Here is a 115,343-nt window from a genome sequence, read left to right as displayed (position 1 = left end):
TCTTTCAGACTGCTGGCGTGATCGGCGGCGTACAGCGCGGCGCCCGCGTTGAGCATGATCATTTCAGCTGCTTTCTGACCGTTTTCAGTTTTGCGCTTGCCCAATGCATCGCGAATCAGCTCAAGGGAAGCCTGTGGGCTTTCAACGGCCAAGCCATGCAGGCTCTGGCTTTTCATGCCCAGGTCTTCCGGCTCGACCCAATACTCGGTGATCTGGTCGTTTTTCAGTTCCGCCACGAATGTCGGGGCCGCCAGGCTGAACTCGTCCAGGCCATCCTTGGAATGCACCACCAGCACGTGCTTGCTGCCCAGGCGCTGCAAGACTTCGGCCAACGGCCGGCACAAGGCCTGGGTGAACACGCCGACGACCTGATGTTTGACGCCGGCCGGATTCGTAAGCGGGCCGAGCATGTTGAACAACGTACGCAAGCCCAGGTCCTTGCGCGGCCCTGCGGCGTGCTTCATGGCACTGTGGTGGGTCTGAGCGAACATGAAACCGATGCCGACGTTATCGATGCAGCGCGCCACTTGCACCGGGGTCAGGTTCAGGTAGATGCCGGCCGCTTCCAGCAGGTCGGCACTGCCGCTCTTGCCGGAAACCGCTCGGTTGCCATGTTTGGCCACGGTGCAGCCGGCCGCCGACACCACGAAGGCGGAAGCGGTCGACACGTTGAAAATATTGGCACCGTCACCACCGGTGCCCACCACATCGACCACACCGTCGAGGGTATTGAGCTCGACCTTGTCCGCCAGCTCGCGCATGACCGACACCGCGCCCACGATCTCGTCGATGCTTTCGCTCTTCATGCGCATGGCCATCATGAATGCACCGATCTGGGCATCCGTGCATTGACCGGTCATGATCTCGCGCATCACATCGCGCATTTCCTCGGTGCTGAGGTCGAGGTGGTCGACGATACGGCTCAGGGCTGTCTTGATGTTCATGGAAAGTCCTTAGCGCGTGCCGCCGGTTTGTTTAAGGAAGTTGGCAAACAGTTCGTGCCCTTGTTCGGTCAGGATAGACTCAGGGTGGAACTGCACGCCTTCAATGTTCAGGGTCTTGTGACGCAGGCCCATGATCTCGTCGATCGAACCGTCTTCGAGCTGGGTCCAGGCGGTCAGTTCCAGGCAGTCGGGCAGAGTTTCGCGCTTGACGATCAAGGAGTGGTAGCGAGTAACTGTCAACGGATGATTCAGGCCTTCAAACACGCCCTTGTCTTCGTGGAACACCGGGCTGGTCTTGCCGTGCATCACCTGACGGGCACGCACCACATCCCCGCCGAAGGCCTGGCCGATGGACTGGTGGCCCAGGCAGACACCAAGAATCGGCAATTTGCCGCCAAAATGCTTGATCACGTCGATCGAGACGCCGGCTTCAGTCGGCGTGCAAGGGCCGGGCGAAACCACGATCCGCTCGGGGTTCAGGGCTTCGATTTCGGCGATGGTGAGCTCATCATTGCGCACCACCTTGACCTCGGCACCGAGTTCGCCCAGGTATTGCACAACGTTGTAAGTAAAAGAGTCGTAGTTGTCGATCATCAGCAACATGGCTTGAGAACCTCTTGAATTCACTGACTTTAAAGGCTGCCTTCGAATGAATGCCCCGCAGCGTCCAGCGCTTTGTCAGCCAAAGCGGCATGGCATACGGATGGCTTTCATCGGTCAGCTTTCCGGGGTTTGTTCAGCCAGGGCGACGGCACGGAACATTGCGCGACGCTTGTTCAGGGTTTCTTCCCATTCCAGCGCTGGCACCGAGTCGGCAACGATGCCGCCGCCGGCTTGTACGTGCAGTTCGCCGTCCTTGATCACCGCCGTGCGAATGGCAATCGCGGTGTCCATGTTGCCGTTCCAGGCGAAGTAACCGACTGCGCCGCCGTAGACGCCACGCTTGACCGGCTCCAGCTCGTCGATGATCTCCATCGCACGAATTTTCGGTGCACCGGACAGGGTCCCCGCCGGCAGGATCGCCCGCAACGCATCCATCGCCGTCAACCCGGCCTTCAACTGGCCGGTGACGTTGGAAACGATGTGCATCACGTTGGAGTAACGCTCGATGACCATTTTTTCGGTGAGTTTCACCGACCCGACTTCCGACACGCGACCGGTGTCATTGCGGCCCAGATCGATCAGCATCAGGTGCTCGGCGATTTCCTTGTCGTCGGACAGCAGATCCTGTTCCAGGGCCAGATCGGCTTCCTCACTGGCGCCGCGCGGACGGGTACCGGCAATCGGGCGCACAGTGATCAGATTGTCCTCGACCCGCACCAGCACTTCCGGCGAACTGCCGACGACGTGGAAGTCGCCGAAATTGAAGAAGTACATGTAAGGCGTCGGGTTGAAGCAACGCAGCGCCCGATACAGATCGATGGGCGCGGCCTTGAAGTCGATCGACATGCGCTGGGACGGCACGACCTGCATGCAATCCCCGGCCAGGATGTATTCCTTGATGGTGTCGACGGCTTTTTCGTAATCGTGCTGGGTGAAACTGGAACGGAAGACCGGGTCGGCGGATTGTTGCTTGCTGAAATCCAGGCCCCGGCGCGGAGTGATCGGCTGACGGAGTGTTTCCAGCAGTGCCTCCAGACGCACACGACCTTGCTCGAAGGCATCTTCCTGCGCGGGGTCGGCCAGGACGATGGCGTGCATCTTGCCGGCGAGGTTGTCGAACACCACCACGGCGTCGGAGACCATCAGCAGGATATCCGGTACGCCCAGCGGATCCGGATTCGGGCATTTGCCCAGGCGTTTTTCCACGTAACGCACGCAGTCGTAGCCGAAGTAACCCACCAGGCCGCCGTTGAAACGCGGCAGGCCCGGGATGGTCGGTACGTTGTAGCGCGCCTTGAAGGTTTCGACGAACGCCAGCGGGTCTTCCACGTCATGGCTTTCGATCTCGACGCCGTCATGGGTGACGCTGACGTGATGGTCATGAACCCGCAGCACGGTGCGGCACGGCAGGCCGATGATCGAGTAACGGCCCCACTTTTCGCCGCCCTGCACGGATTCGAGCAGGTAGGAGTTGGGTTCGTCGGCCAGTTTCAGGTAGATCGACAACGGTGTGTCGAAGTCGGCCAGGGTTTCGCAGGCAAGCGGGATGCGGTTGTAGCCGGCAGCGGCCAAGCGCAGGAATTCTTCGCGGATCATGGTGTAGCCTCGTGGCTTGAGGTGCGAACAGTCAGGTATGCAAACGCGCCGGTAATACCGGCCAGGAACAAGTCAGGCGCGCCAACGCCAACGGGCCAGGGCCTTGATGACTTTCATCCAGAGTTTGCGAGTGACCACCACGATGGCGTTTCCAGAAGGGGATTTAACAACGTCGCCCAACGTTATCTCAGCGGCCGGATCCAGGCAACCGGGAATTAGCTTGCGCAGATCGTCGATGACCAGCGCCGGCGACTCTTCGGCAATCGGCCGGCCATGATTGTAGCCGTAGCTGAGCGCCACGCATTTGACCCCTGCGGCTTTGGCGGCCAGCACATCGCTGCGCGAATCGCCGACAAACAGCGATTGCGATGCCGGAATGTTGGCCATTTTCATCACGAAAAACAGCGCGGCGGGATCAGGCTTCTTCTGCGGCAGGGTGTCGCCGCCGATGATCCACTTGAAGTACCGGCCGATTTTCATCTGATCCAGCAACGGCGCGACAAAACGCTCCGGCTTGTTGGTGATCAGGGCCATTTCCACGCCGTGCTTGTTCAACCACTTGAGGGTGTCGCGCACACCGGGGTAAACCACCGTCAGTTCATGACCCGCCTCATAAAAGCCGTTGAACAGCTCCAGGGCCTGTTCGGCCTCGAGCTCATCGACACCCTCGGCGTCGATGTGGTTGGCCAAGGCACGCCGCACCAATACAGGTGCGCCATTGCCGACCCACTCGCGCACCGATTCGATGCCGGCCGGTGGGCGTCCGAGCTTGAGCAGCATGTTATCCACCGCCGCGGCCAGGTCAGGGACGGAATCGATCAGCGTGCCATCCAGATCGAACATCACCAGACGCGGCAGTCGGCCCGGAAACAGTTGCTCAAAACCACTCATGGGCGGGCCAGCGCCAGTTCAGCGCGCATCTTCTCGATCACTTCCTGATAGTTCGGCGCATTGAAGATGGCCGAGCCGGCGACGAAGGTGTCGGCGCCCGCCGCCGCGATTTCACGGATGTTGTTCACGTTCACGCCGCCGTCGATTTCCAGGCGGATGTCGCGACCGGACGCATCGATCAGGGCGCGGGCTTCACGCAGCTTGTCGAGGGTGCCGGGGATGAACTTCTGCCCGCCGAAGCCTGGGTTGACGCTCATGAGCAGGATCATGTCGACCTTGTCCATCACGTACTTGAGCACGTCCAGCGGGGTCGCGGGGTTGAACACCAGCCCGGACTTGCAGCCACCTTCGCGGATCAGTTGCAGGGAACGGTCGATGTGTTGCGTGGCTTCCGGGTGGAAGGTGATGTAGGTTGCGCCGGCCTCGATGAAATCACCGACGATGCGGTCCACCGGGCTGACCATCAGGTGCGCGTCGATCGGCGCGGTGACACCGTATTTGCGCAAGGCGGCGCACACCATCGGGCCGATGGTCAGGTTGGGCACGTAGTGATTGTCCATGACATCGAAGTGCACGAAGTCGGCACCGGCGGCCAGAACGTTGTCCACTTCTTCACCCAGGCGGGCGAAGTCGGCGGAGAGAATCGACGGAGCAATTACGAAGGGCTGCATGACGCACCTTTTCTGAGCTAAATCACGATGGCGCGCATTGTATACCTCATGCTTTGACGCGCGCACCGTGAGCACGATGATCAGTACGCCGAGCGATAGATCTTCTCGATATCAATGGCGCTCAACTTGCGCGGATTGTTGCGCATCAAGCGCTCAATGCCCGCCGCTTCCATAGCCATGGCGGGAATCGCGTCCTCGGGAACCCCGAAACTGCGCAGGCCCGGCGGTATTTCCACCGCCGCACACAGCGCAGTCATCGCCTCCACGGCTTTATCGGCCGCCTCACTGGTACTCAAATGAGCCGTTTTGACCCCCATGGCTTCGGCGATATCCTGCATGCGCTCGAGGCAGGCCATCTTGTTCCAGGTCATGACATACGGCAGCAACAAGGCATTGCTGACGCCGTGGGCAATGTTGAAACGCCCGCCCAGCGGATACGCCAGGGCGTGCACCGCGCCGACCCCGGCATTACCGAAGGCCATGCCGGCCATCAGGCTGGCGGTGGCCATGTCTTCGCGGGCTTGCAGGTTGGACGGGTTGGCATAGGCCTTGGGCAGCGCCCTGGCGATCAGCTTGATTGCGCCGATGGCCAGCGCATCGGTTATCGCCGAGGCATTGACCGACAGGTAGGACTCGATGGCGTGCACCAGGGCATCGACGCCGCTGGCGGCGGTGACGCTGCGCGGACACGTCAGGGTCATTTGCGGGCTGACCAGCGCCACATCCGGCAGCAGATAGTCGCTTACGATGCCTTTTTTCAGCTGCGCGACCTTGTCGGAGAGGATCGCCACGTTGGTCACTTCCGAACCAGTGCCGGCGGTCGTCGGGATGGCGATCAGCGGCGGCCCCTTGCGCGGCACCTGGTCGACGCCGAACAGATCCTCCAGCGCACCGTGGTAACCGGCGTACGCCGCGACACATTTGGCGATGTCGATGGCACTGCCGCCACCCAGGCCGATCAAGCCGTCATGCCCGCCGTCCCGGTAAACCCGCATGCAGTCTTCGACGATGGCAATCTCCGGATCGGGCAGCACCCGGTCGAAAATCTCGAAGGCCCGGTCTCCCAGCTGCGCAAGCGCCAGCTCGACCGTACCGGACTTGACCAGCGCCGCATCGGTGACAATCAACGGGTTATCGATGTCCAGGCGTGCGAGTTCGGCGGACAGCTGCTCGATGGCGGCCGCGCCGGTGATCAGTTTGTGAGCGATTTTGAACGAGGAAAGACTCATCGTGCGCAGCCTCTTATAGACAGGGGAGCTGGGCACAATAGTAGCTGGGGATTTGGGGTTGTCTGCCATTCAGGGCGTGAATGACAGCACGGGACAACTGTGGGAGCGGGCTTGCTCGCGAAGGCGCCGTGTCAGTCAACATTGATGTCGTCTGATAAACCGCTTCGCGAGCAAGCCCGCTCCCACCTACCCACCGTGGGTCGCTTCAGACCTGTGCGGTGCGCAGTTTTTCACTGCGGCCACGCAGCCACTCCAGGGTCAGCAGCAGGATCACCGAGAAGGCAATCAGCAGCGTCGCGGCGGCGGCGATGGTCGGGCTGAGGTTTTCGCGAATGCCGCTGAACATCTGCCGTGGCAGGGTCGCCTGCTCGGGGCCGGCGAGGAACAGCGTCACCACCACTTCATCGAACGAGGTGGCAAAGGCGAACAACGCCCCTGAAATCACACCCGGTGCAATCAGTGGCAAGGTCACCCGACGGAACGCCGTCAGCGGTGAAGCGCCGAGGCTGGCAGCCGCGCGCACCAGGTTGTGGTTGAAGCCCTGCAGCGTCGCCGAAACGGTGATAATCACGAACGGTACACCCAGTACCGCGTGGACCACGATCAACGAGAAGAAACTGTTGCCCAGGCCCAATGGCGCGAAGAACAGGTAGCTCGCCACACCGATGATCACCACCGGCACTACCATCGGCGAAATCACCAAGGCCATCACCAGGGATTTGCCCGGGAAGTCGCCGCGTGTCAGCCCGATCGCCGCCAGCGTACCGAAGACCATGGCCAGCGCCGTGGCCGCCGGGGCAACGATGATGCTGTTCTTCAACGCCCGCATCCATTCCGCCGAAGCGAAGAAATCGTGATACCACTGCAACGAGAAGCCCTGCAGCGGGTACACCAGGAAGCTGCCGGAGTTGAACGACAGCGGAATGATGACCAGCACCGGCAGTACCAGGAACAACAGGATCAGGCCGCAGAGAATCCGCAAGCTGTAGAACCACACCCGCTCGACGGGCGACATATAAGGACTCAGCATTTCAATTCCCCCTTAGCTCAGGCGCAGGCGACTGGCGCCCACCAGCCAGCTGTAAATCAGGTAAAGCACCACGGTCGCCAACAGCAGCAGCCCGCCCAGGGCGGTCGCCATGCCCCAGTTGATGCTGGTATTGGTGTAGAACGCGACGAAGTAACTGACCATCTGATCGTTCGGGCTGCCCAGCAACGCCGGGGTGATGTAGTAGCCAATGGCGAGAATGAACACCAGCAGGCACCCGGCACCGACGCCGGCATAGGTCTGTGGGAAGTACACCCGCCAGAAACTGGCGAACGGATGGCAGCCTAGGGAAATCGCGGCGCGCATGTAGGTCGGCGAGATGCCTTTCATCACGCTGTAGATCGGCAGGATCATGAACGGCAGCAGGATGTGCACCATGGAGATGTAGACCCCGGTGCGGTTGAACACCAGTTCCAGCGGCTTATCGATGATGCCCATGGCCATCAGGGCGCTGTTGATCAAGCCACCGGACTGCAACAACACGATCCACGCCGCGACCCGCACCAGGATCGACGTCCAGAACGGCAGGAGCACCAGGATCATCAACAGGTTGCTCTGACGCGCCGGCAAGTTCGCCAGCAGGTACGCCAACGGATAGGCCAGCACCAGGCAAAACGCGGTGATGATCACGCCCATCCAGAACGTGCGGGCAAAAATGTCGAGGTAAATCGCCTGATCGGGGGTCGCCGGGGCCACCTCACCCAGGTCATCGATGCGGTGATCGACCGCCGCCAGCAGGTAATACGGGGTGATGCTGCTGGTGTTACGGCGCACTGCCTGCCAGTAGGCCGGGTCACCCCAGCGCTCGTCGAGGCCTTCCAGCGCGTCTTTGTAAGACGCCGGCTCCTCAGCGAGCGGCAAGGCGCGTGCAGTTTTGGTCAGCAGGCTGCGGTAGCCGGCCAGTTCCATGTTCAGGCGCTTGGACAAATCACCCAGGGTCTGATTCTTGCGGGCTTCGGCGAGGTCTTCGGCGGCCGCTTTGTACACAGGTTCAGCGGGCAGGCCGCGGCCGTCCCAACTGGCGATGGCCTGGACCGTGCGCGGCATGCCGCCGACCACTTCCGGGTTGCCCACGCTTTTGTAGAGCAGCGCCACGATTGGCACCAGGAACACCAGCAACAGAAACAGCACCAGCGGCGCGATCAAGGCCTGGGCTTTCCAGCGGTTGACCCGCTCGGCGTGCTTGAGCCGCTGCTTCAAGGTGGGGTCAGTGCCCGCGTTCACGGGAACGGCGATAGCCATGGCGTACTCCGGAAATCTTTGATCGTTACAGAGGCGGCAGACACCGCTTCGAACTTTTGATGTGGAAGGGAGCCTGCTCGCGAAGGCGTCGATACATCCGCAACAGTCGCTGTCAGATCGACCGCATTCGCGAGCAGGCTCGCTCCCACAAGGTCATGCGTTTACTTCGCAGCCCAGGCGTTGAAACGCTGTTCCAGTTGCTCACCGTTGTCAGCCCAGAAGCTGACGTCGATCTGCACCTGGTTGGCGATGTTTTCCGGGGTGGTCGGCATGTCTTTCAGGACATCCTTGGCCAGCAACGGCACGGCCTGGGTGTTGGCAGGACCGTAGGCGATGTTTTCCGAGTAGGTCTTCTGCTGCTGTGGCTGCACCGAGAACGCGATGAATTTCTTCGCTGCCTCGGCACGCTCCTTGCTCAGGCCACGTGGAATCGCCCAGGCGTCGAAGTCGTAGATGCCACCGTTCCACACCACTTTCAGGTTGCTTTCTTTCTGCACGGCGGCGATCCGGCCGTTGTAGGCCGAACTCATGACCACGTCACCGGAAGCCAGGTACTGCGGCGGCTGTGCGCCGGCTTCCCACCACTGGATGCTTGGCTTGAGTTCATCGAGCTTCTTGAACGCGCGGTCCTGGCCATCTTTACCGGCCAGCACCTTGTAGACGTCTTTGGGCGCAACACCGTCGGCCATCAGGGCGAATTCCAGGGTGTACTTGGCGCCTTTACGCAGGCCACGCTTGCCCGGGAATTGCTTGGTGTCCCAGAAGTCCGCCCAACTGGTCGGTGCGGTTTTCAACTTGTCGGCGTTGTAGGCCAGGACTGTCGACCATACGAAAAAGCCCACGCCGCAAGGCTGGATAGCGCCCTTGACGTAATCTTCGCTCTTGCCGAACAGTGCCGGGTCAAGTTGCTCGAACATGTCTTCGTCGCAACCACGGGACAGTTCCGGCGACTCCACTTCCACCAGGTCCCAGGACACGCTCTTGGTGTCGACCATGGCCTTGACCTTGGCCATTTCGCCGTTGTACTCGCCCGCTACGATCTTGCCATTACCTGCCGCTTCCCACGGCGCGTAGAAGGCTTTGACTTGCGCCGCCTTGTTCGCCCCGCCAAAGGACACCACGGTCAGGTCCGGGCCCGCCGCCATCGCGTGTGCCGCACCGATCATGCCCATGACCAGGGCGGTGAATTTCAGGGATCTCAACATTTATTGTTCTCTCCACGTGCAGGGTTGGGTGTTGGTATTGCCGGGGCGATCAGTTCGCCTCTTGTGGACGCTATCGCTTGGTTTTCCCATCGCGGTGCGGAAACTAAGCGACAGCGTCCCCTAATGGGTCGAGCGCGCGGACGTGTTCGACCTGCCAGCCAAGCGGAACCACATCGCCGACAGCGAGCGCGGGATCGAGCTCGGCAATCGGCTGTTTCACAAAGAAGTCGGTCTTGCCGCAGACTTCCAGGCGAACCCGGACGTGGTCGCCCAGATAGATGAATTCCGCCACCCTCCCTGAGAAGCGGTTGACACAGGACTCGCTCGAACCATTGAGGCTCACGCGTTCCGGACGAATCGACAGCGTGACGGGTTCGCCGGTCCTGCCGACATTGACCGCCAGCGCTTCAACCTTTTCACCACGCCCGAGCTCGACCACGCAACGGTCGCCGGTGTGGCTGTGCAAACGGCCATTGAGGCGGTTGTTCTCGCCGATGAAGTTGGCAACGAAGGTGTTTTTTGGCTCTTCGTAGAGGTGGCGCGGCGGGGCGATCTGCTGGATTTCGCCCTGGTGGAACACCGCGACGCGGTCGGACATGGTCAGGGCCTCGCCCTGGTCGTGAGTCACGTAGACCACCGTCACACCGAGGCGCTCGTGCAGGTGTTTGATCTCCATCTGCATGTGTTCGCGCAATTGCTTGTCCAGCGCACCGAGCGGTTCGTCCATCAGCACCAGCTGTGGCTCGAACACCAGTGCGCGCGCCAACGCCACACGCTGCTGCTGGCCGCCCGACAACTGTGCCGGGTAGCGCTGGGCGAAGGTGTCGAGCTGCACCATGCTCAGGACTTTCTTGACCTTGTCGCTGACATCGCTTTTGTTCAGGCCGCGCACGGTCAGCGGGAACGCGAGGTTCTCGGCCACGGTCATGTGCGGGAACAGGGCATAGTTCTGAAACACCATGCCGATGTCGCGTTTGTGCGGCGGCACGTTATTGATCGAGCGCCCGGCCAGGAGGATTTCACCGGCGGTCGGGGTTTCGAAACCGGCGAGCATCATCAGGCTGGTGGTCTTGCCCGAACCGGACGGCCCGAGCAGGGTGAGGAATTCGCCCTTGCGAATGTCCAGGTTGAGGTCTTTGACGATCAGGTTCTCGCCGTCGTAGCTCTTCTGCACTCCACGAAAGCTGACCAGAATGTCACTGGCCCCTGCGCTTGAATCGACCTGGCTCATACCCACACCTTTGTTGTTGATGACTGCTGTGGACTAAGCCTAGTGGACGCTGGGGAGCACGCAAATCGGGGCGCAGGAGAGAATCGCCTCAGCCGGATGGAAGGTTGCGGGTAGGGATTGCCCTACAAGAATGGCGCGTTTTGGCAACCGCGGCGGCACGCGCCTGGTTGCAGGCCGCCGTTCCACGCAAAAACGCTGAGACGGCATGTCGCAAATGGACATGCCGCCCCCACAGGGGTCATCCGTGATGCCTAGAGGAGCTTGTGCTCCATTGCGTACTTCACCAGTTCGGCCAGCGAGGTGATGTTGAGTTTCTGCATCAGCCGCGCCTTGTGGGTGCTGATGGTTTTATTGCTCAGGGCCAGTTGCTGGGCAATGTCGTTGACGTTGGCGCCCTGAGCCAGACGCTCGAACACCGAAAACTCGCGCTCCGAGAGCAACGAATGCAGGGGACGCGAATCGGTCAGGCCGACTTCGAAGACCATGCGGTCGGCCAGTTCAGGATCGATGTAGCGCCCGCCCGACGCCACTTTGCGGATCGCCGTCAGCAGCAGCGCCGGATCGCTGTCCTTGGTGGCATACCCCGCCGCGCCCACCTTCAATGCCCGCGCCGCCATTTGCGCTTCGTCGTGCATCGACAACACCAGGATGGCCGGTGGATTGTTCAGTGCGCGGATCCGCGGGATCGCTTCCAGGCCATTGACGCCCGGCATGGAGATATCCAGCAACACCACTTCGCAGGGAACATGGCGCAAGGTCTCGAGCAACTGCTCGCCATTGCTCGCCTCCCCCACCACCTGCAGGTCCTTGGCCAGACCAATCAGCTGCTTGATGCCTTCGCGAACGATGGTGTGGTCTTCGGCTACCAGTACACGGATCACGTTCTTCTCCAGATTCAAAATCCATCGCGGGCCAGTCCGCCCCAGGAACGCTCAACACCCTATCAGAGCGCGCTTGCCTGCGAAGGCAGCCGTTCAGACACCGCCCACTGTTCAGGCTTCATCCAGCGGCACCCACACGCTCAGGGTCGTGCCCTCCCCCGGCTCGCTTTCGAGCGACAATCGCCCACCCATGATCAACACCCGCTCACGCATACCGACCAGACCAAAGGAAGTCGGTCGGCCGGTGGCGGCAACAAATCCTACGCCATCATCGCTGACGGTCAGGCACAACTCGTTGCCTTCAAGGGTCAGTGTCAATTCGACAGTATGCGCCTGGGCGTGCCGCATGACATTGGTCAGTGCTTCCTGAAGAATCCGGAACAAGCCGATTGCCATGGCGTCACTGAGCGCTGGCAGGTATTCCGGCACCTGCACCAGGCACGGAATCTGCGTACGCGCCTCGAAACGCCGCGCCTGCCACTCAATGGCCGAGGCAATCCCGGCATCGAGAATCGGTGGGCGCAAGGCTGTCGCGACATCACGTACCAACTGGAACAGTTGAGCGATCAGCCGCTTCATGCTGTGCAAACGTTCGTTCAGACCCGGGTCGAGCTGAGCGTATGCCAATTCGCACATGGACGTTTCCAGCTTCAGCACTGTCAGCATCTGCCCCAACTCGTCGTGCACTTCCCGGGCAATTCGGGCCTTTTCTTCCTCCCGGACGCTCTCAAGGTGCGCGGACAATTCGCGCAGCTGTTCACGGGAGCTGGCCAGCTCCAACTCGATGCGCTTGCTCTCGCTGATGTCCCAGACAATACCGTCCCACACCGAACTGCCGTCCTCCAGCCGCCGGGTGATGGCCTTGATCTCGGCCCAGCGCAAATCACCCTGACGCGTGAGAATCCGGCCCTGCCACGACCAGTCGCTGTCGGTGTCCAGCGCATGGTCCTGGGTCTGGTGGTAACTGGCCTTGTCGTCCGGATACACCAGGCTGCGCAAACCCTTGTCTCGATGGGCGAGGGTCGCCGGCGAGTAACCCACCAGGCTTTCGCTGCCCTCACTGATGTAGGCAAAGTCGATCTGCCTGGTCACCGGTGCCCGTTCCAGGCGGAAGACCAATCCCGGGACATTGGCGGCAATGCCTTGCAGGCGCGCCTCGCTTTCCTGCAACGCCGCCAGTGCGCGGCGGCGCTCGGTCACATCGTTGAGATAAACCACCAGGTATTCGCCATCCCGAAACCGCAGGAAGCTCAGCGAAACATCGGTCGGCAGCATGCTGCCATCGGCTCGCAGGCAATTGGTTTCGAAACTCAGCGGCCCTTCCTCGCTGGCGCGGGCGCGCTTCCACAGGTTCAGCCAACGGTCCATGTGCAGGCCAGGCTCAAGGTCGATCAGCGGCCGGTCAATGATGCCGCCCTCCGAATAGCCCAGCATGGTTTCGGCGGCGCGGTTGGCGTAGCGCACGTGACTGTCCCAGTTGACCCAGAGAATCCCGACCGTGCTCTGGTCGATGGAAAACTGGGTCAGACGCAAGGCCTCTTCACTGGCGGCGCGCAGGGCAATGTCTTCCCGCGCCGCCAGCAGCCGATGTTCCAGGCTGAGTTGCTGCCGACGCTGCCAGAACACGATGGCCATGCTGCTCAACATCAAGACCGCCAGGAGCAGGCTGAGGTTCTGCCAGAACCCTCTCGACTCGGTGAGGCGCGGGTATTTGGGCTGCAACCATTGGTTGTGCAACTGCTCCAGATCCTTGGCCGGGATCACTCGCAGTGCACTTTCGATAATGCCGGCCAACTCCGGCCAGTCGCGACGCGTGGCCACACGCAACAGCTGGGGCAGGCCAATGTCGCCGACCACCACCAGGCCGGCGAAGTCCGGCTCGACGGACAGCCGCCCCAGTTGCGCTTCGTCGATTACCGCGTAACTGGCCTGCTGGCTCACCAGCAGTTGCAAGGCCTGGCGCTCGAGGGGCACCCCCTGGAGGTTCAGATGCGGATAGTTGCTGCGCAGGTAATCGGCGGTGGCACTGGGCATGCGCACGGCAACGCGGGTCTGGCTGTCGAGTTTCTCCAGTTCAACGACACCGGCGGCTTTCTGGTCGCTGACCACCAACTGCGGGACCCGCATGTACGGATCGGAAAACTGCCACAGGCGCAAGCCGCCGGGGGTTTGCGCCAACCCGGGGGCGAGATCGATTTCACCCTCGCGGGCAGCGGCCTCCAATTGAGCCAGGTCGGGAAAATTGCGCCAGCTCAGTTCGACATTGAGCGCCTTGGCCAGCCACTTCATCAGCTCGACGTTAACCCCGGACAAGCGCTGCAAACGGCGATCGTATTGCGCATAGGGCACCTGCAACACCACGCCGACGCGCAGCTCGCCATGTTGCGCCAGCCATTGTTGCTGGCTGGCGGACAATGGCGCGACGTGCGGCGGTGGTGCAGAGGTTGCCCAGCCCATCAAGGGAAACCACAAACAGCCGATAACCCACAGGCAGCGAATACGCTTCATCGAAGTCTCACACACTGACAAATACTGACCAACCCATTAGGCTGCCGGAATAACTTCTGGCCTGGAATAACCGATGCCCCCTGTCTACCGCCTGGCACTGCCAGCATTGTGCCTGTCGTTGATCCTGCCTTGTGCCTTTTCCGTCGAGGCCGCTGACCCGGCACCTGCCGCCGCAGAAAAACCGACCGACGAAAAAGCGGCCGCGCGTCAGCCGCTGCTTGAGCGCAGTCAGGAAGAAGCGACAGCACTTGAGCGAAAAATCCCTGCTCAGGAACAGCAACAACTGCAAGCGGGCAGCGATACGTTTCTGGCTTTATGGAAGCCGGCCAATACGGCTGAACCCAAGGGCGCGGTCATTATCATCCCGGGCGCCGGTGAAACCGTTGACTGGCCGCAGGCAATCGGCCCATTGCGCCGCAAACTGCCGGACGCCGAATGGAGCAGCCTGAGTATCACCCTGCCCGACCCGCAAAGCGATGCCATCGCGCCTCGCGTCGTCGAAGTGCCGGCGACGATCAAAGCCCCAGACGTTGGCAGCAAGGACTCGACCACGGCTGCGCCCATCGAACAGGTGGCGGGCGGTGAAGCCGACATGGTGGACAAGGCGGTCGTCGAGACCAGCGACGAACAGGTCAAGGCCGATGCCGAACGAATCTTTGCACGCATTGATGCAGCGATTGCCTACGCCGAACAGCAAAGCGCGCGCAGCATCGTGCTGCTTGGCCATGGCACCGGTGCCTATTGGGCGGCGCGTTACCTGAGCGAAAAGCAGCCCTCGCAAGTCGAGAAATTCGTGATGGTGGCAGCTCAAACACCTGGCGCGGCAAAACCCGGGCTGGTTGAACTGACGCCGACGCTGAAATTGCCGACCGCCGACCTCTTCTATCTGGACAAGCCTCTGGATCGCAGTGCTGCACTGGAACGGTTGCAGGCCAGCAAGCGACTCAAGGCATCTGCGTTCAGCCAGGTCTCGCTCAAGGCGTTGCCGGGCAATAGCAAGGACCAGCAGGAGCAGTTGGTCCGCCGGGTCCGGGGTTGGTTGAACCCCCAATCCGTAGAGGACTGATCAACCGCGTCGCCTCTATCGCGAGCCGGCTCGCTCACACACTGAATACGGTGCCTGGCGAAGCGAGACCGGCAGGCTGACAACAGCCCCCTTGCGCTAGCGGAAATCCCGCCGCTGGCGAATCAACGTGTACGCGCTGTGCAGTTCTCGCGTCATGTCCGTGGCCTCGCGCACTTGCGAAGCCGTCGCGCCGCTGCCGGCGACCTTGTCCGGGTGATGACGACTGAGCAGGCGTCGATAGGCACGCTTGATCTGCGCCGGTTCGGTGTCGGCAGTCACCCCCAGCAACTGCAGTGCCTCCTGATAAACAAGCGAGCTGTTGGCCAGCGGACGCTTGGCCGGCTCATAATCGGCCGCAAGCGCCTGCACCTGGTATGACTTCCAGCCGAGCCACTTGCCCCATTGCGCAATCAACTTGCGCTCGGCCATACCGGCACGCCCGTCCGCCCAGACCATTCGCCAGCAGGCTCGCAGCACGCCTTCCGCTGCATGGGGCTGAATGCTGAGGCGGCGCAGATAACGGCGCAAAGGGTCATGACCGGACTTCCCACGATTGAATGCCGCAATGGCCCGCTGCTTCGCCGCCTCGGTCATTTCCAGCGCCTGCATTTCCCGCCGCGCCTGCAGGATGTGGCCGTCCAGCACCCGGCCGTTGCTCTTGGCCAGCCGCCCGAGCAACACGAACAGCAATTCATCGTTGCGCAGCACCGAGCGCCCGCCCAACGCTTCGCGCAAATGCGCCCAGCTCTGCAATTGCAGGCGTCGATCCAGCGCCTGGCCCAACAAGGCGCCAAGCATGGCCCCCGGAATGCTGGCGACGAAAAAGCCCACTCCGGCTCCAATCAGAGTCCCTGGCCACAGCATGTCAGCGACTCGCTTCAATCAAGGTTTCGACTTCAGCGAGACGTTCGTGGGTGCCGACATCCACCCAGCGACCGTGCAACCGCTCCCCTGTCACCTGCCCCTCGATCATGGCCTTGCGCAGCAGCGGCGCCAGCTTGAAAGCGCCTGGCGAACAACCGTCGAACAACTGCGGATGCAACACCGCAATGCCACTGTAGGTCAGGGTCGTCCCGCCCGGTTGGCCATCGCGAACCTGACCGTCGACCAGCGTGAAGTCGCCGGCCGGATGGTGTCGCGGGTTATCCGCCAGCACCAGATGAGCCAGGCCGGCAATGGGTGCGTGCAGCACACTGAAGTCGTAATCGGTCCAGATATCGCCGTTGACCACCACGAACGCGTCGTCGCCCAACAACGGCAGTGCGCGAAAGATCCCGCCGCCCGTTTCAAGGGGCTCACCTTCCGGCGAGTACTGAATGCTCACGCCATACTGTGAGCCATCACCCAGGTAATCTTCGATCTGCTGGCCCAGCCATGCATGGTTGATCACGATGTCGGTGAAGCCGGCGGCGGCCAGCGCGTGCAGGTGATACTCGATCAACGGCACGCCATTGGCGCGGACAAGGGGCTTGGGGGTCGTCAGGGTCAGGGGACGCATGCGCTCCCCCTTGCCGGCAGCCAGAATCATTGCCTTCATGCATTTGCTCCGGCACGCAGACTGAGGAGCAACACATCCAGCTCAGCCAGTTCGGGCCGGCGGGCGATCACTGCATCTATATAAGCAAAGAATCGCGGCACGTCTGCCAGGTAGCGTGGCTTGCCGTCGCGATGACAGATGCGGGCAAAGATGCCGATGACTTTCAGGTGACGCTGCACCCCCATCAGGTCGCTGGCCCGCAGGAAGTCGTCGAAATCGGGCTGGACCGGGATACCCAGAGCGACCGCTTGTTTCCAGTAGCCTTCCAGCCAGCCGTGAACACGTTCTTCGGGCCAGCTGAGGAACGCATCCTTGAACAGGCAGGTCACGTCATAGGTCACCGGGCCGTAGACCGCATCCTGGAAATCCAGGACGCCGGGATTCGGCTCGCTGAGCATCAGATTACGCGGCATGTAGTCGCGGTGGACCAACACCTTGGGCTGGGCCAGGGCACTGTCGATCAACAGCTCGGTCACGTTATCCCAGAGTACCTGCTGCGCCGGATCGAATTCGATGCCCAGCTCGCGCTTCACGTACCACTCGGGGAACAGTTCGAGCTCGCGACGCAGCAGCGCAACGTCATAACTGGGCAGCGGGGCGACCATCGGCAACTGTTGAAAAGCGGTCAAAGCCTGCAGGGCATCGGTGAACAAATCGTCGGCATTTTCACTGTCGATGACATCCAGGTACGTCTTGTTGCCCAGGTCATTGAGCAAAAGAAACCCGCGTTCGAGGTCTTCAGCATAAATTTTCGGCACATTTATTCCGGATTTCGCCAACAAAAAGGCGATATCCACGAAGGGTTTGCAGTTTTCCTGGGGGGGCGGAGCGTCCATGACGATGAAACTTCTGCCTGCGCCCTCCCACCGGAAATAGCGCCGAAAACTCGCATCACTACTGGCCGCAGTCAACGTGGCCGGGGGTACGGCGCCCCAACCCTGCTCCGCAAAGAGGGCCGCCAACTGCTCATCGAGCCAAACTTTCAGGTGTTGCAAACGTACATCTTGGTCAGGCATTACAAGGGTCTCCGACGGCCCTAGCCGTCAAGCGGGTCATGCTTTATTATCCAGCATCTTTTTCAGACCATCGAGAGGCGTGCGGCCCACACCGCGGGCAGATGGCACGCAGGAAGCCCGGACTAATAAGATGGCATTGAAATCCCCCGCGTTTCGTAAAAAATTTCCGTTGTTGGTCACTGGCAGTCTGCTGGCCCTGCAACCCCTAGCCACTTCGTTCGTGGTCGCCGCGGAACAGTATGACTGCTCAGTCTCTGCTTCGGGTGCCTGGGACTGTGCGCCAAAGACGCCGGCGGCAGCCTTGCCTCCGCGTCCCGTCCATGACGGCAGCGCAGTCAGCTCCAGTGGTGACGCCCCGGCGCAGACCGGTTCCGACGAAGAAACCGGCGCCAAGCCCGTGCTGGTGACCGAGTCCAAGGGTCGCGGCCTCAAGTCACGTAGCGAAGACTACAGTCATCTTGACTGGGTTCCGCGCGAGAAGCTCACTGCAGCACAATTGGCCGAAACCGGTCCTTACTGCTCTGGTTCCTATATCGAACCGATTCGTCCTGGCATGAATGACAAGACGAATAAAAGTGACGCTCCGACCTTCGTCGGCGCCAAGGCCTCCCGCTACAAGCAGGATGAGCAGATTGCCACCCTGGCCGGCGATGTCGTCCTGCGTCAAGGCAGCATGCAGGCTGAAGCCGACGAAGCGAACCTCTACCAGGCCGAGAGCCGTGGCGAGCTGGACGGCAACGTGCGCATTCGCGACAACGGCGCCTTGATCGTCGGCGACCACGCCGAAGTGCAGCTCGACACCGGTGAAGCCAAAGTCGATAACGCCGAATACGTGATGCACAAATCCCGTATCCGCGGTAACGCGCTGTATGCCAAACGGGCCGAGAACGCGATCATCCGCCTCAAGGATGGTACGTACACCACGTGCGAACCGAACAGCAACGCCTGGCAGCTCAAGGGCAACAACATCACCTTGAACCCGGCCACCGGTTTCGGTACCGCGACCAACGTGACACTGCGGGTCAAGGACATTCCGGTCCTGTATACGCCGTACATCTATTTCCCGATCGACGACCGTCGCCAGTCCGGCTTCCTGCCGCCGACCATCGGCAGCGGCAGCGATACCGGCTTCCTGCTGGTCACCCCTTACTACTTCAACCTGGCGCCGAACTACGATGCCACGTTATACCCGCGCTACATGAGCAAGCGCGGCCTGTTGATGGAAGGCGAGTTCCGTTACCTGACCAAGTCCAGCGAAGGTCAGTTCGGCGCGGCGTACCTCAACGACGACGACACCGAACGCAGCAAGCAGACCGACTACGAAAAAACCCGCTACATGTACAACTGGCAGCACAAGGGTGGCCTCGATTCGCGCGTACTGACCCAAGTCGATTACACCAAGATCAGCGATCCTTACTACTTCCAGGATCTGCAGACTGACCAGATCGGTGTGAAAAGCGACGATTACGTCAACCAGCAGGGTTCCGTGACCTACCGTGGCGACAGCTACACCGCTCGGGTAAACGCCCAGGCTTATCAACTGGCGACCGTTTCGAACATCACGCCGTATGATCGTTTGCCGCAGATCACCTTCAATGGTCAGCTGCCGGTACACCCTAGCGGCCTGAATTTCGACTATGAGACCGAAGTCGTGCGGTTTGATCGCGACCTGAAAACCGGCAACTTTGTACAGGAAGACGGCGTCACGACTGAACCGCGCCTGGACACCAACGTGTTTGGCCTGGCCCGCGCCAACGGTGATCGTCTGAACGTCAAGCCAGGTGTCAGCCTGCCATTGAACTGGACCTATGGTTTCCTGAAGCCGTCGCTCAAGTATCAATACACCCAATATCAGCTGGATCTCGATGGTCAGGGTAAAGCCGACATCGCCGGTCAAGGTGCTGAAGGCGACCGCCTGAACGGTACGTTCAGCAGCAACCAGAACCGTGGCGTGCCGATCGCCAGCATCGACAGTGGCCTGTATTTCGATCGTGATACCACCTGGTTCGGCAAGAACTATCGCCAGACCCTGGAACCTCGTCTGTTCTACCTCTATGTACCTGAGGAAGACCAGAAGGACATTCCCGTGTTCGACACCGGGGAGTACACCTTCAATTACGCGTCGTTGTTCCGCGACAACCGCTTCTCCGGCTCCGACCGCGTTGGCGACGAGAACAAGCTGTCGCTGGGTGTGACCAACCGCTGGATCGAAGAAAACGGTTTCGAGCGTCAACGCATCAGCATCGGCCAGGCCTTGTACTTCAAGGACCGCAAAGTCCAGCTGCCAGGTATCGATGAGCGAACCCGCAAAGACGCGCAGTCCGATGTCTCGCCTTACGCGCTGGAATACGAATACCGCTGGAACCGCGATTGGCGCACCACGGCCGATTACAACTGGGACCCGGACAGCCGCAGCCCTCGCTCGGGCAGCGCGATGTTCCACTACCAGCCAGAAGACAACCCGAACAAGGTCATCAACGCCGGCTATCGCTATCGTAATGACCAGGTCCGTTACGACCAGAACACCGGCCAATGGTCGGTGGGTGGTGGTGACTACGGCACGCCGGGCCAGCCTGGCTACGTGAAGGACTATTACAAGATCGAACAGCACGATTTCTCGGTGATCTGGCCGATCGTGCCACAGTGGAACGCCATCAGCCGCTGGCAGTATGACTACAACCGTAACCGTACCCTGGAAGCCTTCGGTGGTTTCGAGTACGACAACTGCTGCTGGAAACTGCGCCTGATCAACCGTTACTGGGTCAGTTATGACGAGTTCAGTCAGAACGCCCCGGAAAACGAAAAAGGCGACCACGGCGTCTTCCTACAAATCGTTCTGAAAGGTCTCGGCGGCCTCACCGGCGCCAAAGTAGAGAGCTTCCTCGACAAAGGCATCCAAGGTTATCGTGAACGTGAAGACCAAGCTTTCTGATTGTCTGCGCCCGCTTGTGCTGGGCGCGCTGTTCCTGGGTACTGCGGCGAATGCCGCGGTACAGTCCATCGATAAAGTGGTGGCCATTGTCGACAACGATGTGGTCATGCAGAGCCAACTGGACCAGCGTGTTCGCGAAGTTCAGCAAACCATCGCCAAGCGCGGCGCCGCTGTGCCGCCAGCCGGCGTGCTGGATCAGCAGGTGCTTGAGCGCCTGATCGTCGAGAACCTGCAATTGCAGATCGGCGAACGCTCCGGTATCCGTATCACCGATGAGGAGCTGAATCAGGCGGTCGGCACCATTGCCCAGCGCAATAACATGTCGCTTGAGCAGTTCCGTGCTGCCCTGTCTCGTGACGGTCTGTCCTATGAGGACGCCCGCGAGCAGATCCGCCGTGAAATGGTCATCAGCCGCGTGCGCCAACGCCGTGTGGCCGAGCGCATCCAGGTTTCCGAACAGGAAGTGAAGAACTTCCTCGCTTCCGACCTGGGCAAGATGCAGCTGTCCGAAGAGTTTCGCCTGGCCAACATCCTGATCCCTACGCCGGAAAGCGCCAACTCCGACGCCATTCAGAATGCAGCCAAACAGGCAGACGCGGTGTACCAGCAACTCCAGCAAGGCGCCGACTTTGGCCAATTGGCCATTGCCAAATCCGCCAGCGAAACCGCACTGGAAGGCGGCGACATGGGCTGGCGTAAAGCTGCTCAATTGCCCCCTCCGTTCGACCGCATGCTGAGCACCATGAGCGTTGGCGAAATCACGGCACCGATGCGCACCCCCGGGGGCTTCATCATCCTGAAGATCCTCGACAAGCGCGGCGGCGAAGCCCAGGTACGCGACGAAGTGCACGTGCGTCATATCCTGGTCAAGCCAAGCCCGATTCGCGATGAAGCGAAAACCAAGGCCCTGGCTCAATCGCTCTACAGCCGTATCGAAGCGGGCGAAGACTTCTCCGAGCTGGCCAAGAGCTATTCGGAAGACCCGGGTTCCGCCCTCAACGGTGGCGACCTGAACTGGATCGATCCCAATGCACTGGTGCCCGAGTTCCGTGAAGTGATGGCCAAGACTCCGCAAGGTCAGCTGTCCAAGCCGTTCCAGACCCAGTATGGCTGGCACGTCCTGGAAGTCCTTGGCCGCCGCGCGACCGACAGTACCAACCAGGCCCGGGAACAACAGGCCATGACCGTACTGCGTAACCGCAAATACGACGAAGAGCTGCAAACCTGGCTGCGGCAGATCCGTGACGAAGCCTACGTAGAAATCAAACTCCCTGGTGCAGACCAGGCAGCGCAGTGAAACCCCAACGTTTCGCGCTGACACCCGGCGAACCGGCGGGCATCGGTCCAGACCTGTGCCTGCTGCTCGCCTCGCAACCCCAGCCACACCCTCTGATTGCCATTACCAGCCGTGACCTGCTCCTGGAGCGGGCCGCGCACCTGGGCGTGGCTGTCGATTTGCTGCCGGTGACGCCGGGCAACTGGCCGGATCGACCCGCGCCAGCCAACAGCCTGTATGTCTGGGATACGCCGCTCGGTGCTCCGGTAACGGCTGGACGACTGGACAAGGCCAATGCCGCGTTCGTTCTGGAAACCCTGACCCGCGCGGGCCAGGGATGCCTGGACGGGCATTTTGCCGGGATGATCACCGCGCCCGTGCACAAGGGCGTGATCAATGAATCGGGCATCGCCTTTTCCGGTCACACGGAATTCCTCGCCGACCTGACGCACACTGCACAGGTGGTGATGATGCTCGCGACGCGGGGCTTGCGCGTGGCCCTGGTGACCACTCACCTGCCCCTTCGCGACATTGCCGATGCCATCACCCCGGAGCGGCTGGAACAGGTGACGCGGATTCTGCACACCGACCTGCAAGAAAAATTCGGCATCGCCCGGCCACGCATCCTGGTGTGCGGACTCAATCCGCATGCTGGCGAAGGCGGTCACCTGGGCCATGAAGAAATCGACATCATCGAACCTACCCTGGAGCGCCTGCGCGGCGAAGGCATGGACCTTCGCGGCCCGCTGCCCGCCGACACGCTGTTTACCCCCAAATATCTGGAGCACTGCGACGCAGTGCTGGCGATGTACCACGACCAGGGCTTGCCCGTGCTGAAATACAAAGGTTTCGGTGCGGCCGTCAATGTGACCCTAGGCCTGCCGATCATCCGCACGTCAGTCGACCACGGCACCGCCCTGGATCTGGCCGGCAGCGGCAAGATCGACACCGGCAGCCTGCAGGTCGCCCTGGAAACCGCCTACCAGATGGCCGAGACCCGTTTATGACCGAGCACTACCAACACAAGGCGCGCAAACGCTTTGGCCAGAACTTCCTGCACGATGCCGGCGTTATCGACCGCATCCTGCGCTCCATCCATGCCAAGCCCGAAGACCGCATGCTGGAAATCGGCCCGGGCCAGGGGGCGCTGACACAAGGCCTGCTCGGCAGCGGCGCGCAACTGGACGTGGTGGAGCTGGACAAGGACCTGATCCCGATCCTCAACCAGCAATTCGCCGGCAAGAGCAATTTCAACCTGCATCAGGGCGACGCGCTGAAGTTCGACTTCAACAGCCTGAACGCTGCGCCGAACAGCCTGCGCGTGGTCGGCAACCTGCCGTACAACATCTCCACGCCACTGATTTTCCACCTGCTGAACAACGCTGGGATCATTCGCGACATGCACTTCATGCTGCAAAAAGAAGTGGTCGAGCGTCTGGCTGCGGGCCCTGGCGGCGGCGACTGGGGTCGCCTGTCGATCATGGTTCAGTATCACTGCCGCGTGGAGCACCTGTTCAACGTAGGGCCCGGCGCGTTCAACCCGCCACCCAAAGTCGACTCGGCCATCGTGCGCCTCGTGCCGCACGCCGTCCTGCCGCACCCGGCCAAGGATCACCGCTTGCTGGAGCGCGTCGTGCGCGAAGCCTTCAACCAGCGTCGCAAGACCCTGCGCAACACCCTCAAGCTGTTGCTCAGCAGCGACGAAATCGCCGCCACCGGTGTCGACGGCAGCCTGCGCCCCGAGCAACTCGACCTGGCCGCCTTCGTGCGCCTGGCCGACAAGCTCAGCGAAAAACTGCAGCAACCCGCCGCCGTCTGACCGGCAACCCGCGTCATCGGGTAGGACACCAGCGCCCATGTCTGGTCTACTACCCGATACTTGGCCTAGACTGAGTCTCATCAGCTACGCCCCCGCGTCCCGCTCAGTTTTTAAGGCCCCTTGCATGTCCGATCCTCGTTATCAGGTCGACGTCAGCGTCGTCACCCGCTATCTGGCAGAACAATCGCAACCCGAGCAAAACCGCTTTGCCTTCGCCTACACCATCACCGTGCACAACAACGGCGAATTACCGGCCAAACTGCTGTCGCGGCACTGGGTGATCACCGACGGTGACGGGCATGTCGAGGAAGTGCGAGGCGCCGGTGTCGTGGGTTTACAGCCGTTGATCCAGTCCGGCGCCAACCATACCTACAGCAGCGGCACCGTCATGACGACCAAAGTCGGCACCATGCAAGGCACCTATCAAATGATTGCCGACGACGGCAAGCACTTCGATGCCATCATTGCCCCCTTCCGCCTGGCCGTACCGGGAGCCTTGCACTGATGGCGACGTACGCCGTCGGTGACTTGCAAGGTTGCCTCGAACCCCTTAAATGCCTGCTCGAGCAGGTGGCCTTCGACCCTGCCCGGGATACGTTGTGGCTGGTGGGCGACCTGGTCAACCGTGGCCCGCAGTCGCTGGAAACCCTGCGTTTTCTCTACGGCATCCGCGACTCGCTGGTGTGCGTGCTCGGTAACCACGACTTGCACCTGCTGGCCGCCGGGCACAACATCGAACGTCTGAAGAAAGCCGACACCCTGCGTGAAATCCTCCAGGCGCCGGATGGCTCGCAGTTGCTGGAGTGGTTACGCCAGCAAAAGCTCATGCACTACGACGAACAACGCAACATCGCGCTGGTTCATGCCGGCATTCCACCACAATGGTCGCTGCGCAAAGCCCTCAAGTGCGCGGCGGAAGTCGAGGAGGTCCTGCGTGACGACAATCGCCTGACTCCCTACCTCGACGGCATGTACGGCAACGAGCCGCTGAAATGGGACAACGACCTCAAAGGCGTGACGCGCCTGCGGGTGATCACCAACTATTTCACCCGGATGCGGTTCTGCACCAGCGAAGGCAAGCTCGACCTGAAGGGCAAGGAAGGCGTCGACACCGCGCCGCCCGGTTACGCCCCCTGGTTTACCTACAAGGAACGCAAAACCCGGGACGTGAAGATCATCTTCGGTCACTGGGCAGCGCTCGAAGGCCGGTGTGACCAGCCAGGCATCTTCGCCCTCGACACCGGTTGCGTCTGGGGCGGATCGATGACCCTGATGAACGTCGACACCCTTGAACGCATTCAATGCCAATGCGACGACCATGGCCACGCGATGCCGCCAGTCGTCCCGTCTCTTTCCGCATCAACGTCAGCCGGCGCCCAGCGCTAGACTGCGCTTTGAGCCGAGCCCCAGGAGCCCGCCATGAGCGAATTCAAACGCATCCCCCCAGAACAGGCCCAGGCCCTGCGCGAACAAGGCGCAGTCGTGGTCGATGTCAGAGACCCGGCCACATTTGCCGCGCTGCACATCAGCGGTTCGAAGCATCTGGACAATCATTCCCTGCATGCCTTCATTCAGGGCGCCGACCTGGACGCGCCGACCGTCGTGGTCTGCTATCACGGCAATTCCAGCCAGGGCGCGGCGGCCTATCTGGTCGGCCAGGGTTTCTCGGACGTCTACAGCCTGGATGGCGGTTTTGAGCTATGGCGCACGACCTATCCGGCGGAAACGTCGCAAAGCACCGGCGAATAATTTTTTTGTAACGCGCCAGCCCCCGGCTCCCGCGGGCTGGCGCGCCACCAGACGAACGGTCAGCCACAACTAATTACGTATCCGCCCTTTACCTCCCGAATTCCCAACTATCCTTAAGCGCAGGCCATCCAAAACAGGGGAGAGCCGGTACACCGGCGCGCGGATCATCGGGAGTAGCTTTCGGAGTCGTGAGCTCCGAGGGATTTCTGGGGGGTAAACAGCAACTGCCTGTTCGGTTGCTGCCAGCATCGACTGAGTGATCCGGCGTCGGCTCCACGTATCGAGCGAGGTGACGTCATGAGTATCTTTAGCCACTTCCAACAACGCTTCGAGTCCACACGCCAGGAAGAATTCTCGCTGCAAGAGTACCTGGAGCTGTGCAAAAAGGACCGCAGTGCCTACGTTTCCGCCGCCGAGCGTCTCTTGCTGGCCATCGGAGAACCGGAGCTGCTGGATACTTCCACCAACTCGCGGCTTTCGCGAATCTTCTCCAACAAGGTGATCCGTCGATATCCAGCCTTTGAAGACTTTCACGGGATGGAGGAATGCATCGACCAGATCGTGTCGTATTTCCGCCATGCCGCTCAGGGACTGGAAGAGAAGAAACAGATTCTCTACCTGCTCGGCCCTGTCGGTGGCGGTAAATCGTCCCTGGCCGAGAAACTCAAACAACTGATCGAAAAGGTGCCCTTCTACGCCATCAAGGGCTCGCCGGTCTTCGAATCGCCTCTGGGTCTGTTCAACGCCACCGAAGATGGCGCGATCCTCGAGGAAGACTTCGGCATTCCACGGCGCTATCTCAATACCATCATGTCGCCATGGGCAACCAAGCGTCTGGCCGAGTTCGGTGGCGACATCAGCCAGTTCCGCGTGGTGAAACTCTATCCGTCGATCCTCAACCAGATCGCCGTGGCCAAGACCGAACCGGGGGATGAGAACAACCAGGACATCTCGGCGCTGGTGGGCAAGGTCGATATCCGCAAGCTCGAAGAATTCCCGCAGAACGATGCCGATGCCTACAGTTATTCCGGCGCACTGTGCCGGGCCAACCAGGGCTTGATGGAGTTCGTCGAGATGTTCAAGGCACCGATCAAGGTGCTGCACCCCTTGCTGACGGCCACCCAGGAAGGCAACTACAACAGTACCGAAGGCCTGGGGGCGATTCCGTTTACCGGCATCCTGCTCGCCCACTCCAACGAATCGGAATGGCATACGTTCCGCAACAACAAGAACAACGAAGCGTTCATCGACCGGATCTACATCGTCAAAGTCCCGTATTGCCTGCGGGTCAGCGACGAAGTGAAGATCTACGACAAGCTGCTGTTCAACAGCTCGCTGGCCAAGGCCCACTGCGCACCCGACACCCTGAAGATGCTGGCTCAGTTCACCGTGCTTTCTCGCCTGAAAGAACCGGAGAACTCCAATATCTACTCGAAGATGCGTGTGTATGACGGTGAAAACCTCAAGGACACCGATCCGAAGGCCAAGTCGATCCAGGAATACCGCGATAACGCCGGTGTCGATGAAGGCATGAATGGCCTGTCCACCCGTTTCGCGTTCAAGATCCTGTCCAAGGTCTTCAACTTCGACCCCCATGAAATTGCCGCCAACCCGGTGCATCTGCTGTACGTGCTGGAACAACAGATCGAACAGGAACAATTCCAGGCGGAAACCCGCGAGCGCTACCTGCGTTACCTCAAGGAGTACCTGGCACCGCGTTATATCGAATTCATCGGCAAGGAGATCCAGACCGCCTACCTCGAGTCGTACAGCGAATACGGCCAGAACATCTTCGATCGCTACGTGCTGTACGCCGACTTCTGGATCCAGGACCAGGAATACCGCGACCCGGAAACCGGCGAAATCCTCAATCGCGTGGCATTGAACGAGGAGCTGGAAAAAATTGAAAAACCGGCCGGCATCAGCAATCCGAAGGATTTCCGCAACGAAATCGTCAACTTCGTACTGCGGGCTCGCGCCAACAACAACGGCAAGAACCCGACCTGGCTCAGCTACGAAAAACTGCGGGTGGTCATCGAGAAGAAAATGTTCTCCAACACCGAGGATCTCCTGCCGGTCATCAGCTTCAACGCCAAGGCCAGCAAAGAGGACCAGCAGAAGCACAACGACTTTGTTACACGGATGGTCGAGCGGGGCTATACCGACAAACAGGTACGGCTTCTTTCCGAATGGTACCTGCGGGTCCGGAAGTCGCAGTGAAGCAGCGAAAAGCTTCTAGCCGAGAGCTGCAAGGGAAACGCAGTTGAACCCCCGTCCCGGGCGTTAATGGCGCTTTCGCTTGCGGCTTGAAGCTTACGACTTGAAGTTCCCGGGAGGGGCCTATGAGCTATGTGATCGACCGACGTCTCAATGGCAAGAACAAAAGCACGGTGAACCGCCAGAGATTTCTGCGGCGTTACCGTGATCACATCAAGAAGGCTGTCGAAGAGGCGGTGAGCCGGCGCTCCATCACCGACATGGAACACGGCGAACAGATCAGCATTCCCGGCCGCGACATCGACGAGCCGGTGCTTCACCACGGGCGCGGGGGCAAGCAGACCGTCGTACACCCCGGCAACAAGGAGTTCACCACGGGCGAGCACATTGCCCGTCCGCCCGGAGGCGGCGGTGGCAGAGGCCCCGGCAAGGCCGGCAACTCCGGCGAAGGCATGGATGAATTCGTCTTCCAGATCACCCAGGAGGAATTCCTCGAATTCATGTTCGAGGACCTTGAGCTGCCGAATCTGGTCAAGCGCAATCTGAGCGGCACCGACACCTTCAAAACCGTGCGCGCAGGGATCAGCAACGAAGGCAACCCCTCGCGGATAAACATCATCCGCACCTTGCGCTCGGCCCATGCCCGACGCATTGCGCTGTCTGGCAGCAGCCGGGCGAAATTGCGCGAAGCCAAGGAAGAACTGCTGCGACTCAAACGGGATGAACCAGACAACTTCGGCGATATTCAGGAAATCGAAGCGGAAATTGAAAAACTCAGCGCACGTATTCACCGTGTTCCGTTCCTCGATACCTTTGACCTCAAATACAACCTGCTGATCAAGCAGCCCAACCCCAGTTCCAAGGCGGTGATGTTCTGCCTGATGGACGTGTCCGGCTCCATGACCCAGGCGACCAAGGACATCGCCAAGCGTTTCTTCATCCTCTTGTACCTGTTCCTCAAGCGTAACTACGACAAGATCGACGTGGTGTTCATTCGCCATCACACCAGTGCCCGGGAAGTGGACGAGGAGGAGTTTTTCTACTCTCGCGAGACCGGTGGCACCATCGTTTCCAGCGCCTTGAAGCTGATGCAGGAGATCATGGCCGAGCGCTATCCGGCTAACGAATGGAACATCTACGCGGCACAGGCCTCCGATGGAGACAACTGGAACGATGACTCGCCGATCTGCCGCGACATCCTGATCAACCAGATCATGCCATTCGTGCAGTACTACACTTACGTCGAGATCACCCCCCGGGAACATCAGGCACTGTGGTTCGAATACGAGCGCATCGCCGAAGCCTTTTCTGACACGTTTGCCCAGCAACAACTGGTCTCGGCCGGGGATATCTATCCGGTCTTCCGTGAACTCTTCCAGCGCAGGTTAGTGACATGACCGCCAAAGAGCAGAAGCGCCAACCCATTTCCACCGGGTCCGAGTGGACGTTCGAGCTGATCCAGGCCTACGACCGTGAAATCAGTCGTATTGCGGCTCGCTACGCGCTCGATACCTACCCCAACCAGATCGAGGTCATCACCGCCGAGCAGATGATGGACGCCTACGCCTCGGTGGGCATGCCACTGGGTTACCACCACTGGTCCTACGGCAAACACTTCCTCAGCACCGAAAAATCCTACTCCCGGGGCCAGATGGGGCTGGCCTACGAGATCGTGATCAATTCCGACCCCTGCATCGCCTACCTGATGGAGGAAAACACCATCTGCATGCAGGCGCTGGTGGTGGCGCATGCCTGCTACGGGCACAACAGCTTCTTCAAAGGCAACTACCTGTTCCGCACCTGGACCGACGCCAGCTCGATCATCGATTACCTGGTGTTCGCCAAGCAGTACATCATGCAGTGCGAGGAGCGGCATGGTATCGATGCCGTCGAGGACCTGCTCGACTCCTGCCATGCATTGATGAACTATGGAGTGGATCGCTACAAACGCCCCTACCCGATTTCCGCCGAGGAGGAACGCCGCCGGCAAAAGGATCGGGAAGAGCACATGCAGAAACAGATCAACGACCTGTGGCGCACCATCCCCAAGGGCGCCGACAAATTCAGCGACAAGGACAACGCACGCTTCCCCGCGGAGCCTCAGGAGAACATCCTGTATTTCATCGAGAAACACGCACCGCTGCTGGAACCCTGGCAGCGGGAAATCGTGCGTATCGTGCGCAAGATCGCCCAGTATTTCTATCCACAACGCCAGACCCAGGTGATGAACGAAGGCTGGGCCACGTTCTGGCATTACACCCTGATGAACGACCTGTACGACGAGGGCCTGGTCACCGACGGCTTCATGATGGAATTCCTCACGTCCCATACCAGCGTGGTCTTCCAGCCCGGCTTTGACAGCCCTTACTACAGCGGCATCAATCCCTACACGCTGGGATTTGCCATGTACCGCGACATCCGACGCATGTGTGAAAACCCGACCGAAGAAGATCGGCGCTGGTTCCCGGACATCGCGGGCACCGACTGGCTGTCGACCATCAAGTTCGCCATGAGCAGCTTCAAGGACGAGAGTTTTATCCTTCAGTACCTGTCACCGACAGTGATCCGCGATTTGAAACTGTTCAGCATTCTCGATGACGACCAGAAGGACGATCTGCTGGTACCGGCCATCCACGATGAAGAGGGCTATCGCACCATCCGTGAAACCCTGGCAGCGCAATACAACCTGGGCAATCGCGAACCCAACGTGCAGATCTACAGCATCGACCGCCGCGGCGACCGCTCCCTGACCCTCCGGCACCAGCAACATGACCGAAAACCTTTGGGTGAATCCACCGAGGAAGTACTCAAGCACCTGCATCGCCTCTGGGGCTTCGACATTCACCTGGAAACCCTGCAAGGAGATCAGGTGATGAAAACCCACCACGTTCCACCACGCAGCGAACAAAGCGAAGGCGACTACGGCCGGCTGGACCTGGCCGTCATTCATCTTTGATTCAGGTTTCTGCCTCCGAAAGCTCGACACAAAGGTTATTCTGTCGGGCTAACGGAGGTTTTTTATGCGGATCTATAAAGTCGGCGGGGCCGTTCGTGATCGCCTGCTGGGCAAGCCTGTCACCGACATCGATTGGGTTGTGGTCGGTGCCACCACTGAAGAAATGCTCGCCAAGGGTTTTCGCCCGGTAGGAGCAGACTTTCCTGTGTTCCTTCACCCCAAAAGCGGTGAGGAGTATGCCCTCGCCCGAACCGAGCGCAAGAGCGGGCGTGGCTATGGCGGCTTCACCTTTCACGCCAGCCCCGAAGTCACCCTTGAAGAAGATCTGATTCGCCGGGATCTGACCATCAACGCCATGGCCGAAGATGATCAGCACAACCTGACTGACCCTTACCACGGCCAACGCGACCTGAAAGCCCGAGTCTTACGTCACGTTTCCCCCGCGTTCGCCGAAGATCCTCTCCGAGTGCTGCGTGTTGCCCGCTTTGCGGCGCGGTATGCCGAGCTGGGATTCACCGTTGCCTCCGAAACCCTGGAACTGATGCGTCATCTGAGCGAATCCGGGGAACTGCAGGCACTGACCGCAGAACGCAGCTGGAAGGAAATATCCCGGGCACTGATGGAAGACCAGCCTCAGGTGTTCATTCAGGTGCTGCGCGATTGCCACGCCTTGAAAGTGCTGATGCCGGAAGTCGACGCGCTGTTCGGCGTTCCCCAGCCGGAGGCCCATCACCCGGAAATCGACACCGGCGTGCACACCTTGAGCGTGCTCGAACAAGCCGCACGCCATCAGCAACCCCTGACCGTACGCTGGGCCTGCCTGCTGCATGACCTGGGCAAGGGGTTGACGCCTGAAGACCAGTGGCCTCGGCACATTGCTCACGAACACAAGGGCCTGAAGCTGATCAAGGCTGTCAACGAGCGCTTCAAGGCACCGAAGGATTGCCAGGAACTGGCCCTGTTGGTGGGGCAGTACCACACCCATGGCCACCGAGCGCTGGAACTGAAGCCGTCGACGCTGCTGGAGCTGTTGCAGAGTTTCGATGTCTACCGTCGACCGCAGCGATTCGAGGAGTTTATTGCCGCGTGCGAAATGGATGCGCGGGGCCGCAAAGGACTGGAACAACGAAGTTATCCACAGGCGGATTACCTGCGTGGGGCGGCTGATGCCGCGCGGGGCGTTGCGGTTCAACCGTTGCTGGAAAAGGGATTCAAGGGACCAGAGCTGGGAGACGCGATCAAGCGCGAACGGCTCAAGGCACTGAAAGCCTACAAAGAGTCGGCGTCTTCCTGAAAGCTTCGCGCGCAGCTTTGCTTCCCCCCAGCGGGAGCGAGCCTGCTCGCGATAGCAATATCAGCCCTGCAGCAGACTAGACGGCGTCAGCGGTTGCCCACGCCACTCAAACGCCACGGGGGCCAACACCTGATCAATCTGTGCTTCATCCCACAGCGCAGCAAAGCTCTCGCCTACACCGGGATGCACCCGATCCGGCGCAATCAGTGACAGTGGCCACAAAACGAAGGCATTTTTCAGAATTTCCGCACGCGGCAGAATCAAGCCATCGAAGTTACCCACCAGATCGCCAAACAGCAGCACATCGATGTCCAGTGGCAAGCCCTTGCGGTCCGGCGCATAGCGGCCGTTGTCCGCTTCGATGAACTTGAGCCGGCGGTCGAGTTCCATCAGTGGCAGATCGGTGTAAGCCGACACCACAAAGTTGAAAAACGGGCCGCTCTTGATGCCCACCGGCTGACTTTCGAAGACCGCCGAGCAGCGCATATCCACCAGAAAGCCCGCCAGGGCTTCCAGGCCTGCCCGCAAATGGGTCTCGCGCTCGATATTGCTACCGAGGCCAAGGTACACCTGAGTCAGCGGCATCCGCGCTCGATCTCCACGCCCACGCCACCGGTAGCTGCCGGAACGGCACCTGGCTTGGTCAGCTTGAGGCGCATCCAGGGGATGTTGAACTCACTCATCAACACCGCCACCAGGCGCTCGGCAAAAGTCTCGACCAGTTGGAACTGCGCTTGCTCGGCGAACGCCTGAATCCGCGCGGAAACACTGGCGTAATCGAGCGCCAGGCTCAGGTCATCACCGGCAGCGGCCGGGCGATTATCCCAGGCGAAGCTCAGATCAAGACGCAGGCACTGTCGGATCCCTCGCTCCCAGTCGTAGGCACCGATCACGGTGTCAACTTCCAGGCCCTCGATAAACACTCTGTCCAAGCACTCTTCTCCGCTGCACGACAAGGGCGCAATGCGCCGTTAGAATCAGGGCGTCCCCGCCCGGAATAGTTAGCATGTTTTGGTTACTGGCGACTCTCGCCTACCTGCTCGGCTCGCTGTCCTTCGCCATTTTGCTCAGCCGCCTGACCGGAAACCCCGACCCGCGAATGAGTGGCTCAGGCAATGCCGGCGCGACCAACATGTTGCGCCTGGCCGGCAAGAAACTCGCCATCCTGACCCTGATCGGCGACCTCTGCAAAGGCCTGCTGCCTGTACTGATCGCAGGGTTTGCCGGCCTTTCGCTGCAAGAACAGGCCTGGATCGGCGTCTGCGCCGTCATCGGCCACCTGTTTCCTCTGTACTTTCGCTTTCGCGGCGGCAAGGGTGTCGCCACCGCTGCCGGCATGTTGCTGGGCCTTTACCCGCCCGCGGCGCTCCTGGCGGTGTGTGCCTGGCTGCTGACGTTTTACCTGACCCGCACCAGCTCGCTCGCCGCCCTGATCGCCACGCCGTTGACCCTGCCACTGCTGGCCTGGCAAGAACCGGCGGCCCTGCTGCCCATGAGCGCCCTCACCGGGCTGATCGTCTGGCGTCATCGCGGCAATCTACGCGACCTGTTTGCCGGGCGCGAACGGCATTTTTAGCGGCCGGACATGAGCCGGGCTCATCATAGCCCCGACAATTGCTCCATCGGCCAACGTGCCTGCACGCTGATCGCCAGACTTTCGTGCTGGCCGGCCTGCAAACGCTGGCAGCCGGCAAACGCGATCATCGCGCCATTATCGGTACAGAATTCCGGACGGGCGTAGAACACATCGCCCTTCATATCGCCGAGCATTTTTTCCAACGATGCACGCAAAGCCTTGTTGGCGCTGACGCCACCGGCAATCACCAGGCGTTTCATACCCGCCTGCTTCAGGGCACGCTTGCACTTGATGGTCAAAGTCTCCACCACGGCCTCCTGGAACGCCAGCGCGATGTCGCAACGGACTTGCTCGCTGTCGTCTCCGGCACCGACGCTTTGCTGCCAGGTGTTCAAGGCAAAGGTTTTCAGGCCGCTGAAGCTGAAGGCCAGGCCTGGGCGGTCGCACATCGGACGCGGGAAAGTGAAACGCCCTGCAACGCCCTGCGCAGCCAGGCGTGCGATTTCCGGACCGCCGGGATAATTCAGGCCCATCATCTTCGCGGTTTTGTCGAATGCCTCACCGGCCGCATCATCGAGACTCTCGCCCATGAGCGTGTACTGGCCGATCCCGTCGACCTGCACCAGTTGCGTATGCCCGCCCGAGACCAACAAAGCGACGAACGGAAACTCTGGCGGTTTCGACTCCAGCATCGGCGCCAGCAAGTGCCCCTCCATGTGATGCACACCCAGCGCCGGAATACCCCAGGCGAAAGCCAGGGCCTGCGCACAGGAAGCACCGACCAGCAGCGCGCCCACCAGCCCCGGGCCTGCGGTGTAGGCGATCGCGTCGATCTCCGTCGGCGCGCAGCCAGCCTCGGCCAACACCTGGCGAATCAACGGCAGCATACGCTTGACGTGATCACGCGAGGCCAGCTCAGGCACAACGCCACCATAGGCGCGATGCAGGTCGATCTGACTGAACAGCGCGTCGGCCAGCAGGCCGCGCTCACTGTCGTACAAAGCGACGCCGGTTTCGTCGCAGGAGGTTTCTAATCCCAGTACTAGCATGGGTTTGCGCCTTGTTTAGGCTGAATTCGAAGGCGCGCATAATAGTCGCCGCGTGAGGCCCCGACCAGCGGTTTTCGATCAGAGGCTTTGCATTCCGAGCGATGAGGGGTTAACATCCGCAACCCTTAAAAACCGACGTCTTCAAGTGCTCTTTTGCCGCGAGGATGTTGACCCCGGTAATGAATGAAGGTAGCTCTGGATGCCAGCCGTCAAAGTAAAAGAGAACGAACCCTTCGACGTAGCTCTGCGTCGTTTCAAGCGCTCCTGCGAAAAAGCCGGTGTACTGGCTGAAGTTCGTAGCCGCGAATTTTACGAGAAGCCAACTTCTGAGCGTAAGCGCAAGGCAGCAGCTGCTGTTAAGCGTCACGCCAAGAAAGTTCAGCGCGAACAGCGCCGCGCCGTTCGTCTGTACTAATACACAGACGACCGTCGCAAGCTTCTGCCAAGCCCGGCCTACAGCCGGGCTAATGGCATTTGCGGACAACGCTTGATGCTTCACCGTCAAAGCCGCACACGCGACCGAGACAAACCTGCTTCACTGCGTCAGACCTGGCTTTTTGCCAGCGGTGCACGTCATTTCTGACGAGCCTTTCAAGGCTACTGACGAGCACACCCACTGATTCCTCTCACGACGATCAGCCCAAGGCACCTCTTGCGTGCCGCATGATGAGCTATCCGAGACCCATGACGGGTCGTCGCCGGATTCAGCGAAACACTTTCAAATAGTCGAATACTGATTGGAATTAACGTCAGTGGATTTTCGGCAGATACAATTCCCGACAGCGATTACGCAGACGACACTGGTCGAGCCGCACATTTTGCGCGCTTCAAACAACGACCCGCGTCCGGCCGCCCATCGCCAGGGATTCCTTTCAGCGCAGACGACGAGAACGCCATGGCCGGGCTAATCCCCCAGAGCTTCATTGACGACCTTCTGAACCGCACCGACATCGTCGATGTGGTCAGCTCGCGCCTGCAACTGAAAAAAGCCGGCAAGAACCACACGGCCTGCTGTCCGTTTCACAAAGAAAAAACCCCGTCATTCAGCGTCAGCCCCGACAAACAGTTCTACTACTGCTTCGGCTGCGGCGCCGGCGGCAATGCCCTCGGCTTCATCATGGACCACGACAACCTGGACTTCCCCCAGGCCGTCGAAGAACTGGCCAAAGCCGCAGGCATGGAAATCCCCAGGGAAGAAAGCGGAAGGTCGCGCAAACCTCGGCAGCCGACCGATTCGCCGCTGTACCCGCTGCTCACGGCCGCCGCCGATTTCTACCGCCAGGCACTGAAAAGCCATCCAGCGCGCAAAGCCGCCGTGGATTACCTGAAGGGCCGCGGGCTGACGGGCGAAATCGCCCGGGACTTCGGCCTTGGCTTCGCCCCACCCGGCTGGGACAACCTGTTCAAGCACTTGAGCAGCGATACCCTGCAACAGAAAGCCATGATCGATGCCGGCCTGCTGATCGAAAACGCCGAAACCGGCAAACGCTATGACCGCTTCCGCGATCGCGTGATGTTTCCGATCCGCGACAGCCGTGGGCGCATCATCGCATTCGGCGGCCGCGTCCTGGGCGATGACAAACCCAAGTACCTGAACTCGCCGGAAACCCCGGTCTTCCATAAGGGCCAGGAGCTCTACGGCCTTTACGAAGCGCGCAAGAACAATCGCAATCTCGACGAAATCATCGTCGTCGAAGGTTACATGGACGTGATCGCCCTCGCCCAGCAAGGCCTGCGCAATGCCGTTGCCACTCTCGGCACCGCCACCAGCGAAGAGCATTTGAAACGACTGTTCCGCGTCGTGCCCAACGTGCTGTTCTGCTTTGACGGCGACCAGGCGGGCCGCAACGCTGCGTGGCGAGCCCTGGAGGCGACGCTGTCGAGCCTGCAGGACGGTCGCCGCGCACGCTTCCTGTTCCTGCCCGAGGGCGAAGACCCGGACACTCTGATTCGTTCGGAGGGCACCGACGCTTTCCGCGCTCGAATCAACCAGCATGCACAGCCGCTGGCCGACTATTTCTTCCAGCAACTGACCGAAGAGGCCGATCCGCGCTCGCTCGAAGGCAAGGCCCACATGGCCACCCTCGCAGCGCCATTGATCGACAAGGTCCCAGGCGCCAACCTGCGCACCCTGATGCGTCAGCGCCTGCTGGAAATCACCGGTTTGAGCGGTGAAGCGGTGAGCCAGCTGGTACACAGCGCACCGCAAGAGGCGCCGCCAGCCTACGACCCCGGCATGGACTATGACGCCATGCCCGATTACGCCGATTTCCACCAACCCCAGGAAGCGTTCGCGCCACAGCAGGAATGGACGCCGAAGAAACCCGGGGCCGGTGGCAAGAAATGGGACAAGAAACCCTGGAGCAAAAACGGCAAGCGGGGTGACCGTGAAGAGTATGCTCCGCGCACGCCCGTGGCGGTGGAAGCGCCGACGCTGATTGCCTTGCGCACGCTCATCCACCACCCGCAACTGGCCGGAAAGGTCGAGAGTGCCGATCATTTTGCCAACGAAAGCAATGTTTACGCCCAGGTACTGATCGCCCTGATCGAAGCGGTGCAGAAAAATCCTCAGCTAAACTCTATTCAGTTGATGGCGCGCTGGCACGGCACGGAGCAGGGGCGCTTGTTGAGGGCACTGGCAGAAAAGGAGTGGCTGATTGACGGCGACAACCTTGAACAGCAGTTTTTAGACACCATTACTAGGTTATCTGCGGGTCAACATACGCAGACCCTCGACGAACTGATCAAGAAAGCAAGGCAGCCGGGATTATCGGCTGAAGAGCAAATCCAGATCGCAAAACAGATGCGCGACCTCTTAAAACAGAATGTTTCCGCATCAAACCCGACCTCAACTGGCGCGTGAGGTCACAGCTCAGGTATAATCCTCGGCTTGTTTTTTGCCCGCCAAGACCTTCAGTGGATAGGGTGTTATGTCCGGAAAAGCGCAACAGCAGTCTCGTATTATTGAGTTGATCAAACTGGGTCGTGAGCAGAAGTATCTGACTTACGCCGAGGTCAACGACCACCTGCCCGAGGATATTTCAGATCCAGAGCAGGTGGAAGACATCATCCGCATGATCAACGACATGGGGATCCCCGTACACGAGAGTGCTCCGGATGCGGACGCCCTTATGCTGGCCGACGCCGATACCGACGAAGCCGCAGCCGAAGAGGCAGCAGCAGCGTTGGCAGCGGTGGAAACCGACATTGGTCGCACCACCGACCCCGTGCGCATGTACATGCGTGAAATGGGTACGGTAGAGCTACTCACACGTGAAGGCGAAATCGAAATCGCCAAGCGTATTGAAGAAGGCATCCGTGAAGTGATGGGCGCAATCGCGCACTTCCCTGGCACGGTTGACCATATTCTCTCCGAGTACACTCGCGTCACCACCGAAGGTGGCCGCCTGTCCGACGTTCTGAGCGGTTATATCGACCCGGACGACGGCATTGCCCCACCGCCTGCGGAAGTCCCACCGCCGGTCGACTCGAAAGCCGAGAAAGCCGACGACGACACCGACGACGAGGAATCCGAAGGCTCGGATGACGACGAAGAAGCCGAAAGCGGTCCGGATCCGGTCGTTGCTGCACAGCGTTTTGGCGCTGTCGCCGATCAGATGGAAATCACCCGCAAGGCGCTGAAAAAGCATGGCCGCGACAACAAGCTGGCGATCGCCGAGCTGTTGGCCCTGGCCGAGCTGTTCATGCCGATCAAGCTGGTACCGAAGCAGTTCGAAGGCCTGGTCGAGCGTGTTCGCAGCGCCCTGGATCGTCTGCGTCAGCAAGAACGCGCAATCATGCAATTGTGCGTACGTGATGCTCGCATGCCGCGTGCCGACTTCCTGCGCCAGTTCCCGGGCAATGAAATCGACGAAAGCTGGACCGATGCACTCGCCAAAGGCAAGAGCAAATACGCCGAAGCGATTGCTCGCCTGCAGCCGGACATCATTCGTTGCCAGCAGAAGCTGACCGCACTCGAAGCCGAAACCGGCTTGTCGATCGCCGAGATCAAGGACATCAACCGTCGCATGTCGATCGGTGAGGCCAAGGCCCGCCGCGCGAAGAAAGAGATGGTCGAAGCGAACTTGCGTCTGGTGATCTCCATCGCCAAGAAGTACACCAACCGTGGCCTGCAATTCCTCGACCTGATCCAGGAAGGCAACATCGGCTTGATGAAAGCCGTGGACAAGTTCGAATACCGTCGCGGCTACAAATTCTCGACATACGCCACCTGGTGGATCCGTCAGGCGATCACTCGCTCGATCGCCGACCAGGCCCGCACCATCCGTATTCCGGTGCACATGATCGAGACGATCAACAAGCTCAACCGTATTTCCCGCCAGATGCTGCAGGAAATGGGTCGCGAACCGACTCCGGAAGAGCTGGGCGAACGCATGGAAATGCCTGAGGACAAGATCCGCAAGGTATTGAAGATCGCCAAAGAGCCGATCTCCATGGAAACCCCGATCGGTGATGACGAAGACTCCCATCTGGGTGACTTCATCGAAGACTCGACCATGCAGTCGCCGATCGATGTCGCCACCGTTGAGAGCCTCAAGGAAGCGACTCGCGAAGTGCTGTCCGGCCTCACTGCCCGTGAAGCCAAGGTACTGCGCATGCGCTTCGGCATCGACATGAATACCGACCACACCCTCGAGGAGGTTGGTAAGCAGTTCGACGTGACCCGTGAACGGATTCGTCAGATCGAAGCCAAGGCGTTGCGCAAGCTGCGCCACCCGACGAGAAGCGAGCACCTGCGCTCCTTCCTCGACGAGTAATCACAGAACCCCCGGCCCAGGCCGGGGGTTTTGCTTTCTGCAGATAAAACTCCCCCGCACGCCTCCCTCCGCCGAATAGCCCGTCTACACTCGAAACATTCCCCGAGCCATAACGAGACCGTTATGACCAGACTGCCGACCGTGCTTTTTTTGCTGTCGCTGATGAACTGGACTGCAACGGCTGGCGCGCTGACTCTGACCGACGAAGAACGTAGCTGGCTGACCGCCCATCCGGACTTGCGCCTGGGTGTCGATGCGTCCTGGCCGCCTTTTGAGTTTCGCGACGAACAAGGCCGTTACCAGGGCCTTGCAGCGGACTACATCGACCTGATTCGCCAACGACTGGCCATCCAGCTCACCCCGATCGAGCCCGTGAGCTGGACCGTGGTACTGGAGCAGGCCAAACAGGCCAAACTCGACCTGCTGCCGGGCATCATGTCGACACCGGAGCGCCAGGCCTACCTGTCGTTCACGCGCCCCTACCTCGACTTTCCGATTGTCATTCTCGCCCACGTGGGCGGCGCACAGCCACGCAAACTGCAGGACTTGTACGGCCTGAAAATCGCCGTGGTGGAAAATTACGCGCCCCATGAACTGCTGCGCACTCATCATCCCGATCTGAACCTGGTGGGCATGCCCAACGTCGCCTCAGCCTTGCAGGCGCTGGCGACCGATGAAGTCGACGCCGTGGTCGGCGATCTTGCCTCCAGCGTCTGGAGCCTGCGTCAGCTCAAGCTCGACGGGCTGTATGTCAGCGGCGAAACCCCCTATCGCTATCAGTTGGCCATGGGTGTTCCCCGGGAAAACAAGATACTGGTCGGCATCCTGGACAAGGTCCTGGCCGACATGGCGCCGGAAGAAATCAGCGCGATCCAGGAACACTGGATCGGTAACGTCCTCGACCATCGGACATTCTGGTCCGATCTGTTGGTCTACGGTCTGCCAGGACTGCTGCTCCTGATCACCGTGCTGGCGGTGGTGATCCGGATCAACCGCCGCCTGAGCTCGGAAATCGCCCGCCGGGTCGACCTGGAACAGGAACTGCGCAGCAGCGAATACCATTACCGCGGGCTGGTCGAGAGTCTTTCAGCCATTGCCTGGGAAGCACGAATCACCGACTTCACCTACAGCTACGTGTCGCCCCACGCCGAAGAGCTGCTCGGATACCCCCTGTCCCACTGGCTGATTCCGGGCTTCTGGCGCAACATCATCCACCCGGCCGACCTGACCCGCGCCCAGACCTTCTGCGATCACGAAGTGCTCGCAGGACGCGACCACAGCCTCGATTACCGGGTCATCACCGCCGACGGCCGCTGCATTTGGGTGCGCGACATCGTCAGCCTGATCGTGCACGGCCATGAACCGGTGATGCGCGGCCTGATGATCGACATCAGCGAGGCCAAACGCACCGAGGAAGCCTTGCGCCTGTCGGAGCAGAAATTTGCCTCGGTGTTCCAGCAGTGCCCTGACATCCTGGTGATCGCACGTCTTTCCGACGGCTGCCTGCTGGAAGTCAACGAAGCCTTCGAGGAACAGATCGGCCTCAAGGCTGAAGAAGTCATTGGCCAGACCGCCACCGACCTCAATATCTGGGGCATTCCAGGGGTCGGCCCGGGGTTGCTGCAGCGTTTGCAGGCCGGCAGCATCCGCAACCTGGAGATGCTGTTCCGGCGCAACAACGGCCAGGTGTTCACCGGCCTGATCTCCGCCGAACCGTTCGACCTCGACACCACCCCGGCGCTGGTGGTCGTGGTGCGCGACATCAGCCAGCTCAAGGAAACCCAACAACAGCTGCAAACATCCGAAGAAAAGTTCGCCAAGGCTTTCCATGCCTCGCCCGACGGCCTGCTGTTGTCGCGCCAGAGCGACGGGCTGCTGCTGGAGGTCAACGAAGGCTTCAGCCGCATCACCGGCTTCAACAGCGCGATGTCCGTGGACCGCTCCTCCCTGGAACTGGGCATCTGGGTCAACCTCAACGAACGCAAGCAGATGCTCGACCTGCTGCATCGCGACGGCTTCGTTCGCGACTTCAGTTGCCATATCCGCCGCAGCGACGGGCAGATCCGCCTTTGCGAGGTCTCAAGCCGCCCGCTGCCGATCGGCGACGAAGACTGCATGCTGACCATCGCCCGGGATATCACCGAGCGCCACCTCATGCAGGAAAAACTGCAACAGGCGGCCACCGTTTTCGAAAGCACGGCTGAAGGCGTGCTGATCACCGACACCCAGCAGCACATCAGCGCCGTCAATCGGGCCTTTACCGAAATTACCGGCTACAGCGAAAGTGAAGCCCTGGGCCACACCCCGCGCCTGCTCGCCTCCGGCCTGCACGACAGCGCGTTCTATGCCGCCATGTGGCATCAACTGACCGCCGAAGGGCATTGGCAGGGGGAAATCTCCAATCGCCGCAAGAATGGCGAGTTGTACCCGAGCTGGCTGACCATCAGCGCCGTGCGTAATCGCGACAAGTTCATCACCCACTTCGTCGCGGTGTTTGCGGATATCTCCAGCCTCAAGCACGCGCAGGCCAAACTCGATTACCAGGCCCACCACGACCCCTTGACCGGCCTGCCCAACCGCACCCTGTTCGAAAGCCGCCTGCTGGCCGCCCTCAACTGCCAGCGGGAGAATGGCGGCCAGGGCGCAGTGCTGTTCCTCGACCTGGACCGTTTCAAGCACATCAACGACAGCCTTGGCCACCCGGTGGGCGACCTGCTGCTCAAAGGCATCGCCGTGCGCCTCAAGGAGCAATTGCGCGATATCGACACCGTGGCGCGCCTGGGCGGCGACGAGTTCATCATCCTGCTGCCCGGCCTGCAGCAGGCCAGTGACGCTGACAACATCGCCATGAAACTGCTCAATTGCTTCTCTGCGCCGTTTCAGGCCGGCGAACATGAGTTTTTCATCAGCGCCAGCATCGGCACCAGCCTGTACCCCAAAGATGGCTGTGACGTCGCCACCCTGGTCAAGAACGCCGACGCGGCGATGTACCGGTCCAAGGCCAAGGGTCGCAACAGGATCGAGAGCTACACCCGCGACCTGACCGCCCAGGCCAGCGAACGGGTTGCTCTGGAATACGAACTGCGCCGCGCCATCGAACGCAATGAACTGCTGCTGCACTATCAGCCGAAAATCAGCCTCGAAGACAATCGCCTGGTGGGCGCCGAAGCCCTCCTCCGCTGGCGTCACCCGACCTTCGGCGACGTACCGCCGGAACACTTCATTTCGCTGGCCGAAGAAAACGGCATGATCCTGCAAATCGGCGACTGGGTGCTCGAAACCGCGTGCCGGCAGATGTACGAGTGGGGCCTGACGTATGAATGCCTCGGCCCCTTGTCGGTCAACCTCGCCGGCGCCCAACTGCGCCAGCCCAACCTGCTCGGCCGGATCGAACAACTGCTGAAGGACAACCGCCTCCAGCCCGAACTGCTGCAACTGGAAATCACCGAAAACTTCATCATGAGCCAGGCCGAGGAAGCGCTGGCGGTGCTGCATCAACTCAAGCACCTGGGCGTGCAACTGGCCATCGACGATTTCGGCACGGGCTACTCGTCCCTGAGCTACCTCAAGCGGCTGCCGCTGGATATTCTCAAGATCGACCAGTCCTTCGTCCGGGGCCTGCCGGATGATCCCCATGACGTGGCCATTGTCCGCGCGATCATCGCGCTGGGGCGCAGCATGCAATTCACCGTGATCGCCGAAGGTGTCGAGACACTGGCCCAGCAGCAATTCCTTGCTCAGGAAAGCTGCGAACAGATCCAGGGCTACATCGTCAGCCCGCCCATGCCCGCAGACGAATTCGCCGCCACGTTTCTTCGCATGGCCATTTCGGATTTTTCGGATAGCACAGCCGAGAAACCGTCGCTATAATCCGCGACCTACTGAGGGCCTATAGCTCAGTTGGTTAGAGCAGAGGACTCATAATCCTTTGGTCCACGGTTCAAGTCCGTGTGGGCCCACCAAACTCGAAAGCCGCGCATTGCGCGGCTTTTGTGTTTCTGGGTGGCACTCATTTCCGGCCTCTCAAACTGCAAAAACGCCAAAAGTGTCCACAAATCGTCCACATTGGATGTTCTCATGCCTAACCATTTCAACGTCTAGTGACGATCCACGCAGACGCCTTGGCTCGCTTGTTCTCGGGTCGAGATGGCCAGCACGTGATCATATGCTCGTGGAACAGCTGAGCTTCGCGATTGTCGATCACAAACGCCGCCTTACAATGCAGATGACTCACCGAGTTTGGCTATTGATTGACAATAAGGCCAAATCACTGAGCTCAATGATTGGTCGAGCAGATCACTGCGATTTACACCCCCCTGATAATGTCGAAGTAGGATATTTCTGGTGGAAAAGGTTTTTGCTGGTTTACCTGCCCCTCCGTAATGTGCAACCCGAGATTCCCTCTACTCCTGCTCGCAGTGATGCTCTCCAGAGGAATACCGAATTTGTTGCCAAAGGCAATCATGACGGACAGGTCAGTCGCCGTAGTGGGTACGCCAAAGATGACCGTGTCTTGGTTAGCCATGTCCACTCCTCCTGCTCGGTTGTGATGATGGCGTTTCATGCCATATTTCATCCTTACACAAAGAGACTTTCGCGAAACCTGTGAAAAATAACAGTTGATAAGAACAGAATGTAATAACTTCTATCTAAATTTCTGGCTACTGAACTCAGTAGTTGATCGCGACCTTTGCGCACAAAACTCGCCACTGTCCGTGCCACTTTTATCCACAGATCAACTGCCCACGTGAAGATCTCCTCTCCAACGCCGACATCCGCGCCACCCCGCGCACGCCTCCCACGATGTTCATCGTCAATCCGGGCGTTCATGTCATCGACCTGCTGGGCAGCGTGAGCGAGTCGCTGGCTTCGGCCAGCGTGATCACCCTGGATGTTGCCGACCGCGAAACCGGCACCAGTCGCAACTCGCTGCTGGGCATTGCTCAACTGGTGATGTTGGCGGAAATTTCGGTAAACCGGGCGCTGGATCAACTCGACCCTCATGCACCTCAGTGACCGCAAAAAAAAGAGCTCGCGCTCCGTGGTTCTTCGGTTGCTGTCACTCGAAAAACCACGGATTTCGTTCAATGTTACGTCCGGAACGAGCGGCCCGGCGGGCCTCTAAAAATATGTAGCTACGGACGTAAAAAAATGTTTCCGACTGCTACAATTCCTTCGAATCGCGTTGTGTTAACTTCAACAGACAGCAGAAAAATGGCGTCAGTAATTTTCAGGGTCTGACGGGCGCCCGGCAGGACATCTCAACATAGCGGTCAAGGGTTCCTGTGAGGGGAATATGATTAAAGAGCCATACATCCTTTTCACAAGAATCCCGATTATAAAGGACGAACAAGGAAATCTATTTACAGATGCCTTGTGGGCCAAGGACATAGAACTTCATCTGGACTATATACAAAACTTCGGAATTTGCTGCCCCGTTGAAAAAACCAACGATGTCGAGGGACTGCAAAACATAACCAGCCTGAATATAAAGTGGCTTTTTGCACTGAAGAACGACTACGGATTAACTTCAGTTCTGAAGAACCTGATCCCGAACTTCATCACCGTCATCAAGGCCTGCAAAAAAGCCAGGATCGTTCACTCCGACGGCGCCGGCTGGGCATTCCCACTCTCCTTTTATCTGTTGCCGCTCAAGCCGATTTTCCGTTTTCAATGGATTATCGTCATCGAGTCTTCATTCTGGATGCTGGGTCAGGGCGAAGCCAGGACCTTGCGGAAAACGGTTGAGCACTACGCGCATAAAATCCTGTTGAAACGCTGCCTGAAGTTGGCAAACGCACGGATATTCACCCAGTCTTTCTACAGGGAATATTTCTTGGGCGACGATGACAGCCGAGCGTTGATCAACCATGCCACCTGGGTCGATAAAAAGCACATCACGACCCCGGACGCGGTCAACAGAAAGTTCGTAGAGCGGCGCGACGGCGCACTCAATATTTTCTACCCCTCACGTCTGGTCATGGATAAAGGTGTCCTGGTTGTGCTGGACGCCATAGAGCAACTCAAACACGACAACTTGAACGTCAATATCACCATCATGGGCTCTGGGGACCTGAAAGAGCATTGCCAGCGCTTTGCAGCCCAAGACCACGGCGGTATCAAGGTCAACTTCCAGAACACGGTCAATTACGGCGAAGACTTCTTCAACGCTATTGCCCAGCATGACTGGCTACTGGTCCCGACACTCAAGCAGGAGCAGCCCAGGATCATTTTCGACGCGTTCAGCCAGGGCGTCCCGGTCATCGGTTCGGACACCTCCGGGATCCTGGACATCACGAACAAGGACAATGCGCTCACGTTCGAAACCGGTAACCCTGCCAGCCTGGCAGAGGTTATTCGCCACGCCGCCCGACATCCCGAACTGGGGCTGAAAATGGGCCTCGCCGGCTTGGCGTACGCGACGGGGAAGACGCATTTGCAGATGCATCAGGACCGCGAAGCATTCCTGAAGAACAGCCTGAAGCTCCATGCCAGCCCCCAAACCTGAGCCGCGCCTTTAACGACCCTCGAGCGCCAGGCCGAGGATCAGGTTTCCAGCACTGGAATGGTGTGGACACACGGAAGCGCTTCAAGCCTTTCACGGGTAAAAACCACCTCGTAGGTATCCGCCGCCCGCCCCCACTGCTCGACGATGGCCATGCCGTCGACCAGCAGGCTTGCCAATTCGGTGATCGTGTCTGCCAGATGTTCGACGAGGGTTTGGGTCCGTTTCCAGATCCGATCCGTTATCGACTTGAGCTCAGCTTCGATGCGCCTGGATGACCCGGGATCCGTTCCGGCGAAGGTGATATTGCGCAGCAGGTGCTGCAGCTCCTTGATTTTCGCGTAATCGTGTTCCGCGCCCAACGCCCCCTTGAGGATGGCGACCGCTTTGGATTTGTCGACGCGGGCTGACGAGAGTGTCTGCGCCATGACGCCCGCGAAGAGCACCATCATCCGGGCTTCCAGGTGCGCCTGCATGACCGCCATCGACTCAACGGGCCGGGCGAGGGTAATGGCGGCGCCCCCGCGATGCCGCAAGTCCAGGGTCACGCTCAGGCTGACGCCACCGGTTGCAAACCCCAGGGCACGAGCGATGACGTAATGGCCCATTTCATGACGGGCGATCTGTAACGCATGCGCGCGCACGGCGCTGGGCATGTTCCTTGTCATTTCGTCGCCTCGCCTCTTCGATTTCGCATTCGACTACGCCCGACGGTGGCTGTCCATCCCATAAATGGCCTGCACGGTGTTCATCGCGGATCCGGTCCGTGCCTGTAACATGTCGTCTCCTGGATCTGTACCGCTGGAGCCCACCCTTGCCCGACGTCCGCCCGCCCGTTCTTGACGAAATCGACCGCCAACTGATTGCGGCCCTGCAGATCAATGCCCGTGAAAGCGTGGCCATGCTTGCCCGGCAATTGGGCATCGCGCGCACCACCGTGACGTCGCGCCTGGCACGCCTGGAAAAGGCCAAAGTGATTACAGGATACGGCGTGCGCCTGGGCCAACGGGTGGTGGACGGCGGTTTGCAGGCCTATGTCGGCATCACGGTGCAACCCCGTTCCGGCAAGGAGGTGCTGCGTCGCCTCAGCGCCATGGCCCAGGTGCAGCAGTTGTGTGCCGTCAGTGGCGAGTTCGATTACGTGGCCTGGCTGCGCACCGACTCGCCCGAACAGCTGGATCAACTGCTTGACCAGATCGGCAGTGTCGACGGGGTGGAGAAGACCACTACCTCGATCATTCTGAGCAGCAAGATCGATAGGGGGCAGCCGGTGTGACGGGTTCGCGATGAGGGAGCATCAGCTTCCTTTGGCGGTGCTTGGACTACCGCTTTCGCGAGCAAGCCCGCTCCCACATGGATTCAATATGCAGTGTGCAATCGTCATTTTGACCAATAGACAGGCAAAACGACGACACTTTGCATCTTATTAACGTGTTGTACGCTCTCTAGAATGGCTGCCATCTTTCCTATACTCAGACGCGCACTCCGCGTCCGAATGCCAAAGGCCAGCCATGAACAAGATCAATCGCCACCCTGCAGACGGCAAGAAGCCTGTCACCATTTTCGGTCCGGACTTCCCTTTTGCCTTCGACGACTGGATCGAACACCCGGCAGGCCTCGGCAGCATTCCTGCCCATCATCATGGCGCTGAAGTGGCGATCGTCGGCGCGGGTATCGCAGGCCTGGTGGCGGCTTACGAGCTGATGAAACTGGGGCTCAAGCCCGTCGTCTACGAAGCCTCGAGAATGGGCGGGCGCCTGCGTTCACAAGCGTTCAATGGCGCCGAAGGCATCATTGCCGAGCTCGGCGGCATGCGTTTCCCGGTGTCCTCCACTGCGTTCTATCACTACGTCGACAAGCTGGGCCTGGAGACCAAGCCGTTCCCGAACCCGCTGACGCCTGCCTCGGGCAGCACCGTGATCGACCTCGAAGGCAAGACCCATTACGCCCAGAAGCTGGCGGACCTTCCGGCCCTGTTCCAGGAAGTGGCTGACGCCTGGGCGGATGCACTGGAAGCCGGCTCGCAGTTCTCCGACATCCAGCAAGCGATTCGCGACCGTGACGTACCGCGCCTCAAGGAACTCTGGAACACCCTGGTGCCGCTGTGGGACGACCGCACCTTCTACGATTTCGTGGCCACCTCCAAGGCATTTGCCAAGCTCTCGTTCCACCACCGCGAAGTGTTCGGCCAGGTTGGCTTCGGCACCGGCGGCTGGGACTCGGACTTCCCGAACTCGATGCTGGAAATCTTCCGTGTGGTCATGACCAACTGCGATGACCACCAGCACCTGGTCGTCGGCGGCGTCGAACAAGTGCCGCTGGGCATCTGGCGCCATGTGCCGGAGCGTTGCGTGCACTGGCCCGAGGGCACCAGCCTCAGTTCGTTGCACCGGGGTGCGCCGCGTTCCGGGGTGAAGAGGATCGCCCACGCGCCGAACGGCCGCTTCACCGTGACCGATACCTACGGCGACAGCCGCGAATACGCGGCGGTGCTGACCACCTGCCAGAGCTGGCTGCTGACCACCCAGATCGAATGCGACGAAACCCTGTTCTCACAAAAAATGTGGATGGCGCTGGACCGTACCCGCTACATGCAATCGTCGAAGACCTTTGTGATGGTCGACCGCCCGTTCTGGAAGGACAAGGACCCGCAGACCGGTCGCGACCTGATGAGCATGACCCTCACCGATCGCCTGACCCGTGGCACCTATCTGTTCGACAACGGTGATGACAAGCCGGGGGTGATCTGCCTGTCGTACTCGTGGATGAGCGATGCGCTGAAAATGCTCCCTCACCCGGTGGAAAAGCGTGTGAAGCTGGCACTGGACGCCCTGAAGAAAATCTATCCGAAGGTCGACATTGCCGCGCGGATCATCGGTGACCCGATCACCGTGTCCTGGGAAGCCGACCCGCATTTCCTCGGTGCCTTCAAAGGCGCACTGCCGGGGCACTATCGCTACAACCAGCGCATGTATGCGCACTTCATGCAGGACGGGATGCCGGCCGAGCAGCGCGGGATTTTCATTGCCGGCGACGACGTTTCGTGGACGCCGGCGTGGGTCGAAGGGGCGGTGCAGACCTCGCTCAATGCAGTCTGGGGCATCATGAAACACTTCGGCGGTGAAACTCACGCCGAGAACCCGGGTCCAGGAGATGTATTCAACGAGATCGGTCCGATCGCCCTGCCCGAGTAGGAGGAACCCCAAATGCGCGTAGCCCTTTACCAATGTCCACCGCTGCCCCTGGACGTCGCCGGCAATCTGCAACGCCTGCATCAACTGGCACAGGAGGCCAAGGGTGCCGACTTGCTGGTGCTGCCGGAGATGTTCCTGACCGGCTACAACATCGGCGTCGACGCCGTCAGCGTGCTGGCAGAGGTGTACAACGGTGAATCGGCCCAACAGATCGCCCGCATCGCCAAATCGGCCGGCTTAGCCATTTTGTACGGGTATCCCGAGCGCACCGAGGACGGGCAGATCTACAACGCCGTGCAGTTGATCGACGCAAACGGCGAACGCTTGTGCAACTACCGCAAGACTCACCTGTACGGCGACCTCGACCGCTCGATGTTCAGTGCCGGGCGGGATGATTTTCCGCTGGTGGAGCTCAACGGCTGGAAACTCGGCTTCCTGATCTGTTACGACCTGGAGTTCCCGGAGAACGCCCGGCGCCTGGCCCTGGCCGGTGCCGAGCTGATCCTGGTGCCAACGGCCAACATGGTGCCCTACGACTTCGTCGCCGACGTCACCGTGCGCGCCCGGGCCTTCGAAAACCAGTGCTATGTCGCCTATGCCAATTACTGCGGCAGCGAAGGCGATATCCAGTATTGCGGCCAGAGCAGCATCGCCGCCCCCGATGGCAGCCGCATTGCCCAGGCCGGCCTGGACGAAGCGTTGATTGTCGGTGAGCTGGATCGCCAGTCGATGAGTGATTCCCGCGCGGCCAATCGCTACCTGCTCGATCGCCGTCCGGAGCTTTACGGCGAGCTGAACAAGCGCTGATCCGCTAGCATGAGCGCTTCTCTGTCCTGGAAGTGCTCATGGCCGCGTTGAATCCCCTCCGCCCCCACACCGAAACCCTGGCCAACGGCTTGCGGGTGACACTGCGTCATGTCCCGGACTTGAAACGTTGCGCGGCGGCGTTGCGGGTGGCTGCAGGCAGCCACGACGTGCCGCTGGCGTGGCCAGGCCTGGCGCATTTCCTTGAGCATCTGCTGTTTCTCGGCACCGAGCGTTTTCCTGCGCACCAGGGGTTGATGGCCTATGTCCAGGGTCATGGCGGCCAGGTGAATGCGCGGACCAGCGAACGCACGACCGACTTCTTTTTCGAGTTGCCTCCCCAGGCATTCAACGCCGGGCTCGAACGACTGTCGGACATGCTCGCTCACCCGCGAATGAATCCGGAGGACCAGCAGCGGGAACGGGAAGTGTTGCACGCAGAATTTGTCGCCTGGTCGCAGGATGAGCGGGCGCAACAGCAGCAGGCACTGTTCGACGGGTTGTCGCCCAGCCATCCGTTGCGTGGCTTTCACGCGGGCAACCGTGACAGCCTGCCGGTGGCGCACGCGGACTTCCAGCAAGCGCTGAAGGATTTCCACCGGCGGTTTTATCAGACCGGGCAGATGACATTGAGCCTGGTCGGCCCGCAGAGCATCGAAGAACTGAGGCAGCTGGCACTGGGGTTCGGCGCGGTGATGACCGAAGGGAAAAACATCCCGCAAACCCAACCGATGCCGCTGATGGAATCTGCTGAGGGCTATTACCAGAAAGTCAGCGAGCACCGGCTCGACCTGCTGTTTGCCCTTGAAGGGCTGCCAGCGTCGTCGGGCGAAGCACTGGCATTTCTGTGCCAGTGGCTGAATGTCGCAAAACCCGGTGGGCTGTTGGCTCAATTGCGGGCCCGTGATCTGGCCGGACATTTGAAAGCGCAGGTACTGTATCGGTTTGCCGACCAGGCGGTGCTGCACATCGAATTCACCACGACGGCAGCAGCGAGTGTGATTCGCCAGAAGCTGTTGGACTGGCTGGGCTTCTTTGCCGCCCAGCAGGACTGGGAATGGCTGCGCGAGGAATACGCCATCCTGCTGCAGCGTCAGCAACAGGTCAGCGGTGCGTTGCAACTGGCTCGGCTCGACAGTGAGCCACTTGACCCGGGTCTGTCCGGGCAAGGCGTTGCCGCGCTCAAACACATCCTGAAAGCCATCGGCGCTGTGGATAACTTCAGCGACGAATGGCAACTGCCCGCGCCCAACCCGTTCTTGCGCATCGAGGCCTCAGCGCCAAATGCCGGGCTGATTCGCGGACAAACCAGCAAACACCGCGGCCTGCGAACCTTCGCCCAGGACCGCTCGCGCAGCCGTCGGGAAAATTCGCCGATGCAATTCAGCCAGGCCTTGCCGGACCACACGGCGCAAGGTGCGATCTACCTGCGCTGGCGACTTGAGGCCCGCCCTCTGCCGCGCCTGCAACGGCACTTGGAAAACCTTCTGCAACCGCTGTGCGAAGAGGCACGCCAGGCCGGCGTTGAAGTGTCTTTCAGTGCATCCGGTCATGCATGGCTGCTGAAAATGACCGGGTTACAGGAGCCGATGCCGAGCGTCCTGGAACAGGTACTGAAAGACCTGACAACGAATATCGATCACTTGCCGGTGGAACAACCGAAAAGCCCTGCGCTGATGCCCATCAGGCAACTGCTCAAGGCAATGCCCGATCAAGGTCTTGAACACACGGGGTCCTCTGATGATGCGCAGCACCTGTGGTCGAGCGCACGCTGGGAAGGCCTGGCCATCGGCTTGTCAGCGCAGACACAGGCGGCATTGGGGCGGGCCTTGAGCCGCGTGCCCGGCGTCGCTGACCAACAACCGTCCTCGCCCGCCTCGATCAATCGGCAACGGCTGTGGACAACCGTCGACACCGGCACGAGTGAACACGCGCTGTTGCTGTTCTGCCCGACGGCGACGGGGAACCTCTGCGACGAAGCCGCGTGGCGCCTGTTGGCGCTGGTCTTCCAGACGCCCCTCTATCAGCGCCTGCGCGTGGAACTGCAATTGGGTTATGCGGTGTTCAGCACCCTGCGCCAGGTCCAGGGGCAGACCGCTCTCCTGATTGGCGTGCAATCTCCGGGCACCGCGCCATTGCAGTTGCTGGAACACATCGAACGCCTGCTCGGCGAGCTGCCCGACCTGATCGAGGCGATGGACGAAGCCCGATTCGAGAACCAGCGCCAGGCGCTGGCCAACCAGTTCGATCTGGCCGCCCTGCCCCTGGACCAAGCCGCCGAACTGCTGTGGCAGGGCAAGATGGCTGGCCGCTCGTCGGATTATCTGACGCAGCTGACTTTGGCGATTCAGGCCATCGAGCGCCCACACCTGATCGCCGCCGCCCATCGGCTGGGCAACGCCGAGGGCGGCTGGCGCTGCCTGGCCAGCAGCTCGCAGCCGCCAGCGTCATGGCAAGCGACAAAATGATCGTTACCCCTGGTGCAATGAGCTTTTTCCGAGAATGCAGGCCACTCATTTGTAAATTTGAGTAACATAGCCACCTAACTATCTGAACATCTCCGGTCGGAGGTGGACTATATGTATAGATCTCAACCGTCCCATCACCCAAGGAGCGCTCCCATGTCCTGGTCCAAACCTGCTTACACCGACCTGCGTATCGGCTTTGAAGTCACCATGTACTTCGCCAGCCGCTAAGGCCTGGCGTTGTAGATAGAAAGCGATGTGCAACGCCTCGGTTTACCGGGGCGTTTTTATTTTCAGCGTTGAAATGATGGAGCGTCCATGTTTGTCCAGATCCTAGGTTCCGCTGCCGGCGGCGGTTTTCCCCAGTGGAACTGCAACTGCGTGAACTGCGCGGGCTTTCGCGACGGCAGCCTGAATGCCAGGGCCCGCACCCAGTCGTCCATCGCGATTTCCGATGACGGCATCAACTGGGTCCTGTGCAACGCCTCGCCGGACATCCGCGCCCAGCTCCAGAGCTTTACCCCGATGCAACCGGGCCGTGCCCTGCGCGACACCGGAATCAGCGCGATCGTGCTGATGGACAGCCAGATCGACCACACCACCGGCCTGCTCAGCCTGCGCGAGGGTTGCCCGCACAACGTCTGGTGCACCGACATGGTCCACGAGGACCTGAGCACCGGTTTTCCGCTGTTCACCATGCTGACCCACTGGAACGGCGGGCTGAGCTGGAACCGCATCGAACTCGACCGCAGCTTCACCATCCCGGCCTGCCCCAGCCTGCGGTTCACCCCGCTGCCGCTGCGCAGCGCGGCGCCACCCTACTCGCCGCACCGCTTCGATCCGCACCCGGGCGACAACATCGGCCTGATCGTCGAAGACCTGAACACTGGCGGCAAACTGTTCTACGCCCCGGGCCTGGGCAAGGTCGATGCGCCGCTGCTGGAAATCATGGCAGGCAGCGATTGCCTGCTGGTGGACGGAACGCTGTGGGACGACGACGAAATGCAGCGCCGCGGCGTCGGCACCCGCACCGGCCGTGAAATGGGCCACCTGGCGCAGAACGGCCCCGGCGGCATGCTGGAGGTGCTTGAACAGTTGCCCAGGCAGCGCAAGGTCCTTATCCACATCAACAACACCAACCCGATACTCGATGAAGACTCACCGGAACGGGCAGAGCTGGTTCGGCGAGGCGTTGAAGTGGCGTATGACGGGATGAGTATTGTTCTGTAGCGGACGACGCCTTCGCGGGCAAGCCCGCTCCCACAAGGATCTGCGGCGCACACCAACCCTGTGGGAGCGGGCTTGCCCGCGAAGGGGCCGGACCAGACACACAAGTTTCCCGGAGAACAGCAATGACCGACACCCCACTGACCCCCGCCGAATTCGAGGCCGCCCTGCGCGGCAAAGGCGCTTACTACCACATCCATCACCCCTACCATGTGGCGATGTATGAAGGCCGCGCCACCCGCGAACAGATCCAGGGCTGGGTTGCCAACCGCTTCTACTATCAGGTGAACATTCCCCTGAAGGACGCCGCGATCCTCGCCAACTGCCCGGATCGCGAGATTCGTCGCGAGTGGATCCAGCGCCTGCTCGACCATGACGGTGCTCCCGGCGAAGACGGCGGGATCGAAGCCTGGCTGCGCCTGGGCCAGGCCGTCGGTCTCGATCCGGATCAACTGCGCTCCCAGGAACTGGTCCTGCCCGGCGTGCGTTTTGCCGTGGACGCCTACGTCAACTTCGCCCGTCGCGCCAGTTGGCAGGAAGCCGCCAGCAGCTCGCTGACCGAGCTGTTCGCGCCGCAGATCCACCAATCGCGCCTGGACAGCTGGCCGCAGCATTATCCGTGGATCGACCCGGCCGGCTACGAGTACTTCCGCACTCGCCTGGGCCAGGCGCGCCGCGATGTGGAGCACGGCCTGGCGATCACCTTGCAGCACTACACGACACGCGAGGGCCAGGAGCGCATGCTGGAAATTCTCCAGTTCAAACTGGATATTCTTTGGAGCATGCTCGATGCCATGAGCATGGCCTACGAACTGAACCGCCCGCCGTATCACAGCGTGACCGGGCAGCGGGTCTGGCATAAAGGAATCAACCTATGAGTTTCGATCGCAGCAAAACCCCGGCCTGGCGCCCCGGCTACCGCTTCCAGTACGAACCGGCGCAACAGGGCCATGTGCTGCTGTACCCCGAAGGCATGATCAAACTCAACGAAAGCGCCGCGCTGATCGGCGGCTTGATCGACGGCCAGCGTGATGTCGCGGCGATCATTGCCGAACTGGACCAGCAGTTCCCCGGCGTGCCCGAGCTCGGTGACGACATCGAGCAATTCATGGAGGTCGCCCGTGCTCAGCACTGGATCGAACTTGCCTGACGCGGTGTCGGAAAGGTTACCGCCCAAGCCCGAAATCGGCCTGCCGCTGTGGTTGCTGGCCGAGCTGACCTACCGCTGCCCGCTGCAATGTCCCTACTGCTCCAACCCACTGGACTTCGCGCAGCAGGGCAAGGAGCTGAGCACCGAGCAGTGGATCAAGGTGTTTCGCGAAGCGCGGGAAATGGGCGCAGCGCAGTTGGGGTTTTCCGGCGGTGAACCGCTGGTGCGCCAGGACCTCGCCGAGCTGATTGCCGAGGCGCGCCAGCTGGGTTTCTACACCAACCTGATCACCTCCGGAATCGGCCTGACCGAGCAGAAAATCAGCGACTTCAAGAAAGCGGGCCTGGACCATATCCAGATCAGTTTCCAGGCCAGTGATGAGCAGGTGAACAACTTGCTGGCCGGCTCGAAAAAGGCGTTTGCGCAGAAGCTGGAAATGGCCCGCGCGGTAAAAGCCCACGGCTACCCGATGGTGCTGAATTTTGTCACCCATCGGCACAACATCGACAAGATCGACCGGATCATCGAGTTGTGCATCGCACTTGAGGCCGACTTCGTCGAACTCGCGACCTGCCAGTTTTACGGTTGGGCGCAGCTCAATCGGGTCGGTCTGTTGCCGACCAAGGAACAACTGGTTCGCGCCGAACGCATCACCAATGAATACCGCGCCAGGCTGGAAGCCGAAGGGCACCCCTGCAAGCTGATATTCGTCACTCCGGATTATTACGAAGAACGCCCGAAAGCCTGCATGAATGGCTGGGGCAGTATTTTTCTGACGGTGACACCGGACGGTACCGCCCTGCCCTGCCACGGAGCCCGACAGATGCCTGTGCAGTTTCCCAATGTGCGCGACCACAGCATGCAACACATCTGGTACGACTCCTTCGGCTTCAACCGCTTCCGCGGTTATGACTGGATGCCCGAACCGTGCCGCTCCTGCGATGAAAAAGAGAAAGACTTCGGCGGCTGTCGCTGCCAGGCCTTCATGCTCACCGGTGACGCCAGCAACGCTGATCCGGTGTGCAGCAAGTCGCCGCATCACGGCATGATTCTCCAGGCCCGCGAAGAAGCCGAGCATGCCACCCATACCATCGAACAACTGGCCTTTCGCAATGAACGAAACTCACGACTCATCGCCAAAAGCTGAACTCAGCGCCGCAAAAGCCGTGGCCGCCGGTGTCGACTTCGCCGAACTGCAGGTCGGGCGGCATGGCCTGTTCTGGAATGAATACCGCCCCGAGGACGCTGCGTGCCGGATCTGGCATTGGCGTGACGGCCAGGCGCACTGCCTGACGCCAGCCGGTTTCAGCGTGCGCAGTCGTGTGTACGAATACGGTGGTGGAGCCTTCTGCCTGACGGACGACGCCATCGTCTTCGTCAACGAGGCGGATCAGCAACTGTATCGCCAGTCGCTGGAAGGCGAGCCGCCCGTGGCACTGACGTCCGGCGAATGCCGGTATGGCGACCTGAGGTTTGCCCACGGCCAGGTGCTGGCGGTTGAAGAACAGCGCGATTGCCACCGACTGGTGGCCATCGATCTGGCAGACGGCGCGCGTCATGTGTTGACCGAAGGCGCGGATTTCTATGCGGCCCCGACGCTGAGCCCCGACGCGCAGCGATTGGCCTGGGTCGAATGGAACCGTCCGGAGCAGCCATGGACCGCCACGCGCCTGATGGTTGCCGAACGCGTGAGTGGCGGTTTCGCTCAAGCGCGTTGCGTGGCCGGCGACGCGTTTCAGGAGTCGTTGCAGCAGCCTCGATTCGACGAGCGCGGTCGACTGTATTGTCTGACGGATCGCGACGGTTACTGGCAGCCCTGGATGGAGTCATCCGACGGTCTGCGCCCGTTACCCGGCGTGGCAGCTGACCATGGGCCGGCGCCCTGGCAATTGGGTGGCTGCACCTGGTTGCCGCTCGGAGAAAGCACCTACCTGGCCAGCTGGACCGAAGAGGGTTTCGGTCGCTTGGCCCTGTGTGGTGACACTGTTGAAGCCTTAGCCGGCGACTACAGTCGTTTCCGTCATCTTGCCATCGATGAACACTTCATCTACTGCATTGCCGCCTCTCCCGTCAGCCCTTCTGCCGTCATCGCCATCGAGCGCCGCACCGGTCAGGTCAAGGTCCTGGCTGGGGGTGTGGCGCCGCTGCCCGTCGACCAGATCAGCGTCCCGCAGACCCTGCGTTATCCGAGCGGATCGGGCGAGGCTCACGGGTTCTTTTATCCGGCGATGTCGGGCGCGGCAAAACCGCCACTGGTGGTCTTCATCCACGGCGGACCGACATCGGCTTGCTACCCGGTGCTTGATCCACGCATCCAGTACTGGGCGCAACGCGGCTTCGCCGTGGCCGACCTCAACTACCGTGGCAGCAGCGGCTACGGCCGGGCGTATCGCCAGGCGTTACATTTGAGTTGGGGTGATGTGGATGTGGAGGACGCCTGTGCGGTGGTCACGCACCTGGCCGAACGCGGCCTGATCGATGGCGACAAGGCCTTCATTCGCGGCGGCAGTGCCGGTGGCTACACCACCTTGTGCGCCCTGGCCTTCAAGCAGGTGTTTCGCGCCGGCGCCAGCCTCTACGGCGTCAGCGATCCGGTGGCCTTGGGTCGGGTCACTCACAAGTTCGAGGGTGACTATCTGGACTGGTTGATCGGCGACCCCGACAAGGACGCCGAGCGGTATGCCGCACGAACACCGCTGCTGCATGCGGGGAACATCCGCGTACCGATGATCTTCTTTCAGGGGGAACTGGACGCAGTCGTCGTGCCGCAGCAAACGCGCGACATGGTTCAGGCGCTGGAGCAAAACGGCATTCTGGTCGAAGCGCACTACTACGCGGACGAACGTCATGGCTTTCGCAAGGCCGGCAACCAGGCTCATGCGCTGGAACAGGAATGGTTGTTTTATCGGCGGGTGATGGCGTTGGCGGGCTGACATCTGCGTTTCAGGCGGGACTGGCGGCGCCTCATTCGCGAGCAAGCCCGCTCCCACATTTAACCGCGTTTTCAGGGGAGTGCGGGTCCACTGTGGGAGCGGGCTTGCTCGCGAAAGCGATCTGGTTGGCGCCGTCGGGCCTAGCGTTTGGCGATGATGTAAACCGCATGCACGATCCCGGGGATGTAACCGCACAACGTCAGCAGAATGTTCAGCCAGAATGCGCCGCCGAAGCCGACTTGCAGAAACACACCCAGTGGCGGCAGCAGAATGGCGATGATGATGCGAATGAAATCCATGGGGCAGCTCCTGATTTGAAGTGGGCTCTTGCGAGCCGTACAGCTAATCGACCTGCACCGTTCGTCAGGGTTCAGTTCGCACCCTCAAGCCAGTATTTCAAGCCCATGTTTCTGGACGATGCTCAATAGTTTGAGCGCCATGCCGCTGGGCTGCTTGGCACCCGCTTCCCATTGCTTGACGGTCGAAGCGCTGGTATTCAGATAACGTGCGAAAACCGGCTGGCTGACATTGTTGCGCTCGCGTAGCGCCTTGATCTGGTCCGCCGGGATCGCATCCGGGACATGCGCCAGGCAGGACTCATCGAACTCCCGCATGGTGGCCTTGCTGATTGCGCCGATGGCGTAGAGGGCGCTGGCGGATTCGTGCACCGACTCCAATGCCTCACTCTTGAATTTTCTAGTCATGAGATATCTCCAAAAACTCCTTTTTATCCAACAGGTACTGGATCTGCTGCTCTGTCAGCGCTTCGTAGGTCTTCGCCACTTTCCGAAAACCGACCAGATCAGCCTGATCTGATATTGCTTTGATCCTTCTTCGCATACAGGAACTGGTAAACCCAGTAATTTCCGCCCTTGGCCACGACAATCGAGCGATGACGATTGGCATTCAAGCGCTTCTTCCAGACCCCGCCGCCAAGGCTTTCAGCCTGTCCCCTCAGCACTTCGGTGAAGGCATCCAGTAGTTCATCGTCACCAATCCATGCCTTACCCGCTTGCACTGCAAACCGTTTTGTCTTGAACAATCTGGGTGGTAAAGGCATCCCTTCCTCCAACAAACATACTACTGAGTGGTATAGATATCAAAACCCGCTCCACAAGCTTGTTGTGTCGCCGGAGTCGGCACTCCTTGCCGACGCCCACTAAAAAGCCACCGATTGCGCTACGGCTCAAGTCCGGAATGTCAGTCGGAAAAACACCGAGACAAAAAAACGCCCCACGTCAAAAGAATCAAACGTGGGGCGACGCGTTATTACCGCGAGACGGTTCGGACATTCGTGCAGGATTCATCTGATCAGACGGCAATCCCTTTGCGGCATTGCAGTTGGGCGGTCCGCACGCGGGAAAAGGCGCGGGCCAGGCGCAGGAGCATTTCATCGATGTTGGCAGTGCTGACGGTGAGCGCCGGGGTGAAACGCAGGCAATCCGGTTGCGGGGCGTCCAGCAGCAGACCTTCGGACATCGCGGCCTTGACCACCGCGCTCGCCGAATCATCGGACAGGGTCAGGCCCCAGAACAGGCCTTGCCCGCGCAGTTCGCCATGAGCATACCGGTGAGCCAGTCGCACCAGGCCTTCGCGCAGGTGTTCACCGGTTTGCGCGACATGCTTGAGAAACCCCTTGTCCTGGACGCTGCCCAGCACCGCCAGACCGGCCGCCGTCATCAGGGCGTTGCCATGATGGGTGCCCGTCAATTCGCCCACTTCGAAACAGCAGGCCTTGCCCCGGGCCAGCAATGCCGCCAACGGCACGCCACCACCCAGCCCTTTGCCGAGCACCACGATATCTGCCCGCACGCCGTAGGACTGTTCCGCGAGCAAGCTGCCAAGGCGACCGACCCCGGTTTGCACCTCGTCGAGGATCAGCAGAATGCCCAGTTCGCGGCACAGACGCTCGACGCCTTTGAGGTAATGCTCGGTGGCAACAATCACTCCGGCTTCGTTCTGTATCGGTTCGAGCATGATCGCGACGGTCCGGGCGTCGACGGCGGCATGCAGTGCAGCCAGATCGTTGAACGGCACATGGCTGAAGCCCGGCAGTTGCGGTTCGAAGCGGTTGGTCAGGTTGGAACTGTCCGACGCCGGAATCGTCCCGAGGCTACGCCCATGACACCCTTTGTTCGCCACGATGATCCGCGAAGCGCCACCTCGATGCAGCTGGCCCCATTTGCGTGCCAGTTTGATCGCCGCTTCACAGGCTTCACTGCCGCTGTTGAGCAGGTACGCCTGATCGCTGCCGGTGCTGGCGCACAAGCGTTCGGCGAGGTTGAGCATGCCGCGGTTATGCAGGCCGAACCCCGGATTGATCAGCGATTGCGCCTGGGCAGCAATGGCGTTGACCAGCACCGAAGGGCTGTGTCCAAGGCTGTTGGCACCGCCACCCTGGGAGAAATCAAGGTAAGCGCGATCCTCACTGTCCCACAGCCACGAACCCTGGCCACGCAGGAACACCTGCTTGGGCCGCTCGACGCTGGGCATCAGGCATTCGCTGGACAGGTTGTCGCCCTTGGAGGGCACGAAATCGTCAGCGTACAAGTCATCAAGGCTGGGCGTGCTGCGCCGGAGGCTGAACAGGTTCATCCGGAAAAACCTCGCTTGAGGTTTTTTGTCTTACCTATGCAAACACGCTTTCGGTGAAGGGTATTCATCGCGCTCTTTGGCCCTGTAAGCCTTGTGAATGCGGTTAGACTAGGCGCATGGCGGGCCTTGGGCCATTTCGATTTTCCAGTATTTTCGATAAGTAGAACTTATGGATTTCAAGCAACTGCGTTATTTCGTCGCGGTCTACGAAGAAGGGCATGTCGGCCGGGCTGCCGAGCGCCTGTCGATCTCTCAGCCGGCGCTGTCGCAGCAGATTCGCCAGCTTGAAAAAAACCTCGATCTCAGCCTGTTCGAGCGCAGCAGCAAGCGTCTGTTGCCGACCCTGGCCGCACACACGCTGTACAACCATGCCCTGCCGCTGCTCGACGGTTTGCAACGGGCACGCGAAGCCCTTGGCAACTTCAAGGGGCAGGCGTTGCGTACCCTGGCCATCGGCGTGCTGCAAACCGTGCACACCAGTCTCGTGCCGCAGATGCTCGAGCGGGTGCGCAAGGCGCAGCCGCATCTCGTGGTGCAGATCTATGAACTGTCGGGACTGGAGATCGAGCGACGGTTGCTCAACGGCTCGCTGGACATCGGCATCAGCTACCTGCCTCCCCGGCAGCCCGGTTTACATGGCGTGATGCTGTACGAAGATGAACTGACCCTCGTCATCCCGGAGGATCATCCATTGCGCGAATTCAAGAAGGTTTCCATGGCCCAGGCAGCCGAGTTGCCGATGTTGCTGCTGGGTGAAGAGTTTCAGGTGCGGCAGATCTGGCAGACGCAACTCGCCAGCCTGGGGCGGCGCCCTCACGTACAGGCGGAGCTGAACAACATGGCGGGTATTCTCGACAGCCTGCCCCACACCCGTCTGGCGACGGTTCTTCCGGGGCGTTCGCAAAAGATGCTCGGCCACCAGGCGCTGCTGTGGAAGCCGCTGACCGAACCGAGGGTGCCGCTGAAAGTCGGGCTGGTGTGCCGCGATGTGCAACGTCAACAGGCATCCATGACCCTGTTGCGGACATTGCTCGAAGAAGTGATGAGTGCCACGGACGAACGCTCGATCACCCTGGATGCGCTGAGCTGACCACTTTTCTGCGGGCATAAGAAAACCCCGCCGAAGCGGGGCTTTGCAGACTGTTTCCCTGACATCCATTTCACTCCGCCATCCTGGCAGAATCCTACGTGTCCGTGTTGTTACTTTGCGCTTCCTGCGCGACGTCCATGAGAAGTAGATTAGCCGTGGATCCAATCTGCATCTATGGGAGATGAGCAGCACGTCATGTAAGAGAATGCTTACATGACGCCTTGCGATCAGAACTGCGCGGCATCCAGCAGGAACAGCGACTCACTGCCGGCTTTCACCGAAGCACTCAACGAATGAATGCGCGGCAGCAGGCGTGCGAAATAGAACCGCGCCGTACCGACTTTGCTCGCGTAGAAATCTTCCTGCGCCTCCTTGCCCAAGGCAGCCTTGGCCATCAACGCCCACATGTAAGCGTAAGCGACATAACCGAAGGTTTGCAGGTATTCCACCGAGGCCGCGCCGATTTCGTTCGGATTGCTTTTCGCCCGATCCAGCAACCACGCGGTCAATTCATCGAGCGTGGTCAGCGCCTCGTTCAGCGGTTTGGTGAACTCGGACAGATCGGCACTGGCCGTCGCGGTGAAATGACGAATCTCGTCGGCGAACAGTGTGTAGAACGCCCCGCCACTGCCAACGACCTTGCGCCCGACCAGGTCCAGCGCCTGGATACCGTTGGTACCTTCGTAGATCTGGGTGATGCGTACGTCACGCACCAGTTGTTCCTGGCCCCACTCGCGGATGTAACCGTGACCGCCGAACACTTGTTGCCCGTGAACGGTGGTTTCCAGCCCCAGGTCGGTGAGGAATGCCTTGGCGACCGGCGTCAGCAACGCGACCAGGTCTTCCGCGCGCTTGCGGGTAGCAGCGTCCTCGCTGAACTTGGCGGTGTCCAGTTGCATGGCCACATAAGTCGAGAACGCCCGGCCGCCTTCGTTCGAGGCTTTCATGGTCAGCAGCATGCGACGCACGTCCGGGTGGACGATGATCGGATCGGCCACCTTGTCCTTGTTCTGCGCGCCAGTTGGCGAACGGCTTTGCAAACGGTCGCGGGCGTATTCGACGGCGTTCTGATAGGAACGCTCACCCGTGGCGAGGCCCTGGATACCCACCCCCAGGCGCTCGTAGTTCATCATCGTGAACATCGCCGCCAAACCTTTGTTCGGCTCGCCGACCAGATAACCCACGGCTTCGTCGAAGTTCATCACACAGGTCGCGGACGCCTGGATACCCATCTTGTGTTCGATCGAGCCGCAGTTCGCCGGGTTGCGCGCGCCCAGGCTGCCATCGGCATTGACCATGAACTTCGGCACCAGGAACAGCGAAATGCCTTTCGGCCCGGCCGGTGCATCCGGCAGTTTCGCCAGCACCAGGTGAATGATGTTCTCGGTCAGGTCGTGCTCGCCGCCGGTAATGAAGATCTTGGTACCGCTGACCTTGTAGGAACCATCGGCCTGAGGCTCGGCCTTGGTGCGAATGATCCCCAGGTCCGTCCCGGCGTGAGGCTCGGTCAGGCACATCGAGCCGGCCCAGATACCGGCGTACATGTTCGGCAGGTAAGCGGCCTTCAGCTCTTCGCTGGCATGGGCGTTGATCGACAGGCAGGCACCGGCAGTCAGCATCGGGTACAGGCCGAACGACAGGCTCGCCGAGTTGACCATTTCCTCGACCTGGGCCGACACCGCCTTGGGCATGCCCATGCCACCGTAGGCCGGATCGCCGCCGACACCGACCCAGCCACCTTCGGCATAAGTCTGATAAGCCTGTGGGAAACCTGCCGGCGTGGTGACGGCACCCTCCGCCCAATGACAACCTTCTTCGTCCGCCGCGCGGCTCAGCGGAGCGACGCTTTTGCTGGTGACCTTGCCGGCTTCTTCAAGAATGGCTTCAACGGTTTCCGCGTCGACGGTGTCGGCCAGTGCAGGCAACTCGGCCCAGAGTTTGGCGACCTCGAACACTTCATTGAGGACGAAGCGCATATCGCGCAGGGGCGCTTTGTAGTCAGCCATGGCAAACCTCGCAGGATCTTATACAGGTGATTCGTAGGAAGAGTGTCTCGTTGGGCTCGAGTGTAACCCAACAACTTTTGCGACACATAGGGTCAGCTAGTGACCATTTTGTAATTTTTAGTCATTGTGTTTTTATGGCGATGGAAACGCACTTGCGGCCCATTCGAATCACCGAAAGGACCGCGATGCCATTAACGCCCTGGCGTCAAAGCGCAAACGACTCCGCTGGCAGCGTCATCAAGCAATCGCTTCCCGCTTCGATGGCGGCGCGGTGGGCCGCAGTACGCGGCAGCAGACGCTTGAAGTAAAACGCGTTGGTCGCCAGTTTGCCCCGATGGAAGTCGGCATCGCCGTCGCCTGCCTCCAGCTGCGCCTGCGCCACCAGGGCCATGCGCAACCACAGGTAGGCCAGGATGATGTAACCGCTGTACATCAGGTAGTCCACGGACGCAGCGCCGACTTCGTCCGGGTTTTTCATCGCGGCCATGCCAACCCGGGTGGTCACTTCACCCCACTGCTGGTTCAGTTCATTGAGTTGCGCCACATAGCTGCCGAGTTGCGCATGCCCGGCGTTCGCCGCGCAGAACGTGTGGACGATGCGGGTGAAACCGCGCAACAGCTTGCCCTGGCTGCCCAGCACTTTTCGTCCCAGCAGATCCAATGCCTGGATGCCGTTGGTGCCTTCGTAAATCGGTGCGATCCGGCAATCGCGCACCAACTGCTCCATGCCCCACTCACGAATGAAGCCGTGACCGCCGAACACTTGCATGCCGTGGTTGGTCACTTCCAGCCCGGTGTCGGTCATGAAGGCCTTGCAGATCGGTGTCAGGAAGGCCAGCAAGTCTTCGGCGTCCTGACGCGCCGTTTCGTCCGCACTCAAATGCGCGACGTCCAGAAGCTGTGCGGTGAAGTACGTCAGCGCGCGGTTGCCTTCGTTGAAGGCCTTCATCGTCAGCAGCATCCGGCGGACGTCAGGGTGGACGATGATCGGATCGGCCGGCTTCTCCGGCGCTTTCGGGCCGGTCAGCGCGCGCATCTGCAGACGGTCGTTGGCGTACCTGATCGCGCCCTGGAAGCTCGCCTCACCGAGGCACAGGCCCTGCATCCCGGTGCCGAGGCGCGCATGGTTCATCATGGTGAACATGCAGTTCAGGCCCTTGTTCGGTTCACCGATGAGAAAGCCCCTGGCTTCATCGAAGTTCAGGACGCAGGTGGCCGATGCCTTGATGCCCATCTTGTGTTCGATCGAACCGCAGGAAACGCCATTGCGCTCACCTGCTTCACCGTGAACACCGGGCAGGAACTTGGGAACGATGAACAGCGAAATGCCTTTGGTCCCCGCCGGAGCGTCCGGCAGTTTCGCCAGCACCAGGTGCACGATGTTGTCACTCAGGTCGTGCTCGCCGGCAGAGATGAAGATCTTGCTGCCGGAGATCGCGTAACTGCCGTCGGCGGCCGGCACGGCGCGGGTCTTGATGATGCCCAGGTCTGTACCGCAATGGGCCTCGGTCAGGCACATGGTGCCGGTCCATTGGCCGGCAGTCAGCTTGCTCAGATAAGTGGCTTTTTGTGCATCGGTGCCATGGGCGTGGATGGCCGACATTGCCCCATGGGTCAGGCCGGGATACATGCCCCAGGAGGTGTTGCTGGAGCCGACCATCTCGCTGATGACCAGTCCCAGGGAACTGGGAAGACCCTGGCCGCCATAGGCGGGATCTGCCGCCAGCCCGTGCCAGCCACCCTCCACGTATTGGGCGAATGCCTGCTTGAAGCCCGCCGGGGTCGTCACCACGCCATTGTCGAAATGACAGCCTTCCTCGTCACCGCTGCGATTGAGCGGTGCGAGCACGTTCTCGCAGAATTTCGCGCCCTCTTCGAGGATCGCATTGACCATGTCCGGGCTGGCCTCGGTGGCGCCCAGCGCCGCATAGCTGCCGTGGAAATCGAAGACATGGTCGATCAGAAAGCGCATGTCGCGCAGGGGGGCCTTGTACTCGGGCATGGTCATTCCTCCGGTAGCCGATGCCTAAACCTACTGCCGCCGGTCCCACCCCACAATCACAGTCCAGACGCTGAATGCGCCATCATCACTCAACCGACAGCCGCCTCCGTGCGCACCGCGCCGCGGCGGTTCTGCCCATAGGCCATCACACAGTTTCGCCCGGCCCCCTTGGCCGCATAGAGGGCTTCGTCGGCGGACTTGAGCACCTTCTCCGGGTTGCGCTGGTCCACGCGCTCGGCGACGCCGATGCTGACGGTGACCGATACCGTGGACGCAGCGGAACCGGAACGGCGCTGGCGGCCCTGCTGGTCGTCCTGGGGACGGCTGTCCTGGTTACGCAGGTGAATACTGTAGGTCTCGATCGATTCGCGGATGACTTCCAGGTGCGGCAGGCACTCCTCGAGCGTCTTGCCCGCGAACACCAGGGCAAATTCCTCGCCCCCGTAGCGATACGCCCTGCCGCCACCGCCGATTTTCGACAGTTTGCTGGCCACCAGCCGCAGCACCTGGTCGCCGACGTCGTGTCCGTGGGTGTCGTTGAATTTCTTGAAGTGATCGACATCGCTCATCGCCAGCACGTAGTTGCGTCCCAGCCGTTGCATGCGCTCGTTCAACGCACGGCGACCCGGCAGGCCGGTGAGCTCGTCGCGGAAAGCCATTTGATAGGCTTCGTGAGCGACTGCCGCAGCGATCATCAACATCACCTGGCTGCACATGATGTTGAGGGTGAACGGCAGGATGAAGGTTTTCGGCAAGGCCCAGAACAGACCGAGCAGGCCGACCAGTTGTGCCGCGTGCAAGGGACGCGGGCTGCGCCAGTACTGCCAGCCCAGCAACAGGAATACGGCGAAGAACACCGGGTAGGACAACTGGATCAGACTCATCCAGGCACCGTGCAGGGCCGGCCAGCGGATTTCCGACAACCACATCAACAACGGCTGCGGGTAACTTTGCTCCAGACCCAACGCCACACTGCCGACCGCCAGCAGCACGGCGAATCGCGCCACCATGTCCTGAAACAGATGGGTCCGCTCCTGCCACGCGGCGAACAGACCGAACATCAGCGGCAACAGCAGGCAACACAGGTGGAAAATCACCGCCGCGTCTTCGCGCACCCGGCCATTGTCGCGGTAGTAATCGGTCTGGGTATCCAGCAGGAAGTAGGCGATGTACACCGTGACCATCAGAAACAGCTCGCGCTGACGCCGGTAAACCGCGCAGTACGCGCCGCCCAGCAGCAGCACCAACGTAGGCAGCACGTTGAACAGTGAAGTGAAGAAGACGTTCAGATCCTTGACGTACGCCGCCGCCAGCCCCGAGAACAACAGCAGGAGAGACGGCAGGAAATGACTGAAACGTACAGCGGAAGAACGCGGCAAGGGTAAAGCTCCGACCCGTCAGATCAATAGATGGCAATGTGCCCACATACTTTAACGGCAGAACCTCCGACTTTCTGAGTCATTTAGTCAGGTTTTTTCAAGGCTGCTGTGTAACGGGATGCAACCGTGCATCCCGGTGCTCCCATCGACAGTCAGAGATCGCTGCGGGAATGACCCGCGAGGGGCACTGGGACAGGGCCTGCACTTTCCTCCATACAGGTCTGTCAGGCAGATATCCGTGAAACGGTGCAACGCCTCGGCCTCATCGGCGCTCAGGAACAATCGAGCGCAAAAAAAAACCGCTGCCCTCGAAGGGGCAGCGGTTTTCGATGAGACCGCCTTGAGGCTTAGTAGCCCAGGGCGAAGTCTTCTTCTTTCATGTCCATCAGGTTGTTGGCGCCCGACAGCATGGTTGCAACGTGAGTGCGGGTACGCGGCAGGATGCGCTGGAAGTAGAAACGCGCCGTCTGCAGCTTCGCCGTATAGAACGCGGTGTCGGTGGTACCGGCCGCCAGCTTCTCGGCAGCCAGACGCGCCATGTCAGCCCAGAAATAGGCCAGGCAGGCGTAACCGGAATACATCAGGTAGTCCACGGAGGCCGCGCCGACTTCTTCGCGGTCTTTCATGGCGGCCATACCGACCTTCATGGTCAGCTCGCCCCATTCCTTGTTCAATGCAGCCAGCGGTGCGACGAACTCTTGAACCGCTTCGTTGCCTTCGTTGCTCTGGCAGAACTTGTGAACGATCTTGGTGAAGCCTTTCAGGGCTTCGCCCTGGGTCATCAGCACCTTGCGGCCGAGCAGGTCGAGGGCCTGAATACCGGTGGTGCCTTCGTACAGCATCGAAATGCGGCTGTCGCGAACGTTCTGCTCCATGCCCCACTCGGCGATGAAGCCGTGACCGCCGTAGATCTGTACGCCGTGGTTGGCCGATTCGAAACCGACTTCGGTCATGAAGGCCTTGGCGATCGGCGTCATGAACGCCAGCAGTGCGTCGGCTTTCTTCTTCTCTTCTTCATCCACGCCGTATTTGACGATGTCGACCTGCTTGGCGGTGAAGTAGACCATTGCGCGGTTGCCTTCGGCGAACGCTTTCATGGTCAGCAGCATGCGGCGCACGTCAGGGTGAACGATGATCGGATCAGCGGCTTTGTCCGGCGCTTTCGGGCCCGTCAGCGAACGCATCTGCAGGCGATCACGGGCGTACTTCAAGCCACCCTGGAAACCGATTTCAGCGTGGGCCAGGCCTTGCAGCGCGGTGCCCAGGCGTGCGGTGTTCATGAAGGTGAACATGCAGTTCAGACCCTTGTTCGCCGGGCCGATCAGGTAACCGGTGGCGGCGTCGAAGTTCATCACGCAGGTCGCGTTACCGTGGATGCCCATCTTGTGTTCGATCGAACCGCAGGACACGGCGTTGCGCGCACCGATCGAGCCGTCTGCGTTTGGCAGGAACTTGGGCACGATGAACAGCGAAATACCTTTGGTACCCGCCGGGGCATCCGGCAGGCGAGCCAGCACGATGTGGACGATGTTGTCGGCCATGTCGTGTTCACCGGCCGAGATGAAGATTTTGGTACCGGAGACTTTGTAGGAACCGTCGGCCTGAGGCTCGGCCTTGGTCCGCAGCATGCCCAGGTCGGTGCCGCAGTGCGGCTCGGTCAGGCACATGGTGCCGGTCCACTCGCCCGAAACCAGTTTGGTCAGGTAGGCATCTTGCTGCTCAGGGGTGCCGTGCTCGGAGATGGTGTTCATCGCGCCATGGGACAGGCCCGGGTACATGCCCCACGACCAGTTGGCTTCGCCGACCATTTCACTGACCGCCAGCCCCAGCGACTCAGGCAGGCCCTGACCGCCGTGCTCGACGTCGTGGGCCAGGCTTGGCCAGCCGCCTTCGACGAATTGCTTGTAGGCTTCCTTGAAACCGGTCGGGGTTTTAACCCCGGACTCGCTCCAGGTGCAGCCTTCGGTGTCACCCACGCGGTTCAGCGGTGCCAGCACCTGTTCACAAAACTTGGCGCCTTCTTCGAGAATGGCGTCAACCATGTCCGGAGTGGCGTCTGCGCAAGCCGGAAGGCTCTGATAGTGCGCTTCGTAGCCGAGCAGTTCGTCACGAACGAAGCGAATATCACGCAAGGGGGCCTTGTAGTCAGGCATAGCGATAAACCTCTGCTGATGTAACCGGGAATGAACGACCGCTTGTTTTGTTGTGACGGTCAAACAGTTGTTTGAAACATACGTTTACGCCTAAATCTTGTCAAGCGTCGATCTTTTGCCGTTCGTCATCACTGTGCGCGAATGTCGCACGCACGCGAACGGCACGACGCTGCGAAGGCGCGCGAGCGCACAGGAAAGTTTAGTGGGAGAAGAAGGACTTACACGCAAAAACGCCGCGACAGGTCGCGGCGTTGGCAGTGTGGATTCAGCGCAGAATCAGGCGAAGGTGTCGATCAGCGTGCCGAGCACTTCATCGGAAGCCTTGGCAACCTTGACGCCCGCCTCGACCTGAAACTTGCCCTGGGCCATTTCGACCATGTTGCTGCTCAGGTCCGATTGCTGGCTGCGATCGACGGAACGCAGGCGATTGACCTGGACTTCGGAAGACTGGCTGGTGACCGAACGCTCGATCGTATTGTTGGCGATCTGGCCAGACGCCTGATCGACACGGTTCTGCCCCGTCTGAATAGTGCTCAGACCGGCATAAAAAGCGGTGTTTCCTGAGATTTCCATGGGAGAACTCGTCCTGACAAAGGATCAACGGTGCTCATTGAAGCAGACATCGCGGCATAACGCTCGACAAAAACACTAATGGCACAGTGCCTTGTCATAGGCAAAACCATTGCCGCCAGGCGTCAGTCCAACAGATCCAGCTGAAGGTGTTCGGCGACCGCTTCGGCCGTCAACAGCTTGAGCTTCGGCACCCGGCCAAGGCACGGTGCGGGGATGCGTTCGGCCAGCGTGGCGAGGTTTTCTTCCAGGCGCGCCGTTTTTGCATCGATGATGTTGGCCACCCAGCCGGCCAGTTGCAAACCGTCCTGGGCAATGGCTTCGGCCGTCAGCAACGCATGGTTGATGCATCCCAACCGCACGCCGACCACCAGAATCACCGGCAGGCCCAGCGCCATGGCCAGGTCCGACAGGTTGTCCTGGTCCGCCAGCGGCACACGCCAGCCGCCTGCGCCCTCGATCAGAGTGAAATCGGCCTGCATGTCCAGAATCTGCCGCATCGGTGCCAGCAGCGATTGCACGGTCAACGCCACGCCCGCCTCCCGCGCCGCGAGGTGCGGCGCGATGGCCGGTTCGAACGCGACCGGATTGACCTGGGCATAGGTCAGCGGCAGCGAACATTCGGCCAGCAGTGCCAGTGCATCGGCATTGCGCAAGCCCTTGGGCGTGACGTCGCAACCCGAGGCCACCGGTTTACCCGCCGCCGTACTCAGCCCTGCCAACCTTGCCGCATGCAGCAGACCTGCGGCGACGGTGGTCTTGCCGACATCGGTGTCGGTACCGGTGATGAAATACGCTGCGCTCATAAGGGTTTCTCCAAAACGGCATACACCACTTGATAAGTCGCCGGCAGCCCAGGGGCCTGGCGAAACTGCTCATAAGCCTCCACCAGACCGAGAATCCGCGCCCGCCCGGTCAATCCACCGGGTCGCCCAGGGTTCAGGTTGTGCGCCCCCAACGCCTTGAGCTCATGGGTCAGGCTGCGCACATCCGGGTAATGCAGCACATGTGCCCGGGTTTGCAGACCCACGATCCGCAAACCGCTGGCGGCACACAGTTGCTGATAACCCTCGAACTCACGGAAGCGATTGACGTGGACCATGCCATCCACTTGCCGCCAGCTGTCACGCAGCTCTGCCAGTGTGCCCACGCACAGACTAGCAAACGCGAAAATACCACCCGGTTTCAGTACACGCCGCGCTTCGCTGAGCACTGAGGCGAAATCGGCACACCACTGCACGGCCAGGCTGGAGAAAATCAGGTCACAGGTCGCTTCCCGCAGCGGCAGACGCTCCGCATCGCCAGCGATGAAATGGGCGGCCCCGCCCAGCGGACGCGCGTGATTGAGCATGCCTTCGGCGATGTCCAGCGCCACACCGTCGCCCTCGGGAAAGCGCGTGCTCAGCAACCGACTGAAATGCCCGGTGCCACTGCCCAGGTCGAGCCAGCGGCCCGGTACGAAGTCACGAGGCAATCGGCTCAGCAACTGATTGCCGACATCGCGTTGCAATTCGGCCACGCTGTCATAGCTGGCCGCCGCGCGGGAAAAGGAAGCCGCCACCTGACGCTTGTCCGGCAACGCGCCGGGCAGCTTTGGAAGGGATAAATCAGTCATCGCCGGACTCATGCAAAAAGGCCTGGATCGCACCCGCCACTCCGTGCGGGTCTTCCAGGAGAAACGCGTGGCTGGCCTGTTCAATCAGGCCGATTTCGACATCCGGCAGCAACGCCAGCAAATCACTCGCGGCCTCTGCCGGCACCAGGCCGTCGAGCCCGGCGAACAGGTGCATCTGCGGGCCGCGGAACGCTTGCAACGCCTGACGGGTATCCAGTTGTGCCAGCAATTCCAGACCGCCCATCAATACCGCTGTCGCGGTATTGGGCGCACCGCCGAGCAGCAACCGTGACAGCCCGCGCGGGTCTTCGGCACCTTGGGCACAGAGCAGAGAAAAACGCTTGAGCGTCCCCCGTGGATCAGCAGCGCAGCCGGCCAGGAAGGCGTCGAAAGTCTCGCCGGGCATCGCACCCGGCCATTGCTCATGGGCAACAAACGAGGGATTGCTGGCCAGGGTCAGCAAACCGCAGCAACGATCACCGCGCCGCGCCGCCAGCTCGGCAGCGAGCATGCCGCCCAGGGACCAGCCACCGAGCCAGGCGTCCTGTGGCACATTGGCGTCGAGCTCGTCGAGCCAGTCGCCAGGGTCACAGGATGTCAGTTCCGGCAGCGGTTCGATCTCGACCCGCAGGTGTTCGTCCAGCCCTTTGAGTGCGGCGGCCAATGGCTCCAGCGGAGAAATGCCGAGCCCCCAGCCGGGCAGCAGAATCAGGCGGTCACGCATGGCTTGGCTCCGGTCCCAAAGATTGAAAGCAATCGGCCAGTCCCTCTAACAATAGCTGCACCTGCGCCGCGCTGTGGGCGGCGGTCAGGGTCACGCGCAAGCGAGCGCTGCCGGCGGGCACGGTCGGCGGGCGGATGGCGGTCACCATCAACCCGCGTTCACGCAGCCCTTGGGACAGGCGCACCGCACGCCCGGCATCGCCGATCATGATCGGCTGGATCGGCGTGAAGCTGTCCATCAGCTCCAGGCCGATCTGTTCCGCGCCTTGACGGAACTGCCGGATCAGCGCGTTCAGATGCTCGCGCCGCCAATGTTCGGTCCGCAACAGTTCGAGGCTTTTCAGGGTTGCGCAGGCCAGGGCCGGCGGTTGGCTGGTGGTGTAGATGTAGGGGCGGGCGAACTGGATCAGGCTTTCGATCAGCTCCTCGCTGCCGGCCACAAAGGCGCCTGCCGTGCCAAATGCCTTGCCGAGGGTGCCGACCAGCACCGGGACGTCATCCTGGCTCAGGCCGAAATGCTCGACGATCCCTGCGCCATTGGCGCCCAACGGACCGAAGCCGTGTGCGTCGTCGACCATCAGCCACGCGCCCCGGTCCTTGGCCTCGCGGGCCAGGGCCGGCAGGTCGGCGAGGTCGCCGTCCATGCTGAACACTCCATCGGTGACCACCAGGGTATTGCCGGTGGCCTTCTCCAGCCGACTGGCCAGACTTGCCGGGTCGTTGTGCAGGTAGCGGCTGAATCGCGCACCGGACAACAGCCCGGCATCGAGCAGCGAGGCGTGATTGAGCCGGTCTTCCAGCACGGTATCGCCCTGCCCCACCAACGCCGTGACAGCGCCGAGGTTGGCCATGTAACCGGTGGTGAACAGCAGCGCACGCGGGCGCCCGGTCAAATCGGCCAGGGCTTCTTCCAGCGCATGATGCGGGCCGCTGTGGCCGATCACCAAGTGCGAGGCGCCACCACCGACGCCCCATTTCGCAGCGCCGGCGCGCCAGGCCTCGATCACCTGCGGGTGATTGGCCAGGCCCAGGTAATCGTTGTTGCAGAACGCCAGCAACGGCTGACCATCGACCACCACCTCGGGTCCCTGCGGGCTTTCGAGCAAGGGGCGTTGGCGGTAGAGGTTGTCGGCACGACGGGCAGCCAGGCGTGCAGCGAGATCGAAAGACATGCAGGCCTCGGACTGTCAGATTGCATAAATCAGGAACCCGATCTCATGTGGGAGCGGGCTTGCTCGCGAAAGCGGTGTATCAGACGACATGAACGTGAGTGTCAGTCCGTCTTCGCGAGCAGGCCCGCTCCCACATTCGATGTGTGTCGCATCAAACCGCCGCGTTATAGAACATCTCGCTGCTCTTCTGCTCGACCAGTGCCTGCTCGATGGCGGCCTGGTGCACCTCATCGGCATGTTCCTCGCGGGCTTCCGGCAGGATGCCCAGACGCGAAAACAGTCGCATGTCCTTGTCGGCCTGCGGGTTGGCGGTGGTCAGCAGTTTTTCGCCATAGAAGATCGAGTTGGCGCCGGCGAAGAACGCCAGGGCCTGCATCTGCTCGTTCATGGCTTCGCGGCCGGCGGACAGGCGTACGTGGGATTTGGGCATCAGGATGCGCGCAACGGCGAGCATGCGGATGAAGTCGAACGGGTCGATGTCTTCGGCGTTTTCCAGCGGTGTGCCGGCCACTTTCACCAGCATGTTGATCGGCACCGACTCCGGATGCTCCGGCAGGTTGGCCAGCTGGATCAGCAGGTTGGCGCGGTCGTCGAGGGACTCGCCCATGCCGAGGATACCGCCGGAACAGATCTTCATCCCCGAATCCCGCACATAGGCCAGAGTTTGCAGGCGCTCGCTGTAGGTGCGGGTGGTGATGATGCTGCCGTAGAACTCCGGCGAGGTATCAAGGTTGTGGTTGTAGTAGTCGAGGCCGGCCTTGGCCAGCGCCTCGGTCTGCTCCTGATCGAGGCGGCCGAGGGTCATGCAGGTTTCCAGGCCCAGGGCCTTCACCCCTTCGACCATTTTCAGCACGTAGGGCATGTCTTTGGCCGACGGGTGTTTCCAGGCGGCGCCCATGCAGAACCGGGTCGAACCGATGGCCTTGGCGCGGGCGGCCTCTTCGAGGACCTTCTGCACTTCCATCAGCTTTTCTTTTTCCAGGCCGGTGTTGTAGTGACCGGACTGCGGACAGTATTTGCAGTCTTCCGGGCAGGCGCCGGTCTTGATCGAGAGCAGCGTGGACACCTGCACACGGTTGGCGTCGAAGTGCGCGCGGTGCACGGTCTGCGCCTGGAACAACAGGTCATTGAATGGCTGAACGAAGAGAGCTTTGACTTCGGCCAAAGACCAGTCATGACGCAGGGTGGCAGAGGTGCTGGCGCTCATGGGCGTTACCTTTATTTTAAGCAGGTCAAGGTTCTATGCTGGACTGACGACTGGGGCAGGGAATAACCCCAGGCGCGACACGGATGTTTGGCATATTTAAGGAAGAGCGATGCACTGTCAACCACGTAACGCAGGAAAGGTTTACATCTGGTTAAATAATGATCAGCACTGTTTGTTGTGCAGTGAAAGCACCGAAGACATCAGGCCCATCTGCCTGGCCTGCGAGGCCGATCTGCCCTGGCTTGGCGATCACTGTGATACCTGCGCGCTGCCTCTGCCCACATCAGGCCTGACTTGCGGTCAATGCATGCAGCAACCGCCGGCCTTTCAGCAGGTGATTGCACCCTGGACCTACAGCTTTCCGGTCGACAGCCTGATCACCCGCTTCAAACACAGCGCCAAGTGGCCCCTTGGCCGCCTGTTGGCCGAACTTCTCGCGCAATCCCTGCACTATCGTTTCGATGAAGCACTGGCACGACCGGAGGCGCTGGTTCCCGTTCCGCTCGCCGTTAAACGCCTGCGCCAACGCGGTTTCAACCAGGCCACGATGCTGGCCCGCTGGTTGAGTGAGCATCTGGGCATCCCTTGCGACGAACGGTTGCTCCAGCGCACCCAGGACACCAGCGCCCAGCAGGCCCTCAAGGCCGATGCCCGCCGGAAAAACCTGCGCCACGCCTTCGCCTTGATGCCTGAGGCGTCGATCAGGGGGCGCCACCTGGCCCTGGTGGACGACGTGCTGACCACCGGCGCCACCGCGCAAGCCCTGGCACGCCTGTTGATGGAGGCCGGAGCCGCGCGGGTCGATGTCTATTGCCTGGCACGCACGCCCAAACCAGGGGACTAAACCCGCACACCCTGTGGGAGCGGGCTTGCTCGCGAAAGCGGCTCGGCATTCAACATCGAAGTCGTCTGTGAGGCCGCCATCGCGAGCAAGCCCGCTCCCACAGGATCGCGGTCCAACTTGACTACCGGGGCTTCAGCCGCCAACGTCTTGACATACATCCGCCAAAGCACCCAGCCATGTCCCTGCCTACCCTGCTGTCCCAACACATCGTTCGTCGCCCTCAACGCATTGCGTTACTGCAACACATCGCCGATCAGGGCTCGATCACCCGCGCCGCGAAAAGCGCGGGCCTGAGCTACAAAGCGGCATGGGACGCCATCGACGAATTGAACAACCTCGCGCAAAAACCCCTGGTGGAACGCAGTGTCGGCGGCAAGGGCGGTGGCGGCGCCAAGCTGTCCAGCGAGGGCGAGCGCGTCCTGCGCCTGTATCAGAAACTGCAGGCGTTGCAGGCCCAGGTGCTGGAAGCCGCCGAAGAGGCCAGCGACCTCGATCTGCTCGGTCGCCTGATGCTCAGAACCAGCGCGCGCAATCAGTTGCACGGCAAGGTCAAGGCGATCGAGGCACAGGGGCGCAACGACCTGATTCGCCTGGAACTGGCCGAAGGCCTGATCCTCGACGCACAGATCACTCACAGCAGCACCCTGCGCCTGGCGCTGGAACCGGGCAGCGAAGTGGTCGCCCTGATCAAGGCCGGCTGGCTTGACGTGCTGCCCATCGAAAGCCCTGCAACACCGGGACACAATGACTTGACCGGCATTATCGAAGAAATCCTCGACGCCGAAGACGGCCCCAGCGAGGTGCGCATCACCCTGCCCAATGGCCAGACCCTGTGCGCACTGGCCGAACCACTGGATCTGCGAACCCGTGGTTTGTCGGTCAATCGAGCGGTGCGGGTGCAGTTCGCCGCGTCGAACGTGCTGCTCGGTACACAGCTCTGAAACACAAGCGTCATTTATGCGCTTTAAGGTGACTGCAAAAACCGCAGGGAGCCTGACGTGAGCCTATTAGAAGACAACCAATCCACCGACCTTGAAAACATGGTCGGCCTCAGCCGTCGTGGCTTCATCAGCGCGGGCGCCTTGTGCGGTGCCGCCATGTTCCTGGGCGGCAACCTGCTCAGCCGCAGCGTACTCGCCGCCAGCGTCAGCGCCGGCAACAGCACGCTGCTGGGCTTTGCCAGCATCCCGGCCGACACCCGCGATGCCATTACCCTGCCGCCGGGCTACAAGTCCTCGGTGCTGATCAGTTGGGGCCAACCGCTGCACAAGGACGGTCCGGCGTTCGACCCGAGCGGCAACGGCACTGCCGCGCAGCAGGAAGTGCAGTTCGGCGACAACAACGACGGCATGAGCCTGTTCGAATTCCCCGGGGAAAAAGACCGGGCGCTGATGGCGATCAACAACGAATACACCAACTATCGCTACCTCTACCCCCACGGCGGCATGCCGCAGTCGGCTGAAGAAGTGCGCAAGGCGCTGGCCTGCGAAGGCGTGTCGGTGATTGAAGTGCAGCGCAAGAAGGGCCAATGGCAATTCGTCCAGGGCTCGCGCTACAACCGGCGCATCCACGGTAACGCGCCGATCAGCCTGAGTGGCCCCGCCGCCGGCCATGACCTGTTGAAAACCAGCGCCGACCCGCACGGCAGGAACGTCCTCGGCACCTTCCAGAACTGCGCCAACGGCAAGACACCCTGGGGCACGTACCTGACGTGTGAAGAGAACTTCACCGACTGCTTCGGCAGCAGCAATGCCGAGCAGAAATTCGATGCCGCGCAGAAGCGCTACGGTGTGGTCGCCGCCAGTAAAGAGATCAACTGGCACCCACACGACGAGCGCTTCGACCTGGCGAAAAACCCCAACGAACTGAACCGTCACGGCTGGGTGGTGGAAATCGATCCGTTCGACCCGACATCGACACCAGTCAAGCGCACGGCCCTGGGCCGTTTCAAACATGAAAACGCTGCCCTGGCCGAGACCCATGACGGTCGCGCCGTGGTGTACATGGGCGACGACGAGCGCGGCGAGTTCATCTACAAGTTCGTCAGCCGCGACCGGATCAACCACAAGAACCCTAAAGCCAATCGCGACCTGCTGGACCACGGCACCCTGTACGTGGCGCGCTTCGATGCAGGCGACGGCAATGCCGACCACCCGAAAGGACAGGGCGAATGGGTCGAGTTGACCCACGGCAAGAACGGCATCGACGCCAGCAGTGGCTTCGCCAGCCAGGCCGACGTGCTGATCAACGCGCGCCTCGCGGCCTCGGCGGTCAAAGCCACACGCATGGACCGCCCGGAGTGGATCGTCGTCAGCCCCAAGGATGGCCAGGTCTATTGCACCCTGACCAACAACGCCAAGCGCGGTGAAGATGGCCAGCCCGTCGGCGGCCCCAACCCGCGGGAGAAAAATGTCTACGGACAGATTCTGCGCTGGCGCACCGACCGCGACGATCACGCCTCGAACAGTTTTGCCTGGGACCTGTTCGTGGTCGCGGGCAACCCGCAGGTCCACGCCGGTACGCCGAAGGGTGGTTCGTCCAACATCACGCCGCAGAACATGTTCAACAGCCCGGATGGGCTGGGCTTCGACAAGGCTGGAAGGTTGTGGATCCTCACCGATGGCGACTCGAGCAATGCCGGTGACTTTGCCGGCATGGGCAACAACCAGATGCTCTGCGCCGACCCCGCGACCGGGGAAATCCGGCGTTTCATGGTCGGGCCGATCGGTTGCGAGGTCACGGGGATCAGCTTCTCGCCGGATCAAAAGACGCTGTTCGTGGGGATTCAGCATCCCGGAGAGAACGGTGGTTCGACATTCCCCGAGCATTTGCCGAACGGCAAGCCACGGTCTTCGGTGATGGCAATCACCCGTGAAGACGGTGGGATCGTCGGCGCCTGACAGGCCACTTTCGCGAGCGGGCTCGCTCCCACAGAGTCCGCACAGGCTCCTGTGGGAGCGAGCCCGCTCGCGAAGGCATCCGCACAGCCACCACCTATCCACGCCCGTCTGCGCTACCATGCCTGGCCGGACGCAGCAGCCTGCTGCGCGCAGGAGTCAGCATGGCCCACCCGTTTGCAACCCTCACCCCAGACCTCGTGCTCGATGCCGTCGAAAGCATCGGTTTTCTCAGTGACGCCCGCATTCTGGCGCTCAACAGTTACGAAAACCGCGTCTATCAAGTCGGCATCGAAGACGCCGAGCCACTGATCGCCAAGTTCTACCGCCCGCAGCGCTGGAGCAATGAAGCGATCCTCGAAGAGCACCAGTTCACCTTCGAACTCGCCGAGTGCGAGGTGCCGGTGGTGGCACCGCTGATTCACAACGGTGCCAGCCTGCACGAACACAACGGTTTCCGCTTCACCCTGTTTCCGCGCCGTGGCGGCCGGGCGCCGGAGCCGGGCAACCTCGATCAGCTGTATCGCCTCGGCCAGTTGCTCGGCCGGTTACACGCCGTCGGCTCGACCAAGCCGTTCGAACACCGTGAAGCCCTGGGCGTGAAGAACTTCGGCCATGACTCGCTGGCCACACTGCTTGACGGCCATTTCATCCCCAAGAGCCTGTTGCCGGCCTACGAGTCCGTGGCCCGCGACCTGCTCAAGCGGGTCGAGGAGGTCTATCAGGCCACGCCGCACCAGAACATCCGCATGCATGGCGATTGCCACCCCGGCAACATGATGTGCCGCGACGAGGTCTTCCACATCGTCGACCTCGACGACTGCCGCATGGGACCGGCCGTGCAGGACATCTGGATGATGCTCGCCGGTGATCGCCAGGCTTGCCTGGGGCAGTTGTCGGAATTGATGGACGGCTACAACGAGTTCCACGACTTCGACCCGCGGGAACTGGCCTTGATCGAGCCATTGCGCGCATTGCGCCTGATGCACTACAGCGCCTGGCTCGCCCGGCGCTGGGACGACCCGGCGTTCCCGCACAGTTTTCCGTGGTTCGGCACGGAGCGGTACTGGGGCGACCAGGTATTGGCGTTGCGCGAACAACTGGCGGCGCTCAACGAAGAACCCTTGAAACTGTTCTGATTCACCCGACTCAAGTGTGGGAGCGAGCCTGCTCGCGATGCCGACCTATCAGGCCACGGTGTGCTGAAGGTCTATCCGCCATCGCGAGCAGACTCGCCACAGACCCGTGCTCACAATTGCAGTACCTATTCGAACAGGACATTCGTAGACAAATTTCCTTACAATCCCCTCTTTGTTAGCTGCCTAAGCAAGGATTCTGCATGCAAGCCGCCAACCCGCGTCGCGGGTACATTCTGGGCCTAAGTGCCTACATCATCTGGGGCCTGTTCCCGATCTACTTCAAAGCCATCGCCAACGTGCCCGCCGTGGAGATCATCATTCACCGCGTGCTCTGGTCGGCCTTGTTCGGCGCCTTGTTGCTGCTGGTCTGGAAGCATCCTGGCTGGTGGCGTGAATTGCGTGACAACCCCAAACGGCTGGCGATTCTCGCCCTGAGCGGTACGCTGATCGCGGCCAACTGGCTGACGTATGTCTGGTCGGTGAACAACGGGCGCATGCTGGAGGCCAGCCTCGGCTACTACATCAATCCGCTGGTCAACGTACTGCTGGGGATGCTGATCCTCGGCGAACGGCTGCGGCGCATGCAGTGGATCGCGGTCGGCCTGGCGGCAGTCGGCGTGGCGCAGCAGGTCTGGCAGGTCGGCAGCCTGCCGTGGGTATCGCTGGTGCTGGCACTGACCTTCGGATTCTATGGCCTGATCCGCAAGCAAGCCCCGGTCAAGGCCCTGCCCGGCCTGGTGGTGGAGACCTGGATGCTGGTGCCGATTGCCATGGCCTGGTTACTGTTCAATCAGACGGCCATGAGCGCGCAACCCGAGTTCTGGACCACGTCCGAAGCCTGGTGGCTGGTGGCCGCCGGACCGGTGACCCTGGTGCCGCTGGTCTGCTTCAACGCCGCCGCGCGGCACTTGCCCTATACGACCCTGGGTTTCCTCCAGTACCTGGCGCCCACACTCGTGCTGCTGCAAGCCGTGCTGCTGTTTGGCGAACACTTGTCGTCCAGCACCCTGTTGGCCTTCATGTTCATCTGGGCCGGACTGGCGGTCTACAGCGTCGATGCGTGGGTCAGTCTGCGCCGGCGCAGCTGATCAAAAAACGCACAAATCTCTGCAGGCCGCTATCTACGTGGCCTGAAGGGTTTCTTCCCAAGGTTATCCACAGCGTGATCCCCGGCGTTTGTGCGCAAGTCACTGAATGTTGGCGTTTTTTTGACCAACACTGGCCACGCCTTGAACGGCGTGGCCTGGCGGGCTGTCTCTACAGGTTATCCACAGGCAGGTGCAGGTAAAAACTGGATAACCCTGTCAGGGCTCACTGCGCAGGACCAGTTCCACCATCAAATCATCCGCCAGGGTTTCCAGGCGCGATTGCAGCACGTCCAGGGACAGGGTCAGCGGCACCGCCAGGATCGCCTCGGCGTGAAACAGCGGTTCACTGCTCATCGGCGCCGGGCGCACTTCGGTGACCAGCCGTTCCAGGTTCACCCCCTGCTCGCTCAGCAGACGCGTGATGTCACGCACGATCCCGGGGCGGTCATTGCCCACCAACTCCATTGCAATCGGCTTCCAGGTGCAGGATTGCTCGATGCCGCTTTCGGCAATCAACACCCGGATACCCTGAGCCGACAAGCCCTGCAGGGCATCGACCAGTGAGTCGTAGGCCTCCGCCGGCACGCCCACCCGAAGTATCCCGGCAAACTGCCCGGCCATCCGTGACATGCGGCTTTCCAGCCAGTTACCGCCCTGCTCGGCGATGCACTGGGCGATGCGCTCGACCTGCCCAGCCTTGTCCGGCGCGAAAACTGTGAGTACGAGGTGGTCCATGGCGCAGCCCTCTGGTCATGACGTTTGTGCTTGAAGGGCAAGTATAGGCAAGGGGTGGCTCTGCGCCGGACCGGCTGGCCCCATCGCGAGCAGGCTCGCTCCCACACGAACAACGCCGGCCCCCTGTGGGAGCGAGCCTGCTCGCGATTGAAGGCCACACAATCTTGAGCCGCCCAACAAATCGTGTACAACTCACGATATTTAACTGGAACAATCCATCTGTTTTTTGAGAACATCCTGTGCCCCGCTGTGACTGCAATGCGTCACGGGGTCGCAGAACGACGTAATTAGTCTAATTTTCACAACCGCAATTCATCATGTAGTATTCCGCAGCGCGCACTACATAACGTTGGATCGATGTCTGCCGCAGGCACGATCGCAACCCTGAAAGCCCTGTCAGCAAGGCCTCAAAGCCGTTGATCGGTTCCAGCCCGGCCGCCCGCAATGGCATGTACCGGGGGAAGGGGTTTGTGGTTTAAATAGCCCGAGGCTTCATTGTCAATTTGAAGAAAAAGAAATAGCTGAGCAGAGTGAGGCAAGCAATGACTGAACACGTTCAAGTCGGTGGCCTGCAGGTCGCCAAAGTCCTGTTCGACTTCGTGAACAACGAAGCCATTCCCGGAACCGGCCTCACCGCCGACACGTTCTGGGCCGGTGCCGACAAGGTCATCCATGACCTGGCACCGAAGAACAAAGCCCTACTCGCCAAACGCGATGATATCCAGGCTCGCATTGATGCCTGGCACCAGGAACGCGCCAGTCAGGCCCATGACGCCGTGGCTTATAAGGCGTTCCTGCAAGACATCGGTTATCTGCTGCCAGAAGCGGCCGATTTCCAGGTAACGACGCAAAACGTCGATGAAGAAATCGCCCGTATGGCCGGCCCGCAACTCGTGGTGCCGGTGATGAATGCCCGTTTCGCGCTCAACGCCTCGAACGCCCGCTGGGGTTCGCTGTATGACGCGCTGTACGGCACCGACGCCATCAGCGAAGCGGATGGCGCGGAAAAAGGCAAAGGCTACAACAAGGTCCGCGGCGACAAGGTCATCGCCTTCGCCCGTGCCTTCCTCGACGAAGCGGCGCCATTGGCCGCCGGCTCCCACGTCGATGCCACCCGCTACACGATCGTCGACGGCAAACTGGTGGTCGCGCTCAAGGGCGGCAGCAACAGCGGCCTGCGCAACGACGCCCAGTTGATCGGTTTCCAGGGCGATGCCTCGGCACCGATCGCGATCCTGCTGAAAAACAACGGCCTGCATTTCGAGATCCAGGTCGACGCCAGCACGCCGGTCGGCCAGACCGATGCCGCCGGTGTCAAAGACATCCTGATGGAAGCGGCGCTGACCACCATCATGGACTGCGAAGACTCCGTCGCCGCCGTCGATGCCGATGACAAGGTGGTGATCTACCGCAACTGGCTCGGCCTGATGAAGGGCGACCTGGCCGAAGAAGTCGCCAAGGGCGGCAAGACCTTCACCCGCACCATGAACGCCGACCGCACCTACACCGCAGTCGACGGCAGCGCACTGAGCCTGCACGGGCGCTCGCTGCTGTTCGTGCGCAACGTCGGCCACTTGATGACCATCGATGCCATCCTCGACAAGCATGGCAACGAAGTGCCGGAAGGCATCCTCGACGGCCTGGTGACCAGCCTCGCCGCCCTGCACAACCTCAACGGCAACACCACGCGCAAGAACACCCGCACCGGCTCGGTCTACATCGTCAAGCCGAAGATGCACGGCCCCGAAGAAGCTGCGTTCACCAACGAGCTGTTCGGCCGCATCGAAGACGTGCTCGGCCTGCCGCGCAACACCCTCAAGGTCGGGATCATGGACGAGGAGCGCCGTACCACGGTCAACCTCAAGGCCTGCATCCAGGCGGCGAGCGAGCGTGTCGTGTTCATCAACACCGGTTTCCTCGACCGTACCGGCGATGAAATCCACACCTCCATGGAAGCCGGCCCGATGGTGCGCAAGGCGGACATGAAGGCGGAAAAATGGATCAGCGCCTACGAGAACTCCAACGTCGACATCGGTTTGAGCACCGGCCTGCAAGGTCGCGCGCAGATCGGTAAAGGCATGTGGGCCATGCCCGACCTGATGGCGGCGATGCTCGAACAGAAAATCGCTCACCCACTGGCCGGCGCCAACACGGCCTGGGTTCCATCGCCAACGGCGGCGGCACTGCACGCGCTGCATTACCACAAGGTCGACGTGTTCGCCCGCCAGGCCGAACTGGCCAAGCGCGCGCCCGCGTCGGTGGACGACATCCTGACCATCCCGCTGGCAGTGAACCCGCAGTGGACCGCCGAACAGATCAAGAACGAACTGGACAACAACGCCCAGGGCATTCTCGGTTACGTGGTGCGCTGGATCGATCAGGGCGTGGGTTGCTCGAAGGTGCCGGACATCAACGACATCGGCCTGATGGAAGACCGCGCCACCCTGCGCATTTCCAGCCAGCACATCGCCAACTGGCTGCGCCACGGCATCGTCACCCAGGCGCAGGTGATGGAAAGCCTCAAGCGCATGGCACCGGTGGTCGATCGTCAGAACGCCAATGACCCGCTGTACCGCCCGTTGGCACCGGACTTCGACAGCAACATCGCCTTCCAGGCGGCGGTCGAACTGGTGATCGAAGGCACCCGACAGCCGAACGGCTACACCGAGCCGGTCCTGCACCGTCGTCGTCGCGAGTTCAAGGCTGCCAACGGCCTGTAACTGAGCGTCGATACCGGAAACGAAAAAGCCCTGATCGAAAGATCAGGGCTTTTTTGTTCGCTGCCACAGGGCAGGACCAGCACTAAGGCTCCATCCCCAGTTCATGCTTCACCAGCGCCAGCAATTTTTGCGTATCGATCGGTTTGAGCAGGAAATCCACCACGCTCAAATGCATGGCGGCTATCGCGTCCTTCACATCGGCATCACCGGAAACGATGATGAACGGCATTGCCGCCCGCACCGATTCGCGCACCTGGCGGATCAAATCCAGGCCATCGATATGCCCCATGCGCAGATCGGTGATCACCAGGCCGATCGAAGGTTTTTCGCTCAACATCTTGAGCGCCGTTTCACCGCTGGCAGCGGTCATGCAACGAATGCCATCCAGACCGAGGATCTCCGACAGCAGCTCGCGGGCATCTTTATCGTCATCGACGATCAGTACGCGTTGCGGCGGCAGGTCGGGCTCCAGCATGACGGCGCTCAGCGCCTCGCGCTCGGCGTCACTCAAAATATCGTGGTCGGACATGGCAATCTCTAAATGATCAAATTCGTTCCCTGACTCAGTGGTGAGACATCGCTAAGCAGACCTTCTAATGTGCACTTCGTCGGATTTTTTGCCTATAAGGGAAAGGATAGGTTCTTCCTCGATTTTCGTAGGGGTTTTCCTTTATCTCGCGCTCGGGGGCCCAACCTAGACTTACGTCCAATGGGCACTCAGCGCTCAGGGGCTGACCATGACCGAGTCATCCGACAACAACAATTCGAAAAAAGACTGCGGTAATGGTTATGAGTAGAGCGGACGCCTTCACACAGGCAGGGAAAACCGCGGTATTGCAGAACATCCAGGGTACCTTGCAATTCCTCCAGCGCTTCCCGCCCTTCAATCAGATGGAACACGCCCACCTGGCGTACCTGGTCGAACAATGTCAGCTGCGTTTTTATGCTCCGGGCGAAAGCATCATCAAGCCCGCCGATGGCCCGGTCGAGCATTTCTACATCGTCAAGCAGGGTCGGGTGGTCGGCGAGCGTCCCCACAGCGCCAAGGGCGGCACCGAAACCACCTTCGAAATCACCACCGGGGAGTGCTTTCCCCTCGCCGCGCTGCTGGGTGAACGAGCGACCCGCACCGAACACCTGGCGGCCGAAGACACCTTTTGCCTGCAACTGAACAAGCTGGCATTCATCAAGCTGTTTGCGCTGTCCAACACCTTTCGCGACTTCGCCCTGCGCGGCGTCAGCAGCCTGTTGGACCAGGTCAACCAGCAAGTCCAGCAGAAAGCCGTGGAAACCCTCGGCACCCAGTATTCGCTCAATACTCGCCTGGGCGAGCTGGCCATGCGTCACCCGGTAACCTGCAGCCCCGACACGCCACTGCGCGAAGCCGTGAGCCTGATGCACGAGCAGCAGGTCGGCAGCATCGTGGTCGTCGACGAAAACAAGGCCCCCCAGGGCATTTTCACTTTGCGAGACCTGCGCCAGGTAGTGGCGGGCGGCACCAGTGACTTCAACGAGGCCATCGACCGGCACATGACCCGGGCGCCGTTTTTCCTGAGCCCGGATCACAGCGCCTTCGACGCGGCGATTGCCATGACCGAGCGGCACATCGCGCATGTCTGCCTGGTCAAGGATCAGCGCCTGTGTGGCGTGGTGTCCGAGCGTGACCTGTTTTCCCTGCAACGGGTCGACCTGGTGCACCTGGCCCGCACCATCCGCAGCGCCCAACGGGTGGAAAACCTGGTGGCGCTGCGCGGCGAGATCGGCCAATTGGTGGAGCGCATGCTCGCCCACGGCGCGTCGTCGACCCAGATCACCCACATCATTACCCTGCTCAACGACCACACCGTGTGCCGGGTGATCGAACTGACGCTCGCCGAGAAAGGCGATCCCGGCATACCGTTCAGCTGGTTATGCTTCGGCAGCGAAGGTCGCCGCGAGCAGACGCTGCACACCGACCAGGACAACGGCATCCTGTTCGAGGCCCGCGACGCCGCCCATGCCGCCGAGATTCGCGGCAAGCTGCTGCCCATCGCGCAACACATCAACCAGAGCCTGGCGCAGTGCGGCTTCACCCTATGCAAAGGCAACATCATGGCCGGCAACCCCGAGCTGTGCCTGTCCCGCGCCGAGTGGGCGCGGCGCTTTGCGGCGTTCATACGCGAAGCGACGCCGGAGAACCTGTTGGGGTCGAGCATCTACTTCGATCTGCGGGTGGTCTGGGGCGAGGAGCAAAGCGGCGAACAATTGCGTCGGGGGATTCTCGACCAGGTGGGCGACAACCGCTTGTTCCAGCGCATGATGGCCGAGAACGCCCTGCGCAACCGTCCGCCCGTCGGGCGCTTCCGCGAGTTTGTCCTGGCGCGCAAGAACGGTGAGAAAGCCACCCTGGACCTCAAAGTCCAAGGGCTGACGCCCTTCGTCGACGGCGCCCGATTGCTCGCGCTGGCCCATGGCATCGGGGCGAACAATACGCTGGAGCGCTTCCGCCAACTGGTCGAAAAACAGGTGATCGAACCCCTGGACGGTGCGGCGTACGAAGAGGCCTATCACTTCATTCAACAAACCCGCATGCAGCAACATCAGCTACAGACACGGGAGAATCTGCCCTACTCCAATCGGGTCGATCCCGACAGCCTCAATCATCTGGACCGGCGGATCCTGCGTGAATCCCTGCGCCAGGCCCAACGCCTGCAGAGCAGCCTGACCCTGCGGTATCAGCTATGAGCCTGTTTTCATGGCTGCGACCGGCAGGCCCGATGTTGTCCGGCGAATTGCAGCAACGGCTCAAGGACCTGCCCGTGGCCACCGAACTGGGCGAGTGCAGCCTGCGCCAGCAGCGCTGGGTGGTGCTGGACCTGGAGACCACCGGCCTGAACCTGAACAAGGATCGCGTACTGTCCATTGGCGCCGTGGTGATCGAGGACGGCGCGATCGACTTCAGCCAGCAGTTCGAACGCACCCTGCAATGCACCGACATGAAAGTGGCGCCCAGCGTGTTGATCCACGGTCTGGGCCCGAGCGCGGTGGCCGCTGGCAGCGATCCGGCGCAGGCCTTGATCGAGTTCATGGAGTTCGTCGGCGACAGTCCGATGCTGGCGTTTCATGCGCCGTTCGATCAGCACATGCTCGGGCGCGCGTTGAAAGATCACCTGGGCTACAAGTTGCAGCATACGTTTCTGGATGTCGCCGATATTGCACCGTTGCTGTGTCCCCAGGCGCGCATTCGCGAGGCCGGGCTGGACGACTGGATCGACTGGTTCAAACTCCAGGTGCAGGAGCGCCACCACGCCAGTGCCGATGCACTGGCCACCGCCGAACTGGCGCTGATCCTGTTCAGCCGGGCACGACAGCAGCAAATCCACAGTCCGTTGAATCTGCAACAACGGCTGAACCAGTGGAAACGCCGGCAGAATTCGCCGTCTTTCTAGATCTGTGGCGTCCTTTCGACCGTTATCGCGAGCAGGCTCGCTCCCACAGGAATCTCCAGTGAACGTGGCTTCTGTGGAGACGCTTGGCCCTTGTGGGAGCGAGCCTGCTCGCGATGAACGATAACGCGGTCCGAAACCCTTCCCATCACCTGACCAGTGGCCAATTGCTTAGCGCTCGCGCCTCTGCCACAATCGCGAACAATTCTCGTTAGTTAACACTTCTTAATCGGTGATACGGCGTGTCGTCAGTTCCCAGCCCTCAAAGTGAGCTCGTCGGTGCGCTGTATCGCGACCATCGCGGTTGGCTGCTGGCCTGGCTTCGACGCAACGTCGCCTGCCCGCAACGGGCCGAGGACCTGAGCCAGGACACGTTCGTGCGTCTGCTGGGCCGCGAGGAACTCAAGGAACCACGCGAACCCCGGGCGTTTCTGGTGGCCATCGCCAAAGGCCTGCTGTTCGACTACTTCCGCCGAGCCGCGCTGGAGCAGGCCTACCTTACCGAGCTGATGCTGATTCCCGAAGACGAACAGCCTTCGCCTGAAGAACGGCAGATGATCCTCGAAGACCTGAAGAACATCGACCGCCTGCTGGGCAAACTGTCCAGCAAGGCCCGGGCCGCGTTTCTCTACAACCGGCTGGACGGCCTGAGCCATGCGGACATCGCCCAGCGCCTGGGGGTGTCGGTGCCAAGGGTTCGCCAATACCTGGCCCAGGGCATTCGCCAGTGCTACATCGCGCTGTACGGTGAACCGGTATGATCCCGGCCAGCTCCAAGCCGGTCTCGGCACAGGTGCTGGACGCAGCGATTGCCTGGCAATTGTCGCTGGACTCCGCCAACCCGGTAGAACGCGAAGAATTCGCCAAATGGCACGCCGCCCACGAAGAACATGCCCGCGCCTGGCGCCAGTTGGGCATGCTCGACCAGCGTTTCAGCGTGGCCAGCGGCCCGGCCCGCGCCGCGTTGCTGCAATCGCGCGCGAGCGTTCGTCGACGGGTGCGAAAGCTGGGCAACGGCCTGGCGAGCATCGTGGCGGTGATCGGCCTGGCCCTGTTCGCCGGCGAGCGTTACGTCCCGCTGGACTACTGGCTCGCCGATCAGCGCACCGCCACCGGGGAACAGCGCACCCTGCGCCTGAGCGACGGCACGGTGATCAACCTCAACACCCACAGTGCCGTGGACGTGCGGTTCGATGAAAAGCAGCGCCGGGTGATTCTCCAGGACGGCGAAATCCTCGTCGAAACCGGCCATGGCGATGCCCGGCCCTTTATCGTCGAAACCCGCGAAGGTCGCCTGCGCGCCTTGGGCACCCGGTTCCTGGTCAAGCGCGAAGCGCAAGGCACGCGCCTGAGCGTGTTGAAGTCAGCCGTGGCGGCTCATCCGCAGTCGAGTGCCGACGAACAGATTCTGCAGGAAGGCCAGCAAGTGCTGATGCGCAGCCATGGCCTGGACCCCATCGCTGCGCTCAACGTCGGCGCCGATGCCTGGACCCGCGGCATGCTGGTGGTGGACAACGCGCGCCTGGAAGACCTGGTGCATGAGCTCGGCCGCTATCGCCGCGGGCACCTTGGCGTGGCGCCGGAAGTCGCTGACCTGCGCATCACCGGCAGCTTCCCGTTGAACGACACCGACCTGGCCTTGAGCGCCCTGCTGCCAACCTTGCCGGTGCAGATCGAGCAGCACACGGCGTGGTGGGTGACAGTGGCGAAGGCTGACGTCAAACCCTGATGTTCGCGGCGCTCTGGCCGACGTTTTCGCGAGCAGGCTCGCTCCCACAGGTGATCATGCTGCTTTTACGGGAGCGAACCAGCCTGCGATAAAGCCGCAAGCCCTGGCAAAACTCGCTGAATGGAAATTATTTTCATCCAGCCCTATCACTTTTGAATTTTCGTCCGGCACTTAGGCAATTGAGAAGTATTCCCTTTCAGGAGCCCTTGTATGTCCCGTACGCTAGACACCTTGTTGCGCCCCAGCCTGCTGGCCGTCGCCATCGCCCTTTGTGCCCCTCTGGCCAGCAGTCAGCTGATCGCCGCTGAACAGGCGTCCAGCGTTCGCGCCTACAACCTGCCGGCCGCACCATTGGCCAGCACCCTGAACCAGATCGCCAGCCAGTCGGGCCTGGCGCTGTCGCTGAATCCATCGCTGGCCGCCGGCAAGACCTCGGCACCGGTCAACGGCCAATACGACGCCGCCGGCGCCCTGCGCGCTGCGTTGCGCGGCACCGGTCTGCAACTGGAACAGAGCAGCACCGGCACCTACAGCCTGGTGGCCGCGCCCGAGGGTGTGATGGCGCTGCCGGAGACTGCCATCATCGGCGTGGAGAACACGGAGAGCGCATGGGGCCCAGTCGAAGGTTACCTGGCCAAGCGCACTGCTGCCGGCACCAAGACCGACACCGCACTGGTTGAAGCACCGCGCTCGATTTCGGTCGCCACCCGCCAGCAGATGGAAGACCGTGGCGTCCATAGCCTCGACGACGCCGTGCGCTACATGCCCGGCATCACCTCCGCGAGCTTCGGAAGCGACACCCGACTCGACTGGATGCGGGTACGCGGTTTCGAGCCCACTCAGTTCCTCGACGGACTGCCACTGCCCCGCGGCGTGTATGCCAACCCTAAACCCGAGACCTGGAACCTTGACCGCCTCGCCCTGCTGCGCGGCCCGGCTTCATCGATCTACGGCCAAACACCGCCGGGTGGCCTGTTGGACATGGTCAGCCGCCGTCCAGAGGCTGAAGCGAGCCACGAAATCCAGGTGCAATACGGCAGCGACAATCACCGCCAGATCAACTTCGCCAGCACCGGCAAGATCGACGACGAAGCCCGGTTTCTCTACAGCGTAAGCGGTGTCATTCGCGACGGCGGCACGCAGATCGACCATATCGACGACAAGCGGTACAACATCGCGCCAAGCCTGACCTGGAACATCGACGACGACACCAAACTGACCCTGCTCACACAGTTCACCCGTGATGATACCGGCGTCACCAGCCAGTTCTATCCGATCCAGGGCACCAAGATCGACATGCCATTCGGCAAGATTTCCCAGCACAAGAACCTTGGTGATCCGGATTACGACTTCTACGACCGTACCTACTACGCCTTGGGTTATTCCTTCGAACATCGTTTCAACGACGTGTGGCAGTTCCGTCAGAACCTGCGTTACACCAAATCCGACCTGTCGTTCCAGACAGTGACCGTCAACAGTTACTTCCCATCGATCGGGTTTGTCGTCGACGACCAGGGCAACACCGGCCGTGGCACTACCAATACCGATGAAGACATCAGCCAGTTCGCCGTGGACAACAACTTCCAGGGCGATTTCGCCACCGGTGACGTGAGCCACACGTTACTGATCGGACTGGACCACCAGCGTAGCAACACCAACTACACCTCGATCTTCGGCACAGCACCGGCCATCAACGTCAACCATCCGGTTTACGGCCTGCCCATCACCCGCCCATCGCGCGACGATGCGCTGTATGACTACGACCAGAAAACCCGCCAGACAGGTCTTTACATCCAAGACCAGATGGCCCTGGATCAGTGGCGCCTGACGCTCGGCGGACGTGAAGACTGGGTGCATACCGGCACCAAATTCTTCAATGACAACGATGCCACCAACACCGAGCGCGACAAGAAATTCAGTGGCAACGCGGCCATCAGCTACGTGTTCGATTCGGGCTTCGTGCCTTACCTGTCTTACGCCGAGTCGTTCCAGCCAACGTCGAACGCCACCGCATCGGCAACAAAATCGTTCAAGCCGACCGAAGGCGAGCAATGGGAACTGGGGGTCAAATACCAACCACCGGGCACCAACACCTTGCTGACTGCGGCGGTCTACGACCTGACCCAGAAAAACGTTTCTGTCACCACCACGGTCGCGGGCAACCAGCCAGTCACCAGCCAGACCGGTGAAGTGAAAGTCAAAGGCCTGGAGCTGGAAGCGGTATCCGACGTGACCGACAACCTGAAGGTCATCGCGGCCTATACCCTGGCGAAATCCGAAGTTCAAAAAGGCGACTACAAGGGCAACCGGCTGCAGCTGATGCCCAACCAACAAGCTTCGCTGTGGGCTGACTATACCTGGCACACCGGGGTACTGGACGGCTTCGGCATTGGTGCCGGTGCGCGTTACACCGGCAACACCTACGGCGATCAAGGCAATACCTGGCTGGGCAAGGCAGACGCCTATACGGTGTTCGATGCATCGGTTCACTACGACCTGGGCCGTCTGGACGGTAGCCTGAAAGGCGCTTCGCTGGCCGTGAACGCCACCAACCTGCTCGACAAGGACTACATCTCCACCTGTGACGGTTTCTACTGCTACTACGGAGACCAGCGCAGCGTCATCGCGAGTGCCACCTACAAGTGGTAACCGCTTGATTTGACAAACGCTATGGCCGGGCCGTCCTTGATGGACGGCTTTGGTATTTCTGAAGGCGAAGAAATGAAAAGCAAAACAATCCGCCGCTGGTCCTTTGTCCACACCTGGTCCAGCCTGATCTGCACGGTGTTCCTGCTGATGCTGGCGCTGACCGGCCTGCCGTTGATCTTTCATCACGAGATCGATCATCTGCTGGGCGATGCGCCGGCGTTGAAGGTGATGCCGGCCGATACCCCGCCGTTGAACCTGCAGCTACTGGTGCAGGCGGCGGAAAAACACCGCCCCGGCGAAGTCATGCAATATTTCGGTTTCGACGAAGGCGAGCCCAACGCCGCGATCGCGATCATGGCGGCCACCGCCGGCACCGGCCCCAACGAGTCCCACACCTTCATGCTCGATGCCCGCACCGGCGAGGCGCTGGAGATGCCGTCGGCCAATGGCGGTTTCATGATGCTCATGCTGCGCCTGCACGTGGACATGTTCGCCGAGCTGCCGGGCAAGCTGCTGCTGGCGTTCATGGGCCTGCTGTTCGTGGTGGCGATTGTCTCCGGGACGGTGCTGTACCTGCCGTTCATGCGGCGGCTGAAATTCGCCACCGTGCGCCAGGACAAATCCACGCGCCTGCGCTGGCTCGACCTGCACAACCTGATCGGCGTCGTCACCCTGACCTGGGCGCTGGTGGTCGGCGTGACCGGCGTGATCAGCGCCTGCGCCGACCTGCTGATCGCCGCCTGGCGCAACGACACCCTCAGCGCGATGGTCGCGCCCTACCGCGATGCCCCGCCCCTGACCCACCTGGCCCCGGCCACCCGGCTGCTCGACATTGCCCGCGAGGTCGCCCCCGGCATGCAGCCGGATTTCATCGCCTTCCCCGGCACGCGGTTTTCCAGCGAGCACCATTACGCGGTGTTCATGAAGGGCAGCACGCACCTGACGTCCCACCTGCTGACCCCGATATTGATCGACGCCAGTAACCTGCAAGTCACCGCCGTGGTCGAGCGGCCGTGGTACATGGACGCCATGGGCATGTCGCAGCCGCTGCACTTCGGTGATTACGGCGGCATGCCGATGAAAATCCTCTGGGCCACCCTCGATGGGCTGACCATCATCGTGCTCGGCAGCGGCGTGTACCTGTGGGTGGTACGGCGCAAGGCGGCAAAACCGGCGCCGGGAACAGTCGAGAGCGCCGCATGAAGCCCCGGCAATCGAACTTCTGGAAGGTCTTCGCCACGCCCACCGTCATCGCCCTGTTCACTGCCGCGGGTTTGTTTGCCGCGTTGTTGGGTGACGGGACGTGGGATGCCCTGAGCTGGGTAGGGCTGGGCATTCCGGCCGTCCTGGCGCTGCGCGGCCTGCTGCAACGCCGCTGATCTGGCGTGGCCACCCCCTGTGGGAGCGAGCCTGCTCGCGATGCGGTCAGCCAGTGACATGGACAGCGGCTGACACACCGCATCGCGAGCAGGCTCGCTCCCACAGGTGTCCGGTATTCAAGCCCATCCCTCGAAGCGCTATGCTGCCCGACTCCGCCACCGACCGAGACGTTGCCATGTCCGCCCCAAGCATGACCCTCTATCACAACCCGTTGTCGCCCTTCGTTCGCAAAGTCATGGTGCTCTTGCACGAAACCGGTCAACAGGATCGCGTCAGCCTGCAAAACTGCGTCCTGACGCCAGTCGATCCGGACCAGGCGCTGATCGACGACAATCCCCTGAGCAAGATCCCGGCCTTGCGCCTGGCCGACGGCAGCGTCATCCACGACAGCCGGGTGATCCTCGACTACCTCGACCACCAGCACGTCGGCAATCCGCTGATCCCCCGTGAAGGCTCGGCCCGCTGGCGCCGCCTGACCCTGGCCTCGATGGCCGACGGCATCATGGACGCCGCCGTCCTGACCCGCTACGAAGTCGCCCTGCGCGCCCCGGAAAAACACTGGGCCGAATGGCTCGACGGCCAACGCGACAAGATCCGCCGCGCCCTGGCCCTGCTGGAAAAGGAGGCGATTGCCGAGCTGACCAGCCATTTCGATGTGGCGGCGATCAGCGTGGCCTGTGCCTTGGGGTATCTGGACCTGCGCCATCCAGACCTGGCCTGGCGTGACGCCAACCCGCAGTTGGCGGCGTGGTATTTCGAAGTGAGTCAGCGGCCTTCGATGGTGGCGACGATGCCCAAGGTTTGAGCCCTCGCCGACGGAAGGACTATCAGTTCTGATAGTGGTCAAACACTGCCAAAGCGACGATGCTCAAGATCCAGCATTTTTCGGCTGTTTGGAGCTTGAGCAATGCAAAGCCAATCGCACTCGACCTTACTGCTTGCGAGTGATCAACAAGGCTCGATATCGGCGGTCCTGGGGACGGGTCGGCCTCACTCCATCGCGTACGGCCCGTACGGTCACCGCCCCACGGGCAGTGGCTTGTGCCCTTTGCTGGGATTTACCGGACAACAGCCGGATTCACTCACCGGCCATTATCATTTAGGTAACGGTTATCGGCAGTACAACCCGGCATTCATGCGATTCAACAGTCCGGACAACTGGGGCCCATTTCGGGAGGCTGGAGTGAATGTGTACGTGTATTGCGCGGCAGATCCAATAAATCAAGTTGACCCCACCGGGCACGTTGGTAAGTTTATAGGAAAAATACTGGGGTTCAGGCCACACGCCGCTGCCCAGAAAGCTGCGCTAATCAATAACAAGATCACCAGTTACCCTTATCCGCTGACACACGTGTTTGATCAAAACCCTGCCGTTGGTACCGTGTTTGGCGACTTCGTTACGCGATCTGTCAAAGCAAGCGCATGGAAAAACAAGATCTACATACAAAAAATTGCAGATAACGGACGGCTACAGATCACAACAACCAAACGCATCGAGGCTTACCGCTCAGGGGTCAACACGCTCAGCATCAAGGAAAAAAATTACACCGAACGGCTGATATCGATCAGCACGATTGAAGGTTCTGCACCCGCTGACACTGCCTTCGTAAACGATGTGACTGGTTTGTTGGCTAACTCTAAAAAAGGGTTAACACGCAAGCAGCTTCTCGGCGTATCGCATCCGGATACAGCGGAGGCAATTGCCCGTATACGAGCCCGGAAGCTCCGCGAGCAATATGCATACGAAGATGAGCGGCATGCGCGCTGGAAAATGGGTCCGGAGATGAGCGACGTGTACCCAAATGGACGATACTGAACCACCTCCAATTCGCATCGGAGATCAGTCAAATGCACGGTCGTAAAACAATTTTGTTAGCTACAGACCATGCCGGCTCGGTGTTGAGTGCCGCCGATATGACCGGGAACAACGCCATTGCCTATACGCCTTACGGCGACTCCCCAACAGGGGGAGATTCGCCAAGTCAGCTTCGGTTTAACGGCGCACTCCGCGAGTCAATGTCTGGATGCTATTCACTGGGCAACGGCTATCGAATGTATAGCCCGGTCTTGATGCGGTTTTCAAAGCCGGATTTGGAGAGTCCTTTCCAGAAGGGCTGGCTGAATGCCTATGTTTATTGCGGGGGAGATCCAAGGAATCGGTACGATCCGGATGGCCACGCGTTCACTTCTCTTCTGTCACGCCTGGATGATCTCGGCATGTTCAACATGCCAAGACTCCCCCGTTTGGCGATTGCCAGAAACGTACCTGCGCCTGCTCCGACTTTGAGTCAAGTTGTCGGCTCGGTCGGAACAAACAGACGCCTCAACAGTTTTTCGTCCGGCTACGATTCCATCAAACCCTATAAGGGTATCGACATTGCCCCAACACCGAAAACCCCCTCGGCCCTAGCTCCCAACCAAAACCCTACGTCGACCATTGGCACTTCCCACACTCGCCGAAAGCTCAACTCCATGCACCAGGAGATATTCGGAGTTACTTATTCCAGAGATGTTCACGGGGCTGAAAAAATGTCTGTTAGCGAGTGGGTAGTCGCGGCTCACAACATCCCTGATGAGGAACTGAAAGCGTTTGGCCAGATCCCCCGGGCTGGCGCCATACAAACAAAAAATCTCGACGTTCGGAATAGAGGTATTCAAAGAGAAAGAAAGCTGCAGTTTTACGCGGCAATAGGAACACCCAATGCGAAACTTCCAGGCTGGTTGAAAGGGTAAGCGTCAGGTACCCGATGCACGAGGTGGAAACAACCTGGCGATCAAGGCCGCCAGGTGTTTCCCCAACGCCTGATCCTCGCGCAAACCTACCGAACGGCTCATTTCACCTCTCCCAGATCAAACGCCAGCGGCTTGCCTGCCTTCTGTCCGACGCCATACCAGTCCAGCTTGCGCGTCAGCACCATGAACACCCCGAGCACGCCGAACAGCAGCCCCGAGCCCATCAACAGCGCGTAGTCCTCGGCGCTCAACAAGCCATACAGCAAGCCATACAACGTCGTCAGCCCCGCCGAAAAACTCAAGCCGTGGCGCACGCTGCGCAGCACGTGGCAGACGTAGAACCCGATCAACGACACACAGGCACTGGCCGACAGCAGATACGCCAGGGCAAAGCCGATGTGCTCGGACAGCGACAGCAACAGCAGGTAAAAGAACGCCAGCGCCACGCCGACCAGGGCGTATTGCACCGGGTGCACCGCGAGGCTTTTCAGCACTTCGAACAGGAAGAAGCCGGCGAAGGTCAGGACGATGAACAACAGCGCGTATTTGATCGCCCGGTCGCTTTTCAGATACTGGTCCACCGGGTCGATGAAGCTCACGCCAAAGCTGCGCCCATTGAACGCCTCGCAGCTGCGTCGCAACACGCAATCGTTAAGGGCTTCCTGCAGGTTGGTGGAGAAAAACGAGGTCTGCCATTCGGCGGAGAAACCCTGGTCGCTGATGTCGCGCCGGGCCGGCAGGTAGTTGCCGATGAAACTGGGGTGCGGCCAGTTGGCGGTCAACGATACCGTGCTGGTCTTGCCCACCGGCAGCACCTGCAACTGGCCGGTGCCTTGCAGTTTCAGGTCGAAGGCGAACGTCAGTTGTGCGGTTTGCCGGGCGTCCAGCGTCGGCAGCATCACATGGACGCCCTCACCCAGCCAGCCCACCTGGCTGCCGGGAACGAAGTCCAGGCGCTGGCCGCCGAGTTCGAGTTTCAAGGCGTTCTCGATGCCGCGAATGTCACTGATACCCACCGCCAGGAATGGCTGGTCGAACTGGTAATCGGCGAAGTCTTCCTTGATGCCCAGTTGGGCCGGCAGCGAGAAATGGCCGTTGATGCGGTTGTCGGCATGGAACAGGCGCGCTTGATAGATACCACGGGCGCGGAGTTCGGTCTGCACCTGGCCATCGAGTTCGAAGCGTTCCGGCAGGAAGTACAAACGCCCCCGCTCCTCACCGACTTCCTGGTAACGCTGGTTGGTCTTTTCGTTGAGCTTCCAGGTGCGCACCACCTTGCGGTAGGGCACCACCATCAACGGCCCGCTCAATTGCTGGCTGTAGCTGGAGCTGCGGGCGATGTCTTCCAGCACGCCATCGCGCAGTTGCTGTCGCTCCTGGATCACGCCGTCGATCAGCAACAACGGGATCAGTAACAACAGAATCAACAGGGCGATGGCCCCGAGTTTAAAGGTCAGATTGCGGTTCATGGGACTCTCCCTGTTTGGATGCAGAGAGTCTGGAATCGGTGTGTGGGGGCTTTGTGGGGGGAATATGAAGATTGTGTGGAGAATTGGCCGCCGTTATCGCGAGCAGGCTCGCTCCCCCATTGGAATGCGCTCTTTTGTGGGAGCGAGCCTGCTCGCGATACATCCGCCCCAGTCCTAAGGCAGCCGCAAAATCACCGCCACCCCACCCTCGACATTGCCAACCTCCAGGCTCCCGCCATGCAACTTGGCAACCTCCTCGACAAAATTCAGCCCCAGCCCCGTGCTCTTGCGCCCACTGTCCGGACGCGGCAGGGAATAGAAGCGCTCGCTCAGGCGCGGCAGCGCATAGTCGGGAATCGCCTCGGCCTGGTTGAACAATTTGATCTCGACCTGCTCGCCCAGCCGTTCGGCGCTCAAGCGCAACACGCCCTGAGGCGGGGTGAAGTCCAGGGCGTTCTCCAACAGGTTCGCCAGCGCCTGGCGCAACAGAAACGGCTCGCCCATCAGCACCAGGTCCCCGGCAATCGCCTGCTCCACGCGCAGCTGCTTGCCTTCGATGCGTGCGGCCTGCGTGCTCAGCAACTCGTCGACCAGGCTCGCCAACGGCACCGCCACCCGTTCTTCCAGCCCTTGGCGCTGCTCGACCAGGGCCAGGTTCAACAAGCGCTCGATCAACTGTTGCAGGCGCACGCTTTCGTTGTCGATGTTGCTCACGAATCGCTGCCGTTGCGCCAAGGGCATTTCCCCTTGCAGCAACTCTGCCGCACCGCGAATCGCCGCCAGCGGGCTTTTCAATTCGTGGGTCAGTGTGTGCACGTAACGCTCGACGTACGCCTTGCCTTCGAGCTGCGTGCGCATCTGCTCCACGGCGCTCGCCAGTTGTTCCAGTTCGCCGCCGCGATAATGCGGCACCTCGACCCGTCGACCTTCACTCACCGCCTGCGCATACGCGGTCAAGCGCCGCAGTGCCGCGCTCAGCCACCAAGACAGCAGCGCGCCAAACAGTAGACCGAGGCCAATCAGTCCGGCGCCATAGGCCAGGAGCCGTCGCTCGGTGCGATCGACGTAGGGCTGCAGCGAACTGTTGGGCTTGGCCACGGTGACCACGCCGATGATCTGACCGTTATCGCGAATGGCGGCGCCCACGTGCATCACCGAAGAGCTGGCATCGTTCGGATCGCTGCGACTGGAGCGGGCACCGTATTCACCGCGCAGGGTCAGCAGCACGTCGTTCCAGCGCGAATAATCCTGGCCGACCGCGACGCCGCTGGAGTCCAGCACCACGATCCCCTTGGCGTCGGTGACGTAGATGCGGTGGTTGACCTGATTCTTCGGCAACCCCCAGATGTTCGCCTTCGGTTGTCGTTCGCCATAGGCCTTGAGCAGTTGCGGCCAGCGATTCTGGTTGAGGGTGCCGGCCTTGAAATCGTCGCGCAGGATCTCGGCCATCAGGTTGGCCGTGTCGACCAGGGTTTCTTCGGTGGACTGGCGCACGCCGGGGCGGATTTCCTCCATCACGGTGCTGAGCACGAAATAGCCGGTCAGGCTGATGAATAGCACATAGACCAGGAAAATCCGCATCCCCAACGGCATCAGCTGTGCCCCGGATTGTAGCTGTAGCCGAGCCCGCGATGGGTCTGGATCGGCTCGGCGTCAGCCTTCACCTCGCGCAACTTGGCACGCACGCTCTTGATGTGGCTGTCGATGCTGCGCTCATAACCGGCGTCGGCGGCTACCCCCAGTGCATCGAGCAACTGCTCGCGACTGAACACCCGTTCGGGCTGTTCCAGCAGGCATTGCAGCAAGCGGAATTCGTGGCGGGTCAGGGTCAGCCACTGGCTGCGATAACTGATCTGCACCCGTTCGCTGTCGATACGGAACAAGGCCGACGACGTCTGCGCCTCCACGCGCGGCGCCATGCGCTTGAGAATCGCCCGGACCCTCGCCGTCACTTCCCGGGGGCTGAAAGGCTTGACCACGTAATCGTCGGCGCCGATCTCCAGGCCCACGACCCGGTCGATTTCGGCGTCCCGGGCACTGAGGAAAATCACCGGGACTTCGCTGAAGCGGCGCAGCTGCTTGCAGGTTTCAAAGCCGGTGATGTCAGGCAGCCCGATGTCGAGAATGATCAGGTCAGCCGGCGTCTGCCGCTGATGCGCCAGCGCGTCGCCGCCCAGGCTCAGCCACGTCGTGCTGAAGCCTTCGCCCTGCAGGGCAAAAATCAGCGTATCGGCAATCGCCGCTTCGTCTTCGACAATCAGAATGTGAGGCATGGCGTCCGAGCCCGACAATGGAGTGGGCGAACGGTGACGCAAGGCCGCACTGGCGTCAATCGGCAGTCCGGGTGCGGGTCCGACCCTAGCAGTTCTGATAGTGGGCAAAAGGCAGAAAAGGAGGGATGCTGAATGTGCGGTTTTCTGGCCTTACGGGGATCGATGAAATGCGTGCGCATACTGACAAGACAACTCTGCTGGCCTCTGATCAGCAACGGTCGATAGTGGGTGTTCTCAACACCGATAACGCTGATCCCATCGCCTACATGCCCTTTGGTCATCATCCACGGGAATCCGCATGGTTCAGCCGGCTCGGGTTCAATGGAGAGCTGCCTGATCCACTGACCGGGCATTATCATTTGGGCAAGGGGTATCGGCAGTACAGCCCGGTGTTGATGCGGTTCATCAAGCCGGACAGGGAAAGCCCTTTCCGGGCAGGCGGGTTCAATGCTTACGTGTACTGCGACGCTAACCCGGTGGGCAGGGTTGACCCTTCAGGGCGGGCGTGGAAATTACTCAAGGGAATCCGCAGGTTCTTTGGAAAAAAACCCAAAGGCATGAGAAAGAGCAGCTCCACATCAGTGGTGATTGCCGACAGCAGCCCGGCTTTACCGCCTTCACCTAAAACGACGACTCCGCCACCTTTCACCTCGGATAAAACGGTCAATGATTTAATACCAGAAGATTACCTTGGCGACGATCTGAATTATTCAATGTTTGAAAGTCGTTCATCCTCTCCTCCAGCCTCGCGTCGGAGCTTGTCGACCCCTATTGATTACAGCGAATTTCCTCCTATGCAAGCTCCCGGCCAATACGACGCCTTACTGGAAAACGCGAGGAGAAGTGCATCAGATGCGCCCGTGGAGGAATTGCTACGCAACGATGAACTCGTACGGACAACCCCGGGGCCTTCCAGACTAGCATTTGAAGTCGATGCAACGCATAGGCGAATCCGCGACGCTATTCATACCAAAATCACTAAGCGGTATTGGGGAAAGCGCTGACTCAACAATCCGGCTTATCCGCCGTAAACCGCCGCGCCGGATTCACCGCCGCGCCAAACTCGCGCAGGGCCTTGGCTCCGATCAGCAGCGGGTAGTTGAAACTGCTGCGGTCGGTGAGGTTGACCTCGACGGTGCGCTTGACGTTGCCCAGGCACAGTTCCAGGTCGACCACCGGACGTTTGGTGGGCGCCGCCACTTCTTCGTCGTCGTCCTCTTCGGAGCGGGTCTTGATCTTGCTGATGCGCGCGATCTTGTGCTCGTAGACCTTGTTGCTCGCGTCCTTGGTGGCGAGGCGGAAACGCACCCATTCCTCGCCATCCCGAGTGAAGGTTTCGATGTCCTTGGCCGACAGCGAGGCGGTCAGCGCGCCGGTGTCCATTTTCGCCTTGAGCACTTCACCGCCGATTTCCGGCAGCGCGATGTATTCGTATCGGCCATAAAGGGTGGGCTCGGCGGCCATGACCGGCAGGGCAACGACGGCCAAAATTGCAAGTAAAGATTTCACGTGACGATTGTCCTTGAAAGAAGTGGCAGCGGGATTTTAGACCGTCAGTTGGCTAATCGTTCGTTCTTCAGATTGCATCGCGAGCAGGCTCGCTCCCACATTGGAACGCTGACTCCTTTGAGAACGAGCCTGCTCGCGAGGGGCCTTGGTGCCTGACGATGTATTCGAGCTTGGCGCCGCTCAGGTGAAACATTTGTAACCTCGCATTTGGCCTGCCACCCGAACCTGCTTATCATGGCCCGCCCAAACGCTTTCAAGAGTTGCCTATGCGCCGCCTGCTCACCGGCTGTTTCGTCGCCCTGCTGCTGTTGCTCAACACCCTGGTCCTGATCGGACCGTTGATGGTGTTTGCCCTGCTCAAGCTGGTCTTGCCGGGTCGTTTTCGCGATTACGCGTCCTGGTCGGTGATGTGGATCGCCGAGACCTGGTCGGAAATCGACAAGCTGATCTTCCGCCTGTGCATCCCTACCCAGTGGGACATTCGTGGCGGCGACGACCTGCGGCGCGACACCTCGTACCTGGTGATCAGCAACCATCAATCCTGGGTCGACATTCCGGCGCTGATCCAGACGCTCAACCGGCGCACCCCGTTTTTCAAATTCTTCCTCAAGAAAGAACTGATCTGGGTACCGTTCCTCGGGCTGGCGTGGTGGGCGCTGGATTACCCGTTCATGAAACGCTACACCAAGGCCTTTCTGGCGAAAAACCCGGAGCTGGCGGGCAAGGACCTGGAGATCACCAAGGCTGCGTGCGAACTGTTCAAACGCCAACCGGTGACGGTGGTGAATTACCTGGAAGGCACCCGCTACACCCTGGCGAAAAGCACCCAGCAGCAATCACCGTTCAGCCATCTGCTCAAGCCCAAGGCCGGCGGCGTGGCCTTCGTGCTGGCGGCGATGGGCGAACAGCTGGATGCCATTCTCGACGTGACGGTGGTGTACCCGCAGGCGCAGATTCCGGGTTTCTGGGATTTGATCAGCGGCAATGTGCCGAGGGTGATCATCGACATCCACACCCGTGAACTCGACCCGGCGCTGTGGCAGGGCGATTACGAAAACGATCCGCAGTTTCGCGAAACGGTGCAGAACTGGGTCAACCAGCTCTGGACCGAGAAGGACCAGCGCATCGCCGCCTTGCGCGCCGAGCGCCGCTGAATCAGCTGCCGGTGCCCCAGATACCGCCCAGGCTTTGCAGCAACGAACCGCCGACGCCCTGTTGACCGAGGTACTGCAGGATCACCGGGGCAAACTGGCCGATCATGCCGCTGTCCATCCCCAGGGCGCTGAAGGCGTTGTTCAGGTCATTGGTGTCCTTGACGTTGCCCAGGGCATTGTCCAGGCCGGCGGCCTTGCCATTGGAGCCCAGCAGGCTGGCGAGCGCGCCCAACTCACCGCCACCCGAGAGCTTGTCGATACCGGGCACGCTCTTGGCCAACTCGGCGTAATCAGTGGTGCTCAGCTGATTCTTGGCCAAACCCAACATCGCCCCGGTGCCGCCGACGGCTTGTTGCGGTGTCACGTCCAACTGGCTGAGCGCCCCCAGCAGATCCGCCGTCTCCGAGGTCGGCGCCGCCTTGGTGGCGGCGTTGTCGCCCTTCATGCCGGCGATGGCATTGGCCGCGTCGCCCAAACTGAATTGCGCAAAGACCGGACTGGCGGCCAGTGTCATGAGCGATGCCAGTACAAAACCGCGTGAAACCTTCATCCAGACACCCTCAATGAAAAACCGCCCGGGAATGGACGGCCAAAACTGCTTGTTGGACTGACAACCCCAGGCATTGTTCCTCGTCCGCCGTCGCGGCGATCAACGGTGATGCCGGGGCGAGAGGTTCTGCGGTGTTCTGTCGTCCATCGTCGGAACGCCGCCCGGAGCCGGCTCGCTCCCACCGGGTTTCAGGGTGTTACGCCAATAGCATGAGCACGGCAGATCCTTGTGGGAACGAGCCGGCTCGCGATAGCGGCATCCGCTCAACCTCAGCGATCAGAATTGTCCGGGGCAATCGCCGGAAAGTCTTACCCCAAGGCGAGACCTGTCAGAAAATAACCCTGTTTATCGGTGCTGTTTAAACCAGGACCTGGTTACTTCCTGAAAGCCACAAAACCTTGCGTCGTTCCCTACGGCCCGCCCAGAATCCGCCGGCTAGTGCAGCCAGGCCGAGGGCTCTATCGTTGACCCGCCACTGAACGTCAGTGGTCGGGCTTAGCGGCTCACATCCTCTTGCTTGGACGTGCATCCACCGCACAGGTATCTACTCCTACCTGCCGCTTTATGGTGGCTGTACGCAGGGCGCCTTCGGGCGCACCGGTTGAGGATACCCGGTCCGCTAACCTGCGTGCAGCTGCCTCCCGTTTTGCTTAGCGGCATGAAGGGGATGGCCCCCAATAGAGTATCCTCCAATGCGCAAGGTCAAACCTGATCCACCCGAAACCGACACCGACGAAGCCCCCCTCTCCGCCGCCGATATTCAAGCCACACCCCGCACGCCCTGTACGATGTACTTCATCAACCCCGACGTTCACGTTCAGGATTTGCTGGGCAGCGTCAGCGAATCCCTGGCTTCCGCCGCCGTCATCACCCTCGATCTCGCCGACCGGGAAACCGGCCCCGGCCGCAACACCCTGCTGGGCATTGCGCAAATCGTCATGCTGGCGGAAGTCTCGGTGAACCGCGCACTGGACCAACTCGATCCGGGCGATTGATGGGGCCCTGCAGGAGCGAGCTTGCTCGCGAAAAACGTGTGATCGCTGCGGGGTATCAGTCAGCCAGCGTCATCGTTTACGACCATCGCGAGCAAGCTCGCTCCTACAGTTGATCGACGGTCGGACTATCAGATCTGCCATTTGGCAAGTTTCGACCATGCCATCCCGCCCGCTGTCCGGGCACAAAGCAAAACTCAACTCGCTCAAGGCTGAGGAAATTGGCAGGCAAGTTTCGGAAACCAACCGACGACCGACCTGGCGGCCAAAAAAAAGGGCAACCTCAGTCGCCCTTTTCGTTCTGCGCAGATCCCTACGCCGCGCTGAACAGCTTGTGCGGATCGATCACGAATTTCTTCGGTACACCGGCATCGAACTCGCCGTAACCTTCCGGCGCCTGATCGAGGCTGATGACCTGCACACCCACCACTTCGGCGATGTTGATACGGTCCCACATGATCGCCTGCATCAGCTGGCGGTTGTACTTCATTACCGGGGTCTGGCCGGTGTGGAAGCTGTGGGACTTGGCCCAGCCCAGACCGAAGCGGATGCTCAGGCTGCCCATCTTCGCGGCGGCGTCGACAGCGCCCGGGTCCTCGGTGACATAGAGGCCAGGGATACCGATTTTGCCGGCCACCCGCACCACGCCCATCAGCGAGTTGAGCACGGTCGCCGGCGCTTCGTGTTTCACGCCGTCATGGCCGTGGCCACGGGCTTCGAAGCCCACGCAATCCACCGCGCAATCCACTTCCGGTTCGCCCAGCAATGCGGCGATCTGTTCGTGCAGCGGTGCGTCTTTCGACAGGTCGACGACTTCAAAACCCTGGGCCTTGGCGTGCGCCAGGCGAATGGTGTTGACGTCACCGATGATCACCACGGCGGCACCCAGCAGGCGCGCCGAAGCAGCGGCCGCCAGACCCACCGGACCGGCACCGGCGATGTACACCGTACTGCCTGGGCCGACACCGGCCGTCACGGCACCGTGGTAACCGGTGGGCAGGATGTCGGAGAGGCAGGTCAGGTCACGGATTTTCTCCATGGCCTTGTCGCGATCCGGCAGTTTCAGCAGGTTGAAGTCGGCATACGGCACCAGCACGTATTCGGCCTGGCCACCGGTCCAGTCGCCCATGTCGACGTAGCCGTAGGCGCCGCCGGCACGGGCCGGGTTGACGGTCAGGCACACGCCGGTGTGTTGCTCCTTGCAGGAACGGCAGCGACCGCAAGCCACGTTGAACGGAACCGACACCAGGTCGCCGATTTTCAGGTTCTCGACGTCGCTGCCCTTCTCGATCACTTCACCGGTGATTTCATGGCCCAGGACCAGGCCGGTTTGAGCGGTCGTACGGCCACGCACCATGTGCTGGTCGGAGCCGCAGATGTTAGTGGAGACGACTTTCAAAATGACCCCGTGCTCGATCTTGCGACCGCGCGGGTCCTGCATTTTCGGATAGTCGATTTTCTGTACTTCGACCTTGCCAGCGCCGAGATACACCACACCACGATTGCCAGACATGCTTTCACCTCGCTGTTGTTTTTATGGAACCGCGTTGCCCAGGCAGGCAGCGCGTTAAGTGCTCGGGTACAGATGCTGTTTCTTGTGTTGCCTGTTATGGCCCTATCGCGAGCGGGCTCGCTCCCACGGTAGACCGGTTTGAACACACAAGCCCCTGTGGGAGCGAGCCTGCTCGCGATAGCTGACTAAAGAACGACCGTGCGATTGGCGTTCAAGAACACCCTGCGTTCAATGTGATAACCCACCGCCCGCGCCAGGGTCAGCCCCTCGATATCCCGCCCTTTGGCGATCAGGTCCTCCGGGTAATGACTGTGATCCACCACTTCCACGCCCTGGGCGATGATCGGGCCTTCGTCCAGGTCGTTGTTGATGTAGTGCGCCGTCGCGCCGACCAGTTTCACGCCCTTGTTGTAGGCCTGGTGATACGGCTTGGCGCCCTTGAACCCCGGCAGCAGCGAGTGGTGGATGTTGATGGCCTTGCCATCGAGTTTGCGGCACAGCTCCGGCGACAATACCTGCATGTAGCGCGCAAGGATCACCAGTTCGGCACCGGCCTCCTCGATCACCTGCAACACCTGGCGCTCCTGCGACGGCTTGTCGTTCGGGTCCAGCGGGAAATGGTAGTACGGAATCTGGTGCCAGTCGGCCAACGGCTTGAGATCCGGATGGTTGGACACCACCGCTGCCACGTCCATCGACAACTGGCCGATGCGCTGGCGGTAGAGCAAGTCGTTGAGGCAGTGATCGGCCTTGGAGACCATGATCACCACTTTGGGCCGGTAGTGCGGCGGCGTCAGTTCGAAGACCATGCCAAAGGATTCGCCGCGCTCCTGCAGGCCGGCGCGGAATGACTGCTCGTCGAAGCCGTCGGGCTGGCGAAATTCCACACGAATGAAGAAGCGGCCCGAGAGCCGGTCATCGAAGGAATGGTGCTCGGTCACGTAGCAGCCCTGCTCGAACAGAAAGCGGGTCACCGCGTCCACGGTGCCGAGTACGCTGGGGCAGTCGGCGGTCAGGATCCATGTGTCTGGGGCGCGGCTCATAGCGGGTGACTCCTGAAACATTGATAGTCGATGCGCCCTCCTGTGGGAGCGGGCTTGCTCGCGAATGCGGTGGGTCAGTTGGCATAAAGGCGACTGACCCACCGCATTCGCGAGCAAGCCCGCTCCCACAGGAGGATAAATCAGGCCTGCACGCTCAGGCCGTACTCGGCCGACGCGTCCTGCAACCACAGCCACCAGTAGTCCGAGAAGCTGCGACGGATCAGCAGTTCCCAGGTGTCTTCGGCGGTGTGGCGGATCACCAGTTGCGACTTGGCGAACACAGTGCCAACGGCCTTGCCCACCGGAAAGCTGTTGGGGTGCACGTCGTAGCTGGTGGACTTCATCAGCACCTGGCGCACGTTCGGGCCGCTCAGTTCGAGGATCTGCTGGCCGCCGCTGACGTTGACGATCTGGATGTGCAAGTCGCCCAGCGCTTCACGCAGTTTTTGCTCGGCGGCGAATTCTTCGCCGCTCGGCACGATCAGCAGCCATTCGTCCGGGCCCATCCATTGCAGGCTGGTTTCACCCTTGACGATCACGGTCAGCGCGGCCGGCAGTTCGATGCCCAGGGCCTTGTGCACGCCGGCGGCAAATGCGGCGTCATGGCCATCGCCACGAATCGTCAGATGGCCGAGGAGTTTCTTTTCGCGCACGATCACGCCGGCGCTCTTGCGACCCTTGCCCACCAGGCTGGCGAGGTCGGCGTGATGCAGCGACGACTCGGCCTTGGCCCCGGTGGTTGGGCGTTGTTGGTACACATTGGCTGCGGTCATAAAGCACCCTTTCCTGAATTCTGTTCTGCTGTGGGTTCCAACCTTGTGGTGGCTGTTCTGCCGCCTTCGCGAGCAAGCCCGCTCCCACATTGATTGCTGCCTGACTCAAATTCCCTTGGCGATTTTGATCCTGTGGGAGCGGGCTTGCTCGCGAATCGATCTGACGACTCGGTGCAGCTGACACCCACAGGACCCAGCCCCTTAAACGTTCTGGCGTTCACCCTTCGGATCGAAGAACACCGAAGACACAATCTCCGCCTCGATCACGCTGCCATCCGCCAACGGTGCGAACACGCGCTCACCGATACGCTTCAGGCCGCCCTTGACCACGCCCATGGCAAACGAATAGCCCAGGGAGTTGTGCAGGTAGCTGGAGGTGACGTGACCGACCATTGTCATCGGGATCGCCTGCTTGGTGTTGAACACCAGTTGCGCACCTTCCGGCAGCCATTTGGTCGGGTCGATCGGTTTCAGGCCCACCAGTTGCTTACGCTGATCGCGCACGCAATCTTCACGGTTCATGCCACGCCAGCCGATCCACGAGAACGGTTTGGTGCGACCCACGCACCAGCCCATGTTCAGGTCGTCCGGGGTCATCGAGCCGTCGGTGTCCTGGCCGACGATGATGAAGCCCTTCTCCGCCCGCAGGATGTGCATGGTCTCGGTGCCGTACGGCGTGAGGTTGTACTGCTTGCCCGCCTCGACGATTTTTTCCAGCACGCCCATGGCGTAGTCGGCTTGCACGTTGACTTCGTACGACAGTTCACCGGTGAACGAAATCCGGAACACCCGCGCCGGCACGCCACCCACCAGACCTTCTTTCCAGGTCATGAACGGGAACGCTTCGTTGCTCAGGTCGATGTCGGTGACCTCGCTGAGCAGCTTGCGGCTGTTCGGCCCGGACAGGGTCATGGTTGCCCAGTGATCCGTCACGGAGGTGAAGTACACCTTCAGGTCCGGCCATTCAGTCTGCTGGTAGATTTCCAGCCATTGCAGCACGCGTGCCGCGCCGCCAGTGGTGGTGGTCATCACGAAATGGTTGTCGGCCAGACAGGCGGTCACGCCGTCGTCGAACACCATGCCGTCTTCTTTGCACATCAGGCCGTAGCGTGCCTTGCCCACGTCGAGCTTGGTCCAGGCGTTGGTGTAGATGCGGTTGAGGAACTCCCGCGCATCCGGGCCCTGGATGTCGATCTTGCCCAGGGTCGAAGCGTCGAGCAGGCCGACGCTGTCGCGCACGGCTTTGCATTCGCGTTTCACCGCGGCGTGCATGTCTTCACCGTTCTTCGGGAAGTACCACGGACGTTTCCACTGACCGACGTCTTCGAACTCGGCACCGTTCTTCACGTGCCAGTGATGCAGCGCGGTGAAGCGCACCGGCTCGAAGATGTGCCCACAGTGACGACCGGCCACGGCGCCGAAGGTCACCGGCGTGTAGTTCGGACGGAACATGGTGGTGCCCATCTGCGGGATGGTCACGTTCAGCGAGCGAGCGGCAATGGCCAGGCCGTTGACGTTGCCGAGCTTGCCTTGGTCGGTGCCGAAGCCCAGCGCGGTGTAGCGCTTGACGTGCTCGACCGACTCGAAGCCTTCGCGGGTCGCCAGTTCGATGGCGGCGGCGGTGACATCGTTCTGCAGGTCGACGAATTGCTTCGGCGCCCGGGCGGTGCTCTTTTCGTGCGGCACCTGGAACAACGCCAGGGTCGGCTCCTCGAGACGGCTCAGGGCTTTGGGCAAGGTGCCCTCGACCACACCGAAACCGGCTTCACTGGCAGCGCGAGCACCGCCTTCGAAACCATCGGCCAGGGAATCGCCGAGGCCGTAGACGCCGTTGATGCCGCCGACGCACACGCGTTTTTGCGGTGCTTCACCCGGTACGAAACCGAGGATGTCTTCACGCCAGGTCGGCTTGCCACCCAGGTGCGATGCCAGGTGAACCACCGGGCTGTAACCGCCGGAACTGGCGATCAGGTCGCAATCGAGCCATTCGCCAGGGCTGGTCACGGCGTGGGCCTTGACGTCGATCGCGGCCACGCGGGCAGCGGTCACGTGCTTGCTGCCACGGGCTTCGATCACCGCGCTGCCGGTCAGGATACGGATGCCCTTGGCACGGGCTTCTTCGACCAGCGCACCGCGCGGGTTGCTGCGGGCGTCGGCGATGGCCACCACTTGCAGGCTGGCATCGAGCCAATCCAGTGCAACACGGTAGGCATGATCGTTGTTGGTCGACAGCACCAGCTTCTTGCCCGGAGCCACGCCGTAACGGCGAACGTAGGTCGACACGGCGCCGGCAAGCATGTTGCCCGGCACGTCGTTGTTGCCGTAGACCAATGGACGCTCGTGGGCGCCGGTCGCCAGGACCACGCGCTTGGCGCGAACCCGGTGGATGCGCTGGCGCACCTGGCCAATCGGCGCACGGTCGCCGAGGTGATCGGTCAGGCGTTCGTGGATGGTCAGGAAGTTATGGTCGTGGTAGCCGTTGACCGTGGCGCGCGGCAACAGCAGCACGTCCGGGGTGTTCTTCAATTCGGCGATGACGCTGGCGACCCATTCGGTCGCGGGCTTGCCGTCGAGGCTTTCGCGGGAGTCGAGCAGGCTGCCGCCAAACTCTTCCTGCTCATCGGCGAGAATCACCCGGGCGCCGCTGCGCGCAGCCGCCAGGGCAGCCGCCAGGCCCGCAGGACCGGCGCCCACCACCAGCACGTCGCAGTGCTGGTTCATGTAGTCATAGGTGTCCGGATCGTTCTCGGTCGGCGAGCGGCCCAGGCCTGCGGCCTTGCGGATGTACTTCTCGTAAGTCATCCAGAACGATTGCGGGTACATGAAGGTTTTGTAGTAGAAGCCCGGTGGCATCAGCTTGCCGCCGACCTTGCCGAGAATCCCCATCATGTCGTTGTTCACGCTCGGCCAGCCATTGGTGCTGGTGGCGACCAGGCCCTGGTACAGCGCCTGTTGCGTGGCGCGTACGTTGGGGATCTGCGTGGCTTCGGTGGCGCCGATCTGCAGCACCGCGTTCGGTTCTTCGGCACCGGCGGCGAAAATGCCCCGCGGGCGGGAATACTTGAAGCTGCGACCGATGATGTCGACGCCGTTGGCCAGCAGTGCAGCGGCCAGGGAGTCGCCTTCGAAGCCTTTGTAGGTCTGGCCGTTGAAGGTGAAGCTCAGGACTTTGTTGCGGTCGATCCGTCCGCCGTTGGACAGGCGATTGATCTGGCTCATACCTTCTCTCCCAGAGCCGTGGCGGCCGCTTTCGGGCTGTCGGTCTTGTCGGTGAATTGTGGCTTGGTGCCGATCTTGTAGGTTTCCAGAATCTCGTAGGTCACGGTGTCGCGGGTGGCGTTGAAGTACTGACGGCAACCGGCGGCGTGGATCCACAGTTCATGGTGCAGGCCACGAGGGTTGTCGCGGAAGAACATGTAGTCGCCCCACTCCTCGTCGGTGCAGCTGTTCGGGTCCAGTGGGCGCGGGATGTGCGCCTGACCGGATGCATGGAATTCCTCTTCGGAGCGCAGTTCGCCGCAGTGAGGACAGAAGATATGCAACATGGTGGATTTCTCCTGTTAGTGGGCAACCGCAGCAGCGCCGTGTTCATCGATCAACGCACCGTTGTGGAAACGGTCGATGGAGAAAGGGGCGGCCAATGGGTGCATTTCACCCTTGGCCAGGCTCGCGGCAAACACGTTGCCCGAACCCGGTGTGGCCTTGAAGCCGCCGGTGCCCCAACCGCAGTTGAAGAACATGTTCGGGACCGGGGTTTTCGAGATGATCGGGCAAGCGTCCGGCGTGGTGTCGACGATGCCGCCCCACTGGCGGTTCATGCGCACGCGCGACAGGACCGGGAACATCTCGACGATGGCCTGGATGGTGTGCTCGATCACCGGGTAAGAACCCCGCTGGCCATAGCCGTTGTAGCCGTCGATGCCGGCGCCGATCACCAGGTCGCCCTTGTCGGACTGGCTGATGTAACCGTGCACGGCGTTGGACATGATCACGCTGTCGATGATCGGCTTGATCGGCTCGGACACCAGCGCTTGCAACGGATGGGATTCGATTGGCAGGCGGAAGCCGGCGAGCTTGGCCATGTGCCCGGAGTTACCGGCCGTCACCACGCCAACGCGCTTGGCGCCGATGAAACCCTTGTTGGTTTCGACACCGATGCACACGCCGTTTTCCTTGCGGAAACCGATCACTTCGGTCTGCTGGATCAGGTCCACGCCCAGGGCGTCGGCGGCACGGGCAAAGCCCCAGGCCACGGCATCGTGACGGGCCACGCCGCCGCGACGCTGGACGGTGGCGCCCATCACCGGGTAACGGGTGTTCTTCGAGCAGTCCAGGTACGGGATCTCGTCGGCAACCTGCTTGGCATCCAGCAGTTCGCCGTCGACGCCGTTGAGGCGGTTGGCGCTGACCCGACGCTCGGAATCACGGATGTCCTGCAGGGTGTGGCACAGGTTGTAGACACCGCGCTGGGAGAACATCACGTTGTAGTTCAGGTCCTGGGACAGGCCTTCCCACAGTTTCATCGCGTGTTCGTACAGGTGCGCCGACTCGTCCCACAGGTAGTTGGAACGAACGATGGTGGTGTTGCGTGCAGTGTTGCCACCGCCCAGCCAGCCTTTCTCGACCACGGCGACGTTGGTGATGCCGTGTTCCTTGGCCAGGTAGTAAGCCGTGGCAAGACCGTGCCCGCCACCGCCGACGATGACCACGTCGTAGACTTTTTTCGGCGTGGGCGTGCGCCACATCCGCTGCCAGTTTTCGTGATGGCTCAGAGAGTGCTTGAAGAGGCCGAAGCCCGAATAGCGTTGCATAGTCATTTACTCCAAAACCGCACTCAGCGATAAACCGGGAAGTCCGCGCACAGGGCCGAGACCTGCTGGGCGACATTGGCCTCGACATCGGCATCGCCGAGGTTGTCGAGGATGTCGCAGATCCAGCCGGCCAGCGTGACGCACTGGGTCACCTTGAAACCGCGCGTGGTCACCGCCGGGGTGCCGATGCGCAGGCCGGACGTGACGAACGGCGACTGTGGATCATTCGGCACGGCATTCTTGTTCACGGTGATGTGAGCACGGCCGAGCGCAGCGTCTGCGTCCTTGCCGGTGAGCCCCTGGCGGATCAGGCTGACCAGGAACAGGTGGTTGTCGGTGCCGCCGGACACTACATCGTAGCCGCGTTTGATGAAGACGCCGGCCATGGCCTGGGCGTTGTCGATCACTTGCTGCTGGTAAGCCTTGAAGCCAGGCTCCAGCGCTTCCTTGAAGCACACCGCCTTGCCGGCGATCACGTGCATCAGCGGGCCGCCCTGGGCGCCGGGGAAGACCGCCGCGTTGAGCTTCTTCTCGATCTCTTCGTTGGACTTGGCCAGGATCAGCCCGCCACGCGGACCGCGCAGGGTCTTGTGGGTGGTGGTGGTGACCACGTCGGCGAAGGGCAGCGGGTTCGGGTACAGGCCGGCAGCGACCAGACCAGCCACGTGGGCCATGTCGACGAACAGCAGCGCGCCAACCTTGTCGGCGATCTGACGGAAACGCGGGAAGTCCAGGGTCTTGGAGTAGGCGGAGAAGCCCGCGACGATCATCTTCGGCTTGCATTCAACGGCCAGGCGCTCGACTTCGTCGTAGTCGATCAAACCGGTCTTGGTGTCGATGCCGTACTGCACGGCGTTGTACAGCTTGCCCGAGGACGACACCTTGGCGCCGTGGGTCAGGTGACCGCCGTGGGCCAGGCTCATGCCCAGGATGGTGTCGCCGGCTTGCAGCAGGGCCAGGTACACGGCGCTGTTGGCCGAGGAACCGGAGTGCGGCTGGACGTTGGCGTAATCGGCACCGAACAGTTGCTTGGCGCGTTCGATGGCCAGCGCTTCAACTTTGTCCACGTGCTCGCAGCCACCGTAGTAGCGCTTGCCCGGATAGCCTTCGGCGTATTTGTTGGTCAGGCCGCTGCCCTGCGCTTGCATGACGCGCTTGCTGGTGTAGTTCTCCGACGCGATCAGCTCGATGTGATCTTCCTGACGTTGCTCCTCGGCATTCATCGCCGCCAGCAGTGCATCGTCGTAACCCTGGATCTGGTCTTGCTTGCTGAACATCGCGTCTCTCCCAGCGGCATCTGTGCGCCATTCGTCTCGGTGAGGCAACGGTTTTTCGACCGTGCCCTTTGATGCGATGGTATGACCGGCGCAGACAGGTCAAATGCCTACGCACGCCACGCAAAGGCGCGTTTACGACATGGTTTGATCCGGCAGCGCAAAACCCTGTGGGAGCGGGCTTGCTCGCGAATGCGGTGTGTCAGTTGCCTCAATGTCGACTGACCCGCCGCATTCGCGAGCAAGCCCGCTCCCACAAGGGTTATGCGGCGATCGTGCGCACGAGCAATAGAAGGAGAAAATGCCCCGGATACAGCGCATACGCCCAGCGCCGCATCGGTGGTGGTTTTACGCCATGGGCATGTCGCAACAGGAACAGTCCCAGCCATGGCGCAATCAGACACGTGGCAAACCCCAACATCGCGACCCCATTGCCCAATCGCATGGAGTAAACCAGCACCTCCCACTGATTGCCCGCCAGGCACACCAGCCCCGGCAACAGGCTGAAATACCAGGGACGCCGGATCACCCACAGCATCGCCAGCGGTAGCAGTACCCCAAAGAAGCCAAACATCAGCCGGTCGGTAAACAACGCCGCGAGCACCACGGCCGCTGCCGCCACCAGCCGCGATTGCAGCGTCGGGAACCGCCAGCTCCGGGCCACCAGCAACCCCAAGGCCAGCGTGGGCATCACATTCAAGGTGTCGGGGTCGGGTATGAACAACCGGTAGGGAATTTCACTCACTGCGCTGAACAGCGCCAACCAGCCGAGATAGCGCCACCGGTCAGGCCTTGCACCCGTATCCCGCGCCAGATTGGCCGCCATCGCCAGGCAGAACCAGGGAAACGCCAGACGTCCCGGCACATACAGCCAATCGGCGGAGAAACCGACATATCGCAGGTGATCGAGCACCATGCTCAGCAGCGCCAGCCATTTGAGCAGATCCAGTGCCCCATCCCTGTGCGTCATGTGCATAATTGCCCGTCGTCTTTGAGTTTTTTCGTCTGACGCATCCTGTGTGCTCCCCGGATGATCTTCGGTAAAGTGCGCACCATCAATGACCACGAGACGCTTCACCATAGGCGTATCGACCACGGAAAGCAGGGCCATGACCGACAAGAGCCAACAATTCGCCAGCGACAACTATTCCGGCATCTGCCCTGAAGCCTGGGCGGCCATGGAACAGGCCAACCATGGACATCAGCGCGCCTACGGCGACGATGAATGGACCGCCCGCGCGTCCGATCAATTCCGCAAATTGTTCGAAACCGACTGCGAGGTCTTCTTCGCCTTCAACGGCACCGCCGCCAACTCGCTGGCCCTGTCGTCGCTGTGCCAGAGTTACCACAGCGTGATCTGCTCGGAAACCGCCCACGTCGAAACCGACGAATGCGGTGCCCCGGAGTTCTTTTCCAACGGCTCCAAGCTGCTGATCGCCGGCACCGAAAACGGCAAGCTGACCCCGGACTCCATCCGCGAAGTGGCGCTCAAGCGCCAGGACATCCACTACCCGAAACCCCGTGTCGTCACCTTGACCCAGGCCACCGAGGTCGGCAGCGTCTACACCCCGGAAGAAATCCGCGCCATCAGCGCCACCTGCAAGGAACTGGGCCTGAACCTGCACATGGACGGCGCCCGTTTCTCCAACGCCTGCGCCTACCTGGGCTGCACGCCCGCCGACCTGACCTGGAAGGCCGGTGTTGACGTGCTGTGCTTCGGCGGCACGAAAAACGGCATGGCGGTGGGTGAAGCGATCCTGTTCTTCAACCACAAGCTGGCCGAAGACTTCGACTACCGTTGCAAACAGGCCGGGCAACTGGCGTCGAAAATGCGCTTCCTCTCGGCGCCGTGGGTCGGGATCCTGGAAAATGACGCGTGGCTCAAGTACGCCCGCCACGCCAACCACTGCGCGCAACTGCTGGCCGAGCTGGTCAGCGATATCCCCGGCGTGGAACTGATGTTCCCGGTGCAGGCCAATGGCGTGTTCCTGCAGCTCTCGGAACCGGCCATCGCCGCCCTGACCGCCAAGGGCTGGCGCTTCTACACTTTCATCGGCAAGGGCGGCGCACGCTTCATGTGCTCCTGGGACACCGAGGAAGAACGCGTGCGTGAACTGGCGGCGGATATCCGCGAAGTCATGGCGCGCTGACCCCGAAGCACCCGTGGGAGCGAGCCGGCTCGCGATGAAGCCGGCACTCCAGGCGCGAGTCCGCTGGCACGCCGTCATCGCCAGGCCGGACTCGCCCCCACAAACACGCCATCGGCCCGCCCTCCCCCTTCGCACCGATGTCTTCGTCTACATTGTTTGTCGAGCCCACCTGCTCACAAAACAACAATCAGGAGCATCCGCATGTCATTGCAAGGCAAAACCCTGTTCATCACCGGCGCCAGCCGCGGGATTGGCCGTGAGATCGCCCTGCGCGCGGCGCGCGATGGCGCCAATATCGTGATTGCGGCCAAAAGCGCCGAGCCACACGCCAAATTGCCGGGCACGATCCACAGCGTGGCCAAGGAAGTCGAGGCGGCGGGAGGCCAGGC

At 61.0% G+C, this 115,343-nt stretch carries 99 protein-coding genes, 1 tRNA gene and 1 pseudogene (2 of these 101 cut by a window edge); 52 read left to right on the top strand and 49 right to left on the bottom strand.

Annotated elements, in window-relative coordinates; genetic code table 11:
- The 12 genes from trpD to ACM6IM_RS01570 form a co-directional block, all read right to left on the bottom strand.
- Window positions 1-944, bottom strand: partial view of an anthranilate phosphoribosyltransferase gene (trpD, locus tag ACM6IM_RS01625; RefSeq protein WP_192306457.1) — the 5' portion only. Its footprint begins 106 nt before the window's first position; only the first 944 of its 1,050 coding nucleotides appear in the window; its start codon is at window positions 942-944; the stop codon falls past the left edge of the window.
- Window positions 945-953: 9 nt separating this feature from the next.
- Window positions 954-1,547 carry an aminodeoxychorismate/anthranilate synthase component II gene (locus tag ACM6IM_RS01620; RefSeq protein ID WP_201191896.1) on the bottom strand — a complete coding sequence of 198 codons (594 nt, stop codon included), beginning with the start codon at window positions 1,545-1,547 and terminating at the stop codon, window positions 954-956.
- 114 nt (window positions 1,548-1,661) lie between these two features.
- Window positions 1,662-3,143, bottom strand: a complete 1,482-nt coding sequence (trpE, locus tag ACM6IM_RS01615; RefSeq protein WP_414863989.1) for an anthranilate synthase component I — start codon at window positions 3,141-3,143, stop codon at window positions 1,662-1,664.
- Window positions 3,144-3,215: 72 nt separating this feature from the next.
- Window positions 3,216-4,034 carry a phosphoglycolate phosphatase gene (locus ACM6IM_RS01610; RefSeq protein WP_414863988.1) on the bottom strand — a complete coding sequence of 273 codons (819 nt, stop codon included), beginning with the start codon at window positions 4,032-4,034 and terminating at the stop codon, window positions 3,216-3,218.
- Entirely contained in the window at window positions 4,031-4,705 is a 675-nt protein-coding gene (rpe, locus tag ACM6IM_RS01605) for a ribulose-phosphate 3-epimerase (protein ID WP_192306465.1), read from the bottom strand. Before rpe ends, ACM6IM_RS01610 begins: the two co-directional genes overlap by 4 nt.
- 80 nt (window positions 4,706-4,785) lie before the next feature.
- The gene (locus ACM6IM_RS01600; RefSeq protein ID WP_414863987.1) at window positions 4,786-5,934 is read right to left on the bottom strand and encodes an iron-containing alcohol dehydrogenase; all 1,149 of its coding nucleotides are present in this window, start codon (window positions 5,932-5,934) and stop codon (window positions 4,786-4,788) included.
- A 205-nt stretch (window positions 5,935-6,139) separates the two neighbouring features.
- Window positions 6,140-6,964: an ABC transporter permease gene (locus tag ACM6IM_RS01595; RefSeq protein WP_192306469.1), complete on the bottom strand. Its 825-nt coding sequence runs from the start codon at window positions 6,962-6,964 to the stop codon at window positions 6,140-6,142.
- A gap of 12 nt (window positions 6,965-6,976) precedes the next feature.
- Window positions 6,977-8,224: an ABC transporter permease gene (locus tag ACM6IM_RS01590; protein WP_201191890.1), complete on the bottom strand. Its 1,248-nt coding sequence runs from the start codon at window positions 8,222-8,224 to the stop codon at window positions 6,977-6,979.
- Between the two features lie 161 nt (window positions 8,225-8,385).
- Window positions 8,386-9,429, bottom strand: coding sequence for an ABC transporter substrate-binding protein (locus ACM6IM_RS01585; RefSeq protein ID WP_201191887.1), 1,044 nt, complete (start codon window positions 9,427-9,429; stop codon window positions 8,386-8,388).
- Between the two features lie 103 nt (window positions 9,430-9,532).
- Window positions 9,533-10,660 (bottom strand): ABC transporter ATP-binding protein, encoded by a 1,128-nt coding sequence (locus ACM6IM_RS01580; RefSeq protein WP_192306475.1) that lies wholly within the window; start codon window positions 10,658-10,660, stop codon window positions 9,533-9,535.
- Between the two features lie 251 nt (window positions 10,661-10,911).
- Window positions 10,912-11,541, bottom strand: a complete 630-nt coding sequence (locus ACM6IM_RS01575; protein WP_201191885.1) for a response regulator — start codon at window positions 11,539-11,541, stop codon at window positions 10,912-10,914.
- 111 nt (window positions 11,542-11,652) lie between these two features.
- Window positions 11,653-14,049 (bottom strand): PAS domain S-box protein, encoded by a 2,397-nt coding sequence (locus tag ACM6IM_RS01570; protein ID WP_414863986.1) that lies wholly within the window; start codon window positions 14,047-14,049, stop codon window positions 11,653-11,655.
- A gap of 73 nt (window positions 14,050-14,122) precedes the next feature.
- On the opposite strand from ACM6IM_RS01570, the gene ACM6IM_RS01565 reads away from it, so the two are divergent.
- A complete protein-coding gene (locus ACM6IM_RS01565; protein WP_414863985.1) occupies window positions 14,123-15,115 on the top strand; it encodes an alpha/beta hydrolase family protein in 993 nt (330 codons plus the stop codon).
- Between the two features lie 96 nt (window positions 15,116-15,211).
- On the opposite strand, the gene ACM6IM_RS01560 is transcribed toward ACM6IM_RS01565, so the two are convergent.
- From ACM6IM_RS01560 to ACM6IM_RS01550, 3 genes are read right to left on the bottom strand one after another with little or no spacing between them, the layout of a single operon-like run.
- The gene (locus tag ACM6IM_RS01560; RefSeq protein ID WP_201191879.1) at window positions 15,212-15,979 is read right to left on the bottom strand and encodes a DnaJ domain-containing protein; all 768 of its coding nucleotides are present in this window, start codon (window positions 15,977-15,979) and stop codon (window positions 15,212-15,214) included.
- A 1-nt stretch (window position 15,980) separates the two neighbouring features.
- Window positions 15,981-16,652: an N-acetylmuramate alpha-1-phosphate uridylyltransferase MurU gene (gene murU / locus ACM6IM_RS01555; RefSeq protein WP_414863984.1), complete on the bottom strand. Its 672-nt coding sequence runs from the start codon at window positions 16,650-16,652 to the stop codon at window positions 15,981-15,983.
- Complete coding sequence (locus tag ACM6IM_RS01550) at window positions 16,649-17,668, bottom strand: aminoglycoside phosphotransferase family protein (protein WP_414863983.1); 1,020 nt, start codon at window positions 17,666-17,668, stop codon at window positions 16,649-16,651. The genes murU and ACM6IM_RS01550 overlap by 4 nt, the downstream gene beginning before the upstream one ends.
- 130 nt (window positions 17,669-17,798) lie before the next feature.
- Here ACM6IM_RS01550 and ACM6IM_RS01545 point away from each other — a divergent pair, with 130 nt between their 5' ends.
- From ACM6IM_RS01545 to ACM6IM_RS01495, 11 genes are all read left to right on the top strand, one after another.
- A complete protein-coding gene (locus ACM6IM_RS01545; protein ID WP_201191873.1) occupies window positions 17,799-20,600 on the top strand; it encodes an LPS-assembly protein LptD in 2,802 nt (933 codons plus the stop codon).
- The gene (gene surA / locus ACM6IM_RS01540; protein ID WP_192306490.1) at window positions 20,581-21,897 is read left to right on the top strand and encodes a peptidylprolyl isomerase SurA; all 1,317 of its coding nucleotides are present in this window, start codon (window positions 20,581-20,583) and stop codon (window positions 21,895-21,897) included. Before ACM6IM_RS01545 ends, surA begins: the two co-directional genes overlap by 20 nt.
- Window positions 21,894-22,883 (top strand): 4-hydroxythreonine-4-phosphate dehydrogenase PdxA, encoded by a 990-nt coding sequence (gene pdxA, locus ACM6IM_RS01535; RefSeq protein WP_414863982.1) that lies wholly within the window; start codon window positions 21,894-21,896, stop codon window positions 22,881-22,883. Before surA ends, pdxA begins: the two co-directional genes overlap by 4 nt.
- Window positions 22,880-23,695 (top strand): 16S rRNA (adenine(1518)-N(6)/adenine(1519)-N(6))-dimethyltransferase RsmA, encoded by an 816-nt coding sequence (rsmA, locus tag ACM6IM_RS01530; protein WP_192306494.1) that lies wholly within the window; start codon window positions 22,880-22,882, stop codon window positions 23,693-23,695. The genes pdxA and rsmA overlap by 4 nt, the downstream gene beginning before the upstream one ends.
- Before the next feature lie 124 nt (window positions 23,696-23,819).
- Entirely contained in the window at window positions 23,820-24,200 is a 381-nt protein-coding gene (gene apaG / locus ACM6IM_RS01525) for a Co2+/Mg2+ efflux protein ApaG (RefSeq protein WP_192306496.1), read from the top strand.
- Complete coding sequence (locus ACM6IM_RS01520; protein WP_201191869.1) at window positions 24,200-25,081, top strand: symmetrical bis(5'-nucleosyl)-tetraphosphatase; 882 nt, start codon at window positions 24,200-24,202, stop codon at window positions 25,079-25,081. The genes apaG and ACM6IM_RS01520 overlap by 1 nt, the downstream gene beginning before the upstream one ends.
- Window positions 25,082-25,114: 33 nt before the next feature.
- Window positions 25,115-25,444 (top strand): thiosulfate sulfurtransferase GlpE, encoded by a 330-nt coding sequence (gene glpE / locus ACM6IM_RS01515; RefSeq protein WP_192306500.1) that lies wholly within the window; start codon window positions 25,115-25,117, stop codon window positions 25,442-25,444.
- Window positions 25,445-25,741: 297 nt separating this feature from the next.
- Window positions 25,742-27,664: a PrkA family serine protein kinase gene (locus ACM6IM_RS01510; protein WP_192306502.1), complete on the top strand. Its 1,923-nt coding sequence runs from the start codon at window positions 25,742-25,744 to the stop codon at window positions 27,662-27,664.
- Window positions 27,665-27,786: 122 nt separating this feature from the next.
- On the top strand, window positions 27,787-29,058 hold the full coding sequence (locus ACM6IM_RS01505; RefSeq protein ID WP_192306504.1) for a YeaH/YhbH family protein: 1,272 nt from the start codon (window positions 27,787-27,789) through the stop codon (window positions 29,056-29,058).
- On the top strand, window positions 29,055-30,617 hold the full coding sequence (locus ACM6IM_RS01500; RefSeq protein ID WP_192306506.1) for a SpoVR family protein: 1,563 nt from the start codon (window positions 29,055-29,057) through the stop codon (window positions 30,615-30,617). Before ACM6IM_RS01505 ends, ACM6IM_RS01500 begins: the two co-directional genes overlap by 4 nt.
- Before the next feature lie 64 nt (window positions 30,618-30,681).
- Window positions 30,682-31,911 (top strand): multifunctional CCA addition/repair protein, encoded by a 1,230-nt coding sequence (locus ACM6IM_RS01495; protein WP_414863981.1) that lies wholly within the window; start codon window positions 30,682-30,684, stop codon window positions 31,909-31,911.
- 60 nt (window positions 31,912-31,971) lie between these two features.
- Here the strand turns inward: ACM6IM_RS01495 and folK are convergent, their stop codons facing one another.
- A complete protein-coding gene (gene folK / locus ACM6IM_RS01490) occupies window positions 31,972-32,496 on the bottom strand; it encodes a 2-amino-4-hydroxy-6-hydroxymethyldihydropteridine diphosphokinase (RefSeq protein WP_414863980.1) in 525 nt (174 codons plus the stop codon).
- Window positions 32,487-32,843, bottom strand: coding sequence for a dihydroneopterin aldolase (gene folB / locus ACM6IM_RS01485; protein WP_414863979.1), 357 nt, complete (start codon window positions 32,841-32,843; stop codon window positions 32,487-32,489). The genes folK and folB overlap by 10 nt, the downstream gene beginning before the upstream one ends.
- Window positions 32,844-32,917: 74 nt before the next feature.
- On the opposite strand from folB, the gene plsY reads away from it, so the two are divergent.
- The gene (gene plsY, locus ACM6IM_RS01480) at window positions 32,918-33,487 is read left to right on the top strand and encodes a glycerol-3-phosphate 1-O-acyltransferase PlsY (protein ID WP_109635333.1); all 570 of its coding nucleotides are present in this window, start codon (window positions 32,918-32,920) and stop codon (window positions 33,485-33,487) included.
- A gap of 23 nt (window positions 33,488-33,510) precedes the next feature.
- Here plsY and tsaD read toward each other — a convergent pair whose 3' ends face one another.
- The gene (tsaD, locus tag ACM6IM_RS01475; protein WP_192306514.1) at window positions 33,511-34,536 is read right to left on the bottom strand and encodes a tRNA (adenosine(37)-N6)-threonylcarbamoyltransferase complex transferase subunit TsaD; all 1,026 of its coding nucleotides are present in this window, start codon (window positions 34,534-34,536) and stop codon (window positions 33,511-33,513) included.
- A 199-nt stretch (window positions 34,537-34,735) separates the two neighbouring features.
- Here tsaD and rpsU point away from each other — a divergent pair, with 199 nt between their 5' ends.
- From rpsU to ACM6IM_RS01450, 5 genes are all read left to right on the top strand, one after another.
- A complete protein-coding gene (gene rpsU / locus ACM6IM_RS01470) occupies window positions 34,736-34,951 on the top strand; it encodes a 30S ribosomal protein S21 (RefSeq protein WP_002551877.1) in 216 nt (71 codons plus the stop codon).
- A 480-nt stretch (window positions 34,952-35,431) separates the two neighbouring features.
- Entirely contained in the window at window positions 35,432-37,399 is a 1,968-nt protein-coding gene (dnaG, locus tag ACM6IM_RS01465) for a DNA primase (protein ID WP_414863978.1), read from the top strand.
- 67 nt (window positions 37,400-37,466) lie between these two features.
- Window positions 37,467-39,314, top strand: a complete 1,848-nt coding sequence (gene rpoD / locus ACM6IM_RS01460; protein WP_201191857.1) for an RNA polymerase sigma factor RpoD — start codon at window positions 37,467-37,469, stop codon at window positions 39,312-39,314.
- Window positions 39,315-39,437: 123 nt separating this feature from the next.
- Window positions 39,438-43,184 (top strand): EAL domain-containing protein, encoded by a 3,747-nt coding sequence (locus ACM6IM_RS01455; RefSeq protein ID WP_414863977.1) that lies wholly within the window; start codon window positions 39,438-39,440, stop codon window positions 43,182-43,184.
- Between the two features lie 15 nt (window positions 43,185-43,199).
- Window positions 43,200-43,276: transfer RNA gene (locus tag ACM6IM_RS01450), tRNA-Ile, on the top strand.
- A 344-nt stretch (window positions 43,277-43,620) separates the two neighbouring features.
- On the opposite strand, the gene ACM6IM_RS01445 is transcribed toward ACM6IM_RS01450, so the two are convergent.
- On the bottom strand, window positions 43,621-43,839 hold the full coding sequence (locus ACM6IM_RS01445) for a hypothetical protein (RefSeq protein ID WP_414863976.1): 219 nt from the start codon (window positions 43,837-43,839) through the stop codon (window positions 43,621-43,623).
- A 209-nt stretch (window positions 43,840-44,048) separates the two neighbouring features.
- Here ACM6IM_RS01445 and ACM6IM_RS01440 point away from each other — a divergent pair, with 209 nt between their 5' ends.
- Window positions 44,049-44,330: a DUF6124 family protein gene (locus ACM6IM_RS01440; protein ID WP_414864001.1), complete on the top strand. Its 282-nt coding sequence runs from the start codon at window positions 44,049-44,051 to the stop codon at window positions 44,328-44,330.
- Window positions 44,331-44,610: 280 nt separating this feature from the next.
- Complete coding sequence (locus ACM6IM_RS01435; RefSeq protein WP_414863975.1) at window positions 44,611-45,822, top strand: glycosyltransferase family 4 protein; 1,212 nt, start codon at window positions 44,611-44,613, stop codon at window positions 45,820-45,822.
- Window positions 45,823-45,860: 38 nt separating this feature from the next.
- On the opposite strand, the gene ACM6IM_RS01430 is transcribed toward ACM6IM_RS01435, so the two are convergent.
- Window positions 45,861-46,487 (bottom strand): peptidase M41, encoded by a 627-nt coding sequence (locus ACM6IM_RS01430; RefSeq protein WP_414863974.1) that lies wholly within the window; start codon window positions 46,485-46,487, stop codon window positions 45,861-45,863.
- A gap of 146 nt (window positions 46,488-46,633) precedes the next feature.
- Here ACM6IM_RS01430 and ACM6IM_RS01425 point away from each other — a divergent pair, with 146 nt between their 5' ends.
- From ACM6IM_RS01425 to ACM6IM_RS01380, 10 genes are all read left to right on the top strand, one after another.
- Window positions 46,634-47,095 carry an Lrp/AsnC family transcriptional regulator gene (locus ACM6IM_RS01425; protein WP_192306529.1) on the top strand — a complete coding sequence of 154 codons (462 nt, stop codon included), beginning with the start codon at window positions 46,634-46,636 and terminating at the stop codon, window positions 47,093-47,095.
- Window positions 47,096-47,330: 235 nt separating this feature from the next.
- Entirely contained in the window at window positions 47,331-49,013 is a 1,683-nt protein-coding gene (locus tag ACM6IM_RS01420; RefSeq protein ID WP_414863973.1) for a flavin monoamine oxidase family protein, read from the top strand.
- A 12-nt stretch (window positions 49,014-49,025) separates the two neighbouring features.
- On the top strand, window positions 49,026-49,820 hold the full coding sequence (locus ACM6IM_RS01415) for a carbon-nitrogen hydrolase family protein (RefSeq protein ID WP_414863972.1): 795 nt from the start codon (window positions 49,026-49,028) through the stop codon (window positions 49,818-49,820).
- A 38-nt stretch (window positions 49,821-49,858) separates the two neighbouring features.
- Window positions 49,859-52,285 (top strand): pyrroloquinoline quinone biosynthesis protein PqqF, encoded by a 2,427-nt coding sequence (pqqF, locus tag ACM6IM_RS01410; protein ID WP_414863971.1) that lies wholly within the window; start codon window positions 49,859-49,861, stop codon window positions 52,283-52,285.
- Window positions 52,286-52,438: 153 nt separating this feature from the next.
- The gene (gene pqqA, locus ACM6IM_RS01405; RefSeq protein WP_009045898.1) at window positions 52,439-52,513 is read left to right on the top strand and encodes a pyrroloquinoline quinone precursor peptide PqqA; all 75 of its coding nucleotides are present in this window, start codon (window positions 52,439-52,441) and stop codon (window positions 52,511-52,513) included.
- An 87-nt stretch (window positions 52,514-52,600) separates the two neighbouring features.
- The gene (gene pqqB / locus ACM6IM_RS01400; RefSeq protein WP_414863970.1) at window positions 52,601-53,512 is read left to right on the top strand and encodes a pyrroloquinoline quinone biosynthesis protein PqqB; all 912 of its coding nucleotides are present in this window, start codon (window positions 52,601-52,603) and stop codon (window positions 53,510-53,512) included.
- Between the two features lie 122 nt (window positions 53,513-53,634).
- Entirely contained in the window at window positions 53,635-54,387 is a 753-nt protein-coding gene (gene pqqC, locus ACM6IM_RS01395; protein ID WP_414863969.1) for a pyrroloquinoline-quinone synthase PqqC, read from the top strand.
- Window positions 54,384-54,659: a pyrroloquinoline quinone biosynthesis peptide chaperone PqqD gene (pqqD, locus tag ACM6IM_RS01390; protein ID WP_414863968.1), complete on the top strand. Its 276-nt coding sequence runs from the start codon at window positions 54,384-54,386 to the stop codon at window positions 54,657-54,659. The genes pqqC and pqqD overlap by 4 nt, the downstream gene beginning before the upstream one ends.
- Before the next feature lie 4 nt (window positions 54,660-54,663).
- Window positions 54,664-55,806, top strand: a complete 1,143-nt coding sequence (gene pqqE, locus ACM6IM_RS01385; protein WP_414864000.1) for a pyrroloquinoline quinone biosynthesis protein PqqE — start codon at window positions 54,664-54,666, stop codon at window positions 55,804-55,806.
- Window positions 55,772-57,592 carry a S9 family peptidase gene (locus ACM6IM_RS01380; RefSeq protein ID WP_414863967.1) on the top strand — a complete coding sequence of 607 codons (1,821 nt, stop codon included), beginning with the start codon at window positions 55,772-55,774 and terminating at the stop codon, window positions 57,590-57,592. Before pqqE ends, ACM6IM_RS01380 begins: the two co-directional genes overlap by 35 nt.
- A 140-nt stretch (window positions 57,593-57,732) precedes the next feature.
- Here the strand turns inward: ACM6IM_RS01380 and ACM6IM_RS01375 are convergent, their stop codons facing one another.
- From ACM6IM_RS01375 to ACM6IM_RS01360, 4 genes and pseudogenes are all read right to left on the bottom strand, one after another.
- Complete coding sequence (locus tag ACM6IM_RS01375) at window positions 57,733-57,891, bottom strand: YqaE/Pmp3 family membrane protein (RefSeq protein ID WP_003228885.1); 159 nt, start codon at window positions 57,889-57,891, stop codon at window positions 57,733-57,735.
- 84 nt (window positions 57,892-57,975) lie between these two features.
- Entirely contained in the window at window positions 57,976-58,296 is a 321-nt protein-coding gene (locus ACM6IM_RS01370) for a helix-turn-helix domain-containing protein (RefSeq protein WP_414863966.1), read from the bottom strand.
- Window positions 58,289-58,652 (bottom strand): annotated as a pseudogene (locus tag ACM6IM_RS01365) (type II toxin-antitoxin system RelE/ParE family toxin). The gene ACM6IM_RS01370 and the pseudogene ACM6IM_RS01365 overlap by 8 nt, the downstream one beginning before the upstream one ends.
- 251 nt (window positions 58,653-58,903) lie before the next feature.
- Window positions 58,904-60,187, bottom strand: a complete 1,284-nt coding sequence (locus ACM6IM_RS01360; protein WP_414863965.1) for an aspartate aminotransferase family protein — start codon at window positions 60,185-60,187, stop codon at window positions 58,904-58,906.
- A 169-nt stretch (window positions 60,188-60,356) separates the two neighbouring features.
- Between ACM6IM_RS01360 and ACM6IM_RS01355 the strand changes: the two genes are divergently transcribed.
- Entirely contained in the window at window positions 60,357-61,277 is a 921-nt protein-coding gene (locus tag ACM6IM_RS01355; protein WP_414863964.1) for a LysR family transcriptional regulator, read from the top strand.
- Between the two features lie 227 nt (window positions 61,278-61,504).
- Here the strand turns inward: ACM6IM_RS01355 and ACM6IM_RS01350 are convergent, their stop codons facing one another.
- The 10 genes from ACM6IM_RS01350 to bioB all read right to left on the bottom strand — a co-directional run bounded on the left by ACM6IM_RS01350 (window position 61,505) and on the right by bioB (window position 74,104).
- Entirely contained in the window at window positions 61,505-63,283 is a 1,779-nt protein-coding gene (locus ACM6IM_RS01350; protein ID WP_192306553.1) for an acyl-CoA dehydrogenase C-terminal domain-containing protein, read from the bottom strand.
- 205 nt (window positions 63,284-63,488) lie between these two features.
- Window positions 63,489-65,285, bottom strand: coding sequence for an acyl-CoA dehydrogenase C-terminal domain-containing protein (locus tag ACM6IM_RS01345; RefSeq protein WP_414863963.1), 1,797 nt, complete (start codon window positions 65,283-65,285; stop codon window positions 63,489-63,491).
- An 89-nt stretch (window positions 65,286-65,374) separates the two neighbouring features.
- Window positions 65,375-66,664 carry a GGDEF domain-containing protein gene (locus ACM6IM_RS01340; RefSeq protein ID WP_414863962.1) on the bottom strand — a complete coding sequence of 430 codons (1,290 nt, stop codon included), beginning with the start codon at window positions 66,662-66,664 and terminating at the stop codon, window positions 65,375-65,377.
- A gap of 347 nt (window positions 66,665-67,011) precedes the next feature.
- Window positions 67,012-68,817 carry a phenylacyl-CoA dehydrogenase gene (locus ACM6IM_RS01335; protein WP_192306559.1) on the bottom strand — a complete coding sequence of 602 codons (1,806 nt, stop codon included), beginning with the start codon at window positions 68,815-68,817 and terminating at the stop codon, window positions 67,012-67,014.
- A 276-nt stretch (window positions 68,818-69,093) separates the two neighbouring features.
- The gene (locus tag ACM6IM_RS01330; RefSeq protein ID WP_414863961.1) at window positions 69,094-69,390 is read right to left on the bottom strand and encodes a pyrroloquinoline quinone biosynthesis protein PqqE; all 297 of its coding nucleotides are present in this window, start codon (window positions 69,388-69,390) and stop codon (window positions 69,094-69,096) included.
- Window positions 69,391-69,512: 122 nt separating this feature from the next.
- Window positions 69,513-70,193, bottom strand: a complete 681-nt coding sequence (gene bioD, locus ACM6IM_RS01325) for a dethiobiotin synthase (RefSeq protein WP_192306563.1) — start codon at window positions 70,191-70,193, stop codon at window positions 69,513-69,515.
- Window positions 70,190-71,002 (bottom strand): malonyl-ACP O-methyltransferase BioC, encoded by an 813-nt coding sequence (gene bioC, locus ACM6IM_RS01320; protein WP_414863960.1) that lies wholly within the window; start codon window positions 71,000-71,002, stop codon window positions 70,190-70,192. The genes bioD and bioC overlap by 4 nt, the downstream gene beginning before the upstream one ends.
- Window positions 70,995-71,726, bottom strand: a complete 732-nt coding sequence (locus ACM6IM_RS01315; protein ID WP_414863959.1) for an alpha/beta fold hydrolase — start codon at window positions 71,724-71,726, stop codon at window positions 70,995-70,997. The genes bioC and ACM6IM_RS01315 overlap by 8 nt, the downstream gene beginning before the upstream one ends.
- Window positions 71,719-72,897, bottom strand: a complete 1,179-nt coding sequence (bioF, locus tag ACM6IM_RS01310) for an 8-amino-7-oxononanoate synthase (RefSeq protein WP_414863958.1) — start codon at window positions 72,895-72,897, stop codon at window positions 71,719-71,721. The genes ACM6IM_RS01315 and bioF overlap by 8 nt, the downstream gene beginning before the upstream one ends.
- Window positions 72,898-73,048: 151 nt before the next feature.
- On the bottom strand, window positions 73,049-74,104 hold the full coding sequence (gene bioB, locus ACM6IM_RS01305) for a biotin synthase BioB (protein WP_192306571.1): 1,056 nt from the start codon (window positions 74,102-74,104) through the stop codon (window positions 73,049-73,051).
- A 109-nt stretch (window positions 74,105-74,213) separates the two neighbouring features.
- Here bioB and ACM6IM_RS01300 point away from each other — a divergent pair, with 109 nt between their 5' ends.
- The 5 genes from ACM6IM_RS01300 to rarD all read left to right on the top strand — a co-directional run bounded on the left by ACM6IM_RS01300 (window position 74,214) and on the right by rarD (window position 80,072).
- Window positions 74,214-74,948, top strand: coding sequence for a ComF family protein (locus tag ACM6IM_RS01300; RefSeq protein WP_414863957.1), 735 nt, complete (start codon window positions 74,214-74,216; stop codon window positions 74,946-74,948).
- A gap of 176 nt (window positions 74,949-75,124) precedes the next feature.
- Window positions 75,125-75,889: a TOBE domain-containing protein gene (locus tag ACM6IM_RS01295; protein WP_414863956.1), complete on the top strand. Its 765-nt coding sequence runs from the start codon at window positions 75,125-75,127 to the stop codon at window positions 75,887-75,889.
- 57 nt (window positions 75,890-75,946) lie between these two features.
- Window positions 75,947-77,848 (top strand): PhoX family protein, encoded by a 1,902-nt coding sequence (locus ACM6IM_RS01290; RefSeq protein WP_414863955.1) that lies wholly within the window; start codon window positions 75,947-75,949, stop codon window positions 77,846-77,848.
- Between the two features lie 161 nt (window positions 77,849-78,009).
- Complete coding sequence (locus ACM6IM_RS01285) at window positions 78,010-78,984, top strand: serine/threonine protein kinase (protein ID WP_201191821.1); 975 nt, start codon at window positions 78,010-78,012, stop codon at window positions 78,982-78,984.
- 200 nt (window positions 78,985-79,184) lie between these two features.
- Window positions 79,185-80,072, top strand: coding sequence for an EamA family transporter RarD (rarD, locus tag ACM6IM_RS01280; protein WP_201191820.1), 888 nt, complete (start codon window positions 79,185-79,187; stop codon window positions 80,070-80,072).
- Between the two features lie 216 nt (window positions 80,073-80,288).
- On the opposite strand, the gene ACM6IM_RS01275 is transcribed toward rarD, so the two are convergent.
- On the bottom strand, window positions 80,289-80,807 hold the full coding sequence (locus ACM6IM_RS01275) for a glycine cleavage system protein R (RefSeq protein WP_201191818.1): 519 nt from the start codon (window positions 80,805-80,807) through the stop codon (window positions 80,289-80,291).
- A 542-nt stretch (window positions 80,808-81,349) separates the two neighbouring features.
- Between ACM6IM_RS01275 and ACM6IM_RS01270 the strand changes: the two genes are divergently transcribed.
- A complete protein-coding gene (locus ACM6IM_RS01270; RefSeq protein WP_414863954.1) occupies window positions 81,350-83,527 on the top strand; it encodes a malate synthase G in 2,178 nt (725 codons plus the stop codon).
- Window positions 83,528-83,609: 82 nt separating this feature from the next.
- Here the strand turns inward: ACM6IM_RS01270 and ACM6IM_RS01265 are convergent, their stop codons facing one another.
- Complete coding sequence (locus ACM6IM_RS01265) at window positions 83,610-84,056, bottom strand: response regulator (RefSeq protein ID WP_192306595.1); 447 nt, start codon at window positions 84,054-84,056, stop codon at window positions 83,610-83,612.
- A 254-nt stretch (window positions 84,057-84,310) separates the two neighbouring features.
- On the opposite strand from ACM6IM_RS01265, the gene ACM6IM_RS01260 reads away from it, so the two are divergent.
- From ACM6IM_RS01260 to ACM6IM_RS01215, 10 genes are all read left to right on the top strand, one after another.
- On the top strand, window positions 84,311-86,251 hold the full coding sequence (locus tag ACM6IM_RS01260; protein WP_414863953.1) for a putative nucleotidyltransferase substrate binding domain-containing protein: 1,941 nt from the start codon (window positions 84,311-84,313) through the stop codon (window positions 86,249-86,251).
- Window positions 86,248-86,955, top strand: coding sequence for a PolC-type DNA polymerase III (locus tag ACM6IM_RS01255; RefSeq protein WP_201191815.1), 708 nt, complete (start codon window positions 86,248-86,250; stop codon window positions 86,953-86,955). Before ACM6IM_RS01260 ends, ACM6IM_RS01255 begins: the two co-directional genes overlap by 4 nt.
- A 239-nt stretch (window positions 86,956-87,194) precedes the next feature.
- Window positions 87,195-87,713: an RNA polymerase sigma factor gene (locus tag ACM6IM_RS01250; protein WP_192306610.1), complete on the top strand. Its 519-nt coding sequence runs from the start codon at window positions 87,195-87,197 to the stop codon at window positions 87,711-87,713.
- Window positions 87,710-88,681: a FecR domain-containing protein gene (locus tag ACM6IM_RS01245; protein ID WP_414863952.1), complete on the top strand. Its 972-nt coding sequence runs from the start codon at window positions 87,710-87,712 to the stop codon at window positions 88,679-88,681. Before ACM6IM_RS01250 ends, ACM6IM_RS01245 begins: the two co-directional genes overlap by 4 nt.
- A 210-nt stretch (window positions 88,682-88,891) precedes the next feature.
- Window positions 88,892-91,330, top strand: a complete 2,439-nt coding sequence (locus ACM6IM_RS01240) for a TonB-dependent siderophore receptor (protein ID WP_201191809.1) — start codon at window positions 88,892-88,894, stop codon at window positions 91,328-91,330.
- A 72-nt stretch (window positions 91,331-91,402) separates the two neighbouring features.
- Window positions 91,403-92,533, top strand: a complete 1,131-nt coding sequence (locus ACM6IM_RS01235; protein ID WP_414863951.1) for a PepSY-associated TM helix domain-containing protein — start codon at window positions 91,403-91,405, stop codon at window positions 92,531-92,533.
- On the top strand, window positions 92,530-92,709 hold the full coding sequence (locus tag ACM6IM_RS01230) for a hypothetical protein (protein WP_414863950.1): 180 nt from the start codon (window positions 92,530-92,532) through the stop codon (window positions 92,707-92,709). The genes ACM6IM_RS01235 and ACM6IM_RS01230 overlap by 4 nt, the downstream gene beginning before the upstream one ends.
- Window positions 92,710-92,885: 176 nt before the next feature.
- Window positions 92,886-93,515 carry a glutathione S-transferase gene (locus ACM6IM_RS01225; RefSeq protein ID WP_414863949.1) on the top strand — a complete coding sequence of 210 codons (630 nt, stop codon included), beginning with the start codon at window positions 92,886-92,888 and terminating at the stop codon, window positions 93,513-93,515.
- 102 nt (window positions 93,516-93,617) lie between these two features.
- Complete coding sequence (locus ACM6IM_RS01220) at window positions 93,618-94,526, top strand: RHS repeat-associated core domain-containing protein (protein WP_414863948.1); 909 nt, start codon at window positions 93,618-93,620, stop codon at window positions 94,524-94,526.
- Between the two features lie 32 nt (window positions 94,527-94,558).
- On the top strand, window positions 94,559-95,443 hold the full coding sequence (locus ACM6IM_RS01215; protein ID WP_414863947.1) for an RHS repeat-associated core domain-containing protein: 885 nt from the start codon (window positions 94,559-94,561) through the stop codon (window positions 95,441-95,443).
- A gap of 98 nt (window positions 95,444-95,541) precedes the next feature.
- Here ACM6IM_RS01215 and creD read toward each other — a convergent pair whose 3' ends face one another.
- The 3 genes from creD to creB all read right to left on the bottom strand — a co-directional run bounded on the left by creD (window position 95,542) and on the right by creB (window position 99,185).
- The gene (gene creD, locus ACM6IM_RS01210; protein WP_414863946.1) at window positions 95,542-96,912 is read right to left on the bottom strand and encodes a cell envelope integrity protein CreD; all 1,371 of its coding nucleotides are present in this window, start codon (window positions 96,910-96,912) and stop codon (window positions 95,542-95,544) included.
- 174 nt (window positions 96,913-97,086) lie between these two features.
- Complete coding sequence (gene creC / locus ACM6IM_RS01205; RefSeq protein ID WP_414863945.1) at window positions 97,087-98,505, bottom strand: two-component system sensor histidine kinase CreC; 1,419 nt, start codon at window positions 98,503-98,505, stop codon at window positions 97,087-97,089.
- Window positions 98,505-99,185, bottom strand: coding sequence for a two-component system response regulator CreB (gene creB / locus ACM6IM_RS01200; protein ID WP_201191793.1), 681 nt, complete (start codon window positions 99,183-99,185; stop codon window positions 98,505-98,507). Before creB ends, creC begins: the two co-directional genes overlap by 1 nt.
- Window positions 99,186-99,310: 125 nt before the next feature.
- Here creB and ACM6IM_RS01195 point away from each other — a divergent pair, with 125 nt between their 5' ends.
- Window positions 99,311-100,189 (top strand): RHS repeat-associated core domain-containing protein, encoded by an 879-nt coding sequence (locus ACM6IM_RS01195; protein ID WP_414863944.1) that lies wholly within the window; start codon window positions 99,311-99,313, stop codon window positions 100,187-100,189.
- A 1-nt stretch (window position 100,190) separates the two neighbouring features.
- On the opposite strand, the gene ACM6IM_RS01190 is transcribed toward ACM6IM_RS01195, so the two are convergent.
- Complete coding sequence (locus tag ACM6IM_RS01190) at window positions 100,191-100,694, bottom strand: ATP-dependent zinc protease (RefSeq protein ID WP_192306628.1); 504 nt, start codon at window positions 100,692-100,694, stop codon at window positions 100,191-100,193.
- Between the two features lie 266 nt (window positions 100,695-100,960).
- Between ACM6IM_RS01190 and ACM6IM_RS01185 the strand changes: the two genes are divergently transcribed.
- Window positions 100,961-101,848, top strand: coding sequence for an acyltransferase (locus tag ACM6IM_RS01185; RefSeq protein ID WP_414863943.1), 888 nt, complete (start codon window positions 100,961-100,963; stop codon window positions 101,846-101,848).
- Window position 101,849: 1 nt separating this feature from the next.
- Here ACM6IM_RS01185 and ACM6IM_RS01180 read toward each other — a convergent pair whose 3' ends face one another.
- Complete coding sequence (locus ACM6IM_RS01180; RefSeq protein WP_201191787.1) at window positions 101,850-102,398, bottom strand: DUF2780 domain-containing protein; 549 nt, start codon at window positions 102,396-102,398, stop codon at window positions 101,850-101,852.
- 692 nt (window positions 102,399-103,090) lie between these two features.
- Here ACM6IM_RS01180 and ACM6IM_RS01175 point away from each other — a divergent pair.
- Window positions 103,091-103,393, top strand: a complete 303-nt coding sequence (locus ACM6IM_RS01175; RefSeq protein ID WP_414863942.1) for a DUF6124 family protein — start codon at window positions 103,091-103,093, stop codon at window positions 103,391-103,393.
- 310 nt (window positions 103,394-103,703) lie between these two features.
- Here ACM6IM_RS01175 and fdhA read toward each other — a convergent pair whose 3' ends face one another.
- The 8 genes from fdhA to ACM6IM_RS01135 form a co-directional block, all read right to left on the bottom strand.
- Window positions 103,704-104,903: a formaldehyde dehydrogenase, glutathione-independent gene (gene fdhA, locus ACM6IM_RS01170; protein WP_077046871.1), complete on the bottom strand. Its 1,200-nt coding sequence runs from the start codon at window positions 104,901-104,903 to the stop codon at window positions 103,704-103,706.
- A 185-nt stretch (window positions 104,904-105,088) separates the two neighbouring features.
- Window positions 105,089-105,946, bottom strand: a complete 858-nt coding sequence (purU, locus tag ACM6IM_RS01165; RefSeq protein ID WP_077046872.1) for a formyltetrahydrofolate deformylase — start codon at window positions 105,944-105,946, stop codon at window positions 105,089-105,091.
- A 140-nt stretch (window positions 105,947-106,086) separates the two neighbouring features.
- Window positions 106,087-106,719 (bottom strand): sarcosine oxidase subunit gamma, encoded by a 633-nt coding sequence (locus tag ACM6IM_RS01160; RefSeq protein WP_192306638.1) that lies wholly within the window; start codon window positions 106,717-106,719, stop codon window positions 106,087-106,089.
- A 201-nt stretch (window positions 106,720-106,920) separates the two neighbouring features.
- Entirely contained in the window at window positions 106,921-109,938 is a 3,018-nt protein-coding gene (locus tag ACM6IM_RS01155; RefSeq protein ID WP_192306640.1) for a sarcosine oxidase subunit alpha, read from the bottom strand.
- On the bottom strand, window positions 109,935-110,264 hold the full coding sequence (locus ACM6IM_RS01150) for a sarcosine oxidase subunit delta (protein ID WP_192306643.1): 330 nt from the start codon (window positions 110,262-110,264) through the stop codon (window positions 109,935-109,937). Before ACM6IM_RS01150 ends, ACM6IM_RS01155 begins: the two co-directional genes overlap by 4 nt.
- A 15-nt stretch (window positions 110,265-110,279) precedes the next feature.
- Window positions 110,280-111,530 carry a sarcosine oxidase subunit beta gene (locus ACM6IM_RS01145; protein ID WP_007980419.1) on the bottom strand — a complete coding sequence of 417 codons (1,251 nt, stop codon included), beginning with the start codon at window positions 111,528-111,530 and terminating at the stop codon, window positions 110,280-110,282.
- Between the two features lie 23 nt (window positions 111,531-111,553).
- Complete coding sequence (glyA, locus tag ACM6IM_RS01140) at window positions 111,554-112,807, bottom strand: serine hydroxymethyltransferase (protein ID WP_414863941.1); 1,254 nt, start codon at window positions 112,805-112,807, stop codon at window positions 111,554-111,556.
- A 259-nt stretch (window positions 112,808-113,066) separates the two neighbouring features.
- Window positions 113,067-113,780, bottom strand: a complete 714-nt coding sequence (locus ACM6IM_RS01135; RefSeq protein ID WP_414863999.1) for a TraX family protein — start codon at window positions 113,778-113,780, stop codon at window positions 113,067-113,069.
- A 133-nt stretch (window positions 113,781-113,913) separates the two neighbouring features.
- Here ACM6IM_RS01135 and ACM6IM_RS01130 point away from each other — a divergent pair, with 133 nt between their 5' ends.
- Entirely contained in the window at window positions 113,914-114,954 is a 1,041-nt protein-coding gene (locus ACM6IM_RS01130; protein WP_192306646.1) for a low specificity L-threonine aldolase, read from the top strand.
- A gap of 201 nt (window positions 114,955-115,155) precedes the next feature.
- Window positions 115,156-115,343, top strand: the beginning of a protein-coding gene (locus ACM6IM_RS01125) for an SDR family oxidoreductase (protein WP_414863940.1). The gene runs 637 nt beyond the window's last position; 188 of the gene's 825 nt are visible here — the first part of the coding sequence; the start codon lies at window positions 115,156-115,158; its stop codon lies beyond the right edge, outside the window.

This window comes from Pseudomonas sp. IT-P12 (assembly GCF_949767465.1).
Lineage (GTDB): Bacteria > Pseudomonadota > Gammaproteobacteria > Pseudomonadales > Pseudomonadaceae > Aquipseudomonas.
The sequence above is the reverse complement of the archived record's forward strand: the minus strand, read 5'-3'. Positions and strand labels throughout refer to the sequence as shown.

What these genes read in the sequence shown, in the direction of transcription:
- ACM6IM_RS01620 (WP_201191896.1), bottom strand. Translation starts at nt 1,547, where the DNA reads ATGTTGCTGATGATCGACAACTACGACTCTTTTACTTACAACGTTGTG.
- trpE (WP_414863989.1), bottom strand. Translation starts at nt 3,143, where the DNA reads ATGATCCGCGAAGAATTCCTGCGCTTGGCCGCTGCCGGCTACAACCGC.
- ACM6IM_RS01610 (WP_414863988.1), bottom strand. Translation starts at nt 4,034, where the DNA reads ATGAGTGGTTTTGAGCAACTGTTTCCGGGCCGACTGCCGCGTCTGGTG.
- rpe (WP_192306465.1), bottom strand. Translation starts at nt 4,705, where the DNA reads ATGCAGCCCTTCGTAATTGCTCCGTCGATTCTCTCCGCCGACTTCGCC.
- ACM6IM_RS01600 (WP_414863987.1), bottom strand. Translation starts at nt 5,934, where the DNA reads ATGAGTCTTTCCTCGTTCAAAATCGCTCACAAACTGATCACCGGCGCG.
- ACM6IM_RS01595 (WP_192306469.1), bottom strand. Translation starts at nt 6,964, where the DNA reads ATGCTGAGTCCTTATATGTCGCCCGTCGAGCGGGTGTGGTTCTACAGC.
- ACM6IM_RS01590 (WP_201191890.1), bottom strand. Translation starts at nt 8,224, where the DNA reads ATGGCTATCGCCGTTCCCGTGAACGCGGGCACTGACCCCACCTTGAAG.
- ACM6IM_RS01585 (WP_201191887.1), bottom strand. Translation starts at nt 9,429, where the DNA reads ATGTTGAGATCCCTGAAATTCACCGCCCTGGTCATGGGCATGATCGGT.
- ACM6IM_RS01580 (WP_192306475.1), bottom strand. Translation starts at nt 10,660, where the DNA reads ATGAGCCAGGTCGATTCAAGCGCAGGGGCCAGTGACATTCTGGTCAGC.
- ACM6IM_RS01570 (WP_414863986.1), bottom strand. Translation starts at nt 14,049, where the DNA reads ATGAAGCGTATTCGCTGCCTGTGGGTTATCGGCTGTTTGTGGTTTCCC.
- ACM6IM_RS01565 (WP_414863985.1), top strand. Translation starts at nt 14,123, where the DNA reads ATGCCCCCTGTCTACCGCCTGGCACTGCCAGCATTGTGCCTGTCGTTG.
- ACM6IM_RS01560 (WP_201191879.1), bottom strand. Translation starts at nt 15,979, where the DNA reads ATGCTGTGGCCAGGGACTCTGATTGGAGCCGGAGTGGGCTTTTTCGTC.
- murU (WP_414863984.1), bottom strand. Translation starts at nt 16,652, where the DNA reads ATGAAGGCAATGATTCTGGCTGCCGGCAAGGGGGAGCGCATGCGTCCC.
- ACM6IM_RS01550 (WP_414863983.1), bottom strand. Translation starts at nt 17,668, where the DNA reads ATGCCTGACCAAGATGTACGTTTGCAACACCTGAAAGTTTGGCTCGAT.
- ACM6IM_RS01545 (WP_201191873.1), top strand. Translation starts at nt 17,799, where the DNA reads ATGGCATTGAAATCCCCCGCGTTTCGTAAAAAATTTCCGTTGTTGGTC.
- rsmA (WP_192306494.1), top strand. Translation starts at nt 22,880, where the DNA reads ATGACCGAGCACTACCAACACAAGGCGCGCAAACGCTTTGGCCAGAAC.
- apaG (WP_192306496.1), top strand. Translation starts at nt 23,820, where the DNA reads ATGTCCGATCCTCGTTATCAGGTCGACGTCAGCGTCGTCACCCGCTAT.
- ACM6IM_RS01520 (WP_201191869.1), top strand. Translation starts at nt 24,200, where the DNA reads ATGGCGACGTACGCCGTCGGTGACTTGCAAGGTTGCCTCGAACCCCTT.
- glpE (WP_192306500.1), top strand. Translation starts at nt 25,115, where the DNA reads ATGAGCGAATTCAAACGCATCCCCCCAGAACAGGCCCAGGCCCTGCGC.
- ACM6IM_RS01510 (WP_192306502.1), top strand. Translation starts at nt 25,742, where the DNA reads ATGAGTATCTTTAGCCACTTCCAACAACGCTTCGAGTCCACACGCCAG.
- ACM6IM_RS01505 (WP_192306504.1), top strand. Translation starts at nt 27,787, where the DNA reads ATGAGCTATGTGATCGACCGACGTCTCAATGGCAAGAACAAAAGCACG.
- ACM6IM_RS01500 (WP_192306506.1), top strand. Translation starts at nt 29,055, where the DNA reads ATGACCGCCAAAGAGCAGAAGCGCCAACCCATTTCCACCGGGTCCGAG.
- ACM6IM_RS01495 (WP_414863981.1), top strand. Translation starts at nt 30,682, where the DNA reads ATGCGGATCTATAAAGTCGGCGGGGCCGTTCGTGATCGCCTGCTGGGC.
- folK (WP_414863980.1), bottom strand. Translation starts at nt 32,496, where the DNA reads ATGCCGCTGACTCAGGTGTACCTTGGCCTCGGTAGCAATATCGAGCGC.
- plsY (WP_109635333.1), top strand. Translation starts at nt 32,918, where the DNA reads ATGTTTTGGTTACTGGCGACTCTCGCCTACCTGCTCGGCTCGCTGTCC.
- tsaD (WP_192306514.1), bottom strand. Translation starts at nt 34,536, where the DNA reads ATGCTAGTACTGGGATTAGAAACCTCCTGCGACGAAACCGGCGTCGCT.
- rpsU (WP_002551877.1), top strand. Translation starts at nt 34,736, where the DNA reads ATGCCAGCCGTCAAAGTAAAAGAGAACGAACCCTTCGACGTAGCTCTG.
- dnaG (WP_414863978.1), top strand. Translation starts at nt 35,432, where the DNA reads ATGGCCGGGCTAATCCCCCAGAGCTTCATTGACGACCTTCTGAACCGC.
- rpoD (WP_201191857.1), top strand. Translation starts at nt 37,467, where the DNA reads ATGTCCGGAAAAGCGCAACAGCAGTCTCGTATTATTGAGTTGATCAAA.
- ACM6IM_RS01455 (WP_414863977.1), top strand. Translation starts at nt 39,438, where the DNA reads ATGACCAGACTGCCGACCGTGCTTTTTTTGCTGTCGCTGATGAACTGG.
- ACM6IM_RS01445 (WP_414863976.1), bottom strand. Translation starts at nt 43,839, where the DNA reads ATGGCTAACCAAGACACGGTCATCTTTGGCGTACCCACTACGGCGACT.
- ACM6IM_RS01435 (WP_414863975.1), top strand. Translation starts at nt 44,611, where the DNA reads ATGATTAAAGAGCCATACATCCTTTTCACAAGAATCCCGATTATAAAG.
- ACM6IM_RS01430 (WP_414863974.1), bottom strand. Translation starts at nt 46,487, where the DNA reads ATGACAAGGAACATGCCCAGCGCCGTGCGCGCGCATGCGTTACAGATC.
- ACM6IM_RS01420 (WP_414863973.1), top strand. Translation starts at nt 47,331, where the DNA reads ATGAACAAGATCAATCGCCACCCTGCAGACGGCAAGAAGCCTGTCACC.
- ACM6IM_RS01415 (WP_414863972.1), top strand. Translation starts at nt 49,026, where the DNA reads ATGCGCGTAGCCCTTTACCAATGTCCACCGCTGCCCCTGGACGTCGCC.
- pqqF (WP_414863971.1), top strand. Translation starts at nt 49,859, where the DNA reads ATGGCCGCGTTGAATCCCCTCCGCCCCCACACCGAAACCCTGGCCAAC.
- pqqB (WP_414863970.1), top strand. Translation starts at nt 52,601, where the DNA reads ATGTTTGTCCAGATCCTAGGTTCCGCTGCCGGCGGCGGTTTTCCCCAG.
- pqqC (WP_414863969.1), top strand. Translation starts at nt 53,635, where the DNA reads ATGACCGACACCCCACTGACCCCCGCCGAATTCGAGGCCGCCCTGCGC.
- pqqD (WP_414863968.1), top strand. Translation starts at nt 54,384, where the DNA reads ATGAGTTTCGATCGCAGCAAAACCCCGGCCTGGCGCCCCGGCTACCGC.
- ACM6IM_RS01380 (WP_414863967.1), top strand. Translation starts at nt 55,772, where the DNA reads ATGAACGAAACTCACGACTCATCGCCAAAAGCTGAACTCAGCGCCGCA.
- ACM6IM_RS01375 (WP_003228885.1), bottom strand. Translation starts at nt 57,891, where the DNA reads ATGGATTTCATTCGCATCATCATCGCCATTCTGCTGCCGCCACTGGGT.
- ACM6IM_RS01370 (WP_414863966.1), bottom strand. Translation starts at nt 58,296, where the DNA reads ATGACTAGAAAATTCAAGAGTGAGGCATTGGAGTCGGTGCACGAATCC.
- ACM6IM_RS01360 (WP_414863965.1), bottom strand. Translation starts at nt 60,187, where the DNA reads ATGAACCTGTTCAGCCTCCGGCGCAGCACGCCCAGCCTTGATGACTTG.
- ACM6IM_RS01355 (WP_414863964.1), top strand. Translation starts at nt 60,357, where the DNA reads ATGGATTTCAAGCAACTGCGTTATTTCGTCGCGGTCTACGAAGAAGGG.
- ACM6IM_RS01350 (WP_192306553.1), bottom strand. Translation starts at nt 63,283, where the DNA reads ATGGCTGACTACAAAGCGCCCCTGCGCGATATGCGCTTCGTCCTCAAT.
- ACM6IM_RS01345 (WP_414863963.1), bottom strand. Translation starts at nt 65,285, where the DNA reads ATGCCCGAGTACAAGGCCCCCCTGCGCGACATGCGCTTTCTGATCGAC.
- ACM6IM_RS01335 (WP_192306559.1), bottom strand. Translation starts at nt 68,817, where the DNA reads ATGCCTGACTACAAGGCCCCCTTGCGTGATATTCGCTTCGTTCGTGAC.
- ACM6IM_RS01330 (WP_414863961.1), bottom strand. Translation starts at nt 69,390, where the DNA reads ATGGAAATCTCAGGAAACACCGCTTTTTATGCCGGTCTGAGCACTATT.
- bioD (WP_192306563.1), bottom strand. Translation starts at nt 70,193, where the DNA reads ATGAGCGCAGCGTATTTCATCACCGGTACCGACACCGATGTCGGCAAG.
- bioC (WP_414863960.1), bottom strand. Translation starts at nt 71,002, where the DNA reads ATGACTGATTTATCCCTTCCAAAGCTGCCCGGCGCGTTGCCGGACAAG.
- ACM6IM_RS01315 (WP_414863959.1), bottom strand. Translation starts at nt 71,726, where the DNA reads ATGCGTGACCGCCTGATTCTGCTGCCCGGCTGGGGGCTCGGCATTTCT.
- bioF (WP_414863958.1), bottom strand. Translation starts at nt 72,897, where the DNA reads ATGTCTTTCGATCTCGCTGCACGCCTGGCTGCCCGTCGTGCCGACAAC.
- bioB (WP_192306571.1), bottom strand. Translation starts at nt 74,104, where the DNA reads ATGAGCGCCAGCACCTCTGCCACCCTGCGTCATGACTGGTCTTTGGCC.
- ACM6IM_RS01300 (WP_414863957.1), top strand. Translation starts at nt 74,214, where the DNA reads ATGCACTGTCAACCACGTAACGCAGGAAAGGTTTACATCTGGTTAAAT.
- ACM6IM_RS01295 (WP_414863956.1), top strand. Translation starts at nt 75,125, where the DNA reads ATGTCCCTGCCTACCCTGCTGTCCCAACACATCGTTCGTCGCCCTCAA.
- ACM6IM_RS01285 (WP_201191821.1), top strand. Translation starts at nt 78,010, where the DNA reads ATGGCCCACCCGTTTGCAACCCTCACCCCAGACCTCGTGCTCGATGCC.
- rarD (WP_201191820.1), top strand. Translation starts at nt 79,185, where the DNA reads ATGCAAGCCGCCAACCCGCGTCGCGGGTACATTCTGGGCCTAAGTGCC.
- ACM6IM_RS01275 (WP_201191818.1), bottom strand. Translation starts at nt 80,807, where the DNA reads ATGGACCACCTCGTACTCACAGTTTTCGCGCCGGACAAGGCTGGGCAG.
- ACM6IM_RS01270 (WP_414863954.1), top strand. Translation starts at nt 81,350, where the DNA reads ATGACTGAACACGTTCAAGTCGGTGGCCTGCAGGTCGCCAAAGTCCTG.
- ACM6IM_RS01265 (WP_192306595.1), bottom strand. Translation starts at nt 84,056, where the DNA reads ATGTCCGACCACGATATTTTGAGTGACGCCGAGCGCGAGGCGCTGAGC.
- ACM6IM_RS01260 (WP_414863953.1), top strand. Translation starts at nt 84,311, where the DNA reads ATGGTTATGAGTAGAGCGGACGCCTTCACACAGGCAGGGAAAACCGCG.
- ACM6IM_RS01255 (WP_201191815.1), top strand. Translation starts at nt 86,248, where the DNA reads ATGAGCCTGTTTTCATGGCTGCGACCGGCAGGCCCGATGTTGTCCGGC.
- ACM6IM_RS01245 (WP_414863952.1), top strand. Translation starts at nt 87,710, where the DNA reads ATGATCCCGGCCAGCTCCAAGCCGGTCTCGGCACAGGTGCTGGACGCA.
- ACM6IM_RS01240 (WP_201191809.1), top strand. Translation starts at nt 88,892, where the DNA reads ATGTCCCGTACGCTAGACACCTTGTTGCGCCCCAGCCTGCTGGCCGTC.
- ACM6IM_RS01235 (WP_414863951.1), top strand. Translation starts at nt 91,403, where the DNA reads ATGAAAAGCAAAACAATCCGCCGCTGGTCCTTTGTCCACACCTGGTCC.
- ACM6IM_RS01230 (WP_414863950.1), top strand. Translation starts at nt 92,530, where the DNA reads ATGAAGCCCCGGCAATCGAACTTCTGGAAGGTCTTCGCCACGCCCACC.
- ACM6IM_RS01225 (WP_414863949.1), top strand. Translation starts at nt 92,886, where the DNA reads ATGTCCGCCCCAAGCATGACCCTCTATCACAACCCGTTGTCGCCCTTC.
- ACM6IM_RS01220 (WP_414863948.1), top strand. Translation starts at nt 93,618, where the DNA reads ATGCAAAGCCAATCGCACTCGACCTTACTGCTTGCGAGTGATCAACAA.
- ACM6IM_RS01215 (WP_414863947.1), top strand. Translation starts at nt 94,559, where the DNA reads ATGCACGGTCGTAAAACAATTTTGTTAGCTACAGACCATGCCGGCTCG.
- creD (WP_414863946.1), bottom strand. Translation starts at nt 96,912, where the DNA reads ATGAACCGCAATCTGACCTTTAAACTCGGGGCCATCGCCCTGTTGATT.
- creC (WP_414863945.1), bottom strand. Translation starts at nt 98,505, where the DNA reads ATGCCGTTGGGGATGCGGATTTTCCTGGTCTATGTGCTATTCATCAGC.
- creB (WP_201191793.1), bottom strand. Translation starts at nt 99,185, where the DNA reads ATGCCTCACATTCTGATTGTCGAAGACGAAGCGGCGATTGCCGATACG.
- ACM6IM_RS01195 (WP_414863944.1), top strand. Translation starts at nt 99,311, where the DNA reads ATGCTGAATGTGCGGTTTTCTGGCCTTACGGGGATCGATGAAATGCGT.
- ACM6IM_RS01185 (WP_414863943.1), top strand. Translation starts at nt 100,961, where the DNA reads ATGCGCCGCCTGCTCACCGGCTGTTTCGTCGCCCTGCTGCTGTTGCTC.
- ACM6IM_RS01180 (WP_201191787.1), bottom strand. Translation starts at nt 102,398, where the DNA reads ATGAAGGTTTCACGCGGTTTTGTACTGGCATCGCTCATGACACTGGCC.
- ACM6IM_RS01175 (WP_414863942.1), top strand. Translation starts at nt 103,091, where the DNA reads ATGCGCAAGGTCAAACCTGATCCACCCGAAACCGACACCGACGAAGCC.
- fdhA (WP_077046871.1), bottom strand. Translation starts at nt 104,903, where the DNA reads ATGTCTGGCAATCGTGGTGTGGTGTATCTCGGCGCTGGCAAGGTCGAA.
- purU (WP_077046872.1), bottom strand. Translation starts at nt 105,946, where the DNA reads ATGAGCCGCGCCCCAGACACATGGATCCTGACCGCCGACTGCCCCAGC.
- ACM6IM_RS01160 (WP_192306638.1), bottom strand. Translation starts at nt 106,719, where the DNA reads ATGACCGCAGCCAATGTGTACCAACAACGCCCAACCACCGGGGCCAAG.
- ACM6IM_RS01155 (WP_192306640.1), bottom strand. Translation starts at nt 109,938, where the DNA reads ATGAGCCAGATCAATCGCCTGTCCAACGGCGGACGGATCGACCGCAAC.
- ACM6IM_RS01150 (WP_192306643.1), bottom strand. Translation starts at nt 110,264, where the DNA reads ATGTTGCATATCTTCTGTCCTCACTGCGGCGAACTGCGCTCCGAAGAG.
- ACM6IM_RS01145 (WP_007980419.1), bottom strand. Translation starts at nt 111,530, where the DNA reads ATGCAACGCTATTCGGGCTTCGGCCTCTTCAAGCACTCTCTGAGCCAT.
- glyA (WP_414863941.1), bottom strand. Translation starts at nt 112,807, where the DNA reads ATGTTCAGCAAGCAAGACCAGATCCAGGGTTACGACGATGCACTGCTG.
- ACM6IM_RS01135 (WP_414863999.1), bottom strand. Translation starts at nt 113,780, where the DNA reads ATGCACATGACGCACAGGGATGGGGCACTGGATCTGCTCAAATGGCTG.
- ACM6IM_RS01130 (WP_192306646.1), top strand. Translation starts at nt 113,914, where the DNA reads ATGACCGACAAGAGCCAACAATTCGCCAGCGACAACTATTCCGGCATC.